A 115,343-nucleotide genomic window follows, 5' to 3' on the forward strand; every position below is an offset into this window, starting at 1 on the left:
GGGTTCAACGACACGTTCTTCAACGCCCAAGCATTGGATGTAGCTAATCCAGAGTGGAGTCTGGCGAACGATCCGAACATTGGCGATTCAAGTCGTAACACGTCACAGTTCATTCCTCACACGACCGTTTTCGGCACGACCCCCAACGAGATCGTTGACGTCTATCGGTTTGACGTGGCAGTCGATGGTTCCGTTGTCGTGCTGGACATTGACAATGGGATCAACCCGAATGTCCGTGACCCCGATACGTTGCCGGATGACTTTCCGACGCAGACAGATCCGAACAGTGTTGATTTGAAACTGCAGTTGTTTGACATCACAGGTGCCTTGGTACCCGGTGGAACCAGTTCGACTAGCCGAGCCAACGATGGTGCGTTGGGCAGCGAGGCGTCGTCACTATTCTCCAACTTCTCCGATGACCCCTATCTGCAGTTGACGCTAGCCGCAGGGACGTACTTTGTGGCGGTTTCGCCCGAGGCGACCACCTACGATGCGGGCACGCAATCGTTCACGCTGGACGTGGCCAATCGGCCGGCGTCTGGGAACTATGAACTACACGTTTCCGTTGAAAACCACGCCGCGTCCGGCGGTGATCCGGGGAATGAATCGATCCGCTTCGATCGCAGTGCACCGACCGGTGTGCTGACAAGTGTCCCGTTTGATTTGGCCGGCTATGGGCCAAGCGATTTGCCACGGTTCTATTACAATTATTTTTACGACCCAGGGGCCGGTGATTCGGTATCAATTCGTGTCACCAGCAACGAAAACCCTGGCGGCACCGTGTTGGCCGATGCAGCCTTCCAATCGACTGCCGGAAACAATTTCTGGCGACAAGGAATCGTGTCGCTAGCGGACTTCGCTGGACACGAGAACATTCAGGTTGAATTCACCTATACCGTGAACAACCCCACCCTGACCAACGAAGGCTTGTACCTGGACGATTTTGTCGTCGGTTTTGCCGAGCGTGGCGAACTGGTCACCGGCGCTGACCTGGGCGTTGTCGGAGTGTCTGGCACCTCGTTCACGCAGGCTGGCGAATACCAGTTGGAAGTGCGGCCGGGCACCGAGTATGGAACGCCAACCGGGACTGGATTACGGTTGGATTCGACCTTCGACACGAACTCTCGTCAGGGCGAATTCGCAACCATTGTGGCACCGCATGCGGCGCAGATCACCGATGGCAATACCTTCACACTTAGCGATGGTGTCCGTCAGGTCACCTTCGAATTTGATTTGGATACCGAAGTCGGTATCACGCCGGGCAACATTCGTGTTCCCTATTCGGCCACCAGCACTCAATCGGAAGTCGCTGACTCGATTCGGTCTGCCATCAATTTGTCGGTCGTGCGTTCGACCATTCGTGTCCAAGCTTCGGATTCGACGGGATCGGCGACCGGTGGATTCGGCGACAATCAAATCGCCATCTCGGGTGTCGTGCTGGGGGATTTCATTGAAATCAGCTCGCCCAGCGATCTGCCCGCCTTTGACGAACCTTTGGATCCAAGCGGCGGAAGTTTCCGATTGCCTGTGATCTTCAACGAGGGGCAAGGCGACTCGAACGTGATTCGTTCGCAAAGCCAAGTCATTGTCGATTCGAACAAGATCAGCAACGTTCGCAGCATCGGCATCTGGAGCGAACCGAGTCGCCGTAACAGCGATCCAGACGATCGTACGGGAACTTTCCTGGATTCGAATCCAACCGGAACCACCAACCCCGGTGCGGTCCGAAACCTGCCGACTTTGAACAACGAAGTCATCGGCGGACAGGCCCCAGGGATCGTGGTTCGTAACAACACCATCGACCAAGCTGGTTTCGCCGGAATCAAGGTCGAAGGCGAGATTCGACCCTATGTGATCGATTCGAGTGTCTTTGATATTGGTACCGAAGACGTCGTCGGCACATTCGCGTTTGCCGATCTGGTGTCCGATGGTCTGTTGATGGTCATCGACGCGGCAGACACGCGTGTCGTGTTCGAATTCGAAGACATCGGTGGTGACGCAACGACTGCCGGTGGTAGTGGGCAAATCGGAGGCAATGGTTTCTCCGACGGTCACGTTCCGATTTACTATCGCCGAACAGGGCCTCTTTACAACGGACTTCGCGAATCACCGCACACCCGTCACGAAGTGATGCTGGCGATTTACGATGCCATCCAAAGCAGCATTTTGGTCAACAATGGGATGAGCCCGTTGGTGCAAGCCACGTTGGGAACATCGTTGCGGGGTGGGGATTCATCGTTTGACGACTTCTTTGGCGGCATCTTTGGCAACAATTTATTGGCCAGCGACGCGGCTGTTTACATCGAAGGGGCAACCAACGTTCAGTTTTCGTTCGCCCAACTGAACCCGCCACCGGTACCGTCTTTGAACCCGTTCGATTTGACGGGGCTGGCACCTGTGCACGACGCACCGCAGCCGGTTAGCCGAATCGTCAACAATACGATTTACGGGAACGACGGAACGGCATCGCGTTTCAGCGGCAACCCAACCGTTGAACCGAACGATCTGCTTTTCCAAGCAGTCGATACTCGCCTGGGTTCTGGACACACCGGTGCTTACATCAACAGTGGTGTCATCGGCGATTCCACAGGACTGGTCGTCGGTGCATCGGACGTCGATTTCTATCGCGTTGAATTGGTCGCCGGTGATCGCTTGACGGTCGACGTCGACACGATTGATGGCGGACCAGACACGACCCTGCGTCTGTTCGATTCCAGCGGTGTCGAGATCGTCTTGAACACCGGCGGATCGGCCCCTGGTTACCTGGAAACGGCCGTCGGTCCTGACGCCGTTGCCGGAACGCCTGGTGATGCAAACTTTGATGCGACACTGAACCGGGCCGGTGATCCATTCATCGACTTCACGTCGCGTTTGACGGGCACCTATTTCATCGGTGTCTCGTCGGCTGGCAACGATGCTTATGACGCGCTGTCCACCTCGGGCCGTGTCAGCGGCACCGGCGGTACCGGTGATTACGACATCGCGATCGAAACCTACACACCACGAAGCTTCGTGATGTCGGTCGACAACGGCAGCAACACTCGCTTCCCCGGAGCCAATACTGGGTTCCAAGCCAGCACTTTGTTCGACACAACGTTCACCGTGACTCAGATCGCTGACATCCAAACCAGCGTCGCTCGTGGAACGCCGACCAATGACTTGGTGTTCCGATTCACGGACGCCCAGGGTGGTCGAATCATCAACACCACCGCGACCGATACGGGATACGAAATCAATATCCCGCTTCAGGGTGACGACGAATTCCGTGTTTCGGACATCGTTCAAGCGATCGCCTATGCGATCAGCGGCGATGCCTTCGTGGAAAATGCCAACCTGCCGAACCCACCGCTGCCCAACCATAACTTTGGCAATGGTCCGGACGGTTTGTCCGGTCCTGTTCAGCCGGTTCTGGCTTCCGCACTGGGCGGAATCGAAGGCAATGCAGCTGGACTGCGTACGTTCCCGCTCGCCTTCCCTGACTTCAACACTGCGTTTGGTCACAACCGAACGAACCAGGTTGGATCGGTCGGCTTTGCCGGTACGTCGACACTGGGATCGGGTGTTTCGGAACTGTATGTGTTGGTCGAACGTGCGGCCAAGATCACCATCAGCCCCGAGGCGGCCGCGGCTGGACTGCGGTTGGATCCTGCCCCAGGTGTCAATGTCGATCAACTGCTGCCTGAAACGGGCGTCTTGTTGACCGGTGGCAGCAGCGGCACGGTGGTGAACAATGTGTTTTCGAACCTGCATCAAGGTGTGGTTTCGGAAATCACCAAATTCGCAAGCTTCTCGCAAGCGAACCAACCAGACGTGCATCCCAAGCCTGGGATCGCCATCGTGACGGCCAATGTGTTCCAGCACATTGAAACGGCCAACAACGTGTTCCGTCAACAAATGACGCAGCCGTTTGTCAACAACGGCGACATCAGCATCACGCCTGGTCCAAGCAACGTGAACGGCGGTACCGATGACTTCAACATCACGTTGGGCAACAACGACCCGTTGTTCGTGAACCCCGAAGGCGGAAACTTCCTGCCGACGGACAACTCGGTCATCATCGATAGTTCGGTCAACTCGTTGACCGAACGCGATCGATTGGCTGGATTGTTGCAATCGATTGGGCTGCCGGTCAGCAACGTGTTGGCACCCGATCGTGACGTCAACGGTGTTCTGCGAGCCGACAATCCCAACGTGGCACCTCCCGGCGGTTTGGGAAGCCAGGTCTTCAAGGATCGCGGTTCGAACGAATTGGCCGACTTTGTCGGTCCCGCTGCGATCATCAACGTGCCGCGTGACAACGACGCGCAAGGCATTGATCTCGATCCGGCAACCGGCTTCTTGCGTCTCAGCGGCGGCGTCTACAGCGAGTTCCGAATCCAACTGCGGGATACCGGTGATTCGTCAGATCCGTTCAGCGGATTGGGCATCGATGACGATACCGTTGTCGTCCCAACACTGGCCGGCCTGCGTGCCAAGGGCGCCAATGTGACGGTGTTTGAAGATGAACGTCTGTTGGTCGAAGGCGTCGACTATACATTCAGCTATGACAAGACACAGAACGTGATCACGCTGACTCCGTTGGCAGGCATCTGGCAAAACGATCGTTCCTATCGCATCGCGATGAACAACCAAGACCGTACGGTTTTGATTGCTCCCGATCCAAGCCTGGTGTCCGATGGCGATCAATTGCTGATCACGGACAACAACGGCGGCACGCTTGCATTCGAATTCGAATCGGGCTTCGAGCTGACCGTCCCAGAAACGATCACGCTGGTTGTGCCGGAAGTCGGTACCAACGCGGGCGGGCTTCGTGATGGGGATATCTTCCGCATCAATGATGGCCAGAACCCGGCCATCGTGTTCGAATTCAACAGTGACACGGTCACGTTGCCAGGCACGGTGCCGATTCCGTTGCCGACCACACAAACGCCATCCGATCCGGTGGAACTGCAAGCTTTCTTGGACGGCATTGCACGGGACATTCGGGCTGCGATTGCTCAGCCACGTGTGACCCCCGGCGGACCACTGTTGCCGTTGGATGTGGACACCCGAGTGATCGGCAACCGCGTCATCGTTGGCGGTGAACGTGGGACGATCGCGGCTACCGAAAGCAGTGGCCTGCAACAAGCGTCGCGAACGCTCGCTTTGCGAGTGCCAACGGCCGGGGTTAGCCAATTGGGGATTCGTGATGGCGATCAGTTCTTGATCAACAACGGCAACGCGTCGTTGACTTTCGAATTCGATACCGATAACACGCTGACCAATCCTGCGAACGTCCGCATCAACGTTGCTCAGATGACAGCCAGTGGTGTGGCGACTGCCGTGCGTGACGCGATCAATGCATCCTCGCTTGGCTTGACGACCACGATTGAAGGTGACGGGCTTTCGGTCTACCTGAACCTTTCCACTCGTGGATCGGCATCGGTGTTGTCCGGCCAATTGGGTGTTGTCGGCATTAGCCGCACACCGGTCGATGGTGACACGATCGTGATCACCCCGACCGACAGTTCCGCGCCATCGGTGTTGGAACTGAACCGAACGGACGAACGCGATATTGATGGTTCGATCATCAACGATGGTGTCGCCAGCATCAACAATGTGCCGATCGACATCACACGTGCGACCACCGCCGACGAATTGGCGGGCCGCATTTCCAACGCGATCAAGGTTCTGCCTCCGATCGCAGGCCTGCCGTTGAACGACGTTGGTCCTATCGACGGCGGTTTGGTGACGATTGGTGGCGAAGCCGGCTTGGGCGTCGCTTTGACCGGCCAATCACTGGAACTCAATGGTTCGCCATCGGTTGCAGGTGCTTCGACCGTCGAAGTCTTCGGACCCTTGCTGTTGAATCTGCCACTGGTTGGTGGTGGCGGTATCGCATCGGGAAGCGTCATGGTCTTGACCGACGACGCTGGCAATGACGTCGTGTTCGAATTCAAGAACAACCTAGACGCATCGCCGGTTCGTGCGGTCACGTCGGTGGTGGTGCCATTTGATTCGTTCAGCACCGTTGACATCATCGCAAACAATCTTGTTACGGCGATCAACGGAGCCAACCTTGGAATCACGGCTGCCAATAATGGTGTCGGACGCGTCGCCCTGGGACGTATTTCCAGCGACCGTGTCGATATCGACGGCATCGTGGATCCACTTGACCCGACGACTTCCATCCCGGGTCTTAGCGGTGCATCGGTTCGTCGCGGAATCGTTTCCGACGGCGAAGTGTTGACGATCCGCCAGGGCAGCGTTGAAGTCCGCTTCGAATTTGAAGCGGCGAGCGGCAGCAATGGAGTTGCCGCTGGCAACGTCCAAGTCGCCTTCCAACCCGGCAGCACGGTGGGGGATGTTGCGATCAGCTTGGCGGCCGCGATCAATAACAATAAGGGTGGTTTGCAAGTCGACGCAGTGGCTGAATTGGACGGCAACGGCGTTCCAACTGGCCGCGTCAATTTGAATGACCGTCCCGGCACGATTGTCGACGTGACAGCCGCGCCGACACTAAGTCTGGTCGGTGTACCGGGCGGAGCAGTTCCGATCCGGATTTCCCCAGCATTCAGTTCGAACGAAGTCAAAGAAGCGTTGATCAACGCGATCAACAGCGTCAACCAAGCCGGTTCGCCTTCGATCACGACTTTGGCGGCCGAAGATCGCGGCGGAGACACGTTCTTCGTTTCCGGTGGTGCCTCGTTCAGCGGCCCAATCCTGAACTACTCGTTGCCAGCGATCGCCGACTTGGCGGGCAATCCTTTGGAACCCAATCGCAGCGACCTGTCGACTCAGTTCACCTTGCTGATGCCGACCGTTGGTCTGGACTTTGGCGACGCGCCGGATCCAGTGGCGGGTGTTTCGGGACGTTACCCAACCCAGAACGTGAACAACGGGCCTCGCCACGTTGTGGACAATCAACTTTATCTAGGTGCGTTCATCGACGCGGATACCGACGGCTCGCCGAACGCGGCTGCCGACGGCGACGATACCAAGATTCTAGGTTCCAGCACGGGCGCCCTGTTCGGTGTGTCCGTCGTGGATGGCGAGTTGGAAATCGTCGTGCAAACGGGGTCGGTGAACCCGCTGCTGCGTGACGGTGACACAATCACGATTGATACCGGGGTTGCGAAGGCGACCTTGGAATTTGATCTGAATGGTCGATTCGACGAAGACAATTTTGCGATCAGCCCGGTAGATCCAACATCGCCAAGTTCGATCACCGCTGCGATCATGGCAGCGATTGAGCAGAGTCCGCTAGAACCGGCCTCGGTTCGATCGACCAGTGCGACTGTGGTGGTCAGTGCCGATGACGAAGACGGTGTATCGTTCGTCAGCGACATCAACCCTGCGGGCGTCCTGAACCGTGGACTAGCGATGCCGATCGACGTCAGCGTCACCGGCGCAGGGATCTTGGAAGCTTGGATCGACTTCAACGCCGACGGCGATTGGGACGATCCGGGCGAACAGATCATTCCGATGTCCGAAAATGCGTCGACGAGCGATCGTCGCGAAGAACTGTGCCCTGTCAACCTAGCGGGCGCCGTCAGCAATATCTTTGCCGACACCGGCGACGTCAGCACACGCACGTTCTGTATCGTTGTGCCATCGACAGCACCAGTCCCGCCGGGACCGGTGGAAACCTACGCTCGCTTCCGAGTGTCACGCGAAGGCGGACTATCGCCAACCGGATTGGCTTTGTCGGGTGAAGTCGAAGACTACGCTTTGACTTTGCTGCCCGGATCGCCGCCGCAGGTCAACTCGTTCACACGTTCCTTTAGCGTTGACGAAGACCGACCGCTACAAGCTTTGGATGGCAACGGCGTCCTGACCTCGTCCACCGGTGATGACGGATTGCTTGCCGGAGTCATCGACAACGATGGCGACGGGATCAAGATCTTCGCCGATGATGTTGGTGTGCGAACGCTACTGACCCCGTCGGGCAGTCCGGCCGGTGAATTGACCCTGTTCAGCGATGGAACGTTCACGTTTGATCCGGTCGCTAATTTTGCCGGCACCGCCAACTTCACGGCCCGTGTCAGCGATGTTCAACCACTGGATCCATCCACCGAATTGGTCAATTCACGTCCGATCTCGGTAACGATTACGGTCAACCCGGTGAACGATGCTCCGGTAGCAACGGGCACCAACGTGATCGTCAATCGTGCGATCTTGGAAGACGAGGTTCAAACCTTCGCAGCGTCGGATATGACCGTCGGTGGCGTCTTCCTGCCAGGTTTGATTGCAGACAAGTACACGCCCGGACCGGCAAACGAAGCTGGCCAACCGATGATCATTGCCTCGGTTTCCAGCGTGCGAGGTGTCAACTTGACTTCGCAGGGTGGTACCGTTTCGATCAGCGATGATGGGCTGACGGTCTTGTATACGCCGCCGCTTGATTACAACGGCACGACACCTGACACGTTCAACTACACCGTTGGGGACGTTCCACCTGCTGGACAAACCAGTGAGATCGCAGCCAAGGTGGGCACGGTTTCGATTTCGTTCCAAGCCGTCAATGACGCGCCGCGAACGACTCTGGATAGTTACACTGGCGAAGAAGACGTGGATCTGCTGATCCCGATCAACGGGAACGGTACAACTGCGGGAATCCTGGACAATGACACCGCGGGGCCGGATGACGAAGTCACCGCAGGCCAGACGATTTCGTTGATTCAAAATCAATTCCCGATCACCACATCCAATGGCGGCACCGTCATTCTGGACGGCACATCACTCAAGTACTCGCCACCGAATCAGTTCAGCGGCATCGACAACTTCCAATACCAAGTCCAAGACAACTTGGGGGCAGTCGCCAGTGGAACGGTTTCGATCAACGTCGGTGGAGTCAACAACATTCCGGTATTCATCGGAATCAATGGTGACATCAATAACCAGTCGATCACTCGCGACGAAAGCAAGACGCAAGCCGAAACGGTAACCTACGATCTGACAACTTGGTTCAACGATCCCGAAGGTGATGGATTGACCTTCACGGTGTCGTCGAGCAACCCGTCGGTGGTTTCAACTCAGTTGACCGGCAGCACATTGGTGCTGACCTACCCATCGTACCGATTCGGTGACACGGTTTTGACCGTCATCGCGACGGACACCAGCAACGCGCCAAGTGCACCGGCACAGATCGACATCAACGTGGTCAACACTCCTGATCCACCGATCAAGATCGGGACTCTTGACCCACTAAGCGGTGTCGAGGATCAGGTCGTCGAAGCGGATCTGACAGGTGTTTTCTTTGACCCCGATGGTCAAGGGACTCTGACGTATTCGGTTGCTCGACTTGGCAACATCATCAACCCGACCGTGGCTCAGATTGCGGCTCACCCGTTGGTCCAGTCGATCGACACTTCCACCAGCCCGATGCGAATCGCGTTGAAGCCTGATCAGTCGGGCATGGTCGAGATCGAAATTTCGGCAACCGACGGTTCGTTCCGCGTCAGCGATTCATTCGTGCTGACCGTGGCTCCTGTGGAAGATGCACCGATTGCTGCGGCGGACAACTACAACGTACCGGTCGGTGCGAAGTTGCAAGTCATCACCCCGTCCGAAGGTCTGTTGCGAAACGATCGTGACGCCGATGGAAACAACATCGTGGTCGATTTGGATTCGGTGATCGGTCCGGCACGCGGCGACCTGCAGGTCAACCCCGACGGAACGTTCAGCTATCAGTTCACTGATTCGCCAGTTGCCGGCCAAAGCTTGGTCGGACAGACCGACAGTTTCAGCTATCAGGCTAAGGACAGCACCGGTCGCTTTAGCAATCGTGTGACGGTCACCTTCACGCTGAACCAGTCGCGATATCAGAACCCCTTGGCTTCGCTGAACCAGGACGTCAACGCCGACGGCGTGGTCACGGCGATCGATGCACTGCGAGTGCTGAACTTCCTGGCTCGAAACCTGGGGACCGCATCCAGTGTTCCGGTCAGCGAGATCGGATCGGCTCCGCCAGACTATTACGACGTCAACGGCGACGGCCGGGTGTCCGCCAACGACGTGTTGTTGGTCATCAATGAACTGGGTCGCATCAACAGCGGCGAAGGCGAAATGGTATCGCCATCGGCCAACCTAGCGTCCAGTGCCGTCACGACCGGGTTTGCCTCGGCAAGTTCGGTGGGCCTACCTAGTCGCCAAATTGAATGGGTAAGTCCGGCGGTTGATGATTACGATGATGAATCAGTCGGATTGACCCCGACGGATTCGCGTGACGCTGTATTGGCGTCCGGATTCGAAATCAGCTCGGCGGCGACCGAACAAGCGGTCTTGGCTGTGCCATCGGAATCCGAAGATGCGGCGAATCCCGAGAGCGTCGACGAAGCTTTGTCGACCATGTGGGACGACTTTGCCGTCAACGGATTCGATCCGGGCTAACGCAGCCCGGCGGATCGCGACCACCTGGGCAGGATGCCCGGGTTTCAGGCCTGAAGGATTGGGACGAATCGACCAACTATTATTTCAAATCGATCTGGCGTGCTTTTTCGCCTCGATTTGAGCCCCTGATATTCCCCCAGATTGCCCCTTCTTAAGGCCAGGTCACCCATGACCAAACGAAGAACTCCTCGCCGCCGTTCGTCTTCCCAAACCGCGTCGCGAAGCCTTCATCATGAAACGCTCGAAAAGCGAGAATTGCTGGCTGCTGAGTTTGGCCCTCGTTTGATTTCTGTTGCGACCAATTCGGGCGAACAGTTCGATCTGGCCGGGAACAACCCGTTGTTCGAATCGCCTCGCGAGATGACCTTCCGCTTTGATGGCGGACAGGAAATCGACCCGGCGACCCTGTCGGCGTTCCGCTTCACCGCATCGGGTGGTGATGGTGGTTTCACCGAGGGCAACGAAATCGACATCAAGCCAGGGTTCATCGGGCTCGGGGAAAGCTCGCGAATCGTGGTGGCTCGGTTCGCTTCGGCACTGGCCGATGATCAGTACCGAGTGTCGATTGCGGGCTATGACGATACGGCGATCGGCTTGGTCGGGCTTCGCAACACCGATGGGGATTTGTTCCAGCCGACGACGACGCTTGATCCGTTCTCGCCGAGCCAAGATATCTTGATGAACATCGAGGTCGGCCCGAAGGTCGTCGCGATCGTTCCGCAACCGATCGACCATACCGCGACACCGCGGGTGCAACAGCGAGACACGGTCCACGTTTATTTCAACGATGACCCGTTGGGAAATCCTGCAACACCAGTGATCGCATCGACGGGAAACCCCAGCGATCCATCGGTTGTGCGTCCGGAGTTCTACAGTCTGTTCTTCACCAGCGACACCGTGGAAACCGGCGATGATGGCGCCGTCCATCATCCGGTCAGCGTGGTGTACGAAACCGCTCTGAACCGAGCAACCTTGACCTTCGGTGCGGACCTCAGCGACTTCACCACCGACGGTTCAGGCACGTTCCGCTTGCGAGTCGGTTCGTCCCAGGCGTTGCCAACGACGTTGCCGGCTGACAATTCGGATCTAACATCGGATACCGGTGATACCTTCGCAGACGCCACCGACTTGGGCATCGCGTTCGGTGCCGGCGGTGACTCTAGCATCACGCTCAATGGCCGCATCGAAGCGACCGATGGGAACACGATTCGTTGGCCTGGGTTGGATTCCCCTGGGGTACGCGATGATCGGCGAGACGCCCAGGTGACCGGCCGCGCCGACACGATCGACGGCGTGAACGTGTACTACTACAACTTCGCCAATCTGTACGGATCCGATGCTTCGGGACTTCCGTTGGAAAACGCGATCACGCCTGCGCAACAGCAGCGTACACGCGAGATCCTGGATCTTTATTCCCAGCATCTTGGTGTTCAATTCATTGAAACGGCCGACCAAGGGTTGCAGATCGTCACCGGGGACCTTCGCGCCTTGGTGGAAACAGCAACCACCGGCCCGGGACTGCCGTATCAAGAGTTCCGCGTCAATGATCTGGATCCGACTCAAGGCGTCTTGGTCTTGGACGCGGGCGAAAACTGGTTTGACGGCTATGGCCTTAGCCCCGATGCACGACCGAGTTGGTTCGTCGAAGGCATGCGCGGCATTGGATCGTTGCTTGGCATTGGCAACACGTTTGAACAGGTTCCCGGTGTTGCCAGCGGATCCAATGGCGCATTGTATGACGCGTCTTTGTTCCCGGTCGGTGGATCGGCAGCCGATTTCAACATCGAACCCGATTTCCTCAGCACCAGCGACATCGTTCCCGGGCAAGCCTTGCACCGCCCGGAAGTTCGCGACGCCGACCTGTATCGTTTCACCGTTGCCAAGTCTGGTCGGATTTCGATCGAAGCCTTCGCGGAACGCTTGGTCGACACCAGCATTTTGGATTCCGATCTGAAACTGTGGAAACTGAATATCAATACCGGCAAGTTCGACCTGGTTGCCCGCAACGGAGACTTCTATGGCGATGACTCGTTCATTGGTGTCGACGTAACGCCGGATGCCGGTGGTGCTGCTGCAACGTATGTGCTCGGGATCACTGCCGCTGGCAACGACGACTACAACCCGAACATCGCCGGCAGTGGCGGTGGTGGGCGGTCACAGGGCCGATACGATCTTCGGATCAGTTTCCAAAATGACCAGTCCGACACGATCACCGATACGAACGAGTCGCGGCTAGACGGCGATTCGGACGGTCAACAAGGCGGCGACTTTAACTTCTGGTTCCGCGTTGCAAAGACACGCGACACCGCAGGCGTCGGCGAAGCACGAACCTTGTTCGTCAGTGCCCGCGATGGTTTCAATTCGCTGTCCGGCGGTACCGTCACCGCTCCGCTGCAAACCATTGCATACGCGCTTTCGCAGGCACAACCTGGTGATATCGTTCGTCTGCTGCCCGACACCGGTGCAGACGGTCGGATCGATACGACGTTTGACAACCGAGCCTACGAAATTGGGCGTGCCAGTAGCGGCGCGATTCTAGCCGACGGCGACATACTGGAAGTGCCCAAGGGCGTTACGGTGATGATCGACGCCGGTGCCATTCTGAAATTGCGCAACGCCAAGATCAGCGTGGGGAGTGAATCGATCGACGAGGATCGATCTCTGGCCGCTTTGCAGGTGCTTGGTGCACCAACAATCGTTGACCGAGACGGCCAGGTCATCGATGGTACGGTCGACATCACCAGTTATCGGGAAGAAGCCCGCGGCGGTGTTTTGTTGGGGGCAGACACCAACTTGTTGACGACGATTCCTACCGCAGGTGACTGGGCCGGTATCGAATTCCGTAATGACTTTGATTATTCCGAAGGTCGCGCCGTTTGGGAAACCGAAGGGATCTTCCTGGACTACGTTTCGCATGCCGATATTCGCTACGGCGGTGGTAGCGTTCGATCGTCGGATCCGTCGGTGACTCCGCTGCAGATGCTAGAGTCGCGGCCGACGTTGATCTACAACAGTATCAGCCATTCGCGGGAAGCGGCCATGAGCGCCGACCCGAACTCGTTCGCCGAAACCAACTTTGCGGCCCCGATCTATCAGCAGGCGTCGCTGGATCGATTTGGTGTCAACTTCACCAGCGATTACGACCGCGTTGGACCGTTCATCCGGGGCAATACGCTTCTATCGAACTCGATCAACGGGTTGTTTGTTCGCGTTTTGACACCGGCCGGTGGCCAAACCGAACCGATGACGGTCAGCGGCAGGTTTGACGACGCCGACATCGTGCACACGCTAAGCGAAGTGCTGGTTTTGCAGGGCGAACCGGGCGGACCGTTGTTGTTGGAAGAACGACCGGACGTCGTCAGTGTGACCCTCAGTCCCACGCCTGGGACGAACATCGGTACCCTGACCAATGGCGACACGCTCGATTACCGACTGACGCTGGTCACTCGCGAAGGTTTCGAATCACTGGCGACCGATGCGACTCGCACCGTCGATGTGACCAGCAGCGGCGCTGTGACCCTTTCGAACCTGCCCGCCGCATCGGACGAATACTCGGGACGTCGACTGTATCGGTTGACGTCGACAGGTGACTACGAATTGGTTGCCGCCTTGGACCGCGCGACCAGCTCCTATATCGATGATGGCACGACTCGCGGCGGATTGTTGTCCGACGCGGCCTTGGCCGCTGGGACCGGTGCGCGACTGCTTCCGCGTACCAATGCTCGCTTGAGCGTTGATCCCGGCTTGGTTGTTAAGTTGGAAAGTGCACGGATCGAGACCACCTTTGGTGCCGACTTCTATGCCGAAGGTTCCGATGGCAACCCCGTGGTCTTTACCAGTCGCCGAGACGACCGATTCGGTGCCGGTGGCACGTTTGACACCAACAATGATGGTTCCGCTGGGCTGCCAGCCCCCGGTGATTGGGCGGGACTGGTTTTCCGACAAGGCAGCACGGCGTCGATCGATTTCGCAACGATCTCCTACGCCGGTGGATTCAGTGCAACGTCGGGGAACTTGGCCTTTTTCAACCCTGTTGAAATTCTGCAAGCCGATGTCCGGATCGCACACTCGACGTTGTCGAACAACGCCGATGGCAACGACGGCGGCGGATTTGATATCCGCGACAGCATCGGTTTCAACGGACCTGCGACCATCTTCGTCCGTGGTGCGCAGCCCGTCTTGGTCGATAACACGATCATCGATAACGAAGGTGCAGCGATCAGCATCAACCCTGATGCGCTGAATTACCTGTCGATCCGCGACCATGGCCGCGGGACCGGCGTGGTGGATCTGTTCGCAGCCGATGGGGACAACCAGGGTCCATTGATCAGCGCCAACAAGCTGGACAATAACTCCATCAACGGCTTGTTCATTCGAAACGAATCGTTGACGACCGAAAGCGTTTGGGACGACACGGACATCGTCCACGTCGTCGAAGAAAACGTGTACGCGTGGAATCATCATCATCGTAGTGGGTTGCGGCTGAAGAGTGATCCAAACCAAAGCTTGGTCGTCAAGTTGCAAAACGGTGGCTCGTTGCAGGCATCGAAGCTTCGCACGGATGTCTCCGATGCGATCGGTGGCACACTGCAAGTGATCGGACAGCCCGGATTCCCTGTCATCTTGACCGGGATTTCCGATGACAGCGTCGGCGCAGGTTTTACCCCCGGTGGTGTACCGCAAACCGATACCGACAATGCTGCGAATCCAGCGACGGTGGATTGGTACGGTCTGGTGATCCAGCCTGGTACAAATGACCGAAACGTCGCGTTCGTGACCGAGGCAGAACGTTCCGTGGGGACATCGTCGTCGGTCAACGCGATTCCCGGCAACGCACAAATTCTGGGTTCGCTGGCACAGAACGAAAAGTCATCCGACGAAAACCGTCGCCTTGGTTTCAACGTTCGTGGATCGCTTAGCCAGAACAATGACATCGACGTTTACAAGTTCACCGCCAATGGTGGAACGGAAGTCTTCATCGACATCGATGACACCGACTTTGGCTTGGACACCGTTGTTGAATTGATCGACATCAATGGCAACATCTTAGCGCTCAGCAATAGTTCCGAACTGGAATCGGTCGTATCGACCGGCCCCAATGGCTTGGTCAACAACCTCGGCGACGGACGTGTGCTGCCATTGTTCAAGACCGGCCAGGACGTGGTCGAGAATCCGAACCCGCTTGACGCTGGCATGCGAGTGATTTTGCCAGGCAACAGTTCCAGTGCAAACAACGAATACTTCATTCGAGTACGCAGTAGCAACCTGCGTCCGAACGACTTCCCGTCGCGTTTGACGACTTCGTCACTGGTCGGGGCAGGCCTGTCATCGGGACAGTATCAACTGTCGATCCGTCTTCGCGAAACAGATGAAGTCGCGGGCAGCACGATCCGATTGGCGGACATCCGATATGCGTTCAATGCGATCGATGTCCCCGCCGCACCTTCGCACTCGCCGCTAGCTGGCGAACATGCAGAAGAATTGGCCGCCGACGGTACCGACGTGAACGATGGCGGAACCGGATTCGGTGGCGGCGAAGGCACCGCGCAGTTCGCCAATGGCGATGGGGACCCGCTGGGACCTCTTAGCTTCTCCGATCGCGGCACCCTTCGTGTCAGCGGCGTCTTGGGCAACCAAGTTCTGCAGTCCAATCCACAATTTGGATTGTTGTCGGAACAGGACATCGATGTCTATCGCGTCGATCTGTTTTCGAATTTCCAAGAGCCGAACATCATCGGCGAGAACCGATTCGTTTCAACGACGTTCGACATCGACTATGCCGACCAGTTGGGCCGCGCCAATACGTCGCTTGCCGTCTATGACGCAGGCGGACGGTTGGTTCTGCACAGCCGTGATTCGAACATCGCTGACGACCAAGGCCGACCCACCGAAGGCAATGACATTACCAATCTAAGCGCCGGGTCAGCCGGTACTTTGGATGCGTACATCGGTCCTGTCGAAATGCAGGTCGGTACGTACTATGTGGTGGTCAGCAGTTCACAGATGATCCCGGCCACCTTGGATCAGATGTTCGAAGCCAACCCGGTTGCCACAGACGTCCGTGTCCTGCCAATCGATTCGACCCGGCGTTTGGCCGAAGAGGGATTCGATAACGTTAGCTTGCGCGTCAATTCGATGTTCGAAAGCACCGAATTCAATCAGTTGAACACAGCGGCCGATCTGCCGACGTTGACACCCATCTTCGATGAAACATCGTTGGTGCCATACAAGTTGGAAGACGTCCGTTTGTTCTTGACGTTGGACCAAGGTCTTAGCGGAAACAATCAATCGACTGTCGTCACCCTGGATCCATTCACGGGCAAACTGGAACGGACGCTGGGACAATTTGCCCAACCCGTCGGTGACTTGGCGATGCGTCGCGATGGTGAACTGTATGCCTATAGTTTGGGACCAAACTCCGGAAACCAGACGAACGGAAACACGGGTAATTTCCTAAATATCAGTTCGGTAGATGGTTCTAGCAGTGGTAGCGGCGACGATGGTTTGACGCTGCGAACGAACAATCAAGCCAACACGTCCACAGCGGTCGACAACAACCAGCAGTTCCTGATCAATGCGATGGCTTTTGTGCCGTCGACGAACACGTCGCCCGAAGCGGGCAACAACCCGAGTATTCCTGATGGCGAACGTGCCTACGCATTGGGCAATCGCGAAGACGGCAACGGTTTTGGGAACCCCGAGGTTCCCCAAGGACTTCGCCGCAACGTGCTTTACAGCGTGGTGGCAAACACTGGTGCGGCGACCAATCAAGGCAGTACAAACGGAAACCTTGATCGCAACTTCCCCAATGCCGTCTATTCCGAATCGCTCGGCCCAGGATCGAATAAGGTCGAACTGGGAATTGTGGATACAGGACAATTCATCGATTCGCCAGCAGACCCAGACGGGAACTTTGTCGATGGCGGTAGCATCACCGGAATGGCGATTGACCCGATCCAGGGCAGCAACTTCGTCTATGCAGTCAGCGACGGTGGTTATGTCTACACGTTCCAACCGTCAAGCAGGCGAACGGTGGACGTCGATCCGTTGAATGCTGGTAGCTACAGCGGCGTGATCAATGCGACCAACCACGGTTTAGTCGCTCCCGACCCCCAAGACTTTGTGTCCAGTGCGAACGGATTTGTCCAGTTCAGTAGCTTGACATTGGGCCCACGGATTACGGAGCGTGCGGGGACAAATGGTTTGGGCCCCTACGCTCAAATCTTGTTCGGTGTTACCGAGCAAGGTTGGATCTACACGATGGAGATCGAACAGGCGACAAACCGCGTGATTCCATCCCATATTCTGGTGAATGGACGTTCGTCGATTCCGATCACCAACAGCAGTGGATCACAGCTAGGCGTTTCGCCCACGGGCGTGGCGTTCAGTATTCGCGAAGAAAACCTGTGGCATCAAACCACTGACCGGAATGGCGATGACCATGGTCTGTTCGTCAACCCGGACCAATCGCGGATCCGAACCAATGGCGGATCCAGCCTGTACTTCGGCGTCGAAGTCAGTGGCAATGCTGCTGAAAACACAATCGAAGGCGGTGCTGCCAACGGTGTGCTGAACCCCGGTGGTGCACACGGCAGTCTGGTCAGTCGACCGATGGACCTGCAGGACTACTCGGCCGGCGACAAGCCCACGTTGTACTTCTCGTACTTCTTGGAAACCGAAGATGGGCAGGACTACGATCCACCCAGCAACGGGATCAACAATCAACAGGTCGATGCGTTCCGAGTCTTTGCAGCGGGCGATGACGGCCAATGGCGATTGATGACCACGAATGATACGTACCGAAGTTTCAGCAATGTGCCATCCAGTGATGAATACGATTACGTCGCCCTCAACGGTGGTACGCCGATTCAAGAAGCTTTCGACAACACCGACCAGTGGCGTCAAGCTCGAGTCGATCTATCGCCGTTGGCTGGTCACAAGAACGTTCAGTTGCGATTCGATTTCTCAACTGCCGGCGGGATGCATTCGCAGTTCGATCTGACGGGACAGTTGACCGAAATTCAGGCGCCCGCGGGTACCGACCTGGTGCCGGGGACCGGTTTCTCGATGTTCGATGACACGTTCTTTGGATTCACCAGTTTTGAATTCGTGCGTGGCGCCGCGGTGAATGTGCCCGATCCAACCACGATCGTCGAAGGTCAGCTGTTGGAGTTTGTTGATGCAGACGGCCTGTCGACCACGCTGCGACTGACCCATGGTCCACAAACGCTTACGACCGACATCAGCATTGCAGCGACGGACTTAGCGGTTGATTTGGCGCTGAAAATTTCCGATCGATTGCAATTGTTGGCTCCGAATTTGGTGGCGGTTGCCAACGGATCCCAGGTGACGGCATCGGAAGCTCGGTCGTTGACGGCCACCCCAACAGGGTTTGATCGGCCGACCGCAGAACAGACGCTGCCCAATGGTAATGTGCCGATCTTCTATCACGAGGCGATGACGAACAAAGAAGTTCGCGATTCGATTCGACAGAGCTTGGCCAACGGTCTCGGAAACATTGACCCCGTGACCGGAATCACGACGGCAACGATCGCTCAGTATCCGGAATACGGCACCAACCGCATTCGTGTCTTTAGTCATTATCTGAGTAACAGTGATGCGGATGGCGTCGGGTTCAGCACTTACCTGCCCGGCGATGAATTCGGTGCGGCGGCCAGCCTGTCGGTGTCCAATTCGCAAGTCAACGCTCGACCGGGCCAGAACAACAATATCGAAGGTGTCTACCTGGATGACATCGTTGTTGGGTTCGCCGAACGGGGCGAAGTCGTTTACAACGCACCAGTGAATCGCAACTTTAGTGTGTTGCCAGAACAGCGTACGTCCACATTCGATGACACACAGGTTCCTGAGTTCCCGAACGAAATCTTAGTCGGCAGCTACACCTTGGAAGTCCGTAAATCGTCGGACTACGGTGTTCCCGAAGACTACGATCCGATTCGACTAGGACTGGACGAACAATTTAGCCTGGGACGATCGTTCGACACCAATGACCGTTTGACCGACGGCGTCACCCTGATCGCTCCTTCGGCGGTCGACTTGATCGATGGCGACACGTTCATCATCAGCAACGGCACGAACCGAGTCACTTTCGAATTTGACAGTGACAACAATGTCACTTCCGGCCGCGTCCGCGTTCCGTTCACCCCAGTGGGTGTCGGTGCGGCGTTCAGCGTCGACAGCGACGAATCCAGTGTGGTGGCAACTTCGATTCGCGATGCGATCAACACCGCTGCGGTACGGAATTCCATCGGCGTTCGTGCTGCCGGTCGTGACGGTAGCGAAGTTGGCCCAGCGACCGGAAACCGAATTGATTTGTTCGGTAGTTCGATCCAGGTCAATCCCAGCAGTGGCCGTTTCCTAACGGTCGATTTGGTTGACGAAGAAACTTTCTATGGACGTGAATCGGCACGCTTGTTGCCATCGATTGACCACGATACCCAAACGGTCAACGACGCAATCTTCTACGACACCTTCGCCCGAGCGACGGTGACGGACTACGTCAATGGCAACACCGACACTTTGGTTGCGGTCGGCAAGATCGGCGACTCGGTGGGATCGTTGGATGGAAACGTGCTGGACGCGCGCTCGCCGCAATTGGATTCCGATATCGTCAAGATCTACCTCAACGCGGGGGATTCGATCGATGTCGACTTGGACACCATCGGATGGAATCTTGGCACCAGCTTCGAAAGTTCGTTGTTGGAAATCTATCAGGACGTCAATGGTGTGCCGACGCTAGTAGCGGTTACCAATTCGCTGCGTGCCGATGGTGAGAACAACGACGGCGCATCGATCTTGGGTTTCCAGGCTCCCGCTAGCAGTCACTACTACGTTCGCGTGGCGTCCACCGGCTTTGGCGGATTCCCGTTCTTTGGCGAAGGGTTGTACGGCGAGTACCAATTGACCGTGCGTCCAACCGGAAGCGTGACGCGTGACGTTGTGATGGTCGATTACCACTTTGGTTTTGGGGACACCAATACGTTCCGTGACCAAGGTCAGCTTCTGATCGAATCGAACTTCATCCGCAACTTTGGCAACGCGGGTATCCGAGCGACGTTTGATCCGGGCACGCCGACAAACGTCGATGACGGTGGATTCACCAGCACCCAGTTGGACCGTCGTCCCGGCGCCGTCACCACGCTTCGAAATCCGAACACGGATCGATTGTTGCCCGGTGCGGTCATCACCAATAACGTGATCATCGCCGACGCCGGTACGGGAATCATCTTCTCGGGCGAAGTGGCCGGTGCAGGCGATTCGCCAGTGCCAGTGCCGTTTGGCCGCATCGTCAACAACACGGTGGTTGGCAATGGATCGGGCAACGGTATCGCGGTTTCAGGTTCCGCATCGCCGACAATCCTGAACAATATCGTTACCAACTTTGCGACCGGGTTGAACATCTCTGCGAACAGCGCATCGACCGTCGTCGGTGGCAACGCGTTCCAGGGCAATGGAACCAATTCGACCATCGCAATTTCGTCGACAAACATTGTGATCCCGACGGGCGTGCAGCTGTTCGAAGATCCAACCGGCGGAATCTACATTCCGGCTGCGGGTTCTGCAGTGATCGACAGTTCGTTCTCGTCACTGAATGATCGGTCCAACTTCGTCAACACGGTCCGTCAACCGGTTGGCATCGCCACCTCACCGATCATTGCACCTCTGTTTGACGCGTACGGAATTCCACGATTTGATGATCCGGACGCCAACCCAGGCGGTGTCGGTTCAAACGTCTTTATCGATCGTGGTGCGGTCGACCGAGCCAATTTCTTGCGACCGATTGCGAACCTGGTCTCTCCGTTGGACTTCATCGTAACGTCGGGCGGAAGCGTCGACGGTGGTGATATCGATCCGTCGGAATCGTTCGTTCGTCTGACCGAAGGCAATGTCGAGTTCTTTGAAATTCAATTGACCGACCCTGCCGGACCTGGCCCCGATGCTCGAACCATCACTCGTGAAAGCGTGTTGTTGACCGAGAACGGACAACGCCTGATTCCCGACGTCGATTACACGTTCGGATACAGCGACAACAGCCGGCTGATTCGGTTGACTCCTGTCGCCGGTCTGTGGCGTCCAGATGCGGTTTACGAAATCACGTTGAACAACCGAACGCGGATCGCTTACCAGGCTCCGTCGGGCGAAGAAATTACCGATGGCGACCAAGTCATCATCGGGGATACGGATGGCAATCGTGTCGTATTCGAATACGAAAGTGGTTTTGCGGTCGTCGTACCGCAAACGACGACTTTGACCATCGAAGGTGCGAACAACGCATTTGTGGATCGCGAAACCTTCACGATCGACGCCCCCGGCGGCAACTCGTTGACCTTCGAATTCAACCTTGTCGGTTCGACCACCAGCGGCCGAGTTCCTGTCGAAATCGCGTCCGCCAGCACACTTTCGCAAGTACGTGACGCGGTCTTGGCTTCGTTCGATCTGCCTGCACCGGGTGCGCCTGGTCAGACCGTCCGTGAGTTCTTGAACGTGGATCCCGTCAATGTGGGAACCGACACGATTCAGTTGGGGATTTTGGCCGGTCACTCAGTGACTTCGGCAAGCCCAGGATTGACGGTTTCGGATGAAGTCGATGGCATCGCCGATGGCCAAACGTTTGTCTATTCGACCTCTAGCCTTAGCGTGACTTTCGAATTCGATACCGATGGCACGCTAAGTGACAGCACCAACGTCGCCATCCCGTTCTCGCGAACGGATAGTCCATCGCAGATCGGTGACGCGATTGTGGCCGCCGTCCGGGCACAACCTCTAGGTTTGAATTCCGCAGTTTCGTCCGAGGACGGTACCGTGGTGTTGGGCGGACGCTTGGGCGACCAAGTGGATGTCGATTCGAGTTCGCTAGTGTTGGAAGGCTCGCCCGGTGTAACCGGATCGCTGTCATTGATGATTCCCGAAGGTGAAACGCCGGCCACGCTGGATGGTGACACGTTCACGATCAACAGTGCCGGAAGCAACATCACGTTCATCTACACATTGGATCCAAACCTAGCAACAAGCGATCGGTTGGTCGTTTTGACATCGGGCGACGATGTCGCAGACATCGCAGCGAAGTCCGCAGCGGCAATCGCCGAGGCATTCCCTGGCGAATTGTTCTCGTCCTTCATCGGCGACACCATCTTTGTGGGCGAACCTTCGTCGCTGCTTTCCGGTGCAACCACAACTGCATCGGGTGGTTCTGCTGGTCTGGTGACCGGTGGCGTCAGCGGTGGGGCCATCGCGGTGAACTACCTTCCCACCAGTCCTCGTACGTCGATCGCTGCCACACTTCAGGGCGCGATCGCAGCGGCTCCGCTGAACGTGACGACCTTTGCGGCTGGTGGCGGCACGATTTTGATCGCCAACGCGGACACATTGGAAGGAACGCTGGGGGGTGGGGCTGCCGCCGATGTCGGTACCCTGACCCCGGCAATCACCAACCTGTCTGGTAATCCGGTCGCCGAAACGCGAACCAATGACGAAACCCGGTTCACCATCATCATGCCGGAAGTTGTGTTCGACTTGGGCGACGCCCCGGTCAGCTACGACACCCTGGTTGCTGACAACGGTGCTCGGCACACGATCGGGCCACAAGGATTGCCGCGACTGGGACGGTACATCGACAGCGAAGCAGATGGTCAGCCGATTGGGCAAGACGACGTTCCGCTATCGGTGACGATCGCACCGGCGTCGCCGGGGGGTCAACCTGTCGTCTTTACCGTCGATCCGCTGTCGATTCCAGACACCGTTTTGACGACGTTGGACTTGATGCCGACCGGTGGCGAGACCTTGTCGATCAACATCGCTGGCACCGTTCGCACATTCGAACTGGTGGATCTGAACTCCAATCCAACGGGATCCAACATCCCGGTCACGTTCAGCACAGCGGAAAGTCTGTCGGAAATCACAACACGCTTGGTGACCATCATCCGTGGTGCGGTTCCACAGACCGATGATGGTTTGCTGATCGAAAAGAACACCGACACATCATTCGTGATCAATGCGGTCGACGACGAAGACGGTGTCCTGCAAGGCGAATTGATCGCCAACGGCACCACCTATAGCGTCTTTACCCAACGCGGGACCGATCCGACCAACGTGCGACCCGAAGACGTACTCGGATTCTTGAACCCTCAAGATCCGGCCGGCACCAATATGGACATTCAAGTGTTCGGTGCGGGGCTGTTGCACGCTTGGATTGACTTCGACCAGAACGGACAGTTCGAAGCCGACGAACAGGTGTTGGCCAATGTGCCGGTCAGTGGTGATGCGACCGTCGGGGCTTTCAACACGGTCACCGTGTTCACCCCGAACAACGCGTTCCATGGCAACACTTGGATGCGAGTACGCATCAGCGAATCGGGCAACCTGTTGCCGACGGGCGTAGCGATCGGTGGCGAGGTCGAGGACTATCAAGTTCAAGTCATCGCTGTCGATTTACCAGCCCCTGACGATGACCTGTACGCCATCGACGAAGATGCATCGCTGGACACCCTGGGCCAAGGTCTGCCTTCGGTCAGTGATGGCGACATCATTCCGGCACCACCGCAGCGGTTCCTGCCGGTTCAGTACATCGTTGGCGAATTGCCGACCAACGGCACATTGGTCAGTCTCGATTCGACAACCGGTCACTTCGTCTACCAACCGAATCCCGACTTCAACGGCACGGACACCTTTACCTATCGACTGAGCACTCAGCCGAACGAAAGTGCCAGTTCGATTCCGCTGAATGCGTTTGCAACGGTGACGATTGCGGTCGCACCTGTGAATGACGCGCCGGGTGTCAGCGACAAACCCTTCAAGGCTCTGGAAGACCTGTCCCTAACGATCACGTCTAGTGAATTGTTGACGGACGCCTTGGCCGATGACGACGCATCGTATGTTCCTCCCACCGGCGGTTCAGGCAATGTGGACAACGACGCTTTGCTGAACGAAGTGAACCAACTTGCTTCGTTGCAAGTGGTCGCTGTTCAAGGAAGCGGATCGACGCCAATCACCGCCGCCAACGCGGCTTCGGCAGCCGGCAGCGTTGTGGTGACCACCGCCGGTCTAGGACTCGACTTGACCGTCACCAGCCCAACGGCCGGCGATGTGTTCAGTTTGGCGTTCGCCGGGAAAGTGTCGACTTTCGAATTGGTTCCAGTCGATGGGATCGCCCAGGACGCAACGATTGCAGTTCAGTTAGTCGATGGTGATACAACGTCAACGGTTGCTACCCGTTTGGCCGAAGCGATCGAAGCTGAATTCGGGACCGGCGTCCCTGGATTGACGGCCGCTGCGACCGGTGCGTCGATTGCTGTGTCGTTCGTTCCTGAGGCTGTCACCGTGGGATCCAGCAATGCTGCGGTCTTCGGTGTCAGCGGCGTTGCGACCGGACAACAGATCGATCTGTTGGCCGCTCCTACGCCGACGGCCGCGCCGACTGCTGCGAACCCAAGTCCAGCGGTTGGTGATACCGTGACGGTGACGATTGCCGGTCAAGCAACGACGTTTGAATTTGTCGCCGCGGGTGCTACCGCCGCCACCGGCAATGTTGCCGTTCCGATGATGGTCTTCGCTGACCCGAATTCAGCGGCTGCGATTGCTTCGGCGACGACGCTGCTAGGCTTCGCGATCGGACAAGAATTGGCAACGTCGAATGTCGGCGTTTCGGCCTCGGTCGACGGCTTGGCCAATCCGAATCGAATCACTTTGTCCGCGTCCAACGTGACGGCTGGCAAGTCGTTCGATACCGTGCGTGGCAGTGCGATTGCGGTCTTCGATACAGCGGGGGCATTGATCGAAGTTCGCTACCTCTCTGGCCAGGATCTGAACCGGGACAACCCACCACCAGCAACGCCTGCGTGGGTGGACCAGTTCACGTACACCATTCGTGATAATGGCGTGTCGGTCGACTTGGTTGACAACTTGTATGTCTACGGCACACCGCTGGAATCGGCACCGGCGACAGTCTCGATTGACGTGGCTCCGCAAAACGATCCGCCGCGATTGGTCAGCGATGTCATCTCGGTTGGTCCGCTTGGTCCCGACGCAGCAAATGTGACGACTGCTTGGGAAACCTTTGGCGGTGCCACACCGACCGAGGACCAATCGTTGACGATTGACCCGGCTTTCTTGTTGCTCAACGATACTCGTGGGCCGCTGTCGGCAGCCGACGAGAACACTGCCACCAGCCTGAATGACACCGGGCTTGCGGTGGCATCGGTCACCATGGTCGATGATTCGCAAGGAACCGTCGAACTGATCGGTGGCGAGATCATCTTCACGCCGGCCGCCAACATCTTTGGCGATGTCGTGTTCACCTACTCGGCAACCGACCAAGGGATCAACGAGAATCTGGCCGGTGATCGCCCCGTGGGAACATTGACGTCGATCGATGGAACCGTCACGGTTTCGATCCAACCGGTCAACGATATCCCGGTCGCATTCGATCGTACGATCAACTACACCGAATCGGCCGATGCTGGTACCGGTGACGCATTCGTCTTTACTCGCGATCAATTGATCCTTGGTTCGGCGGTTGAAACTCCCGCATTGCCTGGGCAATTCGACAGTGCACTGGTTGCTCCGTTCAATGAAACCGAACAGACCGCAAACCTTCAGGTCGTATCCTTCACGACCGTGGCTGGCACGGTCGATGCTTCGTCCTTGACCGGAATCGGTGCCGAAACTCTGACCTTGGCAAGCGAGCAAGGTGGCACTTATGTGTTTGAGTTCACCGACGGCGTGTTCCAACGTGGTCTGTTGACCACTGCACCGGATTACAACCGAACGTCACCGTTCGCACCGGACGAACGTTTCTCGTTCGTGATCTCGGATGACGGAGCGACGACGGATCCACAGGGCAGTGGATCGTTCAACTTGGATCCGGCACGATCCGATGCCGATTCGCCTACGACGCGTGCAACAGCCACGCTCGTCTTCGATTCTGCGAACGACGCTCCGACCTTTACCATTCCATCGTCCAATGTGAACGTGTTGGAACGGGATGACAATTTGGGCACGACCTTGGCAGGATTCGCAACCAGTATTTTGCCTGGCCCTGCGACCGCGACGGACGAAGCGGAACGACAAAGCGTCGTGTTCACCTTCCCGGCTGCACTGAACGGACCATCGACGGTACCCGCCGGCCTGTTCACTCAGTTGCCGACCTTGTCGCCCGACGGACACCTGACGGTCTACCCCGCACCCGACGCGATCGGAACAGCCACATTCGTGGTCCAAGCCGACGACGTCGATTCGGTCACCGCTGGGTTCGTTTCGCGTCAAACCTTGGCGACCTTTACGGTCAATGTGCGACCGGTCAACGATGCTCCGCGTTTCGATGCGAACCTGAGCCCGCGTCAGGACACTCGGGATGCCGATGACGCCTACACGGTTGCCAACGTCGATAGCGACAATGATGGCGTGATTGATGACGCCACCATCCAGTACGTGCTGCGAGAAGACAACACGCAAGCGATGGGCGTTGTTGCCGACTACTTCATTCCACTGCGGCGCGTGCCTGCGGTTGGCTACAGCCGCGTGGGTTTGTTAGATGTCTTCACCGCAGGACCTGACAATGAAGTTGCAAACCAAGAGGGCGGTTCCCAGACCATTGAATTCCTGCAAGCAGGGAATGATCCGGTTGCGGGTGGCTTGAATCGCACGACCGATCGCGGTGGTGTTTTGACACCGGTATTTGATGCTGGAGTTCTGATTGGATTGAACTATCGTCCGCCGACTGACTTCAACTCGTCGTTCGCTGGTTTGGATTCGTTCACTTACACCGTCCGGGATGATAACCCGAGTGGTGGCGAAACCTACGACCTGATCGCGGGCGGGTTGGTTCCAGATCGATTGACCAGCAGCAACCGAGTCGAACTGCTGCTGACACCTGTCAACGACCGTCCCGAGTTCGTTGCGGCGACCTTGGACATTTCGGTTCAGGAAGACACCCAACTGGTCACGTTCCAGAACTACGCCTCGAACATCAGTGCCGGTCCAGCAACGACGGCATTCGACGAGGTCGATGTCAGCAATGGCCAGTTGGTCGAATTCACGGTGACGTCACTGGACTTCCCTCGGGAAGAGGCCGATGACTTCTTCAGCGTCTATCCGACCATTGATGAACAAACCGGACTGTTGACCTTCCGATCGGCCGCCAATGTGTTCGGTGAATTCCGATTCGAAGTCGTGCTGAGCGACCAGAACCGCGACGGTACGGTGTCCGACAATACGACCCGCGGCGACTTGATTTCGTCGGAACCGATCACGTTGACGATCAACGTGAACCCGGTCAATGATCCGCCGATCGTGGATCCAACCTCGGCTCCGTTGTCGTTCACTATGTTGGAAGACGGACTGTTCGAAATCCTGGTCGAAGGTGACAGCACCAACCGGGGTCTGTTGGACCTGTATTTCCCTGGACCTAGCGTTGGTGCGACCGACGAATCCGCGGACATCGCACCTCAACCAGGCGGCAACCAGATTGTCTTGCTTGGATCGCCGGTTCCGACAACCAGTGCACAGGGCGGATCACTGCAATACGTCACCGATAACGGTGCACCACGATTGCTTTACCGGCCGCGTGCGAACTTCGTCGGATTTGACTCGTTCATCTATACGGTGATCGACAATGGTGTGACGGTCGATAGCAGCGGTACGGCACAAAGCGACCCGCGAATTGCTTCGAATACCGTCACGTTCGAAGTGCTGGCGGTCAACGATGCTCCGCAGTTCAGCGGTGCTGGAAACGTCGGCAGCGACGAAGACGAAGGTCCTGTGTCGATCGCGAATTGGGCCACCAATGTTCAAGCCGGTCCATCGACGGCTCTGGACGAATTGGGCCTGATGCAAGGATCGACTGCACCGCCTGCACAGGCATTGCAGTTCGTCTTTACGCCGATCGCCGCCGATACCGACTTGTTCCTGTCGGGGCCGGTTGCTGTGATCGATCCGGTCACTGGAACGGCGACACTGCAGTACGAAACCAACCCGAATGCCAATGGCACCGCGGTCTTCGAAGTGGTTTTGGAAGACATGGGCCCACGCGATTCGGGCATCGGTGACGTCTTCCGCAGCACTCCGCCGCGAACCTTTGCCATCAATGTTGTTGCGGTCAACGATCCACCATCCTTCACGCTGGTCCAAGACACGATCACGCGGCTAGAAGACAGTGGTCCGTACAGCGTTGTTCAGGCTGCCAACATCAGCCCTGGACCAGAAGACGAATTGATTCAAACCGTTTCGTTTGACGTCGAACCGCTAGCCGCCGAATACAGTGTTCTGTTTAGCGAGCAGCCAACGATTGATGCCAGCGGTGTCTTGCGGTTCACACCTGCGACAAACCTGAATACCGACAACATCAACGGGCCAGTCCCGGTTCGTGTGGTCGCTCGGGATTCAGCGGGTGCGGTGACCGAGGCCAAGACGTTCAGTATCGTCATCACGGAAGTCAACGACGCGCCGCGTGCTGTTTCCGATACGCAAGCTTCCGACGAAGATTCGGTTTTGACGATCTCGGTTGCCGACTTGTTGGCAAACGACATCGATCCTGATCTTCAATCCAACGCTGGCGAAAGTCTGATGTTGGTGATGCCTGCCGAATCGTTCTCGGTCAGCGGAGCCCGCGTGACCTACGATTCGATCGCGGGAACCATCACGTACGATCCGACCGATGCGATCGCACTCCAGTCGCTGGCACCACAACAGGATTTGGTGGACTCGTTCGCCTATTCGTTGGTCGATGCCGCCGGCCTGATTAGCAATCAGACGACCGTTGCAATTACGGTCGATGGCATCAACGACGTTCCAATGTTGACGGCTGATTCGCCGACGTTGAATCCGGACGGACCAACCTTGATTTCCGTGTTGGATAACGATGTCGACATCGACGGTGTGATTGATGTCAGTTCGCTTCGGATTGATCTGCAGCCAGCCTTCGGTTCGCTGTCGATTCAGCCCGACGGAACCCTGATCTATACGCCGTTCTCCAGCTTCGGCGAAGAAGACATCTTCCGTTACTCGGTCGCTGACGACTTGGGCCAGCGAAGTGAAGTTGCGACGGTCACCATCTCGTCCAACGCTGCTCCGATCGCTGGCAATGATGCATCGGGAACCTTCCTGAACGAATCGATCATCATCGACGTTGTTGCCAACGATAGCGATCCAAACGGAAACCTTGATCTGGCCAGCATTTCGATCGTCAGCAATCCACGTCGCGGTGCAGCCGTCGCCTTGGATGACGGAACGATTCAGTACCTGCCGGCGGTTGGATTCGTTGGTCAGGATTCGTTCCAGTACCAGATCCTTGATGACGAAGGACGGCCCAGCAACGTCGCCACCGTCAATGTTCAAGTTGTCGCCAGCCGTTTGCAAAACCCGTCTGAATTCAACGACGTCAACGATGACGGTTTCGTGACCGCCATCGACGCCCTGTTGGTGATCAACCGGTTGGCGCGTGACTCGGACGGTGACGGACGAATTCCGGTGATCAGTACCGATCGTGGTCCGAACTACTATGACGTTTCGGGCGACCAATCGATTACTTCGCTGGACGCTTTGCGAGTGATCAATGAACTCAGCCGCATCAACACCCGCGTCAGTGGCGAGTTCGAATCGGTTGCGATGTCTCAGTCGATGGTCGGAATTGACGTGCTGAAGACGGATTCGGATCCGACCGTTCTGACTCAGGATTTGGGAATCGCCGATGAATTTGGATCGCTGGCTGATCAGCCAGCGACGAAGTTGATCGATGCATCGAATCCTGGTGACACAGCGGATTCGGATGTGATCGACTTGATCGCAGCGGAACGGGACGGCGAAGGTGATCGCGATGAGGTCACAGCGGTGTGGGACGCAGTCCTGACCGATTTGAACTGAATTCGCCGCCAAAGCGACGCTCGACCGTCTTAAAACGCTCGTGAATCAACGATCAAGGACGGCACCTGGAAATCAGGTGCCGTCCTTTTTTTTGTAGCTGTAGGACTTCGTCTGGCTGGATATTCGCAGCGTTGATTTCGCCTGTTGGATGCAGCCATCGATGATCGAGGCAAAATTTGTGGATTATCCGGGTCGTTCCAACCGATCTTTTCAGATGGCGGATTAGGTCTAGGGCGATCAGGCACATCACGGCAGCGATTCAGCTGTCCCAACACCGGAGGAAAACATGAGTCTGTTTGGCACGATTCAGCAATCCGCCGGCGCGTTGAATGCGGCTCAGATCGGCCTACAGGTGGTTGGCAACAACATCGCCAATGCCAACACCCCCGGATACATTCGGCAACAACTAGAACAGTCTTCGTCCGTGGCGATCCGCGTCGGCGGGCTGCTGAAGGGATCGGGGGTCCGGCCCACTGGGATCACGCAGGTCATTGACCAGCAGTTGGCCGAGCGGATGTTCAATGCCAAGACCGACTTGGCAGGGGCCGAAGCGCTCCAAAAGGCCTATGGGCAACTGGAAGAGCTTAGCAACGACCTGAATAACGATGGTTTGAATCAACAGTTCACGCTATTCAACAACGCGCTGCACGAACTGTCGGCACAGCCCAATGATTCGTCGCTGCGTGACTTTGTCATCTTGCAGGCCGATACGCTTTCGTCCAGCATTCGCCAAAGTCGGGATGATGCCCTGTCCCGCCGCGAACTTTGGAATGGCGACCTGGATCAGATCGCAACGGACATCAATCGATTGACCGAGCGGATTGCAAAGTTGAACCTGGAAATCGCCACGATCGAAGGTGGCGGAATTCTAAATAGCGACGCCACCGGCCTGCGCGATCAACGGTATCGCGACCTGGAAGAACTATCGGAATACATGAACCTGAATATTCAGGAACAAGAAAGCGGTGCGGTTGCCGTGTTCGTCGGCGGTGACTACCTGATCAGCAATGGCATCGCCCGTGAAGTGAATGCGGTCTACAACGAACAGCATGGTGGAAACGAAGTTCGGATCGTTGAAACCGATTCGCCGCTGCAAGCGAACCGCGGGATCTTGGGCGCGACCACGATCGCGATCGAAAGCGTGTTCGGCGACTACATCGACAATATCGACAGCATGGCTTCGGCGTTGATCCGCAGTGTCAACGAGGTCCATTCGCAAGGCCAAGGCCGCGAAGGTTACGACAGTTTGCTTTCGACCGTGGTGTCTGACGTCGGCGTTCCGCTGAAGGATGCCAACTTGTCCTGGCTGCCGAAAAACGGCACGTTTGACATGAGCATCGTGGATCAAAGCGGCGAAGTGATCAGCGACCATCGAATTTCCGTGCGAATGCTCGGTCAGGTGACGGATTCGACCGTCAGCTCCATCGTCGCCGAAATCGATGCGATCGACGGGGTGACCGCCAGCGTTACGCGTGAAGGCCGAATCGAGATCCTGTCAGACTCGCCCTCCGCGCAGTTTACGTTCGGAGAAGACACCAGCGGTTTTCTGGCGGCGGCCGGTGTGAACACCTTCTTTACCGGTCGAACTGGATTCGACATCGCGGTCAATCCAATCCTGCAGGAAAACGCCGATCTGCTAGCGGTCAGCAAGTCCGGCATCGGCGAAGACACCGACACATTGACCGACCTGGTTGGCATCATTGATCAGCCTTTGGAAAACCTGGGTGGACAATCCGTACGCCAAACCTATGAACGTTCGGTATCCGGCTTGGGCCAAAAGATCAGTCTGCAGAATAGTTCAACCGAAGGACTGCGGAACTTCTACGCGACGCTGCAGAGCCAGCACCTGGCGATCACGGGCGTCAACATTGACGAAGAATCGATCAAGATGATTTCGTATCAACGTGCCTTTCAAGCATCGTCACGGGTGATTTCAACCGCTAGTGAGATGCTGGAATTGTTGGTGTCCCTGTAATTGAATGGGGCGGTCACCAACCGTGGGATCATCGCACGACGGCCGGCGACCCTAGAACTCGGTAGACTTCCGCGGGATCGGTTAACCCAGCCTGGACGCATTGATTGGCACGTTGGTGCAGATCGATCAATCCAGCCTGGTGGGCAGCGTCTCGCATCACCCGCGTCGACGAACCCGCGGTCAATGCGTCCGCTAGGGCATCGCCCACCGGATCGTTTCCGTCGAACCGTACGCAGTTGGCGATCGCGATCTGGCCGCGGTAGCCAGTGCCCAGGCAATTTTCGCAGACCGCAGCGTCGACTTTTGATGGGGCGTTCAATGACGTCGCGGTCGCAGCCGTGTCGTCCGGTGGGGTGAGTGCGGTTGGTGTGTCATTGGGGGGCGCACAATCACTGCATCGGCGCCGCAGCAACCTCTGCGTGACGATGGCGCGGATGCCGCTGCGAACGATGTACGCCGGGATGCCAAACTGAACCAAACGCCGCAGTGATGCAGCCACGTCGGTTGCATGCAGCGACGAAAAAACCAGATGCCCGGTCAGCGACGTCTGCAGAGCCGCTTCGGCAGTTTCTGGGTCTCGGATCTCGCTGACCAACAGCACCTCGCTGTCCTGGCGGACGGCGCTTCGCAGCGCCTTGGCCAAAGTCATGCCGGCCGAAGGATCCAGTTCGCTTTGGCTGATGTCCGCAATGATCGATTCCACCGGATCTTCGATCGTGACCACGCTTCGGCGTGGCGCACTGGACGCGATCAAACGTAGCATCGCGTATAGGGTCGTCGTCTTGCCACTGCCCGCTGGACCCGACAACAAGATGGCACCGTCGGTTTGTCGGCATAGATCGGTTAGATTCGCGGCAACATCATCCGCCAACCCCAACGAAGGCAACCGATCATAAGCGTTGCTTTTTCGTAGCAACCGAATGGTGGCACGGGGCCCATGGATGGTGGGATAGATGCCCAGCCGGATCGACGCACGATCGTCCGGCGCCGTGGATTCTAAACGCAGTCGCCCTTCCATCGGTTGACCACTGCGATACGTCGGCAGACCGGCCATCACCATCAACCGCTTCACCGGGTCGCTATCGCCTCCCGATCGGATCGGTTCAGCCGCGGACAGCACTCCATCGATTCGAAACATCACATCCCAGCCTTCGGCGCGAGGCTGGATGTGGACGTCGGATGCGTCGCTAGCGACCGCCGCCACGATCAATTTATCGACCACGTCGATTGCGTAGTTAGGACTGCGAGGGTCTAAGTGATCGACCGAAAAAGGAGACAATGAATCGGTTGGCATCATGGACCTCGGCGGATTGCATCAAACGATCAGGCAACCTTTGCACTGACATCGCGTGAACCGATTCATTCTATCGCTTGCCCAGGTCCGCATGGGCGATGGTGCGCCGTTCGGCACTTCCCCGCTGCAACCCCCGCAGGTCCGGTCCGCGATCGGCGGATGGAACGATGGGCGCATGGAACGATGGGCGCATGGAACGATGGGCGCATGGAACGATGGGCGCATGCAAAACGCCGACTTCCAAGGAAGCCGGCGCTTGCGATAGGTTCGAATCAACATCGTGTCGGTTGATCGTTCATGACGATCGGTATCACGCGTCAATTGTACTTCAATCCATTCCCTTCGATCAGATTCCAATATCGGGGACTCAGGATGCCAACACGCGGTGGCAATTCACTAGGCTGCGTCTTTGTTACGCTTTCCCTTGCCCTTGCCTTTTCCTTTGCCCTGTTGGTTCCCCTCTTTGGTCAATCGCACCAAATTCTTGGGCAGTTTTTCTTTTTGCTCGTCCGTCAAAAGTGCGATTGCGCTCTTTTGAAATTTGTTGCGAGCTTCATTCATCTTTGCGATCGCGGCAAGATTGGCTTCGGAAAGTCCGGATGCTTCGGCAACAGCAGTGGCAAGCTCTTTGCCTTTCTTGCCCGAATCTTTCAGCGATTTCATCGCTTCCATTCGCTTTTTCATGATCGCCGGGGTCAAACCCGTCTCTTCACGAATCGACTTCATCGATGCGTCGGCTGCTTTCCCCAGGGTCTGAATCTTTTCAGTTTGTTCGGCCGTCAAGCCAACCGGTTCAAGCACCTTGATCAGTTGAGTGGCGGCATTTCGTTGGGCACCAGCCTTGCCCTTCCTCTTGCCCTTTTCGCCTTCTTGGGCAACTGCGGGGAAAGCAACCAATGTGACTAGCAGCGCAACACCGAGCAACTTCGAACTCATAGGAAGGACTCTCAAGAAAATGGTGACGCTCGCCCTTGGTATACAGGACGAGACCGGTACGGGGCCGCCTGCTACCCAGCGTCGGCGGCCTAAGAATTCACCCGAAAAGAACAGAACGCCTGACAGGTGAACTCACCCCATTGTAACCCTGTGCGGTGACGCAAGGTTTCGCCAGAAAGGCCTAAGCTGCGGAAAATATGGCGCCGATTCGATCAGGTCAAGGTTTGCCCACCGTCCACGCTCAGGATTTGCCCGGTCGCCATTTTGGTTCCGATCGCAAAGAAAACGACCGCGTCCGCGATGTCCGATGGGTCGGACGCCTTGGGGATCGGATAGTCGGCGACCATCGCATTCAAATCCCAGTCCGGATTCCCCTCCAAGATCCACCGACTGTTGATGGGGCCGGGACAGACCGCGTTCACACGAACGTTGGGCGCCATCACTCGTGCCAGCGACTTGGTCATCGTATTCAAGCCGCCTTTGGTGGCACAGTATCCGATCGACGAACCGGAACCCGTCAGCGCGGCGACCGAGCTGACGTTCACCACGGATCCACCATCGCCCTGTTTCAACAAATTCGCGGCGGCTCGGGTGACGAAAAATGGTCCCTTCAAATTGACGCCAAGCATGCGGTCCCACATCGCTTCGGTCAGCCCATCAAGATCCCCGTGGTCTACAAAGCTGGTGGTGGCCGCGTTGTTGACGACCACGTCCAGACGGCTGAAACGCACTTGGATCGTGGCGATCATCGCGCACACTTCGGTGTCGACCGAAACGTCGCACTTCACCGCGATGGCATCAACGCCAAGCTGGACTGCATCAGCCACCGTTTGGTCGGCATCTTTTCCGCTACGCGAATAGTTGACAACGACGTTGTATCCGCGGTCGGCAAACTGCAGCACGCATGCGCGGCCGACGCCGGTTCCGCCTCCGGTGACCAATGCAACCGGGCGATCAGAGTGATTCATAGTTCGTATTTTGATGGTGGAGCGAATCGGGAACAATCAAGACAGCAGTCTAACAAAACGAATCCGCGGTTCCTGCCCGCAGGTGGTGTCTGCGAATGACTGGGACGATCAATTCTGGATGCGCAGCAATCGAGCTTCCCCCGACTGGATGCGACGAAGTTCTCCGTTGACCTCGACCAACAAACTTCCGTCGGAATCAATCCCGACGCACTGACCGATCGATCGTTGGCCGCCATCATCGAACGAAATCGATTTGCCAGACAGAACACAGCGACTGCGGAACTCGTCGACGACGGTGACGGAATCGTCGGCCAGCATGCCGATGGTGTCCAGAATTCCGGCGACGATCGGTTGCAGCAGATCGTAGCGGCTGATTCGGCGCCCAGCGATCTTTGCGACGGACGTCGTCGGTTGGGCGCCGCTTTGCAGGGATAGGTCCGGTGCGGTTTCAATGTTCAGCCCGACACCGATCACCACGAAGTCCAACGACGCCGAAGCTTCTAACAGAACGCCTGCTAACTTGCCGCCCGCACACCGAACATCGTTGGGCCATTTCAGGGATACCTTCACCGGTGCCAATTCAAACTCGATCACGCGAGCGATACCGACACCCACAGCCAGGGGAATCAAACGCGACTGAGGATTTGTTCCAGGTTCCCAAGGCAGCAAAATCGACAGCGTCATTGACGAACAATCGCTTTGCCATGTTCGACCATGGCGTCCACGTCCCGCGGTTTGAAGGTCGGCTAAGAACAGACGCGGCGTGATTGGGGGGGCCAAACCCGGTTCGCGGATTGCTTGCAGGGCGATCGAGTTCGTCGATGAGGTCTGTTCGGCGTGCCAGGCGGATCCCAATGTGCCGTCATGCAACATCGCTTCGATGCTGCGTGTTGCTGATGAATCGACATCACCTAGCGTCGTCAATCTGTCCTGGTCCGATGGAAAGTCGCTCATCAAAAGTTGCTCTTTACAAGGCTGCGATTTGCAACAGCAATCCGCCGATGAACACCACCAATAGGACGACAGCGACCAGCCGCCACAGTGGCTTGGTTTCCGTATTGGTGACCCCTGTCCCAAAGTTGTCCTCGACGAAACTTTCGTAATCAAAGTCGTCGTCGTCGTCCGACTGGTCGTCGAAATCGGAATCGTATTCGTCGTCATCGTTCATAAGGTCGATGATACCCGTCGGCCCGACCGCTGCTAGTCCCAAAGAATCAAGGTCAAACGGGGGCGAATTTCAGGGCAAAACAATCCTCTGGGTTCCACGGGGTTTCATGCCGATACGCTGGGATCGAAAAAGTTCTCACTACAAGACCGAAACGGCCTCGCAATCACTTTGCTTTGCCCGTTACAAGGGAAATCGAAAGTGATCGACCCATCCGCGTCGCCGAATGATTCGGTTCGACGGACTCGGTGGACCGCTTTCTTGCTGCATCCCGACGACGCGAATCCCATCTCGCATCGAACCTGTTTGGGTCTGATGCGATCGGACCGCGATGCTATCCCGATGTGAAGCACCTTCCCGTGCTTTCCGGCGGGCCGGTTGGTTCGTCGGTGGTGGTTTCGGACCCAACTGTGAAACCCCCGTCGCAGCAAACTTGAGTTGAATTTGAACATTTGGCTCAACCTTCCTAACCCGCAAAGTCGATACATCCACTGAAGCCTGTCCTTCAACCTGTCCATCTTCATGCTTCCGATTTTGACGAGCCGACCAACGATGTCGAACCCCGCCTTGCGACTGTTTCCCACCAATCATTCCAGCGACCGCCGCGAGCGAGAGCTTGATCGAATTGCTGGGACTGCCGATGCCAAGACGGTTGTGATCCCGCTAGGGAAAATGGTTCCGCTGTTGTTGGAAGCAGCAGCGGACGATTTAGCCTGGCTAAACGATTTCGCAAACGATTCGGTCCGCATTGATGTCGACCTGTACGACGTCCTGCTGGCCTACAAACAAATGCGACAGTCGGCTGCTGCCTGAACAAACCATTCGCGATGCGATTCGCCTGACGCGACGCCATCGTTGAACTAAAAACTGAACGCAAATACAAAGGACTGAAGATGCGATCGATTGCTGTGATCAACCAAAAGGGTGGCGTCGGAAAGACGACCAGTTCAGTAAACTTGGCGGCCGCACTTGCCATGGCGGGACGCAAGGTATGCGTGATGGACCTGGATCCCCAAGCCCACGCATCGCTTCACCTCGGCATCACTGCCGTCGACGGCGAGCCCAGCATGTACGAAGTCCTGTGCGGCGAAGCTTCGCTGTCACAAGCCAGACGTCAAGTCAACGAAAACCTGTCGGTGGTCCCAGCCAACTTGGACTTGGCGGCTGCAGAATTGGAACTCGCTGGCGAAGTCGGTCGCGAAATGATTCTGCGCGACAAGATGGAAGACGACGACGAAAAGTTCGACTACATCATTTTGGATTGCCCGCCCAGCTTGGGCGTTTTGACCGTGAATGCATTGGTCGCCGTGGGCGAAGTTTTCTTGCCCCTGCAGCCACACTTCTTGGCACTCCACGGCCTTAGCAAGCTGTTGCGCACCATCGAAGTCGTGTCACGACGTCTGAACAGCGGTCTGCGTTTGTCGGGCGTCATGCTGTGCATGTACGATTCGAACACGCGTTTGGCCGCCGAAGTCAGCAATGACATCGAAGAATTCTTTCAAGCAAGCCAATGCAGTCGAGAATTCTTTCGGGGGGCAAAGTTCTTTGACACTCGCGTCCGACGCAATATCCGCTTGGCCGAAGCGCCTAGTTTCGGGCAGTCGATCTTTCAATACTCGGCGGAAAGCAATGGTGCCGCCGATTACCAGTCGCTGGCCGACGAAGTCATCGCTCAAGAAAAATCGCGGATCGTCGGTCCGATCCGAATGGCTGCCTAGTTGCAGGTCTGCGGTTCGATTGACGTCGATGTATTGTTCCGTCGAGAAACTTGCCGTCGGCAAAAACTTGCCGTGATCAATCCGGTCCGTGATGGTCCCGACAAGACACGCGCAAGACTAGATCGTTTTGGTCAAGGACACCTGTAATTTGCATTGGCCCGGATCGACCGTTTCACCGCGGCGGTACTTGGTCAGCAGCCGACGAGATTCTTCGGCCAGCATCCGGCGGACTTCCCGTCGCTTGCCTTTGACGCGTGGGATTGCCATGTGATCGTAGGCGGTGGTCTGGTGTCGCATCCACGCGATCACCGCGGATTCCGCTCGACGTTCAATGGGAATGCGCTGGGTTCGCGCGACCGTCCCGCTGCCAACCGGTGTCGCGTGCTGCGTCACCGCGGTGGCGAACCGGACGGCCAGATCCCGATGCTGTGGGGCGAAGTTCAAAAACGCGACGACCGCGCCCAAGAAGTCTTCGACATATTCGGCCTGCTTCTTGTCTCGCCGCGCCGCATCGGCCACTTTGCGTTTGGCGTAGGCGTCCGTGGAACGCTCGACGTCCAGCTTTGCTTTGGCTGCCGCAATGGTTTTGCCATCGGCCCAAACGCCTTGCGAAAACGTTCGCCGCCCTTTTTTTTCTTTGACCGTGTACGTCGGTCCCGCCGCTTTGACCCGGCGCGTCAGTCCGGCGTCGCCGGGCGGCAGCAGTTCCCACCCGCCTGGCACTTGGACCACGGTTCCGTCCGGCATCGTCACGCTGCGTTCGTTCGGACCGGGGGCTACATCCTTGCTTTGATTCGTCATGGAATCGTCTCGTCGGGGTGGGAACAGTTTTGGCGCAACGGCGAGCCGTCAACTTGCAATTGATCCGTACCCTCGTCAATCCCCACCCTCGTCTATCTTCAACCAACCTCTCGGCGGACTCGTTCTTTACGCACGATCCGAACCACAGGACGTGCATTCATTGGGACCGTTAGGGTTGCCCGTGATCCCATTGATTGGCCACCAACTCACTGCTGGCCCGAGTCCCCATGGCTCCCCAAACTCCGTACGGGCTGGGGCTTCCCGGCGGCGTTGGCCCAGCCAAAAAGACCGTCGAAGAATCGTGGTCGCCCGCGTCGACGCTATCGGACACAAACGTGACCGCCCCGTCCGCCATGCCGACGTGAACGCCGCTTTGATGTCGACTGCTGGGCGGCAAGACCCCCGTGCTGTCGTCCCGGTCTTCACGAAGCACCAACGGTTGATTGGGAGGCAGGATGGTGTTGAAAGCTGTGTAAAGAGGCATGCCATCGGCCCATCGCAATCCACGGCGCGCACTGGGGATGGCGACAATCCCAGGGTTGGAAACCGCCATCGACCAGAACTCGGGACGATCGGGATCGATCAATACCGTTTGGAATATCCAACCAGGGTCTTTCAACAGCACATCCTTGGCTGCCATCTCTTTCTTCGATGCGACGACGGTGGAGCCTTTTCCCGCTATTTCATATCCGGCGGAAACGACGGCCGGCAGGGTCCGAGTGCTGGAATCGCCTAAGTCGGTTGCGATTTCCCCCATCATGATCGTATGGCTGCGGCCATCGGTGATGTCCGAAAAACGGACGGTCGTTCGCGGGACAAAGACGCCTCGCATGGCCGCATTGCATCGCTTGGCAAGCTCATCATCGATCACAAACGTTCCGCCCACGTCTTTCATCGGTCCGCTGTTGGCGCAATCGATCCCGTCGCCGATGCAGACCGCATAGTTGGATCGCCCCATGCCAGGTCGACCGAATCCTGGGTCGCTAGGGCAACGATAGACGGCGACTTCGTGATACCACAATTCATAGTCCGCGGATGTGGATGGGCCGCCGGCCGGCCACATGTCTGGTGGCGTGGATGAATCGGCTCCGTCTGAATTCTCGCCATCGGATGATTCGTTTTCGAACGCCAGCTCGTCTTCATAGGGCATGCCGTAATATTGGCTCGATAGCTGATCGGCGCGATACCAGTCGCGTGAGCGAGGTTGGTGGAGGTCATTCCAGAGTGCGTCGTTACTAAGAAAAGGAAGCAACGCGACCAACGTGCTGAGTCGACGATCGTTGTCCCGATTGGCAACCGTGCTGCCGTCGGTTCCCGCAAGCTGGGTGGGCAGTTGTTTGAAAGCGTCGTGGTAACCCGATACGCCGAGACCGACCTGCATCAGATTGTTCGCACAACTGGTGCGTCGCGCGGCTTCGCGAGCCGACTGAACGGCAGGCAGCAGCAACCCCACCAAAACTCCTATGATCGCCACCACGGCCAGCAATTCGACCATCGTGAATCCACCGCCACGAATGCGACCACAGGGATTTGTACCGCGAATGCCATCGGGGCGACGCATGCAATGGTTGCCCATGCAGTGGTTGCCCATGCAGTGGTTGGTGGACCACTGCGGTGACGGGCCCAGATCCGTGCGGTGCAAATCATCACCGATCGAATGGTTGCGCCGCGACCGGTTTCGTCTCTGGCTCGACGTCACTGATAAAGATCGAAACATTGTCATCCCCGTACCGAAGTTGGAGTTCTCTTGGAAAAGACAGTTTGTCTTGTCGAGAGTCCAGAGTCAAGTTCGCGTCGACGAAAATGCGGCAGTCCAGGCCGGAACCCTAGCCGCCCCGGTGGCGGGCTGCAGCGATGGGTCTGTCTATCGCGGCACCGCGTGCCTCATCGGGCCGCGCGCCTACTCGCCCCGGTGGCGAGATGCGGCGATGGGGCTGTCTATCGTTTCACCGGGTGCCTCATCGGGCCGCGCGCTTTAGTTAGGTTGACGCGCGGGGCGATGCCCACGCGGTTAAACGAGGGGCGTGCTTGGGGGTGGGTTTGGGGTCCGCTTCTATCGTTTCACCGCGTGCCCAGCGGGCCGCGCGTTTTAGTTAGGTGGACGCGCGGGGCGATGCCCACGCGGTTAAACGAGGGGCGTGCTTGGGGGTGGGTTTGGGGTCCGTTTCTATCGTTTCACCGCGTGCCTCAGCGGGCCGCGCGTTTTAGTTAGGTGGACGCGCGGGGCGATGCCCGCGCGGTTAAACGAGGGGCGTGCTTGGGGGTGGGTTTGGGGGCCGTTTCTATCGTTTCACCGGGTGCCTCATCGGGCCGCGCGCCCACTCGCCCCGTGGCGGGATGCAGCGTTGCGGCAGCCCATCGAGAGTCCAAAACGCTCTGCCGTTAGGATGGAACCCTAAGGGGTCGCCGATCGACGCGGTGATTGGAACGACGCGATTTCGACTGAAAGCGTTCCCCAGGCAAAATCGGGGGCCAGACTGGACGGTTTCGATCGATCGGCATAGGATGAACGTTGTTGCAAACTTGCGACCGATCGACCCGGCGGGTTTTGTTCCGCCGGTGATCTCTGTCATGGGGGTGATCTGGATTCGACCGGATGATTGGAAGCGATGGCTTGCGTGTCGTGGTTGATCAGTTGGCCACGTAAAAAGCTGATCACAATTTTTTAATTGCAAACGAAAGTTTCGCTCTGGCAGCCTAATTACAGGCTACCCGGACTGATGGGGGCCGCCGAAGTCGCCTGAATGTCCGTCACAATTTCGGATCGCTCGCCGTCCTACTCGAGACGCGGTGAGCTAAAAAAGTTTCGAGTTAGCGGATTTCGGAGCCTGTCAGGCAGCGCCGACTGAAGCGAAGAGCTTCTTCAGTGAAGTACAAATAGTCAGACTACACACGTAGACGGTCTCGTGGACGCATCGCGGGACGCGGGTTCGATCCCCGCCGCCTCCATCCGAAAGGTCACTTGCCATTTCAGCAAGTGGCCTTTTTTGTTGGAAACCAAGCATAGGACGGGGCTGATGGCTCTGGCACGCGCTCGAAGCCCCTTAGATTTGCGAGCGCAGCCTATGCTGCAGTGAGAATCTTCACGCTAGGCACTGATAAAAAAAGAGTGGTCGTTGCGCCGAAGTAGCAACGGCCTTCCCAAGTCCGTCAACGAGGACCCGTCGCCCACGTAGGACGGCCTTTCCAGGCCGTCAACATTTCGCATCGACGATTCCCGATGATCCATCGCCGGCCATGCCTCCGCCGTTGTCGAGTGCCACGCTAGCAAGTTTTCCAAGCTCAGCAGGCCGACCAAGCTGCGGGTTGAAGTGCGTAAAATCCGCCTTGTCACTGCATACGACGAGAGCTTGGTAGCACACGACGGCGCGATCCGCCTGCAAACGCTGCCAAGCCTAGCACGCCACGGTCGTGGAGAGTGCTGGGAAGGGCGAGCACCCGGAACGCCTCAACGTGCAGACGCTCAGCAGCGGAGTGTTGTAGCCTTGCGAATTCTTCTATCCACGGAGGCATCCATATCCAATCGTTGGGATGCAGCTGGGCACGACTCAATTGTTGGCGAAACTGCTCAACGGTCATTCGGACATCCTCCGCAAACGGCACTTCCTGAGCGTGAACGTGCGTTCGATGCCCTGAGGAGGGTCGTGGCAGTAAAAACACCGAACGGCCCCGCGAAAGCACCGCCTGTTCTTCCCGCTCGCTTGGGCTAGGCGTATCATGCACGGGCCAGCCGGGCATAAAAGCATTTATTCCCGCCCGACCCGGGCCATCATCATTTCAAACCCCGCCTGAGCCGGGGAGAATTAATCGTCCGTCGAGCTCCAGAATGCTGCTTAGCCCACACCGTCAGTCCGAATGAAGCCGCTGAGCATCCGCGACCTCTTTGCCGTAACGCTTCTCGTTGCCGTTCACATCGCAGCCTGCAAGTTCGCCGTTGCGTTTCGCCACTCGGCTCTCACTAGCATCGTGATACTAATGCCAACCGCGATCACGATTTGGACTCAACGACGGATCTCATGCTCGTTCACTGCTGGATCATTTTTGCACTATTGCGTCACGGTTGTTTGGGCATTCTTTTTCGGTCTGACGTACTCGTTCTTCTACATCCGTGCACCACGTGACTTCTTTGAAAAGGACAGCGTCGGAATGGAGTACCCAATCACGTATGGCATGTTTTCAGTGGAAATCTGGGCGGTGCTTGGAATCGTTACGTCACTGCTCTACGGGTGCGTCGGGTATGCCGTCGTGACTTGGTTTCAACGCGGCGGTGACGTAGAATTGACTCCCGAATCAAACACAAAGTCCGACGAACCAAACGTTGGACCGGAGACCTCGAAAGACTCGTTGGGTGATGGTTGATCATCCGCTCGGTCCCGGTCAACGTCGCCGTTCTGTAACTGAGTATCTCTTGAAGCCTTCAACGCGAACGCGCGTCTCATGGATGTCAGTGATCACGGGTGTCGCCGTCACCATCGTTGGTTGTTTCTATTCGATTGCACTTCGCAATCCCGGCGGTCCACCAGTATCGGCTGGAGACGCCCAAGGTGCCATCCAACTTGCCTACATTTCATGCGGCATAGGCGCGACCATCGCTTTGGGCGTTCCGGTTATCCTCATGCTGCTCGCCTACCTTGAGCGTTCACGCGCCAATGGCGGTGAATAGCCTTTCCAATTTCATCCCTACGGAATTCCAGCAACGCTGCCGCCGATCCAGTATGCTTATCGGATGGCCGACGAAGGGCAGAACCAAGCGATTCACCGAAGTCGCGGGCCGTGTGGATACAAATGGAAAACCAATCGTCGCGACTCGGTGATCGCAGGCCGCTACCCCACACACTGCATGGAAACACCGCCACAACGATCAGGGCGTTCGGATCTTTCGGATCCCGAATTGCTGCTATGCGACTTCCTTTGGGAACATACCGTGATGACACGGTGCCTCGCGGACGACGTTTACCCACTGCACATGAACGTCGGCTACTCGCACGGCCTAACTCGTGCACAGCTTCATGCGACGCTCTCTTGCATGATCGATCGTGGTATCGTTACGGCCTCTGCAGCTTTGGCCGACGCTGACTCCTCCGTGACGCTAACCGCTTCCGGCGGTTCACGATGGGAACTGGAGCGAAACCCGCAATGGGATTGCTTCATTTCACAACGTGGCAACATTGCTGACAATCGGCTGACGGTCGTCACGCTAACTGAACGACTTGGAAGGCACTACATTGGCGCTCGAATTGCAGCTGACATAGAAGTACAGTCCGGTCCCATCGCTGTTCGGCGATATGTAAATCTCAATCTACTTCCTTGGCGGCACTTCAAGGATTTGACCGTTTTGCGATTCGCTTGCTATCCTACTGGCTTCGGCCACCCTCAATGGGACATTTACTACGAGCGCCGTTCTTGGTGGACCACGCTCGCCGAACTGTCCTCGTTCAATGAAAACCGGGGATCACCAGGAACTACACCCACTTTCTACCCATGATCGGGGCGAATTGCGATGGTCTGGGAAAGATGGGGAGGGCGAGCGAATGTTCCTTCACTGCCACCCCAAAGCGCAGCGTTGTAAGTTTGATCTCCACGCGATGGTGACGGAGCGGTGGTGGTTGCCGTTTTCGTTTCCTTGCAAGCCCACACATCGCTACCGTTCGTCGCATTGAAATAGTCGCATGAATCGCATCGCCGAATGCAAGCTTGGCGCTTCTCAAGCGACCAAAACGCCACGTGTCTTTGCATTGCCGTTTCTCAACCTGAGCTAGATCCGCGATGCACGCACGCGACGACATTTCGCACACTCGTCGAATTCGATGGACTCTGCAAACCAGGATTCATTCGTGGCGAGGGTTCACTGCAATCGCTTGCGTTGGCGTTCTCCTTTATTCGCGATTGAATCTTTCGACGTTAGGACCAAACATGCCTTCATGCCGAGCTAGCAATTGAAGTTCTCTATCGTTTCCCTCATCACTGCAACGCTGATCGTCGGCATCTCGCCGTTGAACTTAATCGACTCATGATCGGTGCGCCTGAGTGCACCCGAGCGGATGCAACGACGACGCCACTTTGGCGATGCATGATGATCGGGTTCTTTTTTTCGGCTCTTCCGCCGAATCGGTGGGTGGAAATGGTATATGGCCGGTGTGAGATCGTTGTCGGGCGTCGACCTCGGTTCGGGCTCAGCAGAATGGGTCTGCCCCTTCCGCCTCGCCGTCGCATCGACCTGGGCGGGGCCAGTGTCAGGCCGATGCGACGGCGAGGCGAATGAGCCTGCGCGCTCACGCAAATACTCTCGGTGGTTTTCTCCTCGCTCGCCGTGGATGGCCAGCGTGGTGACTCCTCGACTGTTTTTGATTCAGATCGCTATATGCAAGAATGCACCGTGTTGCTGCCAGTGGAGACGCCCCCAACGCCCACCGTCGATGAGGAGGCGGGGCCAGAGGAGGCGGCTGAGGAGTCAACACCGCCGTGCGTCCATTGCGGCGAGCTGATGGAGTTGGTGCAGTCGAGCTTCAAGCCAAGTTGGCGTGAAGTGATGTTCAGCAAGTACCGGCCAAGCTGGTATGGAGATGGCTAGCAACCAGCGTCGCTTGCACCCACCACCATCAGTGGGCTGCCATTTCTTTCAGAGAAACCAGAGGTTGCATGCTGCGCAAAGATCCAGAATCGCAGGCAAAGCAGAGCGGTCAGGCCCCAACACGGTTCTCACCTGGTGGGACAACTTGTGATCGGTGTCGTGCTTGGAGTAAACTGGCAGCGTTTCGGGAGCAACCAATTGGATTGATTCCGCATAGGTTTCCCCCAGGTCGGCGATCATGAGTCGACAAAGTTCAACGCACGATCTGTCCGTCAGCCAGGCGGCATCCCCAACATGCAGCACTGGGGGTTTTGCGCCTGGCCGAAGGATAGTTCGCAATTCGTTATCGCACTGACACTGGCGAGCGCTTCGGTTGAAGGCTAGGCGGGCGACACGAAGTTTGATCGGTGCGAGACGCTCGCTACCGATGCATCACCAGCATTCTTGCATCGGATCAACCGAATACGTCGTCAATTAGGTGCCCGATGAGTCAGGAAGCTAGAAGTATTGGTCTAGAGGCTTACGTGCACGCCAAGGTGCGCTGCCACGAACGACCGATCGATTCGCCGCTGATTTCAGGAGCTCGTGCCGGCGGCTTTCTCTATTTCATTGCGTCTCTGCTGTTTTACTACCTTGCGAACGTGTACTCGTCGCTGCAGATCGGCGGATACTATCTGAAAGAGCCGACGAAAGTGCTTTTTTGGATCACCATTGGCGGGGCGTTCTTTGGAGCGGCGGTGTTTTGGATCTTGTCGATCACGGTTGCACGCCTGCGAGTGACGTTTGACGGTGCCCGAGTGGGATTTCTCGTTGGTTTTTTCGTTGGCGCTGGGCTGGGCGCGGCGCTTTCCATATCCACTTCTCTGGCGGCGAATCCTTGGCAGATCGAAGCGGTGCTGACTTTGCAGGCGGGGGAGTTCAATGGGGCGGCAATCCGTGCTGGATCGATGTTCGCAGTCGTCGGTGCTTTCGTTGGTGCGATTCGATCACGTCCCATAGCCTTGCCGAACGATACGCAAGTGCCAAGATTCTTGGATCGAAACCAGCGTGCACGTACTTTTGTCTTTCCAAATTCCCAATGGGAAAGATCAACTCAACTCGTTGACCGAGAGAGGTTTCAGTTCGGACTGGGTCGTATCCTTGTGCTGACTGCCGTGATCGCGTTGGCAATTGCGATCCCGCGGATGATGTATGTTCGGCTGATGTCGATTCCCGTGGTTGCGCATTACGCTGGCGCTGAAGTGCTGATCCCCTTCTTTGTGTCCGTCCTGATCTTCGTTACACCTTACGTTGTTTGGGTGACATTTCGCGGACCTCAGGCTTTCACGAGCCTTGCGACGGCATTGGGCCGCTGGATTCATTTTCGGAAAATATCTCGGCCACCCGGTGGACGCAACCGTTTCCCCGACTGAAATTGGCGCATGACAGTTCGGACGTTCGACCTGCTACTCCTTGTTGTCGCTTTCGCTGGTGTGTTCGCGGCACAGCGATTGACGGCAGCACCGGCGATCTTCGTCTCGGTGGTGATTTGCACGTTGTGCGCTGCGGTTAGGTCGGCATGTACATCCGGGATTTCGCCGCGCATCACCGCAACTGTCGTCTCCGTTTCAGCCTACTGGCTGCTACTCCTGATCCGGGGGATCGCTTACCCGTTGGTATTAGACGGTGGCACCGATCGGCTCTCTTCATCGATTCGCTACATTGATCCTCCCTTGTTTTTCCTGCTTGTCGCAGGATCAACGATTATGGTCGGATTGCTTGGGCTGCTCGTCGGGCACTATTGTGCAATGTGGCGAGATCACGGCTGGAGGCATATCTTCGATAAGCCAGGCGGGTAGACGAACGTTTGTCCGGCGTGGTCGATGCTTGCACGATCGAATGGATTGTGGACGAATACGAAGCTGTATGTCCCGGTAGGAATAATGCACTAGAGATTTCGGCTGAAGGTGAACGTGTCCTTCGTCGCGCCGAACTCGCCCACGCTGCTCGATCCGCCGACGGTTTCCCGGGACGGTATTCTTGGAAGGCGGGTGACAATCATTCGCAGCAGAGTCCGCGAGGTCATATGCTGATGTGGAGAGTCGCTCGCGCGGCCCCGCTGAACCGTTCCGTTCTGCCAGAATTCCGTCACACTGAAACTTTTTGAGGTCCAGAATGAGCTGTCGTCACTTCGCTCTGTGGGCGGTTCTCTACACGCTTGCGGCCTTTGCTTCTGAGCTACCCGCCCAAAGTTCAACGCCGGTGTCGATTGCGCGGCAGCGATTCAACCAGGTGTTCGTCAAGGTGATCATGCCGGTCACCGCTCGCACTGTGATGCAGGATGGGCCCGTCGTCGAGTCCTGGGTTGCAGAACAACTTAAAGAGCTGGGCGGGTCCGAGTATTTCGCTGTCACAGGCTGGGTGCCTATTTGTGACGGGCTGCTTGCGGACGACGAAGTCGACAATTGCGTTTGGGATGGTCGTCTTGTCGGCGAGAGCTCTGTTACCTTTTGCCATGTCGGCGGCGACCTTCCTGAACGCAAAGATGGCCGCGTGTTGGTTCTCGTTCGTGGCTGGGATCCAGGCGGGGGACACGAAACGAGGGTCACGCTGGTGGATGAACCTGGCACTCGAGTCGTCGAGCCGGTGCTGCCTCGTTCTACCCTCGGAAAAAGAGTGCCGATTCCGGGTGAACAGCCGCTGGCTTATGTGGCCGTCCTGATTGGGCCGCCACCTCGAGAGGGCGCCACGTCACAGCGCAATGACGAATAGGCAGAACCGTGCGGTGATCCGTAGCCGTCGATCACAGGGTTTGTGAAGTCAACGTTTTTCGACGTCGGACCGATGACCGCCATCATTATCCGACTCCATCGATCGCTATTTCAACCCGTATCACGGAACATATCGGCAGAAGGCAATCGCAAGGTTCGGCGACGTATTTACCTGCGGCGAACTGACGTCCATAAACGTTCTTCCGACATCTCGAGCGTACCGATCGATCTCGGAAACCGTTTGCAAAATGTGCGGTTCCATCGGTTATACTGATTCGACATAGACACCGATTGGGTCAACTGTTCGTGATTTTGATCATTGGGTCACATCCCGTTGACGGAAAAGTTCACTGTGTTTTGTTGCTTCAATACTTTTGGGCTGCCTGGGGACGGTGATGAATCATGCGATGAATCCGATCGGCAAAATCGGGCGTCTTGAAATCGACGATCCATTGTCGTCGCTGGCTGATCGGCAGCCTTCCATCCAAGAACATAATGTCTGATTCCAAGAAATACATTCCGCTTTCGGAACGTCTTCAGCAGGACGTATGGCACGACAACTTCGTGCCGAAATACTCTGCGCTCGCATCGGCAAAGCCAAGTAAGCTGGTCTTGATTGGCGTCTGGTTGATCTTTGCGCCGTGGGCGCTAGGTGCGATTGCTGTTGGACTATCGACACTGTCGGATTCGCCCGATTTGGGGACTGCCGTGCTGTCCTTGATCGGGCCGATTCTGTTCTGCATGCTCGCTGGCGCGATTCTGTTTGTTCAGACGCGACGTTACCGAATCGCGAAATTGCAATCGGACGACGACGGCGAGGAAGCGGAAGGGGCTCGTCACGATCCGGACGAGGGTGTGACCAAGGCATGAACCGGAGCAGCCGACGGCGTGATTGCAATTGGAACATCTTGGGCGGTCGCCCGGTTATGGCCGCCGTTGCCCGACTGAAACCCCATCCTTTTCGAATTGGAGACTGCAATGGTAATCCAACGCTTTCGCTGCTTACTCGAAGCCACGTAAACGATGGTCAACACACCGCTTTCCCAGCTACCAAACCGTCAAGCCGTGGACGCTCGGCGAGTTCACCGAAGACAGTAAACACAACTTAGTTATCGCATTTGAGATCGCGGGCGGACCGGTCACCGAGTTGGTGGCTGTTGACTGCAAGGGCCGATTTCGCGTTCACGAACTGAAAACTGCGTTGAATGGTGAACTGAAACCGGTTCTCAACGGGGATGGCGTTCTCTATTACATTGTCGACGAGGTCGTCTATGCATTTAGCGGAAGGACCGGCACTTGGGACTCGTACAACGTACCCGGTCTCCCCGGGGTCCGATGGGTCGATGGTGCTGGCCACGTTCCGAGTATCCAAGAACATGGATTTGATACCGAATCCGAAGAGGGGATCGTGGTTCGCCGCCCAGACGGGATCGCCCGATTTCTTGCAGACAAAGGGCTCTGGCAATTCACTCCATCGAACACAAATGCCGGCGGGTAATCATGCCGTGCAACGAAGCCGAGTCTCACGCACTTTCGCAGTGGTTGAATCGCTCGTCGTGGCTCGCTGATGACCAACCTTCTTTGGCTGAAACGCAATGCGTCATTTACTGCTTGTTTGGACAGTCGTTTCCGTCTTGGTGCTACCCAGCGCGGGCTGCAGTCGAGCCTGCGACCAAGTCGCGGGCATCGTCGTTGATGGCGATGGGACTCCACTCCCATCGGCGACCGTTGTGCTTGCTCCGCGTGACACGATGGTGCTCGAATCGGATCTGATCACCGAAGACTGTGCTCAAGATGGCACATTTACAGCGTATTCATGCGCCAATACTCGAGATTCGTATTTCACATTGACCACCGAATGTTCGGGGTTTCAGACGGATGTGCGAATTGTAAAATCGGGTGATGCTGGGCTAATGATCGTGCTAAAGCGTGAAACGAGAGTGGTTGACGGATAATGACGGCGTGCATACAGAGCGGGGCTTGCGGACGGAGTTGAAATGGACAACTTGACGCTCCCCACCTCGTGACGCGGGACATTCGTCCAACTTGACCTCAGGGAGCATCCCGTTCCCTTGCCGTGATTCCCGCACAGCGGTCTATCGGCAGTTCACCCTGATACGCGGCCTGTCGTCAAACTTGGTTTCTTCGATCACACTAAAGCCAAACGGCGACCAGGCTGCCGCTACATTGGTTGGCCCCGACGACATCATGGCTTTTGTATCTTGGCTCGCATCAACGCGCGACGCTCACAGGGCAACGCCCGCGACCGTTTGAATTTCAACGTTGTTTTTGAGGGGAAGAAGCGTTCAATACCATTACTTCGTACCGTCTATCATTTCCCGCTTGTTGTGAACTCGCCAATCCGGGAGCTGCCGCGAAGCTGCTCTCTGATTCGGGGCGAGTTGATTCGTTATCTCGTTACACGCTACCGATGTGGGACGTACTGACCGGCGTCGTGCTTGAAGAATGGTTTGGTTTGCGATTGCCCCCGTCGAAACTGCCGTGGGGCGAACCGCTTCATTTGCCAAACGACCTACGCCTGCTGTATTGTCTGGACCGTCGTGACGCGCGGCGAGCAAAAGCGGACATTGATCAACACTACCTGTCGCTGAGGCGTGAAGCTTCCTGTCTGTCAATCTTTGCCGGATTTGGGCTTGCGATACGGGATGACATGGAGCGAGAGCGTGACGGACTGCTGTTTCTCTCCCGGCAAGCGGACCATTTCCGATCGTTGAACGACTATCTGTTTGTTGTGCAAGACCTGTGTGATGGTGGTGACGCGATCGAACGCACAGAACCCAGGGATGCACACAGAACCCAGGGATGCACACAAAGGGCTCGAGAGTGAGTTCAGACTCGTTGTTGGCTTTTCGTGCATCCTCCGTGATCCCGAACATTCCCTGGTTAAGATCGAAAGAAAACGGTCACGTCCAAGTGACGGATTGCGATGTTTATGTGCCCGAGTGGGGACAGCGAAACCCAGCGTATCGGCAAACCAAAATGCACGGATCACAGCTTGCAAGTTTCTAGAAATGGAACACGATCCTGCCGTGCCTGATGATGGTCCCCATTCGTCCTTCGAGATTTGACTTGACACTTACCGCACACCGAACTGAAAAACATCGACTGCGACGATCGACCGGATTGGAAACCCTTGTCGAGATGGTGGCCATTGCATTTCTTATTCTTGGCTCGATCGTTGCTCTCGCGCTAGTGATGACATTTTCGTTGTGGGGCCTCGTCACATCAGGCTTTGCACTGCTGATCGCATTCTTGACTTGGCTTTTACTTCGCTGCCTTGCAGAACATTTGCGTCTGCAAAAGAAGATAGCGGGATGTGAATTCGAAGGGACAATTAGTGGCCCTGGTGAAGAAACCATTTGGGCCTGTAGCAATTGCGGCCAGATGTTGCATTCTGGCAATCGCTGCGACTGCTGTGGGGCGCAAATTCTTTCAGACGAAAATTGAACGGTTCAGACGTGTACAATCAAAGCCGCGTCTTTGAATCAGTCGACCGCAGAAATCGGACAAGCAATGCGATGGGCCCAATCGTCTGGTCGTGCGTTTTCGCGAATCGAATTCTACCTGACGCCGCCGGGGCATCGGTGGCGGTATCCGAAGTGCGAATGTTCAAAAAAAAGCACAACTTGCCGATCTGCGCTGAACTCGCTGGCTACGCTTTCCTCTTGCTATTGCCAATCGGCGGATGCGTTCGAGGGGATGGTGGGCAGGGAGAAGTTGAAAACAGTCGTCGTTTGGTCGAGTCGGATTCAGCGGCTATTGACCCCGTGGATAACTTCTCGGTGACTTCTCGCTTTTCAATCCGGCAAGACGATTTTGCGCTCGGCCAAGATGCGGTTCGATTGCTGACGGACGCTGAATCTGAAGCTATAACAACTCACCGAAACGTCATGCTGCAATTTAGCGGTCCACGTTGTCCACCCTGCAGGGCAATGTCGCTCGCTTTGGCAACGGTCAAACGGCTGATTGAAAAGGACTTTGTCTTTGTGGAAATCGATCGCCGAATGCACAATTTCGACAAAGTCTATTCTGCTTACAGTCGTGATGTCGGGAGCGTCCCATACCTTTGCTTCCTGTCCCCGACTGGAAGCATCTTGGCAGAGGGCAAGAACAATGGCGAAAACATAGGGTTTCCCTTGACGCCTTCTACCATAGTGCGTTTCCGCGAAATGCTGGATACCACTTCTAGCCGATTGTCTGCCGAGGAACTTGAGCAAATTGTCTAGGCGTTTTGTCCTGCAACGATGCAGCCAACGGCGGATAGCGATCACAGCCGCGTGGAGGCGGAGGCGGGTTTGCGTGATTTATTAAATTGACAATCCGCTTTCCCGGCCCAGTGATGTGGGCGTTTTTCTACCGCGTATCCATGCTGCCAATACGCGACTATTACCTAAACGGATACGACTTTGATGGGGTGCCCAAGACGATCTCTCTGCGCACTGTTGAACCGCGTTCAGACCCTCCGCAACGCATTGACGTGTTCTTCGACGGCGTACGTGATGACTATCTTCGGGACACCCTGCTTGCGTCGATCTTGTTCGGTAGCGACCCAGTTGATGCTGATCCAAGCCAGCGGGAAATCATCTCGTGCACGGAAGGAACGGTTGGCCCGTTTCCTGGTCTGGTTGTAGTCCGCCTACCTTTCACTCCCCGTGATTTCTACCGTTCGTCGATAAGGGTATTTTTTTGCGTTTCCGAATCCGTACGCTGTTGTCGATCGTTGCTGTCGTCGCGATCAGTGTTGTAATTGCTGAGTCGACGACGCGGAGCTACCGGGGTCGATGTCGCATCGAAGCTGACTTGCATTCGATGGGCGCGTACTACGTCAGCTTCGACGAGAACAATTCTCCAACCTGGGTCGGATTTGTTGACCCCGTTAGGTTTGACCATATCGAAGAGTATGAGTCTTTTGACCACCTTGATTTCGCCGGCGCTAGCATCACCAATGACACCGTGCGGGGTTTATCGAATCTGAAGAGCGTCAGAGTTCTTCACTTGACGGATTGCAACGTGACCGACGATCAGTTGAAGATGCTCGCCAGCATCGGATCGATATGGATGCTACGGCTGAATGGATCGTCAGTCACCGACGATGCGATTCCAGCGATCGCATCCCTCCACGGCCTGAAATCGCTGGACGTTTCCGGTACGCTCATCACATTCGCTGGCGTTGCGGAGCTCCAACAACGCTGTCCTGATATCGTGGTCCGACACGAGCCGCGGTGACTTTCGACGAACCATCCGACGGATCCGAGCGGCGAACTCGGGCATTTCGAAGTCGTTGAAGTAGTCATGGGAAACCATGGGTGATCGGGGAGTCGGAATTCAAAGGCGTTGTGACGATAAAAGATTTGCCGTCCCGGGCCGCGCAGCCCTGCCGTTATCCGACTGAAATCCATTGAATCCCAATCCGTACGAACCGATGACGCAACAGCCACCACCGACGAAGACGCGGCAATCGCAGTTCCGCACTGTGGCTGGGATCCTGGCCGGTTTTACTTGCGTCATCGTTGTCGGCCCTGGTTTTGCCTCGCTGACGATGCCGCGCGGGCCTGTGATGCCGCCCGGAACACGCTACGCGACCTATGATTCCGAGTTTTACTTTCTTGGGGTGCCGTCGTCACCTGAGGTTGCGCGCTGGGTATCTTTCACTGCCGGGCCTATCCTTTTGGTGGTTGCCATCGTGCTAATTCGCCCTTTCACTCGCCGGTCTGGAATGCCGAAACCGCCGGGCGGCGGATAGCCAAGGCAGGCACAGTACCCGGGCACGCGAGTTTCCTAAATGAGGACACCAGGCGTCCGGCCCGCTGGCGGCAAACGTCATTTCGCAACGGATTTCCCGTTCTATCGCCGATACCGCGTCTGCCGATTGGACGTCACCGCAGAATCACTGCATCGCTGCGGTGGATCGCCTTTCGCACCTTCACACCGAAGATCTGTACTGAGCTATACTGACTTTCGGACCGGCGTTGCGAACGAACCCGACTTTCCGGTGGACGCTTGCGAGGCAGAAGATCGCTGGGGACGAATTTCCCGAGCCTATGCATTGAAATAACCATGGATTGTCGACGAAGCGGCGGTGTTCGCTGGTTTTGGCGCTTGCAGGTCAATTGCCTCCGGTCACAAAGCTGTACCGTCGTCAGGCCTTCGTTTGCTCCGTAGTCGAATCCGAATTTGAAGCCTTATGAGTCACAAGATGAAGTGGAACGCCCGTGATTGGTTTGGGGTTTGGGGAGGCTCGACCAGCTGGATGATTATCCTCGCTTGCTTTCTGTTCTGGTTTCACCAGCCATTGTTGGCGGCACTCGTGGCCGGATGCTGCATCTGCTCGAACTCAGTGGCTTTGGTTCTTTGGGCACGGCGTGCGAAACTTTCGCTGTACAGAGCCAATCTACTGATGCTCGGTGTCCTGGCGATCACCGTTCCGCTCGCTTGGTACTCCACTATGATCTTCGCATCGACTGCAGCGCTTGAAGCGATGAACTGGCCTACATCGAAGATCATCAACATTGTGCCATTGTTTGCAGCACCTCTGATGGCGTTGGTGTTGCACTTCCGTCTCCGCCCGCGGTTGACCGACGAGAGCGACTCACAAATCCCGAACACCGGCGGACAACGATTGCGTTGAACCTGGGGAAGTATGGGATCCGCTACGGCAACTGGCTACGCGATTCTATTGTCTCCGATCCCACTTCGCCGGTGGTCGCTATCGTTTTCTGGCTGAAAAACGTTCATCTAATCGATTGAACTTGCGTCGCGTTGTTGCCGCTACCAGAGGATTTCATGCACGAAGCAAACGATCGATTCGTTCACGCGGTTGCGGGAGCCATGCTCGGTTCGATTGCCGGAGGAGGCGTGGGCATAGCAAGTGGATTGATTTACCCAGGCTGGACCGTCATGCTATTCGTTGGCTTCGTACTAGCGGGCGGTTTGGGCTGCAGCCTGCTTGGATATTTCAAAGGCGATGCATTTACTGACTGGATCAGGGACAACCTCTGGAAGTTCTGGTAACCATTTCCATTGCGTCTGGGATTTGCTCGAGTCATAGCGATCGGATGTGTTGTCAATCGACAATGGATGCAAAGAGCGGCTAGGCAAGTCAAGCCATGCTGTTGAGCGAGGTTGCCAGTTTCTTGATGAGGGCACACCCAAGACGCCGAACTGCGAACGATGATGTTATCTGACTGAGATTTTATGAAAGCTTTGCTTCTCATTTCCGCTTCGATCGCAACGTCTATCTACCTTATGCCAGACGACTACTCACTCGTCCGCGCAGTGGTCGGGTGCACGCTGCTAGCGGTGGTACTCTTTTTTCTTCTGGACGTGGAATGGATTACCCTGACACTGTCTGGGCGCAAGCGGGGCCCTGGCACTGCGTTGAGCACGCTCCTGTACTTTGCAATCGCGATGCCGATCATTTTGGGCGTCCACCATTTCGGTCCGAAAAACGATAAGCTGGTTTTGATGACTGGTGTCATGCTTGCCATGACGCTCGCGCTCTCGGCATCCCAGGCGCTTCTGGGATGCCGTGTACCCAGTCAGTCTGTTGGCAGAGAATGACGCACTCCGAAGTGGCGAGAGTTCATCGCTTTGAGATTCGCAATCGCAGATTCAATGAAATGACCGCGGAGTCGCAGACGACGTGTTTTCAAATGGAGCATCAACTGGGACGGCCTGTTTTTCCGGACGTTCGCCGACAGCATCGAATGCGTTTCTCTCTGCGAGCCCTCATCATCGTCGTGTCGTTTTCGGCGATTGCTTGCGCCGCCTACCATTACTGGCCTCGTGAGCCTGGTGCGGTTTCGAGTGATGACTTCCACTGGCGCGATTATTCTGTAGGTATTATGGATCAAGCCTACAGCGGAGATCTGCAACCTCACGGGTATACCTGCGGCGGTGGCACATACGTCGAACTACGTGAAGGTGCCCACATGCCTGGCTCTACAGGAGGCTGGTACTACCAGGTTGGTATCCAGCTTCCCGTCGACATCAATGTGGGTGACCAGTTCGATCTCTACCCAGTCGCTAGGGGACGCCATCTCGAACCCGTTGGTGAATTTGATCGCTTGGGTTTTCTTCGTCCGTGCGAATTTGCTGCGTTCTATTTTGGCAATCCGATTGGTGGATGCCTGAAATGCGAAGACGCGGATTCGGGTGGGACTCTGATGGTCGTATCCATGACTCGAGAACACGTAACGTTCGAGGTCAAACTACATGCCGAGATTTCGGACTCTTGGAACGTCGATATTGACCGACGCTTTTCACTACCTCGGGAATAGCGAGGAGCCATCGCCTGCACGAAGGTCGGGCTTCAGCGGGATTCGAAAGTGACTCGCCACTTTCCCGACCCGGCGATGCGATTCGTTTTCTGGCTGATGCGATTGCAGTACTGTCATCGCGTCGAACCAACGATCTACGGTTCAACTGCATGCGACAGCATTTCTGAGCGTTGCACGCTTGGTTTGCGGTCGGCCAACACTTGCGTAGGGATGGAAGGATTGCCGATGCAGTCGGTGGTGCCTGGCACACCGCAAGCTGGCTACGGATGTTTGAAGTCGTATCCCACGAGAGTCCAATTCGTAGCATTAGGTTCCCCTAAGCCAAAATCCAATGCCTAGGGAGACTGATTGCGGTAATCCGCATGGGAGACACCCCCGGAAATCAAGTTCGGAACGCACGCGTAAGCAACGAGCGATCAAACATTGTCGTTTCTTTCATCCCCCTCTCTCTAGCCCTCTCCCCCGCAAACCGCTGCGCTGCGGGGGCTATATGACATTCATCGCGACATGGATTGATCGCTGGTTGCTAAGCGGTGAACCGAAACACGAACGCGTTCGAAAAGCGATGGTGCTCGGCGGTGTCGTCTGATGCGAACATTACGTTCCAAGTCACGGGGCGCCGGAATGTTTGGTCCATCCAGGTTGATCCTATGGAAAAGGTGACCGATCCAGCATGGAGAACCTCGCTATCGACTTTCCGGGTGAACCGGTGTCAATCCAATGCTATGATTCGCTGGCTGGTTCGCCCATCTGCTTGTCGACATCGGCGCAGATGAAAGCACTCATTTAGCAGGTAATCAAAATGTCGTCGCAGTCTGAAGATGCGACAATTACACGTCGTGGCCTGACTGCATCCTATGTCGTGGCTTTGTTGATCGTTGCCAGCATGCTGTTGCTGGCGTTTCTGACCGTGGCTTGGCAGCTGGGGAAGAACGAAGACGACGCCAGATTGATCAACGTCAGCGGCAGGCAGCGGATGCTGTCGCAGCGTATATCGTTGATGGCATCAAGTCTGTTGGATCCAAGCTCGGATCAAAGTGGCATCCAGCTTCGAACGGACTTCCGCGATGCGGTTGATCTGATGCAGAGAAGTCAGGATTGGTTGACTGGTACGGTTGATGGCCGGACTGATTCGAGTCACAAAATCAGTGCTCCGCTGCAGGAGCTGTATTTTGGTGATGCCGGAGTGGTCACGCTGGTGCGAGCCCACTTAGCCGATGCGAATCGGTTGTTCACGATCACGGAATCCGATCACTCGATCGCGGACGCAGAATCGATCGCCAATGAAATCCGTGGACGGGCGGTCTCTCATGATCTGCTCGGAAAACTGGATTGCGTCGTTCAGCAGTACGAATCCGAGGCTGAAGAGAAGCTGCGCCAGTTTTGGTGGTTGGAGTTTGCGTTTTTGATGGTTGGCCTATCTGCTTTGGCTGCTGAGGCAATCTTCATCTTCCGGCCCATGGTGCGGACCGTGATTCAAAGCGTTTCCGAGTTGCAGAATGCGAACCAAGAGTTGGTTGAATTTTCCTACCGCATTTCGCACGATTTAAGAGCTCCCGTTTTGTCGTCCATTGGGATTGCCGAAATCACCAAGGACGCACTCGACGAAAATGATGTCGATGAAGCCAAGGAGTCATTGAGTCATATTTGTCGCGCACTGAAGCGTGTTTCCGAAACATCCGACGACATTCTGCAATTGACCAAGATGCGAATGGCGGACGTTAAAAAAGAGACGTTCGGGTTAACGCAAATGATCGAAGAATCGCTAGAGGCACTCTCGCACATGCCGGGATGCGAAAACGTCGCGATCACCACCATTGTGTCAACAAACGATCGAGTTCATGCTAAGCGGCTGTTTGTCAAACAGTCCATCGAAAATTTGATTTCAAACGCGATCAAATTCCAGGATCCCAAAATTAGTCAGGCCCGTGCGGAAGTTTCCGCGCAGATTGACAACGGAGTCTGTGTCATTTCCGTTACGGACAATGGCTTGGGGATTGCGTCGAACTATCGTTCAAGAATGTTTTCGATGTTTCAACGATTTCATCCCAGCGTATCGGGTGGAAGTGGATTGGGCTTGTACTTGGTCAAGCAAAATGCTTCTGCGCTTGAGGGGGATCTGAGCTACGTCCCGCTCGAGAAAGGTTCCCGTTTCACGTTCTCATTTCCGGTCTAGCAAGGCAGAGTCGAAAATTGAATACCGTATTTTTGATCGACGATGACGAGGCCGATCAGTACCTTTGCCAACGCGTGTTCAAACGAAGCGGGTTTTCGTGCGAACTATGGACCGCTAGCGATGGAGTCGAGGCACTGGACTTGCTGCGTGATGCAGACGGTGTCCCCGATTTGATTTTGTTGGACATCAACATGCCACGGATGAATGGTCATGGATTTCTGGCCGAATACAGCAAGCTTTGGTCTCGCGAGATTCCTGTCATTGTCGTGCTGACCAGTTCCGACCAGGCCTGTGACCGTGAGCAGGCAATGAAGTATCCAGCCGTTAAAGATTACATCGTCAAGCCGCTCCGTAAGGAGATGATCGAAACGCTGGATGCACTCGTCAAATCGGTGAAAGCGAATTGCAAGGCAAGCGAGTAAGAGTCGTTGCTCAGCAGTGCTTGCGAACGGTTGCTTCGATCGGTGTGGGACTTTCGCTTCCGACCTGCTGACGCACACAAACATCCTGTATTTGAAACCCCGAAGGCTTTGCTGATGAATTTGCTTCGCGTCCTGATTCCCCTGCTGATGATTTCGCAACTTGTTTCGGCTGATGAACCGGTGCGAGAGCGGATCGAATGGATCGACATTTGGGTCACGGACGCCGACAAGGACAAGCTTCCTAGAGTCTTGTTGGTCGGTGATTCGATCACACGCGGCTACTTTGGTGCGGTCGAGAGTCAGTTGTCTGGAAAGGCCTACTGCGCACGGCTAACCACATCGAAGTGCGTCTCCGATCCGTCTTTCAATGCTGACCTGCGGTTGATGTTGGATCAATACGATTTCACCGTCGTCCATTTCAATAACGGGCTGCATGGTTGGGGATACACGGAAGAACAGTACCGTGATGGATTGGCGGCGACGGTTGACTTTGTAAAGCAGAATGCAGCCGACACAAAATTCATTTGGGCGACGACGACGCCGGTGCGTGAAAAAGATGACCTGGAGAAGTTCGGTGAACGAACGCAGCGTGTTCGCGTGCGAAATGCAGACGCCGCAGCGATTATGCAGGATCACGGTTTTGCCACCGACGACTTATTCCATTTGGTCAAGGATCATCCGGATTGGCAATCGAAGGACGGCGTTCACTTCAACGGGAAAGGCAACGAGGCGTTGGCGAAGCAGGTAGCAGACAGTATTTCGAAGTGCTTGCCTGATTCGGTACCCACCGCGGATGATTCGGATACCCAATAGCCGGATTCCATTATGCGAATCGGCGAACAAGCGACTTGGGATGATCGAGACAGATCCGACGGTAGGTTGCTGTTGTTCCCTCGAGGAGTGGTTCCTAAGGGGGGCCGAACCTCTTGGCGGTTTGTCGATTTTGTGAGCCGCGACGCATAAGCGACCGGGAATCCCTCCCCCAATGCCCGTGGCCGGGCGTCCGGCGGATCACGATTGCCATCATGGTTTCGACGAAGCGTATCACCCGCTCGTTCGGTGGCTGATCAGATTTTGACCGCACGGGTCGCGATGAACGTGTTTAGAAAGCTGGACAATGGATCGTTGCTAGAATCGGGATAGCGATCTTCGTAGAACCCGGTCAATGCAAAACCTGCGTTCAGTTGGCCGCCGATTTGGTCATCCAGGCTGTGGGCGAACTCCAGCGGCTGGCCTGCAGCGATCGCCTGTTGGATGTGGGGCTGGTCCAGATAGTCCAAATCCGAATAGGGAATCTGGTAACGGACCTGAAGATTTCCGTTCTCTTTGCGTTCGTCGTCAAAAATGTATCGCATGGGATTGGTGAATCCCGCCATCAGTACCCCTTGGCTTCGTAGCACTCGATGGCACTCGTTCCAGACCGGGACGATATTCGGGACGAACGTGTTCGAACAGGGATGAAAGATCAGATCGAATGACTGGTCGGCGAAGACGGACAAGTCTGCCATATCGCCTTCGACGAATTTCATTGGAAGTCCATCGCGGTCCGCGACGAACCGGTCTTGGTCGAGTTGACGGGGCGATGCGTCAAAGACGGTGACGTCCGCGCCGGCCGCCGCCAGAACGGGAGCCTGCTGGCCTCCGGCCGCGGCCAAACAGAGCGTCGTCAAGCCTTCCAACGGTGGGAACCAGGCCGCGGGGACTGGTTGGGTGGGGGTCAGCACGATGTCGAACTTTCCCAGCCGTGCATTGGCAATCGTCTGTTGGTCTACCGGCGTCGTCCAGCGATTGCCTTGATCGACCTGTTGGTTCCACGCCGCCCGGTTGTGGTTCATGACGTCATCGGTGTGCATGTGAGTGCTCGTTTCACTTTTGGGAATTCTGTGGTGCAGATCGTCGTCAGTTGATCGTGCGGTGGTTGAGTTTCACGGACAAGTTACGGTCGAAGGGATCGAAATAGTCACGTCGTGCGGATTGTGCGGGGCGGGGTGAGGATTGTTCCGCTTTCTCGCATTGCAAGCGAAATGTCGGATGGTGGGATCCCGATGATTCACAGGGCGGGCGAATGTGGTTGTGACGAACACACCATCCCGGGGAGTGAACCTTTTCGGTTTCCGGATGGCTTCACACAGAACGGTTGGATGGGGTGAACGGCTGCATGATGTTTCTGATTCAAAAGCCGATCGCAGCGATATCGGAGCGACGGAGGCTGGGAGCCCAACGCCTTGCATTGTTCGGCCAGGGATCTGGCCGTCGGTTGGGGCTGAAGCTGCTGCTATGTTTGATCGCATTGATTGTCATTGGCGGAAGCTTTGTTGCATCGGTCCTGTCCCGTCCGGTTCGCACGCCCATCTTAACGCTGGCCGGCGTGTACGGACCCGAATGGGATCTGAACTCATGGGTCGCCGAAGATCTAGACGCGATCGGGACCCTTAGCCAGGGTACTTTTTCGGTCGGCGAATTGCCAAGTATCGATCAAATGGCGGGTGGTTTTTGGGACCAGACGGACGAACGGATCCGCGCAGCGCTGGCCGCCTGTCCCAGCGACCGGCCCTTGACGTTTTATGTGAATTTGCATGGCGCGGTGGACGACGATGGCCGAGCCTGTTGGATTCCGCCCAACGGGTTGGTGGCGGATGCGACGACCTGGTTTCCGATTCAAGACTTCTTGGACCATGTTGCACAGTTGCAGACTCGGGATGAATTTCGTCCAGTTGTGCTGCTGTTGGAGTGCGGACGTTTGCGCGCCCATTGGCCGGCCGGTATTTCCGAGAACCAGTTTGACGATCGATTGACCGAAGCATTGGCTTCGCATTCGCGTAGCTATCCACAATCCAATGTGACCATCTTGTCATCGGTTAGTCGCGGTCAGCGCAGTTTGTTTTCCCGGCTGGGGGATGGCGACGTGTTCACTCGGTTTGTGGTGGATGGTTTGTTCGGTGCGGCAGACGGTTGCGAGCCGAAGAAAAAGGCCGACGGATACGTTGATATCGACGAATTGCATCGTTACGTTCGTCAACAGGTCGGTGGCTGGGCGCAGCAACACCGTGGAGTCGATCAGACACCCACCCTGCATCGTGTGGGATCTTCGCAACCATTTGTCATCGATCGGGTGACTCGCCGACATCGAAAGGCGTCGCACCCTACGCCGGCGCCGTCAAAAGATGATCTGCAGCGACTGCGCACCGCGGTTGAATCAGTCGTGGCGATGCGTGATATGCGACCGATCGCAGTGGACGCGCATGCGTGGTCGCAAATTCAACGTACTTTGCACTCCATTGCCCAATCCGTGTATGGCGGAAACGCAGTGCGTCAATCCAGTGACCGGTGGTACAGTCGGCTAGAACGCCAGTTGCAGAGTCTGCGACAAGAGATCGCGATGCGAGCGAGCGAATCGTCCCATTGGGCGGACATCGAAATGAACCGCAGTGCGCATCGCATCTGGTCGACGATCGCAAAGCAACCGACGCGCAGCACGGCCGAGGATATGGTTGACGGCGTCGATCACGACAAAACGATGCCGGTTCCGATGCTGTACGCATTGTTGGCCAACGGGCGCGAACGCGAGAACCGTTCCGACGACAAAGAACAGAACTTGAATGGATTGGGCAAAAACGAACGAAGCCAAAAAGAGTTCGACTTTTGGCGCGATCCTGATCTGATCCGTCGCGTTGCGGTGGCGCAAGCAGGTTGGTTGGAAACCACTTTGGGGCTGCCTGATGGCTTGTTCCCGGCGGCCGACCAAATTTCGACGTTGGTTCACGATCATCGCCGCCGACTGGCCGACACGATCCTGGCCAGTGGATCACCCGGGGACCAAACGTTCGAAGAAGTGCTAAGTGAATTCGAATCGAGTGCAAAGACGGCCAGCGCGGCTTTGTCCGAGCTAACGTTGGCCTGGGAGATCCGCGCTCAGTCATTTCTAGAACTTCCGTACCTGATTCAGGTGATCAATGAAGTCACTGTGCCATCGCATTCGGAGCATTCCCAACAAGACGATTTAGCCAGCATCGACGATGTCATGCGTTTAGATACGCTGCTGAATCAGTTCATCGATCAGCAGCAGCCCTGGACGTCGACGCTTCGTGATCAAATCGCGATCGCGTCGAAACGGTCTCGTGATTTCCTGCAGCATTTGTCGGGGGCCCGCGAATCGACGCTGATGTCGATGAGCGGTTCATCGGTCCAGGGATCGTCGCTTTCGATGGGGGCGATGGCCGGCACGATGTCATCCGCCAATCGCTGTCGATTGATCGCATCGGATCCGTCTCAGGAGATGCGAGTCGAAGAGCAACTGCGGCAACTGGATCGTGAACTGAGTCGCCAGCCAGTCAAGCCGCTGTTGGTCACCAGTGATCCGGTCGGACAGACCAGCGAGCCTGTCTCGGATGGCTTTTTGGCGGTGTTGTTGGGATTGGATCCGGACACCACGGGGGATGCGCAAGTTCGCAAACAACTGCGTGATCTGGCGTCCTTGGCCGGGCTGGATGCCGGGGCCCGTCATGAATCACGACGGGTGGTTTCGATCATCGTCAACGAGCATTTTTCGAGTGTGATCAGCGCCAACCAGAAGGCCCAGCGACAGTCGCGATTGGCCAGCCGAATCAACGAAGTGCTGGACGACTTCTGGTTCGCGCCATCGTCCGACGGAACGGCCTATTTCGATCAGACCTCGCAAGCTCTGTTGACCCTTGCGGATTCCGAAACAATCGAAACGTCCGACTGGAAAACTGCCAGACGATCGGTGAACGATAAACTGATTGCACGACGACTGGCATCCAAGAATGGGTTGGTCATTCGTGCAAGTTCGACGCCGTCGTTTGTGACGCTAAAACAGCAGTCCGTTTCGGTTTCGCTGGATCGATCGGCGGGTCAGGGGGAATTGCCTAGCGGAACGGCCGCATTGTCGATTCGCCCATCGGGGGCAGGATCCAGTCTGACCAATCGCCCGATTGCGATTCGCGAATCGGGGCTCGTACCCGCCCCGCGGCAAACGCAAACGGTGGCATCCACCAACGAACTGACGTTGACGACGCAGCGAACCGATCATTCGGTCGCGGAGATCAATTTCCGTGGAAACCGCTATCAGTCGTCGGTGATGTCATCGGGCACCGCGTTCGGTGTGACAACAAACGGCCAACCGAACACGACCGGCGCCGAGATCACGATCCGCGACGCAATGGACGCTGGCCGAGCGGTATCGTTCGTACTGGATTGTTCCGCATCGATGAACGACCCATTGAAAGCAGAGCTTGGGATTGCTTCGCAAAGTACCACTGCAGCGAACAAATTTGATGCCGCCCGGTCGGCGTTGTACGAGATGATGCGGCGGATGCAGCCCAGCGCAGCGCAGGTGGGATTGGTCATGTACGGTCACCGGATGGCGATCAGCGGTGACGAGCGTTTCGCCGAAAACAACGGTCTGGTGTTGCAGAAGCGATACCATCAACGGTTCCCGTTTTCACCGAGTATCCAGCCGTTCGAAGACGTCGAAATCGCGTTGGCGACGGGACGTTTTGATACGGTTGAACTTGAACTGGCGCGTCAACATTTGGATGCCGCAGTCCCGTGGGGGCAGACACCGTTGTACCTAGCGATTTCAAAGGCGATAGACGACGTCAGCCGATCGGGCGATGGGGTCACCAAAGACATCATTGTTGTTTCCGACGGTCGCAATTACCAATTCAACCCGACCGCCGACACCGTGTTCACTTTGGACCAACTGATCGTTCAGGCGAACGAACAGGATGTTCGAGTCCACGTGATCGGTTTCGGTGTGCCGACGGCGGAGGCCGCCACTGCTGCATTTGAGTTCGAGACATTGGCCAGCGGCACCGGTGGTGAGTCCGTCAACGATGTGAAGGACGCCACCGAGCTGCTTCGGCGGATGGAACAGCTTTCGTCGTCAGAGTCCTTCAAGATCAAGCTGCCCGATGGTACCGAACGTTCAGGCCGTTTCAGTGAAACGCTCCGTTTGCCGACGGTGAAAGATATCAACACGCCGGTCTCCGTGACCATCAGCGGTGTGTCCACCGAGATTGTGATTTCGCCTGGTGATCGACTGGAATTGGTTGCCAACCAGATGCAGCACTTGCTGCGGTCACCGCCGTACTTGGCGGGGGCTCCGGTGTTTCGTCCCTTTGCGACCGCCGAGGACCATTCGGCTTCGGTCCGTATCGGCGTGGACACGCCGTTGTTGAACCAGAACGATTGCCGTTTTCGGATCTCGCTGCAACGCGGTGATCAACAGGTTTCCGATCGTCCCAAGGCCATGTGGGTCGAGATCGTTCCAGTGGATGGAGAAACCAGCGTCGATGCCGGTAGCGACCAGCGAGTCGCCTATCGAACCAGCCAATTCGAATGGCTGGCAAAGCGGCCTTGCCCGGTCGCCCAGTTCGTCTGTTTGGGGTGGCCGTCCGACGCGACCGGGTACCAGTTGAACGCGTGGTGTGTCGCAGAGTCGCCCGCGTCCGATCCAATCACGCTGGATACCGTATCAACCGAGGGTCAAATGCGCCGTCTGGCGGGATTCGACGGCGTGACTTACCAAGTTTATCGATCCGCCGACGCGATTCAGATTGGTTTTGAGTATGCCAAGTCGGATTCGGTCGATTTGGATGCGATGATGGTGGTGAACCTCAAGGATGGGGACATTGCATCGGCTGATCATTGGTATGACGACGGTGGCAAACACAGCTTTCACGTGTTCCGATTTGCCGCAGCTGCGGACGCGGCGAAATTCGAACTTGAAACCATCGCCGATCTGAAGAAACGTTCGGTACACACGGTCGATCCAGTGCAGGGATCGATGGTTCCCAACGTTGCTACTCTATCGGCGACAACAACCAGCGGAGTGCGGTGAACGCGGTCGCTCGTTCGTGCGGTACTTCGATGCGAAGGAAGCAGGTCGCGATTGCCACCGCAGCCGTCTTCGGTGAATTGTTGACGGTCGATGCAAAGAAGTGGGACGTGTCCTCGCATAGAGCCCAACGTCAACGCGGACATGGTTGGAATGACTGAGGACTGATGCCGTACCGTTTGTAGGCGAGCGTTTGCATATCGAAAACTTGGCAACTCACCGCTGGGTCCTGCACCCCTGTCCGCTACACGCCGTTCTGAACTCCCGTTGGGACGTTCTGCTTGCATGGTGTTACCGTTCGTAGTACCGGCTTCAGCCGGGATTTTGAGATCGGTTGGGGTTGATGCGCGGTCTGATTGCGGCTGAAGAGAGCGTTCAAATTAGCCGCGGAGCGGCGGCAGCTTTTTGCCGTGGGGCGTGCCCCACGGTTCGCGATGACTGACGCGATCTTGCTCTTCTCGGCCGGGCCGCCTGCAGGCGGCCCGGCCGAGAAGAGCATTGGGGGGGAAGCGAGATCCGGTGGTCGAGACCACCGGCATGATGCTTTCGCCTCTGCGAGGCTGCTGTAAGCCTGAGGCCGGCTGAAGCCGGTACTACGAACGGAGCGTATGAAGCGTGTGGTGACTGAGCGTTCAGCTTCGCTCGGATGTTCCGTTGGGACGTTTGGCTTGCTTGATTGTTTCCGTTCGTAGTACCGGCTTCAGCCGGCTTTTTTGCAGATCGGTTGGGGTTGATGCGGCGGTTTGATTGCGGCTGAAGAGAGCGTTCAAATTAGCCGCGGAGCGGCGGCAGCTTTTTGCCGTGGGGCGTGCCCCACGGTTCGCGATGACTGACGCGATCTTGCTCTTCTCGGCCGGGCCGCCTGCGAGCGGCCCCGGGCGAGAAGAGCATTGGGGGGGAAGCGAGATCCGGTGGTCGAGACCACCGGCATGATGCTTTCGCCTCTGCGAGGCTGTTGTAAGCCTGATTACGGCTGAAGAGAGCGTTCAAATTAGCCGCGGAGCGGCGGCAGCTTTTTGCCGTGGGGCGTGCCCCACGGTTCGCGATGACTGACGCGATCTTGCTCTTCTCGGCCGGGCCGCCTGCAGGCGGCCCGGCCGAGAAGAGCATTGGGGGGGAAGCGAGATCCGGTGGTCGAGACCACCGGCATGATGCTTTCGCCTCTGCGAGGCTGTTGTAAGCCTGATTGCGGCTGAAGAGAGCGTTCAAATTAGCCGCGGAGCGGCGGCAGCTTTTTGCCGTGGGGCGTGCCCCACGGTTCGCGATGACTGACGCGATCTTGCTCTTCTCGGCCGGGCCGCCTGCGAGCGGCCCGGGCGAGAAGAGCATTGGGGGGGAAGCGAAAGTCGGTGGTCGAGACCACCGGCATGATGCTTTCGCCTCTGCGAGGCTGCTGTAAGCCTGAGGCCGGCTGAAGCCGGTACTACGAACGGGGCATATGAAGCGTGTGTGGACTGAGCGTTTCCAAATCGGAATTGCGAAGTGGTTCCTGAACGGGGGCTTTTGCAGAGAGCGGCCAATCGTTGCGTCTGACGTTCGGTGGGTTGCCGCGTCCGACACGCCCGCAGCTTTGCTGACGCTGCTCGCTCACGTGCTCTTGGGAGGGCTTCGGTCGCCAGACGGACAATGGTTGCGTTGTGATTCAGCGAGCGTCTTGTCCGTCATGCGAAGGGGGCCATCGACGATGATGCTTATGCACTACGGGGTCAACAGAATCTGCTGAATCAATTCGGGCGGAGGCGACTCGATGGGGAACTGATCGCCCGATGCGTCGGTGGCACAGCCACAGGCATCTGGATCGAGAGGACCACCGCAGGCGTCCAGAGCCAGTCGTGCTAAGCGTCTTGCTTTGGAATCGGGTTCGAACCAGCAACAGGGACCGGTTTGCTGGAACACCATCCGGGTCAGTTTGCGACGAATGGGGTCGCTGCAACATCCACCGCACCCCACGTCACAACCGCGGCGAGAAATGATGACCACGTCGATCGCTGCGATGCGAACCTTCGCCGAAACGTCATCCAGCCCCGCCAGGACGGCTTCTTCGACAAGAGGGTTCGTCGTGCAATCCTCGCCTGCCAGGGCCCCCAACGCTTTGACTTTCGCTGCTTCGGCAGCCTTGGCTGCTTTCATCTTGTGGGCGGCGGCGACCGCCGGAGACGCGGAGGCGGCGTTCGCCGGGTGTGATAGAGGCAGGGTCAGTGGTTTGGGTTCCAGTGCAGGGAGAACTGCCGACGCCTTCTCGCAAGCGATCTGACCGAGCAGTACGGTTTTCCTGCACGTGCTGCGGGCGATGGTGTCAACGCCTAGGAAGCGTGGCAACGTCATCGATGATTCGGGATGCGGGATGACCAATCCGTCGGGGCCGACGGCGATCGGTGCGGTCGCTTGATGATCCAGTGCTTCCAGCGAAGCGCAGCCCGAAAAGAAGGGGACGCTGACGCAACCGACCAGCAAACACAACGGCGAGATTCGGCGAATGATCGACGGCCGTCGGGCGTTCATGCTCAATCGATGCGGATCGTGGAGATGTTGGAAGGTTGCGGTGGTTTTACCGCAACCCGTACGCTTTTGACGTACTTCATGCCCTGGTAGAGACCTTCAAGCGTCAGTTCGTAATCGCCGGCCTGCACTTGGGGAAACACGAAGTTGCCTGCCGAGTCTGTCAGGACCTCTTGGGTTAGATTCGACGTTTGTGAGGCTTGTTCGTCTGCTTTTTCGCTCGGATTGTCTTGCTTTTCGTCCGAACTGTCCGGCTGCGGGATCTGTTTGCGAGTCAGAGCGACTTTCATTCCGGCCACCGGCCGCGTCACAAAGGCGATTTTGCCGCGAACGGCTGTGGATTCAGACTGTCGCGTAGCGATCCACTCGGATTCGCTGCGGATTTCCATCGCGATCGTCTTCACAATGCCAAGGTTGCCTGCCGCGTCGGTTGCTTGGACCAGCAAGGTGTGTGTCCCCGCTGCCAATGCGGCCGTGGGTGCGATGATAGCCCAGTGCTGATCGCCAACTCTTTGTCCTACCAGCGGCTTTACATCGGCGGTGAACTCCTGCTGACCGGCGGTTGCCCATCCCGCCCGGATCGACGCGGCGTCACTGAGGCCCGCATCGTCGATCAACACTTCGACGACGACTGGTTTCCCAAGCACCGACGGCAGCGGAGACTGAATCTGAACCTCTTTGACCTTCGGAGGCAGCGAATCGAACACCGCTGTCAACGAATTGCTCCAGATCGTCTGATCGCCACGCTGCAGGCATGCGATCAGCGGCACTCGCCGGTTGTGGACCAAGCCCACCGGGACCGACAATGGATGCGGTTGAACCTGACTGTACAGTCCTGCGGCACCCTCTGGATTGACACCTGCCCAAATAAATTCGATGGCGGTGGGTGTGGTGACTGCGACGGAGGGTTCGTCGACAAGATACCGATCACCATTGAGGTCAAATCCCAGTGTTAGTTGATCCGAACCGTATCGAAATTGTTCGTCGCTGATGTCGACCCAAACGATCGCATCGACCGTTTTGGCGCTCTTGGGAACAACGAACGGTTCGCGATTCGAACTCGGGATATGAATCGATACAGATGCGTTTGCATCCGATGGTGATAGCCCCAGTTCGCTGTGGTCGCCGGCGACGTGAAACACAAATGCACTTGGCCATTGGTCGGTCAGCACGCGAACGCCAAAGGCGTGACCATCGCAACCGGCGGCCGAATAGGATTTTTGAACATGCGATTTCGGGGCAACCATCATGTCGCCGCTGGCAATCACGCGTTGGTTTCGGAGGTCGAACACTTCGACATGCACCTGTGTCGCATCCGTCACCGAATCCATCGCCTGAATCGAAACATCGACCAGTTGCGAATCATGGTCGAATGAAACTTGGGGCTGGATCAGCGAAGCGGGGCGATAGACGCGTGGACTTAGATCGATCATTTGAACGACGTCGTTTTCATCGTCGGTCACTTCGCACCACAGTGATCCCACCTTGATCGGCGGCGCAAGCGGATCTAGCTTGGCGGCCGGAAACATGATCTTCGTCGGCTCGGATGTGTGAACGGCCAGTCCCGGGTGGACGGCAAGTTCGACGGGGGAGGTGCGAGATGAAAACCAGCGTTGTTTTTCAACCGTGTTCATCGTCGGGGGCAGTTGGCTTGTCGGTTCTGGCCAGGCAAGTAAACGCACCTTCACGGACTTTGTTTGCGGATGCATCGCTTGCAACCACAGATGCTGATGCCGATCTCGGTTGGCGTGCATGATCCACTGGGATGATCCCTTTGCGGTCGATGCTGTGACCGATGGATGATCATGGCCCAGCGTCATTGCGACGATGTCCGCCAATGGCAACTGCAGCGGTATCGCCGTGCGATAGATATCGTCGTCGGTAATCCAGCGGACATTAATGGCGGCATCTTCGTGCTGGCTGCTCTGATGAAGAAACGCGGATCGTTGAACTTCGATGGTCGCGGACGGCGTGGCCAGCGATGGCGGCGTGGAACGAGAGCGTTTTACACGCTGTGCCGCGACGGTTTGGTAAGCTGAATCGCCCACCATTCGACTCGCAAGGGGAGTCGAGTCCTTGGACGACATGTCCACTTGCAGCCAGTCGCCATCGAACTCCACTTCCAAAATTCCTTGGCTTGGGAGATCCGAGGAGGCCTTGACCGCTACCTCGATCGAAATGCGATCCGACAAAGCCAATGATCCTCGCATCGTGACATCCAATTGATAGTCCGACTGCAACCTACGCGGTGTGCTGAGCCCCATCGCCAACGCGATCCGTTGATAGCGAGTGTTCGCGTCGGTCCATTGTTGACGTTCCGATAGAGTCGAATCGGCGGCAAGTTCGCAGGTGTCGTTGGCCAGCGCATTTAGAATCCGCGACCATCGGATGTTTTTGGCATCGCGGGCGTTGGCGGCTGCTGTTTCGGCATTCGGTTTGTCGGTTCGCCAACCAAGATCACTGAACGATCGACGGTATTGGTCGACGCTGGAAATGATTTGGGATTCGGAATAGGACGAACTCGACAGTGCGTCGATCGCAAGTTTCGAATCGCGTTGCAGGTGGGCAAGTGATGCGTCGGAGTTTGGGGCGCCAGCCAGCAAGACTTGTGCTGCCAACGTCGATCGAGCGATTCGCGTACGGGTCGTTTCGATGAAACCGCTATCGATTCCCGTCAGCGGCGAAACGCTGGAATCTGCCGTCCACGAGTCGTCGGTTTCACTCCACTGGACCGCGTATTGCTGTTTTCGTTTCTGGATCGATTGGATCAAGGCAGTGCAGTGATGGATCGAACTGCCCGTTTGAGCTGCCAGCCAAGATTGAAGTTCGATCGTGTCGTGCAACAGTTGACAGACGCTGTCGTCGGTTGGCGTTCGTGCATGGATTGGCGATGCGACAAGCCGGGGAATGTTGGAAACAATCTTTGCGCATACCTGGGTTGCTTGGTTGATCGAGCGGACATCCTGCTGCATTTTCCGATAACCCTGCAGCGCGTCCGCGGTCTGATCGGACACAAACCTAGTGTTATTGCCGCGAACAGGACTCATCAAGCTTCGTTCAGCGTCCAGTCGATTCCATTGCAAATTTTGCCAGTCGTTGGCAAACCACTGGCGCGGTTCCTGGTGGATTGCAAGTTCGTTGGCGATGATCCGGCACTTGATCAGGTCTTGCTTCAAGGGCCAAGGGACATCGCATGACAAAACCAATCGTGTCCAAACAACTTCGTCCCATGTCGCGGATTGGATCAGAGGCGACGCGGCCCACTTGATAGCGTCGGATTCGGCAGCGTCGGCATTCAGCAGCGATCGCAATTGCACGATGACCTGTTGGGCTTCTTCCGTGCTGTTGGTGCCTAGGCCATCGGCTAGCATCGCTGTCGCTAACGCCAATGTCGGTGCGGTGACGTCTATCTGAATCTTGGGTTCACCAATGGGAGGTGTGGCTGCGGGTTCCGATGTCGCGATGGCGTCCGTTTTCGCGATTGGTTTGTTGTCGCTGTTCGCGGAGGGCTTCGCGTCCGCCGTTGGAACGATCGGTTGTACGGGCGACAACACGACCTGTTTCCAGGTGGATCGGTTTGTGGACGAAAAGGAATGAGTCGCGCTGGTTGCCTGTTTGCCGCCGCCGACCGGGCAGACAACATGCGACCACTCGGCGACTGAGATGATTCCGTCATGATTGGTATCAGCGGGCGGCCGAAATCCTTCGATCGCCAACTGAGTCAGTGGTGAGAGTGCCGCTGAATTGCCCGAACTTGAGTTGCCCGAAGCCAAGTTGCCCGAAGCCAAGTTGCCCGAAGCCAAGTTGCCCGAAGCCAAGTTGCCCGAAGCCAAGTTGACTGACCGCGAAGTTGGATCGTCTAGGTTCGGCTTCACCAGCGAATGGTGTGTGATGACCATCACTTTGGCGTCGTGCAACTGAGAGATCTGGCGATCGATGCAACGCGAAAAATGCCACGCGGTGATCTCAGGCAGGCGGCTGATGGAATCGCTTTCATCTTCAATCACATCCACCAAAATGATCGACGGAGATCTCGATTGTGCTAAACGATGGATCAGATCCGCGATGTCGAGCGTGGCTGGACGCATGCCCGATTCGGATTCCGCAGGCGAAAGAGTGGGGCGATCATCGACCACCGATGCGACACCGGTGATGTGAATGATTTTGGGCTGTTTCGAAACATCGTCCTGATCCAACAACGACGTCGAATCGGAAAACGACTGCGTCGGGAAGACTTGCGATGTCGGAACCGACCGAGCGAATGCTTGGAATGCTTCGAGTGATTGGATCGCTACGATCTGTGCCGGCAGTTTGGACCCGTCGGACGACTTTGGCGATTGGGCGGGGCCAATCGAGATCACGCTGATTTGGGGAGTGATCAGAGGTCGCCAAACAGCGAACAAGAAGACGCCGATGATGGCCGCCATGGCCGTTGTTACGAGAATCTTGGCGCGCAGCGATGACCGTGATCTGTTCTGGACAGTTCGCCAATCCTTCAGCTTGGGATCGGCGTTTGGAAGTTCGGTGGAGACGATACTGTTGTGCATCCGGTTATGCCGTATGTTTTCTTTGCCAGCCCCGCCAAGGGCATCTGCATTGTTTGGTACACGTCGCAGCGATCGACGCGGTCTGCTTCCCTGCCATCGCTATCCACCGATCATCACGTCCGGGGCGCCGGCATCGATCGTACCGCCGTGTTCCGTCGGGTCACCCACTCGCACCGCGGGAACCTGATTGATCATCACGGTCGCGGACCCTGCAATGAGTGTGTCCGGGGGCCCGCTGCAGGTGGCCATGTCGCCAACGATCGCAGCTGGCAGTCCACCGATCAGGACTGTCGCCGCACCGGGGCCGTCAATCGGACCGCCCACGTGCGGCACAACGCCGGTAACCGAGTTGCAGCTGTGCGGGTCAGTCAAGCGTGCTGCTGGAGGCATCAGCGATCTCCTGGGATGGTCGGGGCGGTTTCGTCGGTATGCAATCGTTGGATCGCCGATGTGCCCAAATCCAACCACTGGTTGATCGCGGCGGTTCGGTCCGTGGCTGCTGCCAGAGCCCAGCGGTGTGCGGTCAAGATCGCGATGCCGCAAAGGTGTTTCGGCGGAACAATGATCGGTTGCCCTTCGGGGGCGATGCTGCCGCCGCTGAATACCACTGCCTTGGCGATCCACTTCGCGACGTGACATGGTCGACACGCGGATAGTTGATCGCGGACGACACAGCGATCGATTTCTGCTGCGGATGCTGTCCAAGCGGTGACGGCGTCTATCACCGACGGCTCTGCAGCAGCGTTTACGCCGCTGGCATGCATGGCCCAGTGGACGGCATCGGTGGCAGGCAAGGTACCGGCAATGAAACGGACTGCGTCGTCGTGGAGTTCGGCCTCGATCAGCCGCTGCAGAAACAGAGTGACCCGTTCTGGTGAATTCACCAACCCGATGGCAGCTTCGGAAAGCTTCATGGATTTGGCCACGTCCAATATCTGACAACGTTCGTCGACGATGTCAGGAGTCAAATCCACGTCACGATCGGCGGGCTTTGGCACCGATTCAACGAGATCGGGAAACCAGCTGAGCGAAAAGGCGGTGCGGCCGGCGAAAAATTCGGTGGTCTGATCGCTGCGGTCGGTCAAAGTCAATTGGTCGATGTTGTCACCATTGACCAATAGTGTGTGTTGATCGTCCAGTACTTCGACAGTAGCGTCCGAGCCACAGCGGACCACAAAGTGCTCGGACGCGATGGCGTCGTCACCGGCGATGCTAAGTTCCACCCATTCGCTGCTGCCCACGCGTGCTTCTTGACCGACACGCAAAAGCAACCGTCGATCGGGTTGGTTGTCGGGGTGGGCGGTCAGCAGCAGTGGCATCGGTGTTCTCGCGATCGATTGGATGGCCAGCGAAACTGGCCAAGTGTTTCGGTGTTGCCGTGATTGAGCGACAGTTGTGGCGAATCTCGCGACGGGGTAACCCGAAGCCTTCAACCAGTTGAAACGTTAGTTGATTTGGACGATGGCTCCTTGCACGGTCAGTTGTCCATCGGAAGTGAGGTCGGTCGTCGCGCCGCCACTGAGCGCGAGCGCTGCGTCGGCGGTTGCATTGATTTCCGGTGCCGCGATGTTGGCTTGGGCTTCGGCCGTGATGTCAATTTGCGAAGCTTGGATGGAGATGCCCGAGGGAGTGATTTGGATGATCGATTCACCGCATTTCAGCGTGATCGATGTGTTTGCTTCGATCGTGATGGAACCGCTCTCTGCGGTCACGGTCCGGTCACCTTGTTGGATCGTTAGCGTATCGTCGCCCGCATCAATGGTGGTTGATCGATCCTGGCCGATCTCTGTCGTCTGGCTTCCGCTACCGCTACCCACGCCGACTTTGATATTTTGGTCATTGTAGATTTCGATCGACTGGTCACCCGAGTCTTGCTTTTCGGAACCGACCGTCAATGAATCATTGTTTTCGACGACGCGTTGGAAATCACGTTCGCTATGCAGATAGATCAACTCTGCATCTTTGGTGTCATCGAAGGTCAGTTCATGGAAACAATCGACGTCACCATCTTTGGTGCTGCGTGTACGGAAGACCGTTTTCGCTTGTCCAGACGCTAATTCTTCGGGTGGCATCCGGTCGGCATTGAAGACACGGCCGGTCACGATCGGACGATCCACATCCCCGTCCAAAAACGCAACGATGACTTCTTCGCCGACACGGGGGATCGACGCGGCCCCCCAACCTTTGCCGGTCCAGGGCTGCGTCACGCGAATCCAACATGAACTGCTGTCGTCGCCGGCGCCGACGATGTCCCAAGCGAACTGGATTTTGATGCGGCCAAACGAATCGGTCCAAATCTCTTCGCCGTCCGGTCCAACGACGGTTGCGATTTGCGGACCGGGCATCGGTGGACGCGGGGTCTCTCGGATCGATCGATAGGGAATCGACGAGGGTTGGACATGCAATTGCCCGTTGAATGACGCCGTGGCACTGGCGCTGCCCACGCCTACATCCCCCGCACTGGCTTGGATGTGACGACCTGTGATCAGATATTCTTGATTCAGGGCATCGGTGGGATGCGACGTGATGGTCAGCAAATCGCCGGCCGAGATCTTGCCCGTCGAAACATTGACGGTGGCCTTTTCTTGGCGTGCGACTGCCGCTTCGGTCAAGACACGTGCGTAGTGCTGGCCATCGTCAGTTTCGAAGAATCGGCCCGGAAATTCATACCATTGCCATTCGCTGTTGGTGTCCGCCGCGTTTTGCCGAACCGTCATTTCCGCGCGTGGCTTTTGGAAATCATAGTCACGCAAAACGTACGATGCGGTACAGAAATGGCGTTGCCTGGAAAAGTTGGACACACATGTTTCGGTGCTGCCCGAATCAAGTTCATGATACGGCAGCGAATCGAGTGAATCGACTGCTTGATGGGCACTGACGTCGTCACACAGAACCATCGTGTGCGCGTCGTTGGCGTACTCAAAGAAATAGTAGATGCCTTCTTCTTCGAACAACCGGCTTAGAAAGTGGAAGTCCGATTCGGCATACTGCACGCAGTACGCGCGTTGACGATAGGTCTGTGTCAGGCGATCTTCTAGTTCTGCGGTAAATCCGCGTGCGTCAATCACCGCTTTGGCGATATCGACGACCGACTGCTGTTGGAAAATCTGGGATCCACCGACGTGTCGAAGCAGTTCGAACCATGGCGCAAGCGTCAAATGGTATTCGAACATGCCGCTTCGAAGACCCGCTTGGGCAAGTTGAGTGGCGTACCCATGCAGGTAAAACGGCGTTTCGTCGACCTTGCCGACTTGGATCGAGACAGGTTGCTTCAACAGATCGGTTGGGTTGATATCACCGTCGGTACTAGCCAATTGCAGCAACCCCTGGAACGGTTGCCCCAGTTGTTCGGACCAAGACAGATGGTTCACGATCAGCACATCCTGTCCCAGAGGTGTGCTGATGGCGATCGATCGGTTTTCTTGCGTGATGGGCATGGCGAAACTTAGATGATGAACTGGCAGTCGCCAGCGTCCGATTTCGGTTGCCTGCTGTGGATCCACGCGCTGCGGCCAAGGGAACCGATATGTCCAGCGGATCCGGTTCGCCCCAAGGACATTCTTGGAATGGTGCAACGATCCAAGATCAGTCGAACTCGGCAATCGAGTCCGGGGTCGACGTAGCTGCGAATCAGTCGACTCAGTTCACGATGTCCCGATCCACCGGGCAACAGTGTTTGGAACAGATCAAACGCAATGGGGCCAATGTCCAGATCGATCATCGACCGGCGGTCTGGGACTGATCGTCCCAGGACAACGCTGCGGCCTAGTCTTCCGCCTCGCCCCTGCGCGGTCGCGCTGCAAGTCAGGAGGGTTAGATCCTCGGATTCCAGACGCAGGTTCCTCAGTTGGAACGTTTTGACCTTCGCGTCGGCATGGATTGTCGCCGAAACCACGGCGGCAAGGCCTTCGGCGTTGCGATGCGAGGTTGAAAACCGTCCGCTGAAAAACAGCCGGTCGGTTGATTCGGGGGCTTGTCCTGGCAACGGCATGCCGCCCGAGATCGCACCGACGTATGAAGCAAATCGGTCTTGGTCCGGTCTGTCTCGCTGGACCGCGCCTCGACTGCTGCTCCAAGCGCGATAGAACAACGTGGCCATGCGATGATGGAACAGGTTCAAGAACGCTTCAAGGGCCGGATCGCTTTGGTGCCGGGTTTCGTTCCGCACCGTTTCGGTCATGTGCAGCGGCATCGGGCCGCCGGGCCCCAGCAGTCCAAAGAACCGTTGGCTCAGAAGGGCTCTGCCATCGGCACGGGAGTCGATGCGGTCAATCGTCGAGGGTGCAAAATCAAGTGCGGTCGTTTGACGAATCCGAACGGCTTCCTGATCGGCCTGTCGCGCGTGGCCGATCCGTGGCAACGATTCAGACAATCCTTCAATTCGCCGGATCGCTTGAAAGAAGTCGAGCTGGTGAACCGAATGATCGATCGCTCCGGCGACACGTTGGTCCCAGTCGATTGGATTCGTCGCGGTTGGCGCGTCGGTCGAAGGTTTCGTGGTTGGCATGGGTTTTGGTTGTGCGGGGCTGATGCCGCTGAACGACCTGGATTCTGCGAATCGATCAACGAACTTTGCCGACTTCAAATCAGTGACACAAATGCCGGATCATGGCAATGTCACTAGATCATCGAAATGGTTCCCGTCCGTACGGGCCAGCGATGGACACGGCCTCGCGACGGGGTTCGAATTGTCGTCTGGGTAAAGCTGTTGAGTGAGACGAAACGGGCCATGAATTGATCCAGCACCGCGCCCATCAGGAACGCGCCGCCGCCTTCGAAAGCGGCTTCGTCAAGTTCTAGGTCTAAGTGAACGCCACGGCCGTGCACGATGGGGCCGTCGAACGGCAACTGCCGAGTGACCGCTTCGTTGGTGACCGAGAGGATGCCGTCGACCTGACGTCGTGTGGCAGGCAAATCCGCAGGGCAATACAGATACAGCATCTGTCGCAACAAGGCGGCCGCGGATCGTCCTCGTTGATCGCTCTCGGTTCCCACTTTGTCCGATTGTTTTGCGCGGTCGCAAAGGGATAAAAAGTTGGACGTCAAATGGTTGACCAATCGCCAACAGGTTTCACCGTCTTCGGTGGTCAATGGCTGTCGCGGCGTCGTGGGACCGGTCAAACAGGAGATCGAGGCGACCGGGCCCGGACCATCCAATGTGAACGCGTCGCGCCATCCCGATGCGGGTTTCAGCATCGCCAGGTCACGGTTGGTGCAGTACACCGTTGACGACAGTTGGCGGATCGGGTGTCGCGAAGGTGCCTGATTCGAATCGGTCAACGTGACGTAAACCTCGGTGCCTAAATAGGACGACCGATGCCCGTATTCGCGTTGGTTCGTTGACGGTTGTCGGGGACGTCGATCGAGCGTGTAGTAGGCGGCATGTTGGTGGCGAGCCGCCATGTTGGTCGGCGGCGCGTACAGCGGCAAAAATTCGACTTCTTGCAGCGGTGTTCTTCCATGACCAAGCAATTGTTGGACGGACCAAATCTCGAAATCCATCGGTCGACTACGGTCGACCAAGAGTTGGTGTTCCGATTTCGCTTCGGAAATTTGAACTCGATCGGCTCGCTTTTTGAACAAGTTGATGGCGGGCACGCAGTGCAGCGCGAAGTGTTCTCGCGCAAGTCGGCTCGCCAGTTCTCGTTCGGATTCGCCCAAGCCGATGACGATCTCGATCTGTTTCCCATTGGCTGTCGCGATGGCCGTGGATAGTCCTTCGATGTTGACGAACAAGAACTTTTCGGGAAGCAGGAAATACTCTTGAAGCAGTCGGTATCCCGAAAACGACCGTGGTTCATCCGGTAAAAGCGATTCGCTGTCGTCAAATCCTCCGGCCGATAGTGCTGATCGATCGAGTCGATCCCAACGCCCTGATTCTGTTTGTCCGACGGCAATGGATGTCGTGTGGGCTACCAGCAGTTCCAGCAATTGATGGGCAATTTCGCCACCGCGTAGATGAATAGGCAATCGATCCATCTTCAGGGCGGACATGGGAACGCCACCAGTCGTTTCCAGCGTGATCCGAAGACCCGATCGAACTTCAGGTCCGCCCAGCACGGATGGCAGCGGCCGTGTGTTGGCGGACCCTCGCTCGATCAATTCGACGTCCGTGATTTTGATCGGCCACAAATCCAGATCAGCGGTCGTTTCAAAACGGCAAGGCGTCGGGGATGCATGGCTGGTGGGCCCCTGCAGACGCGATCCGCGTGGTAACCGGTAGCCGTCGACCAACGAGCCCTCGTCAGGATCGGGATGGATTTCGACAACCGCAGCCGCCGGAATGGGGCGGGTGTAGTGCGGATAGATCGATTGCAGTAATCCGCCGGTCAGCTGTGGAAATTCGGAATCCAGACGCCGGTGTACTCGGGCTGCGAGAAACGCAAACCCCTCTAGCAGTCGTTCGACAAAGGGATCCGCGCAGGCGAATTCGTCCATCCCCAATCGACCCGCAACCGCTGGATACTCTTGCGCAAACTCGGCGCCTAACTCGCGCAGATAGCCGAGTTCGCGGTTGTAGTGGTCTAGGAATTGGGCTTCCATGCGCTCAATCGGTTTGACTGGATGAATCGGGCTTCGGTTTTGTCATTCGACGCGAATGAACTAGCCTGCCCGTCGAATCTGACTGGGATCGGTCGCGTGACATTGACCGCTGCCCAGGTTGATGGCGATGCCCATCGCAAATGTTTCCAGCCCGTCGGCTGGACCGAACAACGCTTCGATATCGACGGTCAAGTCGCCGATCGAAAACTCGTTCACGCGGCAAGTGACCGTCAAGGTATCGGGCCTCAGTCTCGGCTCGAAACTCTTGATGACGCTGGTCAGTTCTTGCTGCAATTTTCCGGTGTTGATGCTGCTGCCGGTTGATCCCGACAGATCGGGGATCCCGTAGTTCAGCACACTGTTGCGAACCAACGGCCACGCCTCTAGATCGGTGTCCTCGGATAGTCGCCGCGTTGCAAATAGAGCGAGCAGGTCTCGCTGAATCTGAGTTCGCAGGATTCCGATCTGTTTCCTCTGTTGGCGCCGCGTGATCGTTGCGTTGGATGACGGTACGATGGACGAGGCCATCGCGGACGTTTCTTCGCCTGCCGCTTGGCTTCTCGCAAAGCGTACCGCAACGTCCGCACCATCGTGATTGCCGATCAATCGATCTAGCAACGACGATGTGGGACGATCAATCCGTTGATTCGGTAACATGCGGAAGAGTCCAGTTGGGACTAGGCTGCTTTCTGCTCTAGAAGGTTCCAGCCCTTCGGCGATGCCTTCACTGCTGCTTCGCCGGTGTACTGTGTGTACGCCAGTGAGATCTTGGTGAAGTTCAACGCGAACGACTCGCTAGGCTTGTCGCCCATCATGCCGCTGTGGGAATAACTGGTGACGATCGGGTCGGTCAGGGTCACGACCAGGTACACCTGTGGACCGCCTTCGCCGTCGGTTTGCAGGTAGGTCAACGAGGCTTCTTCGAGGGATGCACCGGAAACGCTTTGCATGAACAGTTCCGTCGACGCGATGTCGAAATCTTTGGAACAGTGGACTTCCGAGAAAGTCGGTGCACCCGTTTCGCGTGCCGCGCTGCCCGAAGGCACGCCGACGGATCGAGAGGCACTGAACTGAGTTGATGTCAGTTTGATCTGGCCTTCGTACCCTGATGCGGCTGCGTCGCCTTTGATTTCTTTTTTAAACTTTAACAGAATCATTTGCTACTCTCACTGTGAATGATTGGGAATGATGGATGCCGAGTGCCGACCGATGTTAGGCAGCCTTGGCAGATGGCAACTTGCTGACCAAACGCAGCGAGACGGTCAAGCCTTCGAGTTGATAGTGAGGTCGCAGGAAGAACTTGGCGCTGTAGTAGCCCGGGTTTCCTTCGATCTCTTCGACAACCACTTCTGCGCCAGCCAATGGTCGGCGGGCTTTGTCCAATTCGGATGCCGTCGCCGGGTTCGTGTCGACGTATTGGCTGATCCAGTTGTTCAACCAGATTTGCATGTCCGATCGTTCTTTGAACGAACCGACCTTGTCGCGAACGATGCACTTCAAATAGTGAGCGAAGCGGCAAACGGCGAACAGGTAAGGCAGTCGGCCGGAAAGACGTGCGTTCGCGGTCGCATCATCGTCTTCGAAGATCGATGGGTTGTTCAGCGACTGGGCGCCGATGAAGGCTGCCAGGTCGCTGTTCTTTCGGAACACCAATGGCATCAGGCCGTTCTTGGCAAGTTCGGCTTCCCGGCGATCACTGATGGCGATCTCCGTGGGGCACTTCATGTCGATTCCGCCGTCGTCGGTTGGGAAGACGTGGACAGGAAGTTTCTCGACCGATCCGCCCGATTCGATGCCGCGAATTCGCGAGCACCAACCGTGCATTTTGAACGATCGGTTGATGTTGACCGCGAATGCGTAGGCGCTGTTGGACCACACATATCGGCTGTGGTCCGGGCCTGCGGTGTCCTCTTCGAACGCAAACTCTTCGACGGGGTTGGTGGCCGCACCGTAGGGTTGGCGAGCCAGGAAACGTGGCATCGTCAGGCCAACGTAACGCGAATCTTCGTCGTTGCGAAGCGAAGTCCACGACGCGTATTCGACCGTTTGGAAAATCTTGGTCAAATCGCGCGGGTTGCTCAGTTCCTGCCAGGATCCCATGTGCATCAACGACGGGCTGGCCGCGGTGATGAACGGTGCATGCGACGCGGCGCAGATCTTGGCCATTTCGCCCAACAATTCAACATCGACCGGTGTGTGGTCAAAGTAATAATCGCCGATCAGTGCGCCGTAGGGTTCGCCGCCGAACTGGCCATACTCTTCTTCGTACAGCTTCTTGAACAGCGGGCTTTGATCCCAGCCGGTGCCCTTGAACTTCTTCAGCGTCTTGTGAAGATCCTTTTTGGAGATGTTCAAGACGCGAATCTTCAACATCTCGTCGGTTTCGGTGTTATTGACCAGGTGAGAAAGTCCTCGCCACGCACCTTCAAGATTTTGGAATGCTTCGTGATGAAGGATTTCATTCATCTGCTCGGCAATCTTGCGATCGATTTCCGCGACCAGAGCTTCGATGGTTTTGATGGCGTCGCTGGAAGCAACCATTTCGGTGGTGACAAGCTGCGCGGCCAACGTGTTGACGGCGGTCGTGACTGCCAAGTTGGCTTCATCACTGCGCGGCTTGAATTCGGCTTCCAATAGCTCGGATAGGGTGTCCAGCGTGATGGCAGCAGCAGTATCTGCGGGAGCCTCTGGTGCTTCCGATTTGGTTTCGCTCATCCTTGATTCCTCTGGTCTTGTTTTGGTTTACAGGCGGCAATCGGTGGGTTGCCGTGAAGGGTATGGGGTTAGGCTGCGTCCGTTTCAGGTTTGGCCGTGTCGGTATCCAATGGCTTTTCGGTCAGTTCTTTCAGCAAGGCAGGGTCGCTGATCAGTCGCGAAACCAATTCTTCGGCTCCGGTCTTTCCGTCCATGTAGGTCACCAGGTGCGACAGTTCGGTGCGTGCGTTCAGCAGTTTTTCAAGCGGCTCGACACGTTGGGCCACGCGTCCAGGCGTGAAGTCGTCCATCGATTCAAAGGTCAGGTCGACGCTGAGGTTGCCTTCGCCGGTCAACGTGTTTGCAACTTGGAACGAAGCACGTGGCTTCATCGACTTCAATCGTTCGTCGAAATTGTCGATGTCCGTTTCCAAAAATTTGCGATTGGCAACGTCTGGCAGCGGTTCGGATGGGTTACCCGATAGGTCGGCCAATACACCCATTACGAATGGCAGTTGGACTTTCTTCTCCGAGCCGTACGTTTCCACGTCGTATTCGATTTGGACACGAGGCGGCCGATTGCGAGAGATAAACTTCTGACTGCTTTCGGACATGTGATGTACCCTTTTGCTTCTAACGTCGAGGCGCGTGAAAAAATTAGAGATTCAGTTTCTGGCGATCACTCATCGAAGTCACCCGCCAAGTTTCTTGCCTGCGCGAGCGCATCCGGTGCTAGTTCACGGATAATGCCCACGAAGTCCTGATTGATCAGTCGGCTAGCCCGACGCAACAGCAACGGCACAGGACTGGATGGTTCGTGCTGTTCGAAATATTTGATGGCCGCTTGAAGGACATGCGCGGCGTCTTCGCGAGATTCCACACGGATGCGAGTGATCTCGGGGATGGAATGATCCACGTCGTCGGGATTCCAGTCGTCTCGCACTTCTTCGCCAGATGTTGCTTGGTTGGTGTTCGAACTGACGTCCTTGATGATGGCATCGGACACCGACAGACGCTGGCGAAGTTGGTTCTTTAGGATGTCGCGACAACCTGCGACCTTGTTCATCAGTGTGCTTGCGTCCCATGCTCCTGTGCCAATCGTTTGGTCAAGGAATTCGATGGTTTGGCACAGCGAGCCATCGGCGCGTTGGCACACTTCATATCGCTGTCGAAGTTCGGTTACCGACAACGACAAAAAGGCGGCCTCGATTTCCATCGGTGTCGGGCGATCGGCATTTGCGATGTTCGCGGAATCGCCTTTGGAACGACGAACATCGTCCACGGTAACGGTCACATGAGGTGGAGCTTCGACCAGAGCGATTCGGCCGATCATGGTCAGCAGTCGTTCCGGTTCGCACAGTCGGCCCAGCGAGTTGATTCGCACGAACGGATCGTTGTTGTCGGACGCGTCAAGCTGTGGGTGGATGTCGGACCAGAAATTGCAGGTCCAATCGCGAAGCAAGCCCAAGCCATCGGCCAGCCCACTTAGACCCTCGCGGTGAGTGAGAGTCTCGATCAGCAGTACGGCGACACGCAGGTCACGTGTTTCGGTTGCCAATTCCGATGCCAGTTGGTGGATGGTGTTCCACTCGGGGCCCTGCGCGGCAATGATCGTCTGGCCGTACTGTTGCTCTCGCGTGCCCTCGCTGAGTCGCATCATCTCGACGAACCGCGGGTCGTACTCGAGATTCACGCCGGATGGCGAATTCGATGAAAGCGACGTGGTCAGAGATTGGCGTTCGACAGCCGGCATTTGCTTGTGTCTTCGCGTTCGATTTCGTGCCCACCCTCGCAATTGAGTGATGGTGTTAACGGTTGAATCGACTTTATCACGCGAAGGCCTGAGTCACTTTGACGTCTTTTTGACGGTTTTTGCGATTTTAGGCCCAGAACAACCAGAACAGTTGAGCCAGCAGCATGGCTAGCAAGACGGCGGTTACCAGGATGATCGCATTGACGACGTTGCGGTGTCGACGGCAGCGTTGTCGTTCGCTCGATGTCCAAGCCAGATGATTCTGTTGGTCGACCATGTGACGAAGGACTGGTTCAAAGAAGCAACCCATCTTGGACGAGCCGCCCGATGTACCCGCCGCGGTCGAAGCGACGAACATGCCGCTGACGATTCCTGGGTCGCCCGTTGGATTGACTGCATGAACCGCTTGGGGCTGCGATACCGTGGCAACGGCGCAGCTTTCCACCAACAAACTGCGCAGTGACGTGTGCCAACGCCGGCATTGGATCAACAGGCGTACCAGTCGGTAGTTCTGGGGCTGGCTCAACGATCGAGGCGTCTGGAACACCGTCTGCACGCGAGATTCCATCATTCGGATGGCGTCGGTCGCAAGTCCGTTCATCGCGTCCACGGTGGGGATTTCTTCGGACACGAACGCGCGGCCCAGCGGTAGCGATGTTTCCTGTTCGACCATCCGCAGTCGCCGCTGCAATTCGTGATAGTCATCGGCGTGATCGTTTTCGGTGACCATCATCGTGACCGGACTTGCGATCCCCAGTTCGGCCTGCATTTGATCCAGGTCGCTGCGTATCGCACGCCCCAGGATTCGCCCCGATTCACTTGACGTCGAACTGCGGTCGGTGATCGCGTCGGAGTCGACCAGCACCAACGTGCCGTTGATGGGGGCATGAGGAAAGCGTTCAGATCGCAGGCAAGCACAGAATTCCGCCATCTGTTCCTGGCATGCGGATGTCTTGGTCGACGAAAGCGAGTCGGGGATTGAACGCGCAGGAACGGTTTCCGGCGTGATCGATTGGGCGTCCAGGACCAGCGAACGGGCGTGGTCGAGTGTCCGCATCGCGCTGGTCATGGTAGCTGATTTTGTACCAGTGATTTTGGTCTTGGCACGCGGCGATGCGATGGCAACCGAATCAGGTCCGATGTTGGAGTGTCCGTCGTTGTCGTCCCCTAGGTCGTCAGATTCGAACGCATCCTTTCCCAGTTCCGATTCTTCGCTGGCAACGGGATCATCTTCGCCGCCCCGTTCAACGTCACCGGGCTGTTGATGTTCGGAATCCAGTTCATGTTTGGATGGATGGTCATCCTGGTTTGTCGGTGCGGCGGAATCTTGCACTCCTGGATCATCAACCGATGCGCGAACGCGACTTCGGCCATCGGCATCAACGAAAGAAAGTTGGTTTGTTGGGGATCCAGTGCCGGCACGTTTGTCGCCACTGCGAAGCAGACCGCCATACACGCCGATGTCGCGACAGAAGATCAAGATCCGTTCTTCGGTCACATGCCAATCGATTGCAGGCGCAGCACCGGATGATGGGTGGGTTACGGTAAACCCGTCGCTGCCCATCAACGCATCCTGTTGATGTCGCGTTTCGCAGCCAAGGACCACAAAGCAGGGAAGTTCGGATAGCCCGATGCCGTGTCGAGCCAGTAATTTGGTTCCGGCGTTCCAACCTTGGCGAACTCGCACATCGCCAGGCGGGACCTCGTTCATCCAAATCCGTACCGTCCAGTAGGTAACGGCACAGGAGAGTCCCCACAGGACCAATAGGCCGACGCTACGTCCTAGCGTCATGTAGTCGCCCCAGGCGATGCGGGTGGGGTCGATTGAATAGACCAGCCATGCCACCAGCGCCAGGCAAAGCAAGAACGTCCCGACCAGCAAAGCAACCATCGCCGCCAACGAAAGTTCTAGGCGCGATTTCACACGCTGCGCAAGGCTTGGCTTGGCGTCATCAGACATCAATGATTCTTTAGGCTTTTCAGGATCGAAGCGTTAAGGAGAACACAGCCACATTTGCGATCAGCATCAGGCCTGCGGCGACAGTCCACCAAACGATGTTGCGGCGCGTTGTGTTCGGTGTGGCCCCGCCGAGTTGGCGGTGTTGGCGAGCTGGGCGGTCTCCGCCGGTATCTTCTGAGAGATGCATCTGCGCTTTTGCCAGCCAGTCTTCGATCGTCGGTGGAATCCCAAGTTCCTTTGTCGTGGACGTGGAAAGCTCGGGCACCGAGTAGACACCGCGAAATCCAAGCAACACACAGTCGTGGAACACCCGCAGCACGTTGTTGCCAGGGGCGCGGGAAGCCGCATCACGAGCGACCTCGGTGGCAAGTTGGTAAAAACGTTCGCTGCAAATGCGCGACCCAAACGTACTGGCTTCCATTACGTGGTCATTCCACCAAACTCGACCTGACCATGGCATGTCTAGCATCAACTCATCGGTCAGGGCGACCAACGCGTAGATGGCGGATTCCCAATCAGCATCGTGAAAGTGACTCTGCCGAGCCGTTTTGATACGCCCGGTCAAGGCATCGTTCAAACTGACCGGATCCACCGACTCACCCGCCTGGATCGCATCGATCACGGCAAGCAGCGATTCAAAGTAATCATCCACGAATTGATCAAGCGATTTCTTCATCAAACGTTCCCAGTTCGTTGGATCGCATAAATCGCGAACTGAAGCGAAACGGTGTGGCTGTCGACGCGAACGCTCAGCGTTTGATTTCCCGCCAATTGACGATGGTCTTCGATCAACTGTTCTCGTAATCGCATCGCGATGGTGCCGGTATCCAAGACGTCGGTCCAAGCCGGGCCACTGCCGCTGATCTCAAAAAAGCTCCAGTCGGACTGGGATGGCAACGATCGCGGGACCTCTCGAAGCGGTTTCAGTTCCAAGCCCATCGCTCGTTTGTTGTACAAAGCTTCGACCTGCCTTGCGCTGCCTAGTTTCCAGTCCAGGAAACCGGGTGACAGAATCTTTTCGAGTCCCGATGTCGACAACTTTCCGCGACGAACACCAATCACGCATTGCCAGTTGCTTGTCAGCCATTGGGGATCCAGGCTGACCTGCATTCCCAACCCGGCGCCGACAAAATAACGCTGCTGATAGGCACTGCGTCCTACCGCTGCGATTCGCGACTCAATCCGGGCTCGCAATGCATAAAACAGTGGGCCGATCGCGTCATGGTCATAGGCGGCGATCGATTGCAGCGAACGGCTCTCGCTGAACAGATCCAGCGCACCAGCCAGGCGACTCAGTTCTACGTAAGCCGCCCATGGGTGCACACCGCTGGACTGCGCCAGCACACCAATCACGGCTGCCGCTTGATTCAGCGATTGCAGCATCAGAATTCGTTGCAGGTCGCCGGGCTGATCAGCGTCCATGCCAACGCTGTGATCGTTGACCAGTTTGGACAATAGTTCGATCTTTAGCATCATCAGGTCGTGAATCGGTCGCAGCAACCGCTGACGCATCTGTGGCCACGCAGCGCAATCCATCAGTGATGGGATGAATCGGTCATCGAGTTCGGCGATCGATCCGCCCACGGTGCCCCGTTTGACTCGAGCGATTCGCAGAACGTCGTAGCCGGTCAAGTCGTCCGTCGACAGCATCAACGTCGCGTTGACGCGGCGAAAAATCACCGGTTCCACGCTCGATCCGTCGCTTTCATCCGGGACGTGGATTTGCAGTTGGCGGTATCGTGTGCCTTCGCCTTGATCGCCTTCGGCAACATTTGCAGAACCTAGTTGCAGTCGGGGCACCGCCAGAAAAACGTCGACACTGTCGCCGCCGCTAATCGGGATGGTGGCACCACCGGCGTTGGAAACTGTGGCAGAGGAGGTTCCAGAAGACGAAACCGCGAAGCCGGCCCGCAGGTCCACCCGCTCGGTCGACTCACCCGCGGCCAATTCGACCATGGTGCCCTCTGGCATCCTGGCGCGAACTCCATCCAACTGGAAGAATCCCAATGCCAGGGCGTCTGCGTTGATCGAAATGCTGGCCAAACCATAGCTGTATGGGTTCTGCCAGCGATCGGCGGCCGCTTGGTTTTCGTGCCAATGCCGGTCCCACGCCTGCAAATGATGAGGGCGTAGAAAGAGTCCTTCGTGCCAATGGACCGCAAGATTCTGCATCGGATTCCTTTCCGAATGATTGGCGGCGTTCATCAAATCATTTTGACTCGCCGTGTCTAATCGGGCGTAGATTAGCTAATTCATGCAAACACTTCCAGACGATAATGCCAGTAGAGTCAACGTGAATGAGTTTCACGGCGCGTCGCCGACTTGCCCTCATCGCTCAGTGAACCTATGTCTCTTTGAAGCCCGCGCCGAAGTGTGACCAAAACTGTTTTCACCGCACTGCTGCTGACGAACATGCTGTTGGTCTCGCTGCTGTCGCTTCCAGCGCCGGCCCAGTGGGATATCCGGCTGGATTCGCCACTGCGCGAATCGATGCTCGACGACGGGTCGCTGGACCAACACGGGATGATCGAAGAGACGCTGTTGCTGGCACCCGCAGCAGAGGGCATTCCTGCTGCACCAATCCCCGTTGATCTGACCCCAACCGAGGTTGCTCCGGCCGAGCCGCTACCGATCCAACCCGTTCCAATCCAGCCCGTTCCAATCCAGCCCGACACCAGCGGGATCTCGATTAGCGGGCCGAGTGCGATGGATCCGATTCTTTGGTCCGATTCGCCGGAGAGACCTTTCCCCGGCAGTGTTGATGCCGCGACCAGCACCGGCCCTTGCGGCTGCGATCAAGGCCTCGCTTGTGACGGGACCTGCGGTTGTCAGTCAACTTCGCCCGGCGTTTCTTGCCAATGGACTCCTTGGCAGAATTTTCGCGGACCCTCCCTCCCGATCGATTTCGAACGCTTCATGATCGGAGCGAACTTTCGAAAGCAACGAACCCATGACCGAGGGATCGGTTATGAACGAGTCATGTTTGCCCCCAATGTCTTGGACACGGCGATCCAGGTGCCTCATTTCGGCGTGCGGCTGAAACTGGATGACGGACTGCAGACGCCCGATCGTGCCGAGTACTACTGGGGGCAACCGGCGGGTCCGGAAACCGGGCTGAACGCACAAGACTTGTCGGTTCGGCTTGCGGTTGGCAACGAAAAAGCAATGGTGTTGACTCAGTACACGATGCGTTCGCTGGACCCGGAAATCAACGACAACACCACCGGTTTCGGGGATATGGTGATCGGTGCTCAGGCACTATTGGTGGACGGGAAACGCACCAAGGTCGCGACGGTCTTTCGGACCTATCTGGCAACGGGACCAGTCAAAAGAGGTCTGGGAACCGGCCACACTTCGCTTGAATATGGCTTGCTTGGACGACACTGCCTGCGTCCGGAAACTTATGCGTTCGCTGAACTGAAATACTGGATGCCCCTGAAAGGCACCGAGGGAATCGCGGGCGATGTGCTGTCCACCGGCTGGGGGATTAGCACGATCGCAGCCGAAAGTGACGTGTTCGCGTTTCTGCCTACGCTAGAAATCAAAACGCTTTCCTTTCTGTTCGGCGGTCAGAATGCTACCAGTCCGACGACATTTCAACGCGTTGACGGCGAAACCGCGATCGAAGTCTACCCGGGGGCCCGTTTTGTGTTGGGGCCCAAAAGCGATCTGGGACTGTGGGAGTTTGGGGTGGCGACAGGCTTTACCATCGCCGACGAACAATGGTTTGATACGCGATTCGTGTTCGATGCACGGCTCTCATTCTGACTTGGCCGGACTTTCCTGATTCGCCCACTTGGGGCGATCCACGCTGGAATCAATCTTGCGAATGCGTTGAACCTCGGCCAACGCTGCCGTCTTATGCCCCAGCGACCAAAGTTTTTCAGCTAGATTCAGCGACGCCCCCGTTGCCTCGGGGCGCAACGCAACGGCGATGGCATAGTAGTGCAACGAATCCCGATTGTCGTCGACCTGTGGATCCGCCGAAGGGTGACGCGACAGCATGGTTGCCAGGGTATGGTTCACCCAAAAGTCGCTGGGGTGGGACGCTTGTCCGCGCCGCAGCACAGCGATTGCATGCGGATGCTTGCCACTGGCGGCCAGTGCGTTGGCCAGTTGCACGCGGCTGAATGGCAGAAAGTGTTGATCCAACCCATCTTCGGCAATACGCGTCAGTTCGGCATGATCGCCGGCTAGAATCGCCATCCGGAGGCGTTGCCGCAGAGGGTCTGTGTCCAGGTACGACAGCACGTCGGCAGGCCAAGGGGTGGCAAGTCCCGTCGAGATCGCCAACTGCTCGCCGATCCAGAAGTCCAGTGATTCGATGATGTGCTGCAGCAGAAACCGCGGTACTTGGCGCAGTTTGGCTGCCGCGTGTCGCGGAGGCGTGGTGTCGACGTTCAGGCCGAATGAGTTAAACGCATCGGAGATGAGGGCGATGGCACGCGCCGAACCAAAGTCCGAGTCCTGTTGACCTTCGTTGTGCAACGTCGTGGTCAGTCGTGACGAATCGAGCGCGGATACAAGATCGAAGGCGGATTCGTCGGTATGGATTGTCGTCTCCAACTGGTTCAGTCGATCTCGGGCAGCCGACAACTGTGGCTGATCGCGAAGCAGTTGTCGCGTTTGCTCCAGCGTCACAGCGGCATGGACCAGACTGCTGGTCGGTTTGGACTTGCTGGTGGCGATGGATATCTGCAGCATCCTGGCTTGGTCCAGCAGATGGCGGGATTGCAGCGAAGCTTGTCTTGTTCGATCCATCGCTCGGATCGATTCGACCGACCATAGCAACATTCCGCTGGCGATCGCGACGCAAGCGGCGGCCACCGCCAACACGGTTGCCGGGCGTCGCCGAATCAGTTTGCGTGTCTGATACAGCAGCGTCGGTGCCGCAGCTTGGGTGGGCTGGTCATCGAGGAACCGCTGAAGATCGTCTGCGAAATCTGCCGCGGTTGCGTATCGGTGAATGCGGTCGGGGGCTAACGATTTTAGCACCACCCAATCGAGGTCTCGCTGGCACTCGCCAACCAATTGGCTCAGACTGGTGCGACATCCGTACGCTAGTTCTTGCTGTTGCGAAGCGTCAAGAGACTGGACTCGCGCACTCGGACGTGGCGTTTCGTGGTTTTCGGTCAATCGCCGCAGCGCCGAAAAGTCTCGAAAGGGGGTGTCTCGCTGGTTGATCGGGGTCGATCCGCACAGCAGTTCAAACAGGATGGCGCCAATCGAAAACACATCCGCACGTGCGTCGACATCATTGCCGACAGCCTGTTCCGGGCTAAGGTATCCCGGTGTACCGATGAATTGGTCACAGGCGGTCAAGCCAGAGACAATCGTGTCGTGGCCTTGGATGACCTTGGCGATGCCAAAGTCGATGATCTTGATCATCGGTCCGTCGCTGCCCTGGCACACCAAGATGTTGTCGGGTTTCAAATCGCGATGGACGACGCCGCTTTGATGGGCTGCATGGACTGCCCGGCAAATTCGTTGAACCAGCCGGATTCGTTGCTCGATCGTTAACCTGTGCTGATGGCAGTATGTCGCCAGCGACACTCCATCGACCAGTTCCATCACAAAGTATGGTTCGCCGCGGTCCGACGTCGACGCGTCGAATAGGCACGCGATTTCGTTGTGGTGCATCGCAGCCAATACTTGGCCTTCGGCGACAAACCGAGCACGCGCCTCGTGGTTCGATGGGGTGGATCCAAACACTTCCGAAGTCATCAGCTTCAACGCGACATCACGTTGAACCGGATAGCATTGGTGGGCGCGGTAGACGCTTCCCATGCCACCGCGACCGATAAGCGAATCGATCCGATAGTTTCCAATGTTTCGGCCGATGACAGGATCTTGGCCGAGTTCGACGGTGGTTGGGGCCGGACTTGCGATCGCGGCGCCGACCCGAAGATCACGGGTCTTTTCGTTGGATGGTTCCAGTTCGATCACAGGAAATCAAACCGGACGGTGGTAGCTGACTCGGTTCCGTCCATCGTGCTTGGCTTCGTACAAAGCGGCGTCCGCATTCTGAATGAACTCGGTTGCTAGCTGCGATTCGTCGGAAGATACCGCGACACCAACGCTGATGGTGATATCCAGTGGTCCGGCGGACGTTTGGAAAGGTCGCGATTGGATCGCGATGCGGCAGCGCTCTGCAGCGCGGATAGCGTCTTCGAGTTGCATTTCGTTCAAGATGATGGCGAATTCTTCCCCGCCGAACCGTGCGAAAATTTCGTCGCCACGAAGTTCAGCCTGGATCCTTTCGCCCAGTTCAATCAGGACCTCATCGCCGGCCAGATGCCCATGGGTGTCGTTGACCTGTTTGAAGAAATCGATATCCATGATGGCCAGCGAGATCGCGCGGCCATTCCGTTGGGATCGTTTCAAGTCGCGTTCTAGCGATTCGGTGAAGTAGCGTTTGTTCCATACACCGGTCAGGCCATCGCGAGTCATCATCGAATAGACGGCTTCGTGATACTGCGACTCGAAATGGTTTGACGTCAAAAGTTTGAAGATGCGATTGCCCAGACGTATCTGATCACCGGCAACCAATGCGTGCTGGGTTACTTCTTGGTCGCCCACGTAGGTGCCGTTGGTGCTGCCCAGGTCCCGCAGCGTAAATCCGGTGTCAGTTCGCTCGATCACACTGTGGCGACGCGAAATGGACGTGTCGTGAATGGTTAGGTTGCACGATGCATCACGACCAATGACGAATGGGAATTCATTGATCGCCACGGGGCCTGCATCGATCGCAAGCGGATGGATTTGCAATAGACAGACGGTGTCTTGATTTACACCAGGCGCACTTTCCAGAGCGATCGCAGCAACGGTCTGCTGAAACATTGTTTGTGTCATCGTATTCAAGCCTTTTCTAGCAGGCGGTCCTAGCCCTCCGGTACGACTGCCTGCTCAACACCTGCAGGCTCGTCAAAGCCAGCGTGCCCAAAACAAGGCAGTCTCGGAACTGGTTGGAACCTAGGTTGCCGATTCGGCGTAGCGGTCGTGATCGCGGTTGGCCAACGCCATCAAGTTGATCTGGCGGTCACCGTCGATGCGATTATGCGGACTGTCCGGCTTAAGTGTGGCGCCGCGACACCCATCGCCGGTCGACAGCGATCGATTCGTCACATCGTAGGACGGGCTTTCCAGGTCGTCGAAGTATGTTTCGTGCCAGCGACGGCCTGGAAAGGCCGCCCTACGTATGGGAAAGGCTGCCTGATCGGCAGTGACGTGCATCGAACGTTCACATACCACTTCGCCGATCCAAACTGCGGTGGCTCTTCGGTTGTGCTCGGCCTCACCGTCGGCCCGATTGCACTCTTCGCAGCCTAGGGCTGCTTTTCAGCTTCATTGGAACCGCTGTGTCGTTCTAGGAACTCTGTCGTTGCTTGCTGGTCGATGCGAATGTAGTGATCCTTCAGGATCGGGAAGACGTCGCCAACGACCGATTGCAATCGGAGGTCGCTGGTGGGGCGTGATGGCATGTGACAGGAGACGCAGTCATCCGAAAGTGTGATGCCGTCAGGCGGAACGAAATGACAGCCCTGCTGTTGGTGGCATTCCAGGCAACTGGCCGAATAGGCCTTGGTTTGTTCGCGTTGGTTTTCGTGTGGGTTGTGGCAGGCGACACAGGTCATGTCGGAACCCAAAAAACATTCACTCACCTGTAAACGCGAAAGCTGGTTGCTGGTGTGCACACTGTTGCCTCCATCGCTGCCTTCGGGGGCCGGATAGTAATGATCCAGCAGGTTGTCGCCGGGACGGTAGGTAAACGGTTCGCTGCGAAGATCCGTTGAACCGGCGTGGCATTGGCCGCAGATCTCCAGCTGCCGTTGTCGGGGCAAAGCAGCCGGTTGCACGATATGACGTGGCTCGGTGGCATCGGGGTGACGGTCGTGATAGGCGACATGTTCAGCGGCTGGTCCGTGACATCGTTCGCAGGAGACTCCCAGAATCAGCGAGTGCGGGTCAAACTCGTTTCCACCGCCGCTGGATCGCCACTTTGCCTGTTCGTCAGCGGATCTTTCTTTCGTTTCTTCCGTTGGTTCAAAGAACGTTGCGTGGCAATCCATGCAGCGTGCCGGGATGGGCCGCGCATAGGCCGCATCACCATCCACAAATCCGGGGCTGTTGATCCAGCGGTTTGACTTCGTCAGATGAGTCACGTTGTGCTGGTACAGTCGATCGTCGTTCCAATAGCCGAACGTCCGTGCCAAGTTTCCGGACCCAAAGCTCAACTGCATCGGCACGTCGACATACCAATCGTAGAAACGTACGCGTTGAAAATAGTCATCTTCCAACTGGATCATTTCGATCGACAGATTGGCGTCGCTTGTCGACATGCGATTTTCAGGTGGTTCGAACTGCCCAGGCATCGCCATCTGGTCGACGAACTTCGAGGTTTGCGAGTGCGCGGTCTGCATGAACGAGGCGTGAGTCTTTTCGTGACATCGCTTGCAGACATCCGGCCCCACATACCCCAGGCTCTGGCTTTCCACATCGTTCTTGTCAGACGCTTCGTCAGGTTGCCGAGGCATCTTCCCCGGCGCGAACGGGATCTCTACCCCACCGCCATCCCGCAGTTTTCCGACGAACCAATAGTCGCCATCGCCGATATAGGACACCGCCAAATCGCTGGGGGGCGGCATTCCAATCCCGTCCAACGTGTTCTGGTTCCACCGCTGGATCTCGTTTTTGGCCTTCTGATTCAGAGCCCCCGTGTCTCGCTGTACCGAACGCCGCCGCAGTGATTCGAATTGGTCGCCGGCATCCGGCGCAGGCCGCATCAGGGCGTACCCAACGGCCACCAAGATGATGACTCCTAGAATCAGTTTGCCGCGGCTGAACATCTCTCGCTCCGTTTCCGTTTCCATGCGTGTGGTCCTGGCATCGCAGCATCACCGCCTGCCACTCACTGTCGCAGTGTAACACCCATCGCTGTCCATGCATGCCGATGGGGAGAGCGGGAAACGGTCGGGCAGCCGTTTCCCGCCAACGCCATACGCGGGCAAAACGCATCCGTCTAGCGAGAAGTCCAGCCCGGATGTTGCGCCGGGGCCCAACCGCCATTCGGACACCCATCGCCCCCAAGTGAATGCAATACGCGTCTCGTCCATCAAATCGGCAAACATTTGCTGAGGTCGCAATCGCAGATTCTGGTTCTCGCTGATCCCGAACGACGATGAATTCCTTGGTTTAACGCCAAAGGCGTCCGACGAAGTTCGCTGGCTTCTTTCATATCGTCTGGTTCATGTGTTGATGGATGCCTCAGCGGCTGCCGATTGGTCCGTCAGGTTCGGTCAAAAGGAATTTTCGAGTTGTCGACGCCTCGGCACCCGTTGATGATCGATTGCGGTTTTTGCCGACGTCGATTGACTCCTTCCGCAATCTTCCTGTTCGTTGCACATCTTGTCTCGCGGTCTGGGAAAACGGAAGAGATGAAGATGGATGACGCCGTTGTTGTGGATTGGACGCGTCAGTTGTGTGATCTTGGTTTCCGCCACGACTGCGAATTCGATGATTGGGGCGTCACCCCGAATCAATGACGACGATGACCCAAACGTTGCACGTCAGCGGGCAGCCGTGTTAGTTTTAAAGTCCTCTAGGACCACACCCGCCGCGTGAACTTGATCGCTCGTCGGCCAACATCTTTCCCCGAATCGCGAAAGGACGCTGATGCGCATTGCGGCACTCGGTTTTGCACTTATCGTCGGGGGCATCGCAATCTTTGCCTTCACCCTAGTCGAGTTGATCGATGGGGCTGCGCTTGATCCGCAGACCAAGGTGCCCGGGACGGTTACCGCCGAGATCGATTCGCCGGGACGGTACTACGTGTGGGACAACCACTGGACGATGTTTGACGGTGAGCGTCTTCAATATGATGCAGAGTGGCCTGATGACGCTAGGATTGCCGTTCGCGACGCTAGCGGCGAAGAACTTAAGTTCGTTCCCGACGCGTCACAGAACTGGAGCATTGGAAACAATGAAAAGACGAGCGTTGGATACGTGGACGTTCCATTGGCCACAACGATCCAGTTGGATGTCGACGATGTTGGACGCGACAGAATCGTCACGGTATCGAACCGCACAATGGAGCAAGAGCTATGGTCCCGGCTTGGAGGCTTCGGAGTTGCGTTGGTCGTGGGGATACTCGGTGTTCCGATCTGTTTGCTGGGCTTGTTTCTGAGCCGGCGTTCAGCGAACGCCGAAGGCGATTCGGGCCGATCGATCGACGGATCGCAGAGGCATCAAGGCGAAGTCGCCGAGCAAACGTGATTTTCGTCGCTGGGGCATCAGCAACCATGGGCGATTTGTTTCCGGTCCCGAGTGACTTCAAGTATTCGTCCATTGGAACAAATCGAGGTCCGAGCCAATGAGTTTCCTTGACTGCCAGATTGTCTGCGAGTTCCCACCGTTGAACATTTTCGTGCAATCTTCTTTCGGCCAATAGAATCACAATGAATCGACTGACCGCCCTGAGTTTGCTACTTGCCTTCAGCACTCAAGTTGCATTGTCGCAATACCGGTCGGTCTTTGGGCACGTGGGTGACTCCGATGAAAAGCCGGTCGACAACGCATCGGTTTCGACATTTTGGAGTGCCAACGGGAGTCAGAGGCAGTCGGACGGGACTGCATTTGACTGGAATTGGGACCGTCGATCGAAATTCGAGGTGATTGGCGTCTGCATCGATTGGTCCGGCGAAATCGACGACGTTTCGAAGTTGGATAAAGCGTTGTCGGCGATTGAAGCCAATGTCTGGAACGGAAAGAAAATTCCATTCCCTATCGTGCTCGATACGACGTTCAACACTTGGGAACGATATGGAATCCCGGGGCTTGGCACCGTCGTGTTGATCGACCCCGACGGACGCATTGCAGAGGGTGACGAATCCACTTTACAGTTGATTCTTGACCAAGCCGATCCTTGAATCGCGTGCAGGTTGCAAACCACGGGGTTTCGGGTTGCAAAGGCGATCGACTGCCTGACCGGGCACCGGATTGCGGGTGCCTTGTGCTTGGCTGGACGGGATCTTGGTAGCCCGTGCGATCTGGTTGCGCCGATTTGCGGATGCGGCTTGCGGATGTGACTGGTACGGCTGAGAATGATTTGGGTCGATACGCTGGCGATCAGATAAGAATTTCGGCGTCACCTCTTCCACCAAGATCCCATTCGGGCCGCTGAAAATCGAATGAAGAATATGAAGAAAGTTCTCTGCATCGCTGTCGTATGTTTGGGTATGTCAACGTTGGGATGCAGCAAGCGAACGCCGGTGGTCGAGGTCAGTGTCGGTGAAAGCGGCGTCACAATTGAAGACCTCGTCAACGGCGACGACCTGGATCTTGCTTGGCCGCAGTGGCGGGGCGGCGTTGGCGGTCAAGTCCGTCGGGAATCGGGAACGGGATCGTTGGATCCATCTGAATCGATCCCGATTCAGTGGAGTGCCGAAGCGAATGTCCGTTGGCAGGTCGATGTTCCCGGCCGCGGGCATGGCAGCCCAATTGTCGTGGGTGACTTGGTCGTGTTGGGTTCAGCGACAACGGATCCGGCACAACAGTTCGTGTTGGCCTATGACCGCAACGATGGACACGAACGATGGAAAACCGTCGTCCACTCGGGCGGATTGCCTTCGGATCGGGCGGTTCATCGCAAGGCCACCAACGCCAATGGCACGCTCGCCTGCGACGGGGATCACCTGATCACAGCCCACTTAAACAACGACCACATTTGGGTGACCACGTTGGCGATCGACGGCGAAGTCCTCTGGCAAACTGACATTGGCGCCTTTGTATCGAAGTTCGGGTACGCACCATCGCCAATCCTGTATAAGTCGCTCGTCATTGTCGCCGCAGACAATGGTGGCGGCGGTTACATCGTCGGATTGGATGTGCGGACTGGAAAGGTCGCGTGGCGTCGTTCGCGTGGCAACGTCAGCAGCTATTCCAGCCCCGCCTTGGTCACGCTGGATGGCGTCGACCAGGTTGTGATTACCGGAATGGATCGGATGACCAGCTATGAACCGGCGACCGGCAAATTGATTTGGGAAACCGAATGCATTTCCGAGGCAACTTGCGGGACCCCGATCGCAACGGCCGGTCACGTGTTTGCGTCCGGTGGATATCCTGACAAAGAAACGGTGTGTCTGGATGCCAAGGGCAAACGCGTCTGGTCGAACCGCACCAAGCTGTACGAGCCATCGTTGGTGACCGATGGTGAAAACCTGTATGCGGTTAGCGATGATGGGATCGCGTATTGTTGGGATGTCGCCGACGGCACCGAGCACTGGAAGAAACGGCTCGGCGGCAACTTCAGCAGTTCTCCCGTCGTCGTTGGCGGGAACGTCTACGTGTGTGACCTGTCGGGCAATGGCTATGTGTTCAGAGCCAGCAGCGAGAAGTTCGAATTGGTTTCTAAAAACCAGCTAGGCGACGACTGCTATGCCAGTCCGGCGATCGCCGGTGATGCCATTTTTCTGCGGGTCGGAACCGGTGACGGCCAGCAGCGTGCCGAGAAACTGTTCTGTCTTGCGAACGATTGATCGCGGTCGCTTGCGCTGGAAAGCATTCATTGAAATGCTTCGGGCGGTTACCCGTCGCGGAACAGTCACTGGTTTGTCGATGGAATCCAGTTGCTAATCTGAATGTGAGCCGTTTGGGCGATAGCCCGGTTCTCGAGTGACGAAACCGAGGCTATCGCCAAAGCGGCTCATTCAATCGACGAACCGTCAAGAGCATTGGTCTGGGATTTGGGGTCACCGAAAATCTTGACGACTTCCGCTACGAAATGCTTCGCCGCGTTGGCTGATGTCGCTACTGGCGCTGCGGTCCATTTGTTGTTGGGGCATCGGCGTTTGGTTGGGGCGTGAACGATCGCCGCGTCTTGGTCGTCGGTGCAATTGGTCGCGATCCAGCGTTCGCATCTGGCTAGGAGTCGGGTCTTCTTCCAAAACGAAATCGCGGACCTGTTCGATTTCATCGGCGGTTGGCGGGGTTGGTTGGTATCGGGTCAGACGTCGGGCGCCGCGGCTTCGGCGTTCCGCGTCTGCCTCTCGAATGGGGCCCGATGCGACTTCGGCTTCCACGCCCCATTCCCATCGTGGACCAAAGTGATAGACCGCATAGTACATGACTTTGGCCTGAGCTTCGTCGACGCCGCCACTTCGGCATGCCTGATAGAACATTTGGTGAACGTCTTCCCAGGGCTCGTTCATCTGTTCGCAGTAAACGTCGTGCACTACCGAAGCGTTTCGGTACTTCCCTTCGAACGGTCCACCGATCAGCGACCAAAAGGCAGCGGGAATCGATGCGCCGTTGACCACCGATCCGGCTGGGGCATCCCATCGCTTGTCCGTCGGATCGATGAAGCTGATCGGTTCACGCAAGGTCATGTCGCGGCCATTTGCGTCCCACTGGGCAACGACTTCTCCTTCGAACTGGCCGAACGAAACCGTTACCGGGCTAGAACTGGGGCCACATCCCACCAAGACGATGATGGCGAAGTAGCAGTGATCGATGATACGTGGCATCCGTTCCCTCGTAGCAGTTCAAAAGAAATTGATGGGTGATTCGTCTGCAGCGTATCAGCTAGCCGGTTTCACAATGATCGTTTCATTGACCACGCTGGAAACACCGGGAACCGTTTTGGTCAGCGCCGTCAATAGCGACCGATCGTCGGTGCTGGGAACGCTGCCGTTGAGTGAGATTTGACCAGCCGCAGGCGAATGGGCTGCGACGAGCGGGAAGCCAAGACGGGCAAGAGTCCGTTTGACTCGCAGTTCTAATTCCGCTTCGTTCGTGCTGATGGTCATATGCATGGGGAGCCTATTCGGTGCAATTGCTATTTTTCAGTTAGCAATGCGTCGGGAGGCTTCGTCCGGGGCCAAGAAAGATTTGGTTTCCGCAAAGAACGATCGGCATTGGCGTGATCTTCCACCGTTTGGGTGTGCTGCGGTGAGTTGCCCAACGTTAAGCCCGTCGCCAGTGGTTCGTTAATCCGGCAAATCCCCCCCGCAGCAATCTTTCATTTCGGAACACTTGGCCCTGTCCCGTCGCGGACGACGCATTGGTCAGCAGTCAAAGTTCTCTCGAGTGCACCCACGGAAAGGAATTCCCATGAACCCGATATCATCCAGCCAAGCATCGTCTGCGTCATTCGCCAGCCAATCCACTGCACAGGGCCAACGCGGCGGTGGATCGAGTCCCGGTCAACGACTGGACCAATCCTTGACCGCTTTCCTGAGTGAAGAAGGCGTGTCGAGCGAAGATCAAGCGAAGATCAAAACAGAACTGAGCGATGCTGTCGCAGCACTTCAGAGTTCTGGTTCTCTGGTAGCGCCGACTCAGGTAAAGGATGCGTTGAGCCAGATATTGACCGAAAACGGAATCGATTCAGACAGCTTCATCTCTCAGCTTGGAACTCCGGCGGCGTCGGGATCAAAGCAGCAGGGCGGAGAGTCGCAGTCCGGCGGACCAGGTGGACCAGGTGGACCAGGTGGAGGGCCGCGACGTGCTGGTGGACCGCCACCACCACCCGAAGGCTCTGAAAGCGAAAGCACCGAGACGACGGAAACCACCGAAACGAGTGAGATCGAAGCGTATCTGGAGTGGCTTCAGCAGCAAAGCACCGGCACAAGCACTAGCCGTACTGGTTCATCTGTTCGGCCGGATACGTTTCCCGGTTCGTTCTTGAAGCGTGGTGGTGGGAATTTGGACGCGTCGGCGTAGTCCCCTTCTGGTGATACACGGTCGGATATGTCGGCCGTTTCTGTTCCCCAAGCGGCGTGCCAAGTTCGCGGATCAGGCAACTGCCAATGCCGCATTTCTCGGGGCTTCAGTCTCCTGCGGAGCGGATATGCGGAAAATGAGACAAATTTCGTGACGTTTCGTAGCGAGAAAGTTCCTTTACGGATAACGCCTGCCCCGCGTACCAGCGTCGGCGACGCATCCGATGCGGTCGATCGCTGAAAGTGAACTGCTGCCAAGCGTCTGGTGATCACCGAAACCAGGCGAGCGAGTTGCCCGGTAGTCCGGTTTCGCAAGGTTCCCGGTGCGCAGTTGGCAGGTCTTTCGTTCTGATCTCTCCAACGGATGCATGTCCCATGTCAAAATTTTCCACCTTGTTGTCGCAGCGACGCGGGTCCAAACGTCGTCGACTGTCTGCTGAACCGTTGGAAGCTCGACGGCTACTAGCCGCCAGTATGGGCTGGGATGGTCCGGGGTTGGGCAGCGCGGAACTGACCTACCACATCGCCAATTCGCCTGATTCACTGACACAGGCGGAAACCAACGCGGCGATCGAAACGGCACTCGACGCGTGGGCCAGCGTGGCTGACATCACGTTCACGCCTACCGATCAATCTGGATTGCGAGACTCGATCGACCTGTCGTTTACCAGGATCGACGGCGTCGGCGGCACGCTTGCCCAGGCCTATTTTCCTGACGATGTCAATTCCGATCGTATCGCCGGTGATGTTCAATTCGATCTCGCCGACGCTTGGGAAGTTGGTAATTCGCTTGGGAACCAAGCATTCGACTTGGTCTACGTTGCCGTGCACGAGATCGGTCACTCGCTAGGCCTGGATCACACGGCGGCGATGGGCAGCGTTCTGGCGCCCTTTGTCTCGCCGAGCCAGTCGTTCAACGGATTGGATTCCAGCGACGCGGTCGCGATCGGAGATCTGTACGCGGTGGCCGATGTCGTGACCGGTTCGGAATCGCCGGTCGACGAGGTTCCCAGTGATGAATCCCCCGTCGACGAAACGCCGACGCCTGAAACGAACACCGACACAAGCGACAGCGATGACGATCGGTTCCCTCGAAATCGTTGGCGTCGCGGTGGTGGCTGGCATCGATGGGGAGGAAGACTGGATGCCGAAACACCTGAATACAACTATGTCCATCCGACGGATGTCAACAGCGACGGCAATACGTCTGCACTGGATGCGTTGGCCGTGATCAATTCGATGCAGCAAAATTCTGCGGATGTAGCCATCGTGGATTTCGATCAGGCGACCGAACCAATCGACGACGCCGCGATTGTCGTTGACGAAGTTGACGGCGACGAAACGATCGATGACGGTGGCTTGGTGGATGACACCAATGGTGACCCGTTTTGCGACACCGGTGTCCGACATCGTTCACACCGCTACGACGTGGGTCTGTTCGGCAATGACGCCGAGTCGCTGGTCACGCGTTTCGATACGGATGGCGACGCGGCGCTTTCGGAAGACGAAGTGCCCAATCGGTTGTGGGCAAAGCTGGCTGATTTCGAAGCCGACACAAATGCCGATGGCTTCGTATCACTTGCCGAACTTGAACTTGCGGTGACAGCGGCTGCCCAGGAATCGTTCAATGAAAAGGATGCTGACAGCGATGGGCTGTTGGTGGAAACGGAGGTGTCGGATCGATTTTGGGCGAAGGTTTCACCTGCGGACACCGACGGTGATGATGGCGTTTCGTTCGATGAGTTCAGTGCCTTCATTTCGGAAGGCCTGGCCCATGACAGCGGTAACGATCCAGTCGATTTTGGACGTCACGGCCACCATGGTCGCGGCCACCACCGGTCTGCGGATGCCGTGTTTACCGCGTTTGGACGATTGGCCGGTCGCCGATAGCTTGTCGTCACGCCCGGTGCCCAGTCGCCTACGCGCGAGTACGAGTGAAAGGAGGCTGTGCTGAATCCAGCGTCGCCTGCAAATCGGCGTTGGAACGCTGAATCGCAAGCTCGTCCGCTGGTTTGCCGATGTTGCGAGTCTACTGCGGGTTGACGACGCTGGCGTCGCTGAGTGTTCGCATCTCTTTCTTGATCGGTTCTACAAAACTGTCGGCGATGAAGTGGTCGGGGTTCACCGGTTGAATCACTTTCTGAGGGATCGTTTCCGCCATTGGGCCGCAGCCAAGGCAGAGGGAAACAATGCCGGGTAGCCCGAGCCAAGCCGGAAGGCTCCGTAAGCAATTGAATGCCATCTTTTCTACTCCGGAAGCTGTCGATGATTGAAGTTTTGCATTCCCCCTGTTCCGTGTGCTCTGCAAACAGGTCTCTCTGATGCCGAGTCGTTCGCATCGAGCGATGAAAAAGTGTCCGACCATTTTGCCGGCCAGCCTCCCCTCGGGTGCTTCGCACAGTAGGGGGCGGACACTTTTCTTCCGCGTTAGCAACGCACGATCCATCAGTGTCGTTTCTTTCTTCCCCCCTCTCTCTCACTCTCTCCCCCGCAAACTGCTGCGCGGCGGGGGCGAGATGACTTGAATCGCGACACTGATTGATCGCTCGTTGCTTCACAGCGCACGATCCATCCTTGTTGGCACTGCAGTCGTGGGATTCGCCAAGATCCCTAACCGTCGGGTTGTCGTGACGGAATCGTCACCTCGTCCACCACGACCGACATTTCCCGTGCGTTGCTCCGTCACTGCGCTGTCGTGGGTTGAACGGTTGGTTTCCGGCACCCATCGACGGTGTAGGTGTCGAATTCTCGTAGCAGCCACAATGCAACACATGCGGACAACATCGGAATGGCGGCGAAGAACAGCAAGTGCGGGTAAGTCCACGGATCGATGTAAGCACTCCACGAACTGAACGTTGAAATTGCATGCAGAACGAGGATGATTCCGTAGGTCCATGTCCGAAATGCTCCCACTAAAAACGCGATTAGAATGACCGATTGCACACCGCCCACGCCATAAGCGAGCATCTCACTGAGTTCGGAAATTCCGTAGAACTTTTTAAAAACCGCCGCCGCGTGTTCTGGGTTGATGAATTTATCGATGGTCCACATCGCAAAAACGCTGAAAATCCCAACTCGAATCAGTAGCAGGCTGCACGCTAGCCGAGTTCGAAGGCGATCATCTAACGGTTGCGGTTGAAGGTCAGACATTTTTTTTGGGGGGTTTGGTCGTTTGGGCGGAAGCGGAAGACTTGCAATCACTATTCCTCATTGCGATGTCGTTACGACGCTTGGTCCCGCCGACGCGGAATGGCAGTCCAGATGGTGCAGAGTCATTTTCGTTCGATGCAGTAGAGCGATTGATTGCTCCGCAGATACAGCTTGCCATCGCTGACCGCTGGTGATGCGTTGAAGTCGGTTTCATCGCTGGCGAACTTGTTTTGCGTTTCCGGCGAGAACGATTCACCGGGCGAAAACACGATCGTGCCACTTCGCCGAGTCACGACATAGATATGTTTGCCAATCAAGATCGGCGATGCGTACACAGGCCGGCCATTCTCTAGATTGCTGACTCGCGCACGGTAAATCACCTCGCCGTCCTTCGCCGACGTGCAATAGGCGATGCCGCGGTCGTCAATCCAGTAAAGACGCCCGTCATGCAGCAGCGGTGTTGCGACATAAGAACTGGATGGGTTGGTCCATCGAACATGGGTGTCGGTAACATCTTTTTCTTGCCCGGTTCCACCGCCCGCGTTGACCGCGATGCTTCCCGACGCCCGGTAGCCGCCAAAGCTGTAGATCGTGTTGCCGTCGACAATCACTGACGGCGATACGTTGCCTGTCATGGGCGAACTGGCGTACCAGTTCAGTTTTCCAGTATCCGGATTCAGTGCCCAGATTTCTTCGGGCACGCTGATGACCAACTCTACTTTCGCATTGTCTAGTCTGACGATACGCGGGGTTCCGTAGGTCAATTCAAGCATGTCAGCATCGGTGCGCCACAGTTCTTTGCCGGTTGTCTTTTCCAGACAAAGGATCGCTTTGGCTTCTTCGGCTGCGTTGACGAATAGCTTGTCTTGGTAGAGCACGGGACTGGATGCCGATCCCCACTGGCGGTTGCTGCTGCCTTTGCCAACATCGAAGCTCCACATCTTGGTGCCTGCGAGTGAAATGCAGTGGACGCCGCCTTTGCCGAGGAAGACGTACACGTTCTGGCCGTCGCTGACGGGCGTGTTGCTGGCGTAGCCATGTTCCGTGATGTAGCCCTGGTATCCGTCTTCGCGATAGTTGATCGGGAAATCGACCGACCATTGCTGGTTGCCGGTGCTTTTGTCGAAGCTGATGACTTGGCGTTTGGCTTCATCGCCGGAGACGTAGCAGGTCACGATGACTTGATCGCCCACGACGATCGGACTGGACGATCCGCTGCCAGGCAAGTCCTGCTTCCAAGCGAGATTCTCCGAGTCGCTCCAGGTGATGGGAACCACGTCCGCAGACTTCGCCGTGCCGCCCGGCCCTAGAAACTCGGGCCAATCGTCGGCGAATAGTTCAACGGTCGCGATGAAAAAGCAAGTGGCAGCGATCAGACAGCGGAGCATGGGATTCCCGTTTCCTTGGAAGGCGAGTGACAGATCATTTCATCCCACCGGTAGCGGAAGTCGTCAAGACTTTCGAGGCCCCCGGCAACCAAAACGAAACTCATGACGAGTTCCGCACGAACAAGGTTTCTAGCAGGCGCATGCGTCACTGCGGGCGCTGGGGAGGACCTCCGCGATCCGGTCGACCTCCGCGAGGCGGATTCTGCATCGCGGCGGTTAGCTCTGCACGGGTAACGCTACCATCGTTGTTCGCGTCCGCTTGCTGAAACAGCTGGAGAATCATTTCGGGCGGCGGGCCTCCCCGCATGCCTGCGGGTGGGCCACCGCGACCGGGTGGCTGAGCAAACAGGAAACCGGGAACCATGATGATTCCGGAAAAGATGACGCACTGAACCGTAGGGCGAATCATTCTGCTTTGCCTCGGATTTTGTGTTTTGCGGGGCGTTTCAAATGCTGCCTTCCGCAAGGATTTTGCCTGACGGGATTGAATGCGTCTTCACCACCCAAAGTGGGCCAAACATTTTTGCGCAATTCTTAGTTGCCAGGTATTCGGTGCCCCGGCCTTGCACACCTCAGCGGGCCGGCGACGGGCGGGCTCCACGGGGCCTGCTTCACGGGGCGGGCTCCACGGGGCCGGTTTCAATGGACCGGCTTCAATGGACCGGCTTCACGGGGCCTCAAGATCGCCCCAAAGATTCTGCGTGACATTTTCGAACCTTTTTGGCCCTTTTCGAGTGGTGGTGACGCATGGATTACCACAACCGTTGCTTTCGCAAATCAAAAACCGAGGTCATCGTGATAAATAGCTGGTTCTCCGCAGAACAACGACGAAAAAACAGCCGTGCAAGTCAGTCTCGCCGTCGTCTGCGTGTGGAGTTGTTCGAGCAACGGATGATGTTGCACGGTGGTGCGGTGGATGGTCTCGACACGACGACCGACACGGATCAGATGTTGATGGCCGCGGACATGGCCGTTGGTTCGATGAACTCGTTGTCCGCAATCACACTGGGGGCCGAAGGAGAAGAAATTGCCGTCGAGCAGTCCCCTTGGACTCACGCGGTGGTCGCCGATGACGCAGCGGCGTTCTTCGACGACAGCTTCGTCCATGAAGTTTCGATCACCTTCGATAACATCGATTGGTACGATGTGCTGGTGGATTCGCACACCAACGACTCTGCCGATCCCTACTTCGCCGCCGACGTGACCATCGACGGCATCACGATGGAAAACGTAGGCGTGCGTTTCAAAGGCAATTCATCGTTCACCGGTACCGGCATCAAGAAGTCGCTGAAAATTGACTTCGACGAATTCGATGAAACCAACGATAGCCTGACCTACCTCGGCTTGAAAAAGCTAAACCTGAACAACAACTACAACGACCCGACCATGCTGCGGGAAAAGTTGCTGTATGACTTCGCATCCAACTTCGTGGAAGGTGCCAGTCGAGCGGTCCATACCAACGTCACGATCAATGGCGAATTGTATGGTATCTATACCGCCGTCGAACAAGTCGACAAAACGTACGTGCAAACCCGGTTCGGCAGCGACGAAGACGGCAACCTGTTCAAAGGTGCCGCATCCGATGATGCCGGCGATGATCCAAATGCCGATTTCGGATCTGACTTGACGTATTTGGGCGATGATCCACTCGCCTACGAAGCCAACTATCAACTGAAGACGAACGAGACGGCGAACGACTATTCTGACTTAGTTGAACTCATTGACGTCCTGAACAACACGTCCGCCGAAGAGTTGGCGGACGCCATCGAACCGCTGTTGGATGTCGATGACGCGTTAGCATCGATTGCGATCAACAATCTGTTTGCGAACATCGACTCGTACAACGGTTCGGCGCACAATTACTATTTGTACGATCGTGATGACACCGGGCAATTCACGCACATCCTGTGGGACGCGAATGAATCCTTTGGGCGGTTCAGTCTATTCGTCACGCCGGGCGAAGACTTGCAGGAGCTCGATCCGTTCTGGCTACCGGTCGCCACGACGATGGGTGGACCGGGCGGTGGTGGGCCTCCCGTTGGTGGGCCTCCCGTTGGTGGGCCTCCCGTCGATGGGCCTGGCGTCGGTGGGCCTGGCGATGTTGCAGCAGACGCAGAGGAGTCACGCCCATTGATGGAAAACCTGTGGGCCGTCGCTGAATACAGTGACGACTACCTGCGTGATTTGGCCGAGATGCTTCGTGAAGGATTTGATGTCACGACCGCGACCGCTCGCATCAACGAATTGGCAAATGTGATTCGCGACGACGTGACGGCGGATCCGAACAAGCAGTACACGACGGCACAGTTTGAACAAAACCTGACCGGTGACATCGTTTCGGGAATGGGGACGATCTACGGTTTAACTTCGTTCATCGAAACGCGTGCGCTATACCTCGATGCCGAGTTAGACTCGTATGCTTCGACGTCCGATCTGCGACTCAACGAATTGATGACCGTCAACGTGGCGACGGTTCAGGACGAATCGGGTGATTTTGATCCCTGGGTCGAGATCTATAATTTTGGTCCAGGTTTGGTGGATGTGTCGGGGCTGTACCTCACTGACGACGCGGGTGATCTGACGAAGTGGTCGATCCCCTCGGGAAGCGTGGACGATGGCCAGTTTCTGACGCTTTGGATTGACGGCGAAACCAGCGAAGGAACCAACCACGCCAATTTCGCGCTCGATGCGTCAGGCGGAATTCTGCAATTGACCGACGGTGTGACTGTGATTGATACGGTTTCTTACGCCGCGATGTCCGACGATACATCGTTGGCTCGGGTGCCCGATGGCGAGGGAGATTTTGAAACGACCGACCAACCCACGTTTGGCATCGAGAATCTTGCCAGCGTTGTCGTTGTTGTTCCCGTCGAACCGGTGGTGCTGTACATCAACGAGTTCATGGCGGACAACGACTCTGTGATCGAAGATCCTGACGAAGCAGGGGCGTTCGAGGATTGGGTCGAAATCTTCAATCCGGGCACCCAAGCAATCGACTTGAGCGGCATGTCGATGACGGACGATTTGACGGATCCCACTCAGTGGCAATTCGCTGACGGAAGCACGATCGCGGCAGGCGGCTACTTGATCGTGTGGGCCGATGGGGACACCGATCAAGGTGACAACCACGCGACCTTTAAACTATCCTCCGGTGGGGAAGAAATCGGGCTGTTCCATATCGACGGCACCACGCTGATCGACTCGGTCGTATTCGGCGAACAAGTGACGGATGTTTCCTACGGGCGATTCCCCGATGGCAGCGAAACGTTCGTTGCCATGACAACACCTACGCCAATTGCAACCAACGTCAACGCCAACTCCAACGTCGGCCCGGTCGCGGATGCTGCGGGTCCCTACAGCGGACTGGTTGATGACACGATTACGCTGACAGCAGCCGGATCGAGCGATTCGGATGGATTCATTACCAGCTACGCATGGGACTTGGACAATGATGGCCAGTACGATGACGCGACCGGTGTCACCGCAACGTTTTTAGCCGCCTCAGTCGGATCCTTTACTGTTGGCGTGCAAGTCACCGACGATCGCGATGCCGTTAGCGTTGATACAGCGACGGTGACGGTTTCTGCGGTACCGGTTGCAGCCGGGATCGTTGTCCTCGAATCGGGTGGGACGACGGTGGTAACCGAAGCGGGGACCAGTGATGTGGTTGGTGTGTCGCTGTCGCGCCAACCGACATCCAATGTCACGATCGCAATCGCAAACGGTGACTCGGGTGAAATTTCGGTTAGCACCCATTCGCTGACCTTCACGCCTGATAACTGGGATGTCACGCAGGAGTTCACGGTGACAGGGGTTGCCGATGGGACGGTTGACGGCGACCAGCTGGCCAACTTGACTTTGGCAGTCTCCAGCGCGGACAGCGCCTATGACTCGCTTGCCGCGGTAGAGGTTGCGGTTACCAATCAGGATACGGATAGCACGCCGCAGATTCATGCTCGAATCATTTCGCCGGACTTTCTGATCCGAACTCACGTGGTCAATGCAAGTGATGTCCAGACAGCGATTCTGGCGGTGGCACACGCCAGCGGTACGATCACCGTTACGCCGATCGGTTCTGCATCCGTCGGTGAAACCATCCTGATTTTGGATGGTAGCTTGACGCAGATTGGTCAGTTTGTGGACGGTTCCTTTGAAGCGACGGTTACCGCCGGCGGATCCTACGCCATTATTTTTGAGGCACAAACCAGTGACCGATTGTATTCCGTTAGTTCCACGGCCGGCAGTGATGGGTTCACCCCCACAGCCCCGACAAACTTTTTGCAGCCGACCGATACCAACGGCGATAGCGAAACCAGTGCGCTGGATATCTTGCTGGTCATCAACCAGCTTGGCAATCAGCCGGTAGCGGAAGGCGAGTTGGCGGCAGGTCCGTCGTTGATGGATGTCAATGGCGACGCCAGGGTTTCTGCCCTGGATGCGTTGGTCATCATCAACGAGCTGAGCCGTCGTCTGATCGTCGAGTCCGAGGGTGATTTTGAACCCGAATCCGTGATCCCGTTCGCCCAGTGGCTGAGCACCGATCCGGGGCCGAATTCTGGCTCGATCGAAACGGTCGTTCCTGACGACGCAACGATCGAAAAGCTTGGCGTCGTAACGTCGGCAAGCGATTCCGATTCATCCTTTCGATTGGTGGACGAGGCCATGCTGGAAATTTTGGATGACGGTACCGATCCGAACGCGGATGATTGGCAGGATCTCACTTACCAATTGGCTGACGACGGCCTCGATTTGGATTGGATCTAGCGGAGCGACCTGGGCCGTTTTTGAATCCTTTGGGCGTGTCCGGAATATCGAGACTCGTGATAGAATCATCGATCAAGACACCGCGTGTGCGTGTGTCAATTTATCGGCGTGTTCATCACCGGTTGGGATGTTTTAGCTGTGGATAGTGAAGTCACTCAGATTTTGCATCAGATTGAAAGCGGAGACCAACAGGCGGCTAGCCAGTTGTTGCCGCTTGTCTATGCGGAACTGCGTCGACTGGCTGCCCAGAAAATGCTCCACGAAAAGTCGGGCCATACGCTGCAGCCAACGGCGTTGGTGCACGAGGCTTTCCTGCGTCTGGTGGGCGGCCCGCGTTCGCAATCGTGGGATGGACGAGGGCACTTCTTTGCTGCGGCTGCGGAGTCCATGCGGCGGATTCTGATCGAGTCAGCCAGACGACGTAGCACGGAAAAACGAGGGGGAGATCGACGGCGAACCGAGCTGTGTGCGGATGACGTGATTTTGGATCCAGAGGACTCGGAAACTCTGCTTGCGCTGGACGAGGCACTGACCAAGCTTGAAAAAGAAGACGCGGATTTGGCACGTTTGGTCGAAATGCGATATTTTACAGGGCTAACGATTGATCAAACCGCTGAAATGTTGGATGTGTCTCCCCGCACCGTCAAACGCAATTGGGCCTACGCACGCGCATGGCTAAGACGAGAAATGGACGCTGGCGATCTCCAGTAGCCCGTCCACCGCGCACCGAAGGAACCCGCAGATCGCTTGCCTGATGTCAGTGACAAGCCGCTTTGCATTCGACACCGTCGTGATAGCCCTATGAACTCATCTTCCGAACGGACCATCTTCTTTGACGCGTTAGAAATGGACGATCTTAATCAGCGGGATCGTTACCTCGACAAAGTTTGCGGCGACAACCAAGACCTTCGTGACAGTGTCGATGCTTTGTTGGCAGCCAGCCTGCAACCGGATCACCCGCTGGATCGGCCTCCGGTTTCGGTTCCCCCGACATCGCAAGTGGAGGCCAATGGTGAATTGATTGGCCAGATGGTTGGTTCGTATCGGTTGATGGAACAGATTGGCGAGGGTGGTTTCGGTCTCGTCTTTGTGGCTCAACAAGAACATCCTGTCCGTCGTAGCGTCGCGCTGAAAATCGTGAAGCCGGGGACCGGATCCAAGGAAGTGATTGCGAGGTTCGAGGCCGAGCGGCAAGCCGTCGCGATGATGGATCACCCCAACATTGCACGTGTCTTCGACGTTGGCGTCACCACCGATGGGCGACCGTACTTTGTCATGGAATTGGTCCGCGGAGTCTCGATCACGCAATTCGCCGATGCCCATCGAATGACGATTCGCGATCGTTTGGAATTGTTCGTCGATGTTTGCTCGGCGGTCCATCACGCACATCAAAAAGGTGTCATCCACCGTGACATCAAGCCGTCCAATGTGATGGTGACGTTGCACGACGACAAGCCTGTCGTGAAGGTGATCGATTTCGGTGTGGCTAAGGCGATCGGGCAAACTCTGACTGACAAAACGATCTACACACGATTCTTTTCGATGATCGGCACTCCGCTTTACATGAGTCCCGAGCAGGCAGAGATGAGCGGTTTAGACGTGGACACACGCAGTGATATCTATTCGCTCGGCGTGATGCTTTACGAATTGCTTGCGGGTGCGACACCGTTTGATCGCGATCGGTTTGATTCGGCTGGTCTGGATGAAATGCGGCGAATTATCCGCGAGGAGGAACCGCCACGGCCTAGCAAGCGGCTATCGACGCTGGGCGCAAAAGTTTCGACCGTATCGACATCGCGGCGGATCGAACCACGTCGGCTTTCGTCGTCACTACGCGGCGACCTGGATTGGATTGCGATGAAGGCGTTGGAGAAAAATCGTAACCGACGCTACGATTCGGCTGCATCGATGGCGGCGGACGTGACTCGGTACTTGGAACAACAACCGATCCAGGCGCGTCCACCCAGCCTGCCCTATCAACTATGGAAGTTTGCCCGCCGTCACCGCGTGGTGCTGGTGACCGGAACGGTGGTGCTGATGTCGATGATTCTGGGCACCGCGGCAAGCCTCTGGCAGATGGATCGTGCGATTAGCGAAAGGGATCAGAAGGAGCAGGCGCTGCGTGAAATCGAAGCGTTTTCCAGCAACGTCACGCAGGCGCATTCGTTGATCGCGGCTGCGGAAACACATGCCGATTCAGCCCAGTGGCGCTTGGCCAGGGCCGATTTTGACGCTGCCGTACAACAGCAACCCAGTTACTACCTTCCGTGGATCAGTCGGGCTCAGTTCTTCACTCGGGTGCGGTTGTGGAACGAGGCGAGTGATGACTACGCGAAAGCCATCAATTTGGGCGCGCCAACCAATACACCGCAGTGGTGGGGAACGGGCGCTCTGCTGGCTTGGACTGGTCACGATGACGCACTGCATGAATTGACCCAACAGTTTGAACGTCAGTTAGAATCAAACCAAACCATTCAAGGCTGGACTCACTTGCGAACCGGTTTGGCGGTCGACCATCAACTGAGTCTCGATTCGTACCGCGCGATTGCAGAGTTCGCCGAATCACAACTAGCTGAGATGGAAGACTCTGGATCGCGGACATCTCCGCATCGGTTCCCACCGCCACCACGGCGTCCGGATAGGAGGCACGAATCGGGGGATGGACCACCGATGCACCGTCGGCAGGGTCAACAATTGATGGTGGAAATCCCGCCGAGGGCTGTATGCGAATACGTCACGGGGATGGCTCACCTGCGAGCCCAGCAGTTCGACCTTGCGATCGATCGGCTGCAGGAATGTGCACAGGATGATCAGTGGCCTGCGGTTGGCTTGGTGCACGCACCCCTTGCGCTAGCCTACAACGCGATGGGGCAAAAGGAGAAAGCACTGGCGTCGCTAGAACGTTCCAAGGTGGCGGTTGACCAAATGGCGGATGAGTTGCTTCTAGTCGATGGTCCGATGCGGCCGACGCCGTGGTTTGACTTCATCGAACTGTTGCAGATCCACCGTAGTGTGGCGGAAGCATTGACCGGACAGACGCCAGCCGATCCGGAACAGTTGGCACAAATCCGACGCCAAGCGATTGATCAGCTAGAGCAGTGAGTTCGCCGTTGTTTCAGGACGCCATGAATCGTTCGGATTGGGGAATTCAGCCGACGCAGCCGCGTTGATGTCCGTTGTCGGATGGGAGATGGTCCGACGAACCGACCGTGGGTGGGTGATGACAAAGATTCCCAACACTGGCATGATGACCGCGTTGGCGGGGCCGGATGGTGGATCAAATTTACTGGTCGCCGGTAAGTCAGCCCCAAGCTGGTATAAATCTGGCACTGCCGGGCTGGTGCCCGCTGGCGACAAATTCGTCGTTTGATCCCCCAACGAATCGATGAATTCCCACTTTTCTCCGTCGAATTCCACGACAACGCCAAAGTCGCGACAACGCCAAAGTGTTGGACTGAACATTATGAGCGAGCCTGCATGAGCACTTTTCAACGAATCCAGATTTCCGGTATCAGTTTGATTCTGATCGGAATCGCCGGTTGTGGCCCCAAGACAGAAGTGGTCGTGGAGAAACGGCCGCGACCCGTTGTCGCCGAATTGCTTCGCAAACAGCCTCCGCCGAATGCGGCGTTGATCACCGCTTCGGCTGGCGCCTGGAAGACAGAGCAGATCGGATTCGAGGTCGGTGGCCGAGTCGAGTTCGTGGTGGAACAGAACGCCTCGATCCAGGGCCGAATTTACGACGCTGACGACCAGTTGATTTTCGCGGGGGATCCGATCGCCCGTCTGGAAAGTGAACGGTTTCGATTGGCGGTCGCTAGAGCCAAGGCCGACGTCGAGACGGCCGAGCAGAACGTGCTGGCGGCCAGAACGGATCTGGAACAGACCATACCCGCTCAGATCGCGTCGGCAGTGGCGAAGCGAACGGCCGCGGAATCCGAGTATTCGCGCAGCAAGCAACTGGTCGCCCGAAACGCTGGGTCCCAAAGCGATTTGGATCAAAGCAAAGCTAATTTCGACAGTGCGTTTGCGGAGGTCCAGCGGTTGGAGGCGACCTTGGAGGCTCAGAAGGCACAAATTGGTTCGCTAGAAAGCGTGTTGGAACAGGCAAAGCAGGGTCAGCGGGACGCCGAGCGAAATCTAGAGGACTGTACGCTGTACTCGTCCTTCACCGGTCAAATCGCCGACGTATCGGTTGTTCCGGGCAGCATTGTGCAAGCGGGAGCCCCCGTCGTGTCGCTGCAGACAATGGACCCGATCAAGGTGGAATTAGAGGTATCGGCTGACGTATCACGCCGTTTGAATCGCACAGACGTTTACCCGGTCTATGTCACCATGCCGGATGGCCAGATCGACGTGCACCAGGGATATCTGTACCAAGTCGATCCCGTCGGCGATCCGCTGACCCGAACTTACACGGTGATCTTGCTGGTCATCAACAAGCAATTGTCGTCAAACGAGCAGACCGGGATCGCGACGACTCCAAACATTTGGCGTCTGGATTTGCCATTCCTGCCGGGGGCTGGTGAGGGAAGATTGTTTGTCGACGAGAAGGCGATCTTGCGGGACGATCAAGGCGCGTACCTATGGCAGATTACCAACTCCACCAGCCAAGGTCGGTCGCCACGCGATCATGTTTACGAGGTTCGCAAAATTCGTATCACGCCGCTGGATTTCAAATCGCCCTACTTTGCGGGTTTGGTTTTCCAGGAAGTGATTGTCAACGATGAAGCATTCGATCCCCACATGAATCTAGTCATCGGTGAATTGACGGTTACCGAGGGAACCCCCGAGGAATGGAACGGCACCCGGGTGCTGGTGGATTCGGGGAACCGTTGGATGCTTCGGCCAGGCGATTTGGTCAAAGTTGACTTGTCCAACACAGACAAAACCGAAGGCTACTATGTTCCCCTGGACGCCATCGCGCGCCGAAACGACGAGGCGGCCATCTTTGTGTTGCAAGGTTCGGGAAACAATTCAAAGGCTGTCCGCATTCCGGTTCGTTTGGTTTCCAGCGATCTGGGCGAAGTGACGTCCAGTCTTTGCCGAATCGAAGCGATGGGAAATGAATCGCTGGAAGGCATGCTGTGCATCACCAAAGGCACGCACTATCTGGTCGATGGCGAACCGGTCAACGCCGTCGCGTC

At 56.7% G+C, this 115,343-nt stretch carries 69 protein-coding genes and 1 other RNA gene (2 of these 70 cut by a window edge); 34 read left to right on the forward strand and 36 right to left on the reverse strand.

Annotated features, from left to right (window positions below; translation table 11 throughout):
- The 3 genes from K227x_RS10730 to flgK all read left to right on the forward strand — a co-directional run.
- Nucleotides 1-10,371, forward strand: the 3' portion of a protein-coding gene (locus tag K227x_RS10730) for a tandem-95 repeat protein (RefSeq protein ID WP_145169488.1). 7,584 nt of this gene lie to the left of the window's left edge; the window shows 10,371 of its 17,955 coding nt (coding positions 7,585-17,955); its start codon lies off the left edge, out of view; its stop codon occupies nucleotides 10,369-10,371.
- A gap of 168 nt (nucleotides 10,372-10,539) precedes the next feature.
- Nucleotides 10,540-30,246, forward strand: a complete 19,707-nt coding sequence (locus K227x_RS10735; RefSeq protein ID WP_145169489.1) for a tandem-95 repeat protein — start codon at nucleotides 10,540-10,542, stop codon at nucleotides 30,244-30,246.
- 286 nt (nucleotides 30,247-30,532) lie between these two features.
- The gene (gene flgK, locus K227x_RS10740) at nucleotides 30,533-32,221 is read left to right on the forward strand and encodes a flagellar hook-associated protein FlgK (protein WP_145169490.1); all 1,689 of its coding nucleotides are present in this window, start codon (nucleotides 30,533-30,535) and stop codon (nucleotides 32,219-32,221) included.
- Nucleotides 32,222-32,249: 28 nt separating this feature from the next.
- Here flgK and K227x_RS10745 read toward each other — a convergent pair whose 3' ends face one another.
- The 5 genes from K227x_RS10745 to K227x_RS30445 form a co-directional block, all read right to left on the reverse strand.
- Entirely contained in the window at nucleotides 32,250-33,518 is a 1,269-nt protein-coding gene (locus K227x_RS10745) for a GspE/PulE family protein (RefSeq protein WP_246146733.1), read from the reverse strand.
- A 393-nt stretch (nucleotides 33,519-33,911) separates the two neighbouring features.
- The gene (locus tag K227x_RS10755) at nucleotides 33,912-34,451 is read right to left on the reverse strand and encodes a Spy/CpxP family protein refolding chaperone (protein ID WP_145169492.1); all 540 of its coding nucleotides are present in this window, start codon (nucleotides 34,449-34,451) and stop codon (nucleotides 33,912-33,914) included.
- A 212-nt stretch (nucleotides 34,452-34,663) separates the two neighbouring features.
- The gene (locus tag K227x_RS10760) at nucleotides 34,664-35,419 is read right to left on the reverse strand and encodes an SDR family NAD(P)-dependent oxidoreductase (protein ID WP_145169493.1); all 756 of its coding nucleotides are present in this window, start codon (nucleotides 35,417-35,419) and stop codon (nucleotides 34,664-34,666) included.
- 108 nt (nucleotides 35,420-35,527) lie between these two features.
- Nucleotides 35,528-36,373, reverse strand: coding sequence for a biotin--[acetyl-CoA-carboxylase] ligase (locus K227x_RS10765; RefSeq protein WP_218933923.1), 846 nt, complete (start codon nucleotides 36,371-36,373; stop codon nucleotides 35,528-35,530).
- A gap of 13 nt (nucleotides 36,374-36,386) precedes the next feature.
- Nucleotides 36,387-36,587, reverse strand: a complete 201-nt coding sequence (locus K227x_RS30445; RefSeq protein ID WP_218933924.1) for a hypothetical protein — start codon at nucleotides 36,585-36,587, stop codon at nucleotides 36,387-36,389.
- Between the two features lie 549 nt (nucleotides 36,588-37,136).
- On the opposite strand from K227x_RS30445, the gene K227x_RS10770 reads away from it, so the two are divergent.
- Entirely contained in the window at nucleotides 37,137-37,397 is a 261-nt protein-coding gene (locus tag K227x_RS10770) for a hypothetical protein (protein WP_145169495.1), read from the forward strand.
- Between the two features lie 80 nt (nucleotides 37,398-37,477).
- Complete coding sequence (locus K227x_RS10775; protein WP_145169496.1) at nucleotides 37,478-38,302, forward strand: ParA family protein; 825 nt, start codon at nucleotides 37,478-37,480, stop codon at nucleotides 38,300-38,302.
- A 117-nt stretch (nucleotides 38,303-38,419) separates the two neighbouring features.
- Here K227x_RS10775 and K227x_RS10780 read toward each other — a convergent pair whose 3' ends face one another.
- Together K227x_RS10780 and K227x_RS10785 are read right to left on the reverse strand one after the other, a co-directional pair.
- A complete protein-coding gene (locus K227x_RS10780) occupies nucleotides 38,420-39,103 on the reverse strand; it encodes a DUF2293 domain-containing protein (protein WP_145169497.1) in 684 nt (227 codons plus the stop codon).
- 169 nt (nucleotides 39,104-39,272) lie between these two features.
- Nucleotides 39,273-40,664, reverse strand: coding sequence for a DUF1559 domain-containing protein (locus tag K227x_RS10785; protein WP_145177690.1), 1,392 nt, complete (start codon nucleotides 40,662-40,664; stop codon nucleotides 39,273-39,275).
- A gap of 1,012 nt (nucleotides 40,665-41,676) precedes the next feature.
- Here K227x_RS10785 and ssrA point away from each other — a divergent pair.
- The 5 genes from ssrA to K227x_RS10810 all read left to right on the forward strand — a co-directional run bounded on the left by ssrA (nucleotide 41,677) and on the right by K227x_RS10810 (nucleotide 48,425).
- Nucleotides 41,677-42,055, forward strand: a transfer-messenger RNA (tmRNA) gene (gene ssrA / locus K227x_RS10790).
- A gap of 1,023 nt (nucleotides 42,056-43,078) precedes the next feature.
- On the forward strand, nucleotides 43,079-43,462 hold the full coding sequence (locus K227x_RS10795) for a hypothetical protein (protein WP_145169498.1): 384 nt from the start codon (nucleotides 43,079-43,081) through the stop codon (nucleotides 43,460-43,462).
- Nucleotides 43,455-43,766, forward strand: a complete 312-nt coding sequence (locus K227x_RS10800; protein WP_145169499.1) for a hypothetical protein — start codon at nucleotides 43,455-43,457, stop codon at nucleotides 43,764-43,766. The genes K227x_RS10795 and K227x_RS10800 overlap by 8 nt, the downstream gene beginning before the upstream one ends.
- Before the next feature lie 2,393 nt (nucleotides 43,767-46,159).
- Nucleotides 46,160-47,086, forward strand: coding sequence for an iron ABC transporter permease (locus K227x_RS10805; protein WP_145169500.1), 927 nt, complete (start codon nucleotides 46,160-46,162; stop codon nucleotides 47,084-47,086).
- A 742-nt stretch (nucleotides 47,087-47,828) separates the two neighbouring features.
- Nucleotides 47,829-48,425 (forward strand): hypothetical protein, encoded by a 597-nt coding sequence (locus K227x_RS10810; protein ID WP_145169501.1) that lies wholly within the window; start codon nucleotides 47,829-47,831, stop codon nucleotides 48,423-48,425.
- 364 nt (nucleotides 48,426-48,789) lie between these two features.
- Here the strand turns inward: K227x_RS10810 and K227x_RS30450 are convergent, their stop codons facing one another.
- Nucleotides 48,790-48,933, reverse strand: a complete 144-nt coding sequence (locus K227x_RS30450; protein WP_218933925.1) for a hypothetical protein — start codon at nucleotides 48,931-48,933, stop codon at nucleotides 48,790-48,792.
- Between K227x_RS30450 and K227x_RS10815 the strand changes: the two genes are divergently transcribed.
- The 7 genes from K227x_RS10815 to K227x_RS10845 all read left to right on the forward strand — a co-directional run bounded on the left by K227x_RS10815 (nucleotide 48,920) and on the right by K227x_RS10845 (nucleotide 53,671).
- Nucleotides 48,920-49,294 carry an SPW repeat protein gene (locus tag K227x_RS10815; protein WP_145169502.1) on the forward strand — a complete coding sequence of 125 codons (375 nt, stop codon included), beginning with the start codon at nucleotides 48,920-48,922 and terminating at the stop codon, nucleotides 49,292-49,294. The two genes, K227x_RS30450 and K227x_RS10815, sit on opposite strands and share 14 nt — an antisense overlap.
- Nucleotides 49,295-49,625: 331 nt before the next feature.
- Nucleotides 49,626-49,922 (forward strand): hypothetical protein, encoded by a 297-nt coding sequence (locus K227x_RS10820; protein WP_218933926.1) that lies wholly within the window; start codon nucleotides 49,626-49,628, stop codon nucleotides 49,920-49,922.
- A 97-nt stretch (nucleotides 49,923-50,019) separates the two neighbouring features.
- A complete protein-coding gene (locus tag K227x_RS10825) occupies nucleotides 50,020-50,379 on the forward strand; it encodes a hypothetical protein (RefSeq protein ID WP_145169504.1) in 360 nt (119 codons plus the stop codon).
- 476 nt (nucleotides 50,380-50,855) lie between these two features.
- Nucleotides 50,856-51,272, forward strand: coding sequence for a hypothetical protein (locus tag K227x_RS10830; RefSeq protein WP_145169505.1), 417 nt, complete (start codon nucleotides 50,856-50,858; stop codon nucleotides 51,270-51,272).
- Nucleotides 51,273-51,568: 296 nt separating this feature from the next.
- Nucleotides 51,569-51,892, forward strand: coding sequence for a hypothetical protein (locus K227x_RS10835; RefSeq protein WP_145169506.1), 324 nt, complete (start codon nucleotides 51,569-51,571; stop codon nucleotides 51,890-51,892).
- 158 nt (nucleotides 51,893-52,050) lie between these two features.
- Entirely contained in the window at nucleotides 52,051-52,671 is a 621-nt protein-coding gene (locus K227x_RS10840) for a thioredoxin domain-containing protein (RefSeq protein WP_145169507.1), read from the forward strand.
- Between the two features lie 460 nt (nucleotides 52,672-53,131).
- Nucleotides 53,132-53,671 carry a hypothetical protein gene (locus K227x_RS10845; protein WP_145169508.1) on the forward strand — a complete coding sequence of 180 codons (540 nt, stop codon included), beginning with the start codon at nucleotides 53,132-53,134 and terminating at the stop codon, nucleotides 53,669-53,671.
- A 1,056-nt stretch (nucleotides 53,672-54,727) separates the two neighbouring features.
- Here K227x_RS10845 and K227x_RS10850 read toward each other — a convergent pair.
- Nucleotides 54,728-54,955: a hypothetical protein gene (locus K227x_RS10850; RefSeq protein ID WP_145169509.1), complete on the reverse strand. Its 228-nt coding sequence runs from the start codon at nucleotides 54,953-54,955 to the stop codon at nucleotides 54,728-54,730.
- Nucleotides 54,956-55,228: 273 nt separating this feature from the next.
- Here K227x_RS10850 and K227x_RS30455 point away from each other — a divergent pair, with 273 nt between their 5' ends.
- The 6 genes from K227x_RS30455 (at nucleotide 55,229) to K227x_RS10870 (ending at nucleotide 60,135) form a co-directional block, all read left to right on the forward strand.
- Nucleotides 55,229-55,456: a hypothetical protein gene (locus K227x_RS30455; protein WP_218933927.1), complete on the forward strand. Its 228-nt coding sequence runs from the start codon at nucleotides 55,229-55,231 to the stop codon at nucleotides 55,454-55,456.
- 183 nt (nucleotides 55,457-55,639) lie between these two features.
- Complete coding sequence (locus K227x_RS30460) at nucleotides 55,640-56,005, forward strand: hypothetical protein (protein WP_218933928.1); 366 nt, start codon at nucleotides 55,640-55,642, stop codon at nucleotides 56,003-56,005.
- 146 nt (nucleotides 56,006-56,151) lie between these two features.
- Nucleotides 56,152-56,724, forward strand: a complete 573-nt coding sequence (locus K227x_RS10855; RefSeq protein WP_145169510.1) for a hypothetical protein — start codon at nucleotides 56,152-56,154, stop codon at nucleotides 56,722-56,724.
- A gap of 802 nt (nucleotides 56,725-57,526) precedes the next feature.
- Nucleotides 57,527-58,900, forward strand: coding sequence for a sensor histidine kinase (locus tag K227x_RS10860; protein ID WP_145169511.1), 1,374 nt, complete (start codon nucleotides 57,527-57,529; stop codon nucleotides 58,898-58,900).
- 17 nt (nucleotides 58,901-58,917) lie between these two features.
- Nucleotides 58,918-59,322 (forward strand): response regulator, encoded by a 405-nt coding sequence (locus K227x_RS10865; protein ID WP_218933929.1) that lies wholly within the window; start codon nucleotides 58,918-58,920, stop codon nucleotides 59,320-59,322.
- A 114-nt stretch (nucleotides 59,323-59,436) separates the two neighbouring features.
- Nucleotides 59,437-60,135 carry an SGNH/GDSL hydrolase family protein gene (locus K227x_RS10870; protein ID WP_145169513.1) on the forward strand — a complete coding sequence of 233 codons (699 nt, stop codon included), beginning with the start codon at nucleotides 59,437-59,439 and terminating at the stop codon, nucleotides 60,133-60,135.
- A gap of 254 nt (nucleotides 60,136-60,389) precedes the next feature.
- Here K227x_RS10870 and K227x_RS10875 read toward each other — a convergent pair whose 3' ends face one another.
- Nucleotides 60,390-61,175: a class I SAM-dependent methyltransferase gene (locus K227x_RS10875; protein ID WP_145169514.1), complete on the reverse strand. Its 786-nt coding sequence runs from the start codon at nucleotides 61,173-61,175 to the stop codon at nucleotides 60,390-60,392.
- A 305-nt stretch (nucleotides 61,176-61,480) separates the two neighbouring features.
- Between K227x_RS10875 and K227x_RS10880 the strand changes: the two genes are divergently transcribed.
- Nucleotides 61,481-66,184, forward strand: coding sequence for a vWA domain-containing protein (locus tag K227x_RS10880; RefSeq protein ID WP_246146735.1), 4,704 nt, complete (start codon nucleotides 61,481-61,483; stop codon nucleotides 66,182-66,184).
- Between the two features lie 1,695 nt (nucleotides 66,185-67,879).
- Here K227x_RS10880 and K227x_RS10885 read toward each other — a convergent pair.
- From K227x_RS10885 to tssK, 15 genes are all read right to left on the reverse strand, one after another.
- Entirely contained in the window at nucleotides 67,880-68,683 is an 804-nt protein-coding gene (locus tag K227x_RS10885) for a hypothetical protein (RefSeq protein ID WP_145169515.1), read from the reverse strand.
- Nucleotides 68,684-68,685: 2 nt separating this feature from the next.
- A complete protein-coding gene (locus K227x_RS10890; RefSeq protein ID WP_218933930.1) occupies nucleotides 68,686-73,227 on the reverse strand; it encodes a carboxypeptidase regulatory-like domain-containing protein in 4,542 nt (1,513 codons plus the stop codon).
- A 99-nt stretch (nucleotides 73,228-73,326) separates the two neighbouring features.
- The gene (locus K227x_RS10895; protein WP_145169517.1) at nucleotides 73,327-73,617 is read right to left on the reverse strand and encodes a PAAR domain-containing protein; all 291 of its coding nucleotides are present in this window, start codon (nucleotides 73,615-73,617) and stop codon (nucleotides 73,327-73,329) included.
- Nucleotides 73,617-74,546, reverse strand: coding sequence for a DUF6931 family protein (locus tag K227x_RS10900; protein WP_145169518.1), 930 nt, complete (start codon nucleotides 74,544-74,546; stop codon nucleotides 73,617-73,619). The genes K227x_RS10895 and K227x_RS10900 overlap by 1 nt, the downstream gene beginning before the upstream one ends.
- A 126-nt stretch (nucleotides 74,547-74,672) precedes the next feature.
- Entirely contained in the window at nucleotides 74,673-76,664 is a 1,992-nt protein-coding gene (tssI, locus tag K227x_RS10905) for a type VI secretion system tip protein TssI/VgrG (protein WP_145169519.1), read from the reverse strand.
- Between the two features lie 8 nt (nucleotides 76,665-76,672).
- Entirely contained in the window at nucleotides 76,673-77,734 is a 1,062-nt protein-coding gene (tssG, locus tag K227x_RS10910) for a type VI secretion system baseplate subunit TssG (RefSeq protein ID WP_145169520.1), read from the reverse strand.
- A gap of 113 nt (nucleotides 77,735-77,847) precedes the next feature.
- Nucleotides 77,848-79,770, reverse strand: a complete 1,923-nt coding sequence (gene tssF, locus K227x_RS10915) for a type VI secretion system baseplate subunit TssF (protein WP_145169521.1) — start codon at nucleotides 79,768-79,770, stop codon at nucleotides 77,848-77,850.
- A gap of 60 nt (nucleotides 79,771-79,830) precedes the next feature.
- Entirely contained in the window at nucleotides 79,831-80,427 is a 597-nt protein-coding gene (locus K227x_RS10920; RefSeq protein WP_145169522.1) for a type VI secretion system baseplate subunit TssE, read from the reverse strand.
- 20 nt (nucleotides 80,428-80,447) lie between these two features.
- Entirely contained in the window at nucleotides 80,448-80,927 is a 480-nt protein-coding gene (locus tag K227x_RS10925; RefSeq protein WP_145169523.1) for an Hcp family type VI secretion system effector, read from the reverse strand.
- 55 nt (nucleotides 80,928-80,982) lie between these two features.
- Nucleotides 80,983-82,485: a type VI secretion system contractile sheath large subunit gene (tssC, locus tag K227x_RS10930; protein ID WP_145169524.1), complete on the reverse strand. Its 1,503-nt coding sequence runs from the start codon at nucleotides 82,483-82,485 to the stop codon at nucleotides 80,983-80,985.
- Between the two features lie 68 nt (nucleotides 82,486-82,553).
- Complete coding sequence (tssB, locus tag K227x_RS10935) at nucleotides 82,554-83,078, reverse strand: type VI secretion system contractile sheath small subunit (protein ID WP_145169525.1); 525 nt, start codon at nucleotides 83,076-83,078, stop codon at nucleotides 82,554-82,556.
- A gap of 65 nt (nucleotides 83,079-83,143) precedes the next feature.
- Nucleotides 83,144-84,217, reverse strand: a complete 1,074-nt coding sequence (gene tssA / locus K227x_RS10940) for a type VI secretion system protein TssA (protein WP_145169526.1) — start codon at nucleotides 84,215-84,217, stop codon at nucleotides 83,144-83,146.
- A gap of 127 nt (nucleotides 84,218-84,344) precedes the next feature.
- Nucleotides 84,345-86,177 (reverse strand): type VI secretion system protein, encoded by a 1,833-nt coding sequence (locus K227x_RS10945; protein WP_145169527.1) that lies wholly within the window; start codon nucleotides 86,175-86,177, stop codon nucleotides 84,345-84,347.
- 19 nt (nucleotides 86,178-86,196) lie between these two features.
- Nucleotides 86,197-86,853 carry a DotU family type IV/VI secretion system protein gene (locus K227x_RS10950; protein WP_145169528.1) on the reverse strand — a complete coding sequence of 219 codons (657 nt, stop codon included), beginning with the start codon at nucleotides 86,851-86,853 and terminating at the stop codon, nucleotides 86,197-86,199.
- Nucleotides 86,853-88,349: a type VI secretion system baseplate subunit TssK gene (tssK, locus tag K227x_RS10955; protein WP_246146736.1), complete on the reverse strand. Its 1,497-nt coding sequence runs from the start codon at nucleotides 88,347-88,349 to the stop codon at nucleotides 86,853-86,855. Before tssK ends, K227x_RS10950 begins: the two co-directional genes overlap by 1 nt.
- A 201-nt stretch (nucleotides 88,350-88,550) precedes the next feature.
- Here tssK and K227x_RS10960 point away from each other — a divergent pair, with 201 nt between their 5' ends.
- Nucleotides 88,551-89,945 (forward strand): hypothetical protein, encoded by a 1,395-nt coding sequence (locus tag K227x_RS10960; RefSeq protein WP_246146737.1) that lies wholly within the window; start codon nucleotides 88,551-88,553, stop codon nucleotides 89,943-89,945.
- Here K227x_RS10960 and K227x_RS10965 read toward each other — a convergent pair.
- The 4 genes from K227x_RS10965 to K227x_RS10980 form a co-directional block, all read right to left on the reverse strand.
- On the reverse strand, nucleotides 89,937-92,123 hold the full coding sequence (locus tag K227x_RS10965) for a serine/threonine-protein kinase (protein ID WP_145169530.1): 2,187 nt from the start codon (nucleotides 92,121-92,123) through the stop codon (nucleotides 89,937-89,939). The two genes, K227x_RS10960 and K227x_RS10965, sit on opposite strands and share 9 nt — an antisense overlap.
- A gap of 6 nt (nucleotides 92,124-92,129) precedes the next feature.
- Nucleotides 92,130-93,029 carry a GGDEF domain-containing protein gene (locus tag K227x_RS10970; RefSeq protein WP_145169531.1) on the reverse strand — a complete coding sequence of 300 codons (900 nt, stop codon included), beginning with the start codon at nucleotides 93,027-93,029 and terminating at the stop codon, nucleotides 92,130-92,132.
- 120 nt (nucleotides 93,030-93,149) lie between these two features.
- Nucleotides 93,150-93,410 carry a hypothetical protein gene (locus tag K227x_RS10975; RefSeq protein ID WP_145169532.1) on the reverse strand — a complete coding sequence of 87 codons (261 nt, stop codon included), beginning with the start codon at nucleotides 93,408-93,410 and terminating at the stop codon, nucleotides 93,150-93,152.
- Nucleotides 93,411-93,502: 92 nt separating this feature from the next.
- Nucleotides 93,503-95,047: a C cytochrome precursor gene (locus tag K227x_RS10980; protein WP_145169533.1), complete on the reverse strand. Its 1,545-nt coding sequence runs from the start codon at nucleotides 95,045-95,047 to the stop codon at nucleotides 93,503-93,505.
- 802 nt (nucleotides 95,048-95,849) lie between these two features.
- Here K227x_RS10980 and K227x_RS10985 point away from each other — a divergent pair.
- The 3 genes from K227x_RS10985 to K227x_RS10995 all read left to right on the forward strand — a co-directional run bounded on the left by K227x_RS10985 (nucleotide 95,850) and on the right by K227x_RS10995 (nucleotide 98,710).
- Complete coding sequence (locus K227x_RS10985; RefSeq protein WP_145169534.1) at nucleotides 95,850-96,449, forward strand: hypothetical protein; 600 nt, start codon at nucleotides 95,850-95,852, stop codon at nucleotides 96,447-96,449.
- Nucleotides 96,450-96,631: 182 nt separating this feature from the next.
- A complete protein-coding gene (locus K227x_RS10990; protein WP_145169535.1) occupies nucleotides 96,632-97,102 on the forward strand; it encodes a TlpA family protein disulfide reductase in 471 nt (156 codons plus the stop codon).
- Between the two features lie 270 nt (nucleotides 97,103-97,372).
- Entirely contained in the window at nucleotides 97,373-98,710 is a 1,338-nt protein-coding gene (locus K227x_RS10995; RefSeq protein WP_145169536.1) for an outer membrane protein assembly factor BamB family protein, read from the forward strand.
- 213 nt (nucleotides 98,711-98,923) lie between these two features.
- On the opposite strand, the gene K227x_RS11000 is transcribed toward K227x_RS10995, so the two are convergent.
- Nucleotides 98,924-99,697, reverse strand: a complete 774-nt coding sequence (locus tag K227x_RS11000; RefSeq protein WP_145169537.1) for a DUF1353 domain-containing protein — start codon at nucleotides 99,695-99,697, stop codon at nucleotides 98,924-98,926.
- 54 nt (nucleotides 99,698-99,751) lie between these two features.
- A complete protein-coding gene (locus K227x_RS11005; RefSeq protein WP_145169538.1) occupies nucleotides 99,752-99,985 on the reverse strand; it encodes a BON domain-containing protein in 234 nt (77 codons plus the stop codon).
- 298 nt (nucleotides 99,986-100,283) lie between these two features.
- Here K227x_RS11005 and K227x_RS11010 point away from each other — a divergent pair, with 298 nt between their 5' ends.
- Entirely contained in the window at nucleotides 100,284-100,895 is a 612-nt protein-coding gene (locus K227x_RS11010; protein WP_145169539.1) for a hypothetical protein, read from the forward strand.
- Nucleotides 100,896-101,269: 374 nt separating this feature from the next.
- Nucleotides 101,270-102,784 carry a matrixin family metalloprotease gene (locus K227x_RS11015; RefSeq protein WP_246146738.1) on the forward strand — a complete coding sequence of 505 codons (1,515 nt, stop codon included), beginning with the start codon at nucleotides 101,270-101,272 and terminating at the stop codon, nucleotides 102,782-102,784.
- Between the two features lie 139 nt (nucleotides 102,785-102,923).
- Here the strand turns inward: K227x_RS11015 and K227x_RS31390 are convergent, their stop codons facing one another.
- The 4 genes from K227x_RS31390 to K227x_RS11030 all read right to left on the reverse strand — a co-directional run bounded on the left by K227x_RS31390 (nucleotide 102,924) and on the right by K227x_RS11030 (nucleotide 105,841).
- Nucleotides 102,924-103,055, reverse strand: coding sequence for a hypothetical protein (locus K227x_RS31390; protein WP_261343431.1), 132 nt, complete (start codon nucleotides 103,053-103,055; stop codon nucleotides 102,924-102,926).
- A 521-nt stretch (nucleotides 103,056-103,576) separates the two neighbouring features.
- Complete coding sequence (locus K227x_RS11020; protein WP_145169540.1) at nucleotides 103,577-104,044, reverse strand: MauE/DoxX family redox-associated membrane protein; 468 nt, start codon at nucleotides 104,042-104,044, stop codon at nucleotides 103,577-103,579.
- A 122-nt stretch (nucleotides 104,045-104,166) separates the two neighbouring features.
- On the reverse strand, nucleotides 104,167-105,432 hold the full coding sequence (locus tag K227x_RS11025) for an outer membrane protein assembly factor BamB family protein (protein WP_145169541.1): 1,266 nt from the start codon (nucleotides 105,430-105,432) through the stop codon (nucleotides 104,167-104,169).
- 145 nt (nucleotides 105,433-105,577) lie between these two features.
- Nucleotides 105,578-105,841 carry an EF-hand domain-containing protein gene (locus tag K227x_RS11030; RefSeq protein WP_145169542.1) on the reverse strand — a complete coding sequence of 88 codons (264 nt, stop codon included), beginning with the start codon at nucleotides 105,839-105,841 and terminating at the stop codon, nucleotides 105,578-105,580.
- Between the two features lie 482 nt (nucleotides 105,842-106,323).
- Between K227x_RS11030 and K227x_RS11035 the strand changes: the two genes are divergently transcribed.
- The 3 genes from K227x_RS11035 to K227x_RS11045 all read left to right on the forward strand — a co-directional run bounded on the left by K227x_RS11035 (nucleotide 106,324) and on the right by K227x_RS11045 (nucleotide 113,298).
- Nucleotides 106,324-110,196 (forward strand): CotH kinase family protein, encoded by a 3,873-nt coding sequence (locus K227x_RS11035; RefSeq protein ID WP_218933932.1) that lies wholly within the window; start codon nucleotides 106,324-106,326, stop codon nucleotides 110,194-110,196.
- A gap of 138 nt (nucleotides 110,197-110,334) precedes the next feature.
- Complete coding sequence (locus tag K227x_RS11040) at nucleotides 110,335-110,907, forward strand: ECF-type sigma factor (RefSeq protein WP_145177699.1); 573 nt, start codon at nucleotides 110,335-110,337, stop codon at nucleotides 110,905-110,907.
- Between the two features lie 90 nt (nucleotides 110,908-110,997).
- A complete protein-coding gene (locus tag K227x_RS11045) occupies nucleotides 110,998-113,298 on the forward strand; it encodes a serine/threonine protein kinase (protein ID WP_145169544.1) in 2,301 nt (766 codons plus the stop codon).
- Here the strand turns inward: K227x_RS11045 and K227x_RS11050 are convergent.
- Entirely contained in the window at nucleotides 113,287-113,658 is a 372-nt protein-coding gene (locus K227x_RS11050; protein WP_145169545.1) for a hypothetical protein, read from the reverse strand. The genes K227x_RS11045 and K227x_RS11050 overlap by 12 nt on opposite strands.
- 15 nt (nucleotides 113,659-113,673) lie before the next feature.
- On the opposite strand from K227x_RS11050, the gene K227x_RS11055 reads away from it, so the two are divergent.
- Nucleotides 113,674-115,343: the 5' portion of an efflux RND transporter periplasmic adaptor subunit gene (locus tag K227x_RS11055; RefSeq protein WP_145169546.1), read on the forward strand. It continues 61 nt past the right edge of the window; the window shows 1,670 of its 1,731 coding nt (coding positions 1-1,670); it begins with the start codon at nucleotides 113,674-113,676; the stop codon falls past the right edge of the window.

Source organism: Rubripirellula lacrimiformis, assembly GCF_007741535.1.
Taxonomy (GTDB): Bacteria; Planctomycetota; Planctomycetia; order Pirellulales; family Pirellulaceae; genus Rubripirellula; species Rubripirellula lacrimiformis.

Coding starts and splice junctions, on each gene's coding strand:
- tssI (WP_145169519.1), bottom strand. CDS start 76,664: ATGCCCATCACGCAAGAAAACCGATCGATCGCCATCAGCACACCTCTG.
- tssA (WP_145169526.1), bottom strand. CDS start 84,217: ATGCCGGCTGTCGAACGCCAATCTCTGACCACGTCGCTTTCATCGAAT.
- tssF (WP_145169521.1), bottom strand. CDS start 79,770: ATGGAAGCCCAATTCCTAGACCACTACAACCGCGAACTCGGCTATCTG.
- K227x_RS10995 (WP_145169536.1), top strand. CDS start 97,373: ATGAAGAAAGTTCTCTGCATCGCTGTCGTATGTTTGGGTATGTCAACG.
- K227x_RS30460 (WP_218933928.1), top strand. CDS start 55,640: ATGAAAGCTTTGCTTCTCATTTCCGCTTCGATCGCAACGTCTATCTAC.
- K227x_RS10890 (WP_218933930.1), bottom strand. CDS start 73,227: ATGCACAACAGTATCGTCTCCACCGAACTTCCAAACGCCGATCCCAAG.
- K227x_RS10985 (WP_145169534.1), top strand. CDS start 95,850: ATGCGCATTGCGGCACTCGGTTTTGCACTTATCGTCGGGGGCATCGCA.
- K227x_RS10925 (WP_145169523.1), bottom strand. CDS start 80,927: ATGATTCTGTTAAAGTTTAAAAAAGAAATCAAAGGCGACGCAGCCGCA.
- K227x_RS10975 (WP_145169532.1), bottom strand. CDS start 93,410: ATGCACGTCACTGCCGATCAGGCAGCCTTTCCCATACGTAGGGCGGCC.
- K227x_RS30455 (WP_218933927.1), top strand. CDS start 55,229: ATGCACGAAGCAAACGATCGATTCGTTCACGCGGTTGCGGGAGCCATG.
- K227x_RS10805 (WP_145169500.1), top strand. CDS start 46,160: ATGAGTCAGGAAGCTAGAAGTATTGGTCTAGAGGCTTACGTGCACGCC.
- K227x_RS10900 (WP_145169518.1), bottom strand. CDS start 74,546: ATGCCACTGCTGCTGACCGCCCACCCCGACAACCAACCCGATCGACGG.
- K227x_RS10830 (WP_145169505.1), top strand. CDS start 50,856: ATGTGGGACGTACTGACCGGCGTCGTGCTTGAAGAATGGTTTGGTTTG.
- K227x_RS10945 (WP_145169527.1), bottom strand. CDS start 86,177: ATGTCTGATGACGCCAAGCCAAGCCTTGCGCAGCGTGTGAAATCGCGC.
- K227x_RS10780 (WP_145169497.1), bottom strand. CDS start 39,103: ATGACGAATCAAAGCAAGGATGTAGCCCCCGGTCCGAACGAACGCAGC.
- K227x_RS10840 (WP_145169507.1), top strand. CDS start 52,051: ATGTTCAAAAAAAAGCACAACTTGCCGATCTGCGCTGAACTCGCTGGC.
- K227x_RS10775 (WP_145169496.1), top strand. CDS start 37,478: ATGCGATCGATTGCTGTGATCAACCAAAAGGGTGGCGTCGGAAAGACG.
- K227x_RS10755 (WP_145169492.1), bottom strand. CDS start 34,451: ATGAGTTCGAAGTTGCTCGGTGTTGCGCTGCTAGTCACATTGGTTGCT.
- K227x_RS10735 (WP_145169489.1), top strand. CDS start 10,540: ATGACCAAACGAAGAACTCCTCGCCGCCGTTCGTCTTCCCAAACCGCG.
- tssK (WP_246146736.1), bottom strand. CDS start 88,349: ATGCAGAATCTTGCGGTCCATTGGCACGAAGGACTCTTTCTACGCCCT.
- K227x_RS11015 (WP_246146738.1), top strand. CDS start 101,270: ATGTCAAAATTTTCCACCTTGTTGTCGCAGCGACGCGGGTCCAAACGT.
- K227x_RS10860 (WP_145169511.1), top strand. CDS start 57,527: ATGTCGTCGCAGTCTGAAGATGCGACAATTACACGTCGTGGCCTGACT.
- K227x_RS10950 (WP_145169528.1), bottom strand. CDS start 86,853: ATGAAGAAATCGCTTGATCAATTCGTGGATGATTACTTTGAATCGCTG.
- K227x_RS10785 (WP_145177690.1), bottom strand. CDS start 40,664: ATGCGTCGCCCCGATGGCATTCGCGGTACAAATCCCTGTGGTCGCATT.
- K227x_RS10855 (WP_145169510.1), top strand. CDS start 56,152: ATGCGTTTCTCTCTGCGAGCCCTCATCATCGTCGTGTCGTTTTCGGCG.
- K227x_RS11050 (WP_145169545.1), bottom strand. CDS start 113,658: ATGTTCAGTCCAACACTTTGGCGTTGTCGCGACTTTGGCGTTGTCGTG.
- K227x_RS31390 (WP_261343431.1), bottom strand. CDS start 103,055: ATGGCGGAAACGATCCCTCAGAAAGTGATTCAACCGGTGAACCCCGAC.
- tssB (WP_145169525.1), bottom strand. CDS start 83,078: ATGTCCGAAAGCAGTCAGAAGTTTATCTCTCGCAATCGGCCGCCTCGT.
- K227x_RS11025 (WP_145169541.1), bottom strand. CDS start 105,432: ATGCTCCGCTGTCTGATCGCTGCCACTTGCTTTTTCATCGCGACCGTT.
- K227x_RS10885 (WP_145169515.1), bottom strand. CDS start 68,683: ATGAACGCCCGACGGCCGTCGATCATTCGCCGAATCTCGCCGTTGTGT.
- K227x_RS30445 (WP_218933924.1), bottom strand. CDS start 36,587: ATGAACGATGACGACGAATACGATTCCGATTTCGACGACCAGTCGGAC.
- K227x_RS10920 (WP_145169522.1), bottom strand. CDS start 80,427: ATGTTACCGAATCAACGGATTGATCGTCCCACATCGTCGTTGCTAGAT.
- tssG (WP_145169520.1), bottom strand. CDS start 77,734: ATGCCAACCACGAAACCTTCGACCGACGCGCCAACCGCGACGAATCCA.
- K227x_RS10970 (WP_145169531.1), bottom strand. CDS start 93,029: ATGACACAAACAATGTTTCAGCAGACCGTTGCTGCGATCGCTCTGGAA.
- K227x_RS10795 (WP_145169498.1), top strand. CDS start 43,079: ATGCCAACCGCGATCACGATTTGGACTCAACGACGGATCTCATGCTCG.
- K227x_RS10875 (WP_145169514.1), bottom strand. CDS start 61,175: ATGCACACCGATGACGTCATGAACCACAACCGGGCGGCGTGGAACCAA.
- tssC (WP_145169524.1), bottom strand. CDS start 82,485: ATGAGCGAAACCAAATCGGAAGCACCAGAGGCTCCCGCAGATACTGCT.
- K227x_RS10825 (WP_145169504.1), top strand. CDS start 50,020: ATGCGTCATTTACTGCTTGTTTGGACAGTCGTTTCCGTCTTGGTGCTA.
- K227x_RS10810 (WP_145169501.1), top strand. CDS start 47,829: ATGAGCTGTCGTCACTTCGCTCTGTGGGCGGTTCTCTACACGCTTGCG.
- K227x_RS10870 (WP_145169513.1), top strand. CDS start 59,437: ATGAATTTGCTTCGCGTCCTGATTCCCCTGCTGATGATTTCGCAACTT.
- K227x_RS11010 (WP_145169539.1), top strand. CDS start 100,284: ATGAACCCGATATCATCCAGCCAAGCATCGTCTGCGTCATTCGCCAGC.
- K227x_RS10990 (WP_145169535.1), top strand. CDS start 96,632: ATGAATCGACTGACCGCCCTGAGTTTGCTACTTGCCTTCAGCACTCAA.
- K227x_RS10880 (WP_246146735.1), top strand. CDS start 61,481: ATGATGTTTCTGATTCAAAAGCCGATCGCAGCGATATCGGAGCGACGG.
- K227x_RS10980 (WP_145169533.1), bottom strand. CDS start 95,047: ATGGAAACGGAAACGGAGCGAGAGATGTTCAGCCGCGGCAAACTGATT.
- K227x_RS11030 (WP_145169542.1), bottom strand. CDS start 105,841: ATGATTCGCCCTACGGTTCAGTGCGTCATCTTTTCCGGAATCATCATG.
- K227x_RS10895 (WP_145169517.1), bottom strand. CDS start 73,617: ATGCCTCCAGCAGCACGCTTGACTGACCCGCACAGCTGCAACTCGGTT.
- flgK (WP_145169490.1), top strand. CDS start 30,533: ATGAGTCTGTTTGGCACGATTCAGCAATCCGCCGGCGCGTTGAATGCG.
- K227x_RS10815 (WP_145169502.1), top strand. CDS start 48,920: ATGTCTGATTCCAAGAAATACATTCCGCTTTCGGAACGTCTTCAGCAG.
- K227x_RS10800 (WP_145169499.1), top strand. CDS start 43,455: ATGGTTGATCATCCGCTCGGTCCCGGTCAACGTCGCCGTTCTGTAACT.
- K227x_RS10765 (WP_218933923.1), bottom strand. CDS start 36,373: ATGAGCGACTTTCCATCGGACCAGGACAGATTGACGACGCTAGGTGAT.
- K227x_RS11045 (WP_145169544.1), top strand. CDS start 110,998: ATGAACTCATCTTCCGAACGGACCATCTTCTTTGACGCGTTAGAAATG.
- K227x_RS11035 (WP_218933932.1), top strand. CDS start 106,324: ATGATGTTGCACGGTGGTGCGGTGGATGGTCTCGACACGACGACCGAC.
- K227x_RS10745 (WP_246146733.1), bottom strand. CDS start 33,518: ATGATGCCAACCGATTCATTGTCTCCTTTTTCGGTCGATCACTTAGAC.
- K227x_RS10850 (WP_145169509.1), bottom strand. CDS start 54,955: ATGTTGATGATCTTCGATGTAGGCCAGTTCATCGCTTCAAGCGCTGCA.
- K227x_RS11005 (WP_145169538.1), bottom strand. CDS start 99,985: ATGCATATGACCATCAGCACGAACGAAGCGGAATTAGAACTGCGAGTC.
- K227x_RS10760 (WP_145169493.1), bottom strand. CDS start 35,419: ATGAATCACTCTGATCGCCCGGTTGCATTGGTCACCGGAGGCGGAACC.
- K227x_RS10770 (WP_145169495.1), top strand. CDS start 37,137: ATGTCGAACCCCGCCTTGCGACTGTTTCCCACCAATCATTCCAGCGAC.
- K227x_RS11020 (WP_145169540.1), bottom strand. CDS start 104,044: ATGTCTGACCTTCAACCGCAACCGTTAGATGATCGCCTTCGAACTCGG.
- K227x_RS11000 (WP_145169537.1), bottom strand. CDS start 99,697: ATGCCACGTATCATCGATCACTGCTACTTCGCCATCATCGTCTTGGTG.